Here is a 110,225-nt window from a genome sequence, read left to right as displayed (position 1 = left end):
CGAGCAGGTCGAACTGCTTCAGCCACCACCGGTACGTCGATCCGTCGCCGATCTTCTTGCTGCCGGGCCGCAGCGGCCCCCAGGACTGCAGCTCGGTCGTGCACTCCACGAGGATCATCCGCGGCCGGTGCCTCTGCGCGTAGTGCAGCACGCAGTTCGCGGTGGCCCGGTCCCGCTCGGACTTGGTGACCCTGTCCTCGTAGTCGGGGTCGTTCATCCCGAACAGCGTCAAACCGTGCGCGTAGGCCCGCTGCGTGTTGGCGAACGAGTGATTGACGCACGACACTCCGGCGACGAGGAGATCGGCGGCAGGAAGGTCCCGGGCGGAGTGGTAGTCCGCGGCGTCGGGGTCGACCAGGTCGGCGATCCAGTGCTCTGCGTCCGGGTGGTTGGCCTCGTGCACCTCGACCTTGTAGCTGTTGTGGTTCGCCGCCATGATCGTCGTGAACCCGGCCATCTCGATCCCGCGGGTCAGACCACCGAAGCCGGAGAACAGGTCGACCGCGATCAGGTCGTCGTGGCGGAAGCGGCGACGGCGAGTGGCCGGCCGGTGCGTGGCCGTGCGGACCTTCTGCTTCTTCGACGTGGTCGACATCAGGCGGCGTCCTCTCGGTGAGTGGTGGTGCTGGTGGGGTTGTGGCTGCAGCGGGCGCAGGTGCAGGCGTCCGGCGGCGGGGTCGGGCCTGTGGCGGCGGTGCCGAGGGGCCAGCCGCCGGTGTGGGCGATGCGGTAGCCGGCCGCCGGGACCGCGGTGAGGGCGGGCTTGGGCTTGGCGGTGGGCTTCTCGGCTTGGCTGGTGAGGTATTTGAGGTAGTCGCGGAGGCTGCCGTCGGCGCGCATCGCGGCGATGTCTTCGGGGGTGGGCTGGGTCGTCATCACGTACCTGCCATGTCGATCATGCGAGCGAAGTGGAGTTGCGCGGCGACGGTGATCACAGCTGTCGGTCCGCCGCGGTGCTTGCCGACGATCAGGTCGGCTTCACCTGCCCGCGGGGATTCCTTCTCGTAGGCGTCTTCGCGGTGGAGGAGGATGACGATGTCGGCGTCCTGTTCGATCGCCCCGGACTCGCGCAGGTCGGAGACGAGCGGGCGCTTCTCCTGCCGCTGCTCGGGCCCGCGGTTGAGCTGGCACAGGACGATGACGGTGATCCCGAAGTCCTTCGCGATCAGCTTGAGGTTGCGGGAGATCTCGGCGACGGCCTGCTGCCGGGACTCGGCCCGGGGGGCCTGCATCAGCTGCAGGTAGTCGACGATCGCGAGGCGGAGGCCTTGGGTGCGGACGAGGTTGCGGATCCGGCCGCGGAGCATCGGCAGCGACAGCGTCGCCGCATCGTTGATCCACAGTGGGGCGGCGGCGATCGCCGGGGCGTGCCGTGCGGCGCGCGCCATGTCCTCGTCGGAAACGATGCCCTGCTTCAGGTGGTGCAGCGGGATGCGGGCTTCGGCGCACAGAATCCGGTCCGAGAGTTCGTCCTTGCCCATCTCCAGCGACTCGAACAAGGACGGGATCTTGTTTTTGATGGCGGCGCCGCGGGCGAAGTCGGCGGCGATCGTGGACTTGCCCATGGCGGGCCGGGCGCCGACGACGACGAGCTGGCCGGGCGCCCAGCCGCCGGACAGCAGCGCGTCCAGGTCCATGAAGCCGGTGGGGATGCGCTGTTCGTTGGTGGGCGGGGTCGTGGCCCGCTCGAGGCTGTCGAGGAGCAGGTCGCCGATGGGGGCCATGTCGGCGTCGTCGGCGGTCCGGACGACGCCGTCGAGGTCGGCCTGGACGGCGGCGACGTCGGCGTCCTCGTCGAACGCCGGCGAGGCGCCCTTCAGCATGGCGTCGTAGCCGAGGGTGACGAGCCTGGCGGCGATCGCCTTCTTCTCGATGCGCCTCGCGTACCAGGCGGCGGCACCGGGGTGGGCCTGCTGGTACAGGTCGAGGAACTCGGCAACGGACGGCACGCGGGAGGGCATGCGGCCTTCGGCGTGCCACGTCTCGAGGAGCCGGTGCACGGCGAGGTGCTTGAGCTCCCCGTCACGGAACTGGCCCTGGAGTTCTTCGACGGCCCACCACGTCCACCGGTAGGCGTCGGTGGTGATGTCGGCGGGGTCGAAGCCCTCGGCGCCGAGCTCGTCGACGACGTTCGGCTGCTGCATGGCGGTTGCGACGAGGACGCGTTCGGCTTCGACGTCCCGGGGGCGCTCCGGCGGGCGCGGACCGGTGTCGGCCACGGCCTCGTCGGGCGCCCACAGTTCGGTGTCGGTGGTCACTCGTTCTCCAGGGAAAGTGCGGTCTGCTGGCCGGTGCGGGCGCCCTTGATGGCGGCGCAGCGGCGGCAGGGCTCGTCGAAGTGGATCGGGCCGGAGCCCATGGCCCACGCCTTCTGGGTCTTGACGTGGTCGGCGAGGGTTCCGTGGGCGGCCATGTCGTCGATGGCCTCGTCGGTGAGGAGCGGCTCGTCGAGGGGGACGTGGCAGCCGCACGGGCAACCGGCCTCTCCGCCGATACCGAGGGCGGCGGTGTGTGCCCAGCAGGCGTGGTGCTTGTGCTGGCGGCAGGCCGGGCAGATCATCGTCTTCTCGCCGAACGGGACGACGACCTTGCCGGGCCGGAGCTCGGACTCCTGTGCGCGGTAGCCGCGGGTACGGCCGGCCCCGCGGGTCACGCCGCACTCCGGCGGCGGTCGGTGCCCTTGACGGCGACGCGCTGGCACATCTCCCGGAGCCGGGAGGTGACCCGGTCGCCGAGGCGGTCCCGGAGCTGGTCGGCGTCGGCGTTCGACGTAAACAGGGTCGGAAGCTGCCGCTCGTACCGGTAGTTGATCAGCCGGAAGTTGACTTCCTCTGTGAACTCGGACGGCTTCCCGCCGGCGCCGAGGTCGTCGACGAGGAGCAGCGGCGCGTCACGGTAGGTGCGGAACTCGGCCTCGGAGTCGATGCCGTGCCGCGGGCGGAGCGCGGCGTACAGGTCGGCGGCCGTGGTGACGTGCCACTGGGCGCGAACCCCGGTGACGGCCAGCTCCCGCATCGCCCCGTAGGACTCGTAGGTCTTGCCGGTGCCGACGCGGCCGAGGAGGAGCAGCGACGGGCCGTGCAGCACGGTGGCCATCGGCGCGTTGCGGGCCGCCTGGGCTTCCTTCGCCGCGGCGACCAGGACGTCGATCCACTCCCGCAGCTCGGGAAGCGTCGGTGCCGCGGACCGGTAGTGGAACGGCACCAGCGCGGCGACCTCGCTGTAGGTGTGGCGGGCCACGTTCTGCGGGCTGTGCGGGTCGAAGTCGTTGACCTGCAACCAGTCCGCGGGAAGGCCGCGAGCGGCGAGCAGCGGGGCGAGGTCGTGGCCTCGCAGGTTGTTCGGCGGGATGTACTGCATCACAGATCCTTGTCGTAGACGGACTCGTCGGTGGGATCGCGGTACGGCTGATAGCCGCCGGAGACGGCGTGGAGGTGCCGGCCGGGCTGGGGGTCGGGCTCGTCGTCGTAGCAGCCCTTGTTCAGCCAGGTGGCCGGGAACTTCGTGTACTTGGCGTCCTGGCCTTGCCGCTCGTGGGCGTAGTCCTTGGCGGCAGCGACGATGTGCTGCGGGTCGGCGCCACGCTCGATGGCGGCGATCCACGCCTTGCGGGCTTCTTCCTTGGCCTTGCGCTTGGGGTAGGTCAGCCAGAAGGCGCCGAAGGCCTTGATGTGGTGATCGGTCTTCTCGCTGCTGCTCTTGGTCTGGACCGTGGCGGCATGCGCCTGCTGCTCGTCCGGCTCGGCTGCGGGAGAAGAGTCTTTTAGTAGTTGGTTGTCTGACGGTTGTGGGTGGTTAGGGCTGCGTTCCGTGCGTGACGAACGGACTTTAAGTGCGTGACGGACGGACTTTGAGTGCGTGACATCGTCGGTCACGGACTCTCCGTGCGTGACAGTCACACCTTCTGCGTCCGTGACAGTCACGGACTCTGCGTGCGTGACACCCTTCGAGCGGGACCGGCGCTTCCGCTCCGCAGCCGAGGCCCGGAACTCGTCCTCCTCCCTCTCCAGGTCGGCCCAGTCCGTGACCGGCCGGCGCAGTTCCATGGCGAGCTTCCAGCGGGTACGGCTCTCCCTCATGCCGTCCTTGGCGATCAGACCGCCCTTCTCCAGGCGCCGCAGGGCGCGCTGGACGGTGGCCCGGTCGTAGCCGGTGCGGTACTGGATGCGGAGCACCGAGGGGTGCGCGTCGGTGCCGGTCGGACTGGCGTGCTCAGCGAGCGCCTGAAGGACGTGCCGGGCGGTGGTGTCCGGCTTGCCCTTCTCGGTGCGCAGCATGGGCGCGTGGTCCATGGCCCAGGTGACGGCCTCAGTACTCACGGATGACTTCCTTCTGGAGGGGTGTCTGTGCTGGTCATGACTGGTTTTGGGACAGCCCTCATGGAGGCGCAAAGGGTGCAAGCGACTCACCCTGCAATGTGTACACTAGTGTACGTCGGTGTACCGGCGCTACCATCTGTGTATGCCTGCGCCCACGAGTGTTGAAATCGGAGTCCGCGAACTGCGGGCCGCCCTGTCCGAGGTCTTGAACGAGACCGCCGTCCGCGGCCGGATCACCTACGTGACCAGCCACGGCCGGCGCGTGGGCGCGATCGTGCCGGTCCCCGAAGCCGAGGCCATCGAGGCCAAAAGGAACGAGCCGGGAGGCGACTCCCCGGCCTGACCGAGGAGATTCCACGTGCGGGTTCGCCGCCCCAGCCAGTCGCTCGACTACAGCCGCCGAACGGCTCTGTACCGCCTCTTCGACTCGGAGGGGCGGCTCCTCTATGTCGGCATAGCCTTCGACCCGCGCAGTCGCTGGTACGACCATGCCCGTCAGAAGGACTGGTGGCCGATCGTGGCCGAGCGGAGAGTCGAGTGGTACGACACTCGCCTTGAGGCCGCCGCGGCAGAGGTCGCTTCCATTCGCAACGAGAAGCCCCTGCACAACGTGCGCGACTCGGAGGAGGAGCACGCTAAGCGCGCGGCACACGCTCCGGGCGCCAAGATCGGTCGCATGATCCGCATCGACGACGAGATGTGGGATCTGTACGGCCAGCTGTGCGCGGAGGAAGGCACGACGCGCACCGACGACCTTCGTCGCCACGTTCACTCGCGCGTCCGCGCCTACTGCAAGGCGAAGGGCATTGAGGCGCCCAAACCCAAGAAGCGCGTTGTGATCCGCCGCAAGCCGGCCGAGTCCGACGACTAGCACTGGCCCCTCCTCTCGGTTGTCCTCCAGGCCCCGCATCTGCGGGGCCTTTGTCGTGTGCGGCCTATGGCCTGGGTTGGGTGCGGCTGGTGAGGTGCCACTGGTTGCAGGTGGGGCACCGGTAGATGCGCTCTTCGCGCCGCTGCTGCTGGGTGCGGCGTCGTTGGGCGGCGGCGAGTTCTTTGCGGGCGGCGACCTTGCTGGGGTGCGGGATCTTCCCGGTGAGGCAGGTCATGCGGCCTCCCCGAAGATCGCGGCGAAGGTGTTGCGCATGGTCTGGTCTTCGAGGTGCCGCGGGTGGATGCAGCCGGGGTGGTCGCATCCGGGCTGGGTTCGGCCGACGGGTTCGCGGCCGTGGGCGATGGTGAAGGCGATGCGGTAGGCGGAGTAGCGGTTGCCGCCGTGGCGGAGGCTGGGGGTGGTTCCGCTGTGGACGGTGCCGGTCCACTCCATGTGGCCGCCGTCGACGGGTTTGGCGCGGGACCAGAACACGTCGGCGGGGGTGCCGTGGGATTTGGGGCCGGGCCGGCCGGCGGGGAGCTGAAGCAGGGCGCGGGCTCGGCGGACGGTGCCGATGGACACGGCGAGCCGTCGGCCGATGGTGCGGTCGCCGTAGCCGGCGTGCAACAGCTGCTCGATCGCGGCGCGGCTCATGCGGCGACCTCGACGGCGTACTGGGGGAACTCGCGGAAGGCGTGGTCGATGTAGGCCTTGCTGATGCCGAGGCGGTGGGCGGCGGCTTGCCGGTCGAGGCCGCTGATTCGCATGAGTTCGTTGGCGTCGTGGGCGACGATCTCTCGGCGGGTGACGCCGTACATGGGCTCGAAGTGGGGGTCTTCGAGGTCGGCGGCGTGCTTGTCCCAGTAGGCGGCGTCGGGCCAGCGGTTGTCCTTGGCGCGGGCGCGTTCGCGGGCGGCGTGTCCGCGGCACACGCCGTGTTCCTCCGGGATGAGGTCGCGTAGTTCCTGGTAGGCGACGGCGATCTGCTCGGCCTTGCAGGTGCGGATGACGGAGTCGGGTCGGACGCTGTATGCCCACCACGCCGAGACTCCGGCGTGGGCTGCGATGCGGGGCACGGGCCAGCCTTCGACGGCGAGGGCGCGGATGCGTCGCTGTGCGCCGACGGCGGTGAGGGGACGGACTGCGAGGATCTTGGCGGCGGTTTCCGGTGTGGTCGACTGTTGGCGTCCTCGCTTGCTGGCCGGGCGGCCGTTCATGACCGTGCAGATGGTGGTGTGGGCGACGCCGGCCAGCCGTGCGATGCAGGTGAGGGTCATTCCGGCGTCTTGCAGTTCGGTGATGTGCTGCCGGACGGGGGTGGCGTCGATGAGGATCCGGTCGGGCTGCCGCTGTCCGGTCGCGATCTGGCGGCGGCGCTCGTTGAACCTGTCGCGGCATTCGGGGAGTTGGCAGCGGTAGAGCTTCACGCACACGGTGTTGCGGTGGTGGGGGGCTTCGCGGACGGCGGCGGTCACGGTGTCTCCTCTCGCGGGGTGGTGTGGAGTTGGCGGGCGCCGGGGTGGTTGGCGTAGTGCTCGATGCGGCGGAGTTCGCGCCGGGTGTGCCTCCTGCGGCGGGTGGCGGTGATGGCGGCCCGGCAGATGGCGGTGGCGGCGATGGTGAGGGCGGCGCAGATGCCTGCGGCGGCGGTGACGTAGATCGCGGCGGTGTCGGTGATCGTGTCGAGGGTGGCGAGGCTGTCGGCGACGAGGTCGACGACGGCCGCCCCTTGCGGATCCGGCTGGGCGCCGGTGGGGGCGTTCACGCGGCGGCCTTCCGCTGCTGGGTGCGGGCGGCGACGCGGGCCTCGAGGTACCGCCGTCCGGCGGCGGTCAGCCGGTACTCGTTGACGCGCTTGCCGTGGGCCTTCGGGTTGATCGACACGACCTCGGCGACCTTGACGAGCACGACGGGCGTCTCGAGCTCGATCAGCTGGTGCAGGTACAGGCCGGCGGCCTTGCAGTCGTCGGCGGGGACTATGAGCCGCAGGTCGTTGGAGCCGAAGGGGCGTCCGCTGCGGCCGAGGTGGAGGACGGCCTGGTCGAGGACCGCAGTCGTCCAGGCGGGGACGGGGCCGAGGGCGGCGAGGATGCGGCGGGCTCGGGCAGCGGCCTGGTCCGGGGTGAGTGTCGTCATGGTGTGCTCTCCTGGTTCCGGGGCCTGCCGCAGATTCGGGCCGCGGCAGGCCCCGATCGGGGTCGGCTACTCGGCTGCCGGGGTGCCGTGCTGCTCGAGCTCGGCGTCGGTCATCAGGTCGTGCGGAATCCGGCCAGTCCGCAGGACATCGCGGACGTCAGCGGCGGCCTTGCGATAGGTGGTCACGCGCTGGTGAATCTGGGCTCCGACCTGCTCGGCGGCGGGGCCTTGGAGGTGCGGGATCGACGCCTCTTCGTTGATGGCCATCTGGTGCCAGCGGTCGGCGAGGATGGTGAGTGCGGCCCGGAGGTCCGCTTCTGTCTGTTGCATGGTTCGGACGGTCATGACGCGGACTCCTTGTCAGTGGGCGCGGACTGGTGCAGCAGGCGGGTGTCGTCGATGCCGTGGCTGGCGAGGGCCGCGTCCACCGCGTCCCGGATGGCCGTCGTGATCGCCTCGCGCAGGTCGTCCTTCAGCGCAGGCCGGTGGGCGATCTGGATGGCGAGGTCCCAGGCGTTGCCGCCGCGGCCCCAGGCGAGTTCGGTGGTCGTGCGAAGTGCGCAGGCGCCGAGGTCGACGGACCAGCGTGCGAGGTCGACGGCGTCCTCGACGTGCTCGTCGATCTCACGGTTGGCGTCGTGGAAGTCGTCGTCGCCAAGCTGGTCCCACTGGACGTCGCCCCGGCTGGGGATCTTGTGGCCCTCGATGTTCACGTCGAAGGACTCCGGGCCGTGGGCGGCGCGCAGCTGGGCGGCGGCCTCGGCGCGGGCGTCCTCGTCGGTGTACGGCAGGCTGGTCACAGGGCCACTCCCGTCTCCTGCCGGAGCGCAGCGTTGACGATCTCGTCGCTGGGGGTCCAGAAGCCGAGGGCGCCCTTGGCAGGCACGGGCTCGGGCAGGGCGATCACGTCGGCGAGTTCCCAGTGGTAGAGGTCGGGCTGGGCCCAGTAGCTGCAGCAGACCGGGTTGCCGTTGTCGTAGTGGCAGCTGCTGATGGTGGCGACGGCGATGATCGCGGAGTACACGTCGAGGTGCTCTCCGTAGACGGCCGCCCACTTGTCGGGCTGGGCTCCGGCGTGGATGAGGATGCGGGCGCCCTCGTGCTTCGCGGGGAGCTTCCACGAGCGGTTCTCGACCCGCTTCGACTGGTGGGCGATCGCGCCCGCCCACGGCTGGCGGATGGTCAGTGCCTTCATGGCTGTGGTCTCCTGTTCTGGCCGGGGCCCCGCCTGTTTGCGGCGGGCGGGACCCCGGTGCGGGTGGGGTGGGGTCAGTCGTCGACGAGTTCGCCTTCGACGGGGCCTTCGTCGTTGAAGTCGTCGAGCGAGGTGGGTTCGGGGTAGCCGGGCCCGGTGTTGGTCGGCGCGATGACGGCGGGGCCGGCCTGTTCGGCGGTGACTTCGGCGGCGGCGCGGAGCTGCTCCTTGCGCCACTCGGTGGAGGTGGGCACCCACGGCTCCAAGCGGTGGGCGACGGTCTTGAGGACCATCTGGTCGAACCACTTCACCCACGGCGACTTCGGGCTTTCGCTGCCCTTGGATTCCTTGCGGACCTTGTTGATGTAGGTGCGGTTGATGATGACGACGCGGGACGGGGTTCCGTCCTGGAAGATGCCGTAGGAGAAGGCGCCCTTGACGTCGCCGCGGTCGGCGAACCAGTCGGCCTTGTGGAAGGGGACGGTCTGGGGGCCTTCCCAGCGGGGCGGCTGGTGGGTGTCGACGGTGCCGGGCTCCCACACGAACTCGTCGTTCTCGTAGACGACCTCGGCGTGGACGACCTTGACGGCGCCGGCGCGGTAGATGCGTTCGACGACTCCGCGGTAGCCCTCGATGCCCTGGATTTCGTTGCCGAACGGCACCAGGTAGAAGCTCTTGGAGGCGGGCTCGTGGCCGAGGCGGGCGCAGTCTTGGAGGGCGGTCATGAGGCTGCCGGGGTTGCGGGTGGCGACCTGCATGAGCTGGGCGTTGGAGCGGAGGACGCCGTAGGCGAGGCGCATCCAGGTCTCGCCTTTGACGTGGGAGGGGAGGACGAGGGTGAGGTCTTCCTTGTGTGCGCGGACGATGGCTTCGGGGCCGTTGTCGCGGGTGGCGATGGCGTTGCTGATCTGGCTCATCAGGCGGCTTCCTTCTGCTTGTAGGGGTTGAGGCTCTTGGTGGTGCCGTCGGGTTTGGCGATGCGGTAGGCGATGCGGCGTCCGTTGCAGACGGCGCGGCGGCCGGTGCCGATCAGGTCGAGGACGACGGATTTGGCGGCGGTGAGCTCGGCTGCGGCGGCCTTGGATTCGGCCTGCGCGTTCTCGTAGCGGGCGGCGGCTTCTGCGGCGATCTCGATGTCGACGTCGTCGAAGCTGTCGGGCTGGACGCGGATGGTCTTGTACGTGTCGTCGGCGCTGTCGATCGGCGGACGCTTCCCGTCGCGGACTTCGTCGAGGAACTCCTGGGCTGCGTCGCGGAGGATCTTCGCTTCGCCTTCGTCGTACTCGACGGTGTACTCGCGGTAGTCGTGGCCGGAGATCAGCACGCCGAAGTCGGTGCGGCGGACGCCGAGGGTGTCCATCTGCCACATGACTTGGCAGCGGTACCAGATCGGCACCCCGTCCTCGGCGCCGTCCGGACCCCACTCGTCACCCATCGGCGACGTCTTGACCTCCAGCAGGCCGACCGCCTGACCGGGCAGGTCGAACTCGGCGGCAGGCTGCGGGTAGATGAGCCGGTCGGGGGTGGCGCGCTGCCACTCCCGCTCTCGGTGCTGCCATGTCCCTGCCGGGGCGGCGACGAAGCCGGGGTGCTCGTCCTGCCACTTCGCGGCGACCGGGTCCTCGAGCCGGTTGCCCCACTCGATGGCGGGGGTCATCTCGAACGGGGCCGCGCGCAGGCCCGCCTTCTTGTGCCAGAGGGTGAAGCGGCTCATCCACGGGGAGAGGCCGACGACGGCGGCGATCTCGGTGGCGGTGATGGTGAGACCCGAGCGGGCGGCGTCCCAGTCCGGAGTGCCGGGGGTGAGGTGGCCCAGCAGTACCCCCTCCGGGACGACGCCCGGGTTGTTTGTGGTGCTTTCGGTGCTCATGTGACGCTCCTGAGGATGTGCTGGGTGGTGGCGGCCCGTCCCGACGGGGGGAGGTGCGGGACGGGCCGCCTGGGATGCCGCGGAGCGTGGGGGTCGCCCAGCGCGGCGTATGTGGTTGTGGGGGCGCCTGCTAGTCGGCGTCGGCGAGTTCGACGATGCGGTTGTGGGCGTCGTTGAAGTCGTTGGTGTCGAGGCCCATCCACGGCACGGTGTGCGCCATCGCGGTGAGGATCTCCAGTGCATTGAGCTGGTCGTCCTTGTACTCGGCGGCGGCCTGCTCGATGTCGGCGTCGGTGTAGGTGCCGTTGCGGGTGACGTCGCCGGGCATGTACGAGGTGCCGGGTTGCTCGCACCAGGCGTAGGAGAGCTTCGCGAACAGGTCGCGGGCGGTTTCGGTGCTGATCGCGTTCTGGAGGTCGTCCTCGTCGAGCGTCCAGTCGATGCCGGACTTGACGAGGATGTCGATGCCCTTGAAGGCGTTCTCGCGGCACATCGCTTCGGCGATGGCCCGCCCGTCGTGGTGGCCGATCCGCCAGCGGGCCGCCGAGTTGATGGACTGGTCGTTCGGCATGCGGAAGACGACGAGGCCGGGCGCGGCCTGGATGGCGTTGGGGACGGTGTACCGCTGCTCGCCCTTGATGACCATCTGGTAGTCGGTGGTCGCACCGATCATGGGGTTCTCCTTGTGGGATCCTGGGTTCCGGACCCCGCCCGCTATCCCCGGGCGGGGTTCTTGCGTGGTGCGCCGCCTGCCGGCCTGGTGGTCATCCGGCGGGCGGCGGTCTAGGCGGCCGGGGCCGGGTCGTCGTCGCGGACGGCCCAGGCGGGTACGTGGGCGGGGTCGGTGCTGCCGAACGCCTGCTGCAGGGTGATGACGGGGATCGGCGCGGTCGCCTGGTCTTCGAAGGCGGTGGTGTCGCGGACCATGGGCGGCACGGTGATCGCGTCGGCGTTGGCTTCGGCGGCCAGCTCGGGCCCGAAGCGGACCTTGAGGGCGGCCAACTCGTCGCGGAGCTGCTCGTTCTCGGCGGTGAGGTCGTCGATGTCGGCCTGCTGCTGGACGACGAGTTCCTCGGCCTCCGCCTGCCGGGACGCGGTCTCGGTGAGCCGCTGGTCGAGGATCTGGTAGGCGTCGCTGGCCCCGAACAGCTGGCCGAGGAGGCGCCGGTTCTCGTCGCGGAGTTCGGCGACCTTGTCGGTGGCACGGCGCCGGCCGGGACCCTTCAGGCGCGGTATCAGGTTGAGGCTCACGGCTTCTCCAGGTCGGTGTCGAAGTAGCCGGCGGCCCGTGATTCGCGGACGCTGGCTGCGGTGCGGAGCTGGTGGTTGAGGTTGCGGGCCTCGTCGAGCTCCCGCCCTTGGATGGCGATGAACGGGGTAGCGCGGCGGATGTAGAGGCGGGCCATGGCGTTGAGGAGGCCCGCGGTCGGCGAGGTGCGGGTCGGCTGCGGGGCGGTCATGCTGCGGCCTGTCGGAGTACGCGCCGGTAGAGGCTGGCGGTCGCGCGGCGCGGGGTGGGGATGAGCGGCCCGTGCCACAGGTACAGGTCGGGGAGGGTGATCAGCGGCGGCAGGAAGATGACGGAGCCCTTCTCCGTCGCCCCCATCCACGGCTCGCCCGCGTCGTTCCAGTCGCCGGACCACTGCCATTCGACGCCGGTCACGTCGGTGTGGGTGACGGTCAGGTCGAAGACGACACCGTCGTGCAGGTAGGTGCTCACGCCGCGGCCTCCTGTTCGTGGGTGCGGAGCCACTGGCGGCGCTGCTCGTAGTGGGCGTGGACGCGGGCGACGTGATCGACGTACTCGGTGGTCGTCCACGGCTTCACGCCGCGGGCCCGTCGCGCCATCTCGGTTTCGACGCGCGCGATGGCGTCCTGCTCCAGGTCGGCGAGCGGCCGGGGCTCGATCACGGTCGCCATGTCAGGCCACCTCCCGCAGGTGCCGGGCCCGGTTGTCTGCGGCGGCCTTGGCGGTGAGGGTGGCGAGCTTGTCGAGGGCGTCCTGGCTGGACAGGCCGAGGGCGACCTGGATGCGGTTGCCGAGGTCGAGGATCTGGTGGCCGTCCACCTCGTCGAGGGCGATGGCGTCCGGGTTGGGGGTGAGGGCGATCGTCTGGTTGAGGACGACGGTCGGCTGGTCCATCACGCCTCCTGGGCGGTCGGGTAGGGGAAGGCGGGGGTGGTGGCGTCTGCGTCGGCGTCGTACAGCCAGTGCCGTTGCTCGGCCTGCTCGCCGTCCGACGCCGGAACCGTCGCGGTTTCGGGGTGGGCGAGGAGCAGCTGCAAGCGTTCGGCGGAGGCGGCGACCCGCTGACGGGCCACCAGCCGGCGCATGTCCCGTCGCAGGTCGGTGAGGGGCACGTCCAGGTCGCGGATCGGGCGGGCCATCACGCCTCCACGGGGAAGTCGTCGGGCAGCACGTCGAGCTGGTCGACGCGGTAGGGCAGGGTGTGGTCGTCGACGTGGACGACGGTGAGGCCGTGGCAGAGGTCCGTGGCTCGGCTGCGGGTGCGGGTGATGCGGGGCGGGTCCTGGCGGGTGTTCGGGAACACCCGGACCGGAGTCCCGACCGCGACGAGGGCGTTGAAGGTGTAGGCGTCCATCACCAGTCGCCCTCCGCCTCGATGCGGTCCTGGCAGTCCGGGCACAGTCCGGTGATCCGCCATTCCGTCTCGTACCGGTGGGCTTCGGCGTCGTCCCAGAAGACGCGCGTGGTGCCGTCGGGGGCGGTCAGCGGCTTGCCGCAGCCGATCGGCGGCATCAGGCAGCGCTCCTCGCCCACCGCGTTCGCGGGCAGGTCGCCGCCGGACAGGGACGCCAGCAGGTTCGGGATGCTCACGACGTCACCTCCTCGGTGTCGGGCTGGTAGCCGCAGACGGGGCAGGGCTGTTCTTCGAGGTCGAGGCAGACGACGCAGTCGTTGGGCGTGGGGCCGTCGACTTCGAGGTCGTCGCTGACGTCGTGGCCGCAGAGGGCCCGGTCCGGGTTGCAGCAGAAGACGTGCGTGGTTGTCTGATCGGAGTCGAGGTCGAGGACGTAGACGACGGGCGACGGGAGGCTGGCGACGCTCATGACGCCTCCTGGGCCTTGCGCCGGTACTCGGTGGCGAGGTCGCGGAGGACGGACTGCTCGACCGTGCCCGCCGCGTACCGGGCGGCCAGATCGGCGGCATCCCGGTAGGCGGCGGCAGTGGCCTCCCGCTGGCTGCCGAACGCCTGCGACATGATCAGCGCGGCGGACAGGCGCGGCGTCGGCGAACCCTCGAAGTACTGGTGCAGGGCCTTCTCGACTGTGGCCATCGCCGACAGGACCGGATCCGACTCGGCCGGCAGGTCGAAGGTGCGGGCGGTCATGCCGCCACCTCCTCGGTGATGTCCGTGATGCCGACGGCCTGGTGGACCTCGTAGTCGTCCTCGTAGTAGGCGTAGGGCTCCCACTCGCCCCGGAAGTGCCGCCAGCCGATAGCTGCGCGCTCGCCGTTCTCGGGGTGAGCCGTGACGCTGTCGCACCGGAACTGCCAGTCCGTGCCCGCGCCCGCTTTGCTGTCCGAGTACGTGTGGCCGGGCTGGAAGAAGTTGCTGCGCAGGTTGTCCGGGCGGACCGCGCCACGTGCCACCTTCGACGCGAGCCGGGCGATCGCGTCGGCCGCCCTCTCCTGGCGGGCCGAGGCGGTCGGGCACTCGCGGGCCTTCTTCAGCAGCCACGCCACGAACTGCGTGTCCCGCTCGGCCAACACCTCGGCGCGGAAGGCGTCGACGGCGGCCGTGACCTCGGACTCGGACCACACCGTCATCTGGCCGGGGCGGGTGCGGATCATCTGCTTCAAGCGGGCGAACGCGCTCACCGAGCACCGCCCTTCGCCTCGGCCTCGATGAAGGGCAGGACGGCGGTGCGGAACCAGGCGCTGGCCTCGAAGCCACCCGACGCAAGGTCGATCAGGCGGGAGTAGCCGCTGTGGATCTCGCCCGTGAACTCGTTCTCCCACTCCCAGCGGACACCCTTGGCGTCCAGCCACTGACCAAGCTTGGCGACGTACTCGGCATGCAGGTCACCGCAGCCGTAGCCACGGTCGTCGCGGTAGCCGTAGGCGGTGTCGAACGAGACCTCCAGCCAGCAGGCGCGATTCCAGGAGTGGACGCCGTCACAGGGGCCGGCCGCCTCGTCGTACCAGGCGACGCCAGGGAGGTTGCAGATGTCCTCGTCGTGCTCGGCCGCCTGCTCCGCGGTCCTGAGCGGGGCGTCCGGGCGGTAGGAGATGTCGAGCAGTGCGGGCAGCCCCTGGCCGAGCTCATTGCCCACCGTCCACGGGTTGTCTGATGCGACGGACGCCTCGCCCTTGCGCCACGTGCTGTCCTGCCGGTCGTACCAGACGTGCCGGTCGGTGGCGCCGAGAAGGTCACGGCAGAACCGGAACGTCTCCTGCGGGTCGACCTGGTCGAGGATGAAGATGCGGGTGTCAAGAGTCATCGGACACCGCCGAAGTTCTGAGATGATCGAGGCACGTGAAGCCCCTTTCGTTGCGTGCTCTGGATGGGGTGGAGCGTGAGGTCGTCGCGGGCTTAGCGGGTCGCGGCGGCCTCTTTGCGTCGCCGGTCAGGCGGCGTGTGCGGGCTGGCGCTTCTGGTCGGCGGTGTCGCCGTTCATCCACGCGTCGAGTTCTGCGATCTTGTAGCGGTAGCGGCGGCGTCCGTGCTGGACGCTGGCCGGCCCGTACTGGTCGCGGCGCCACCGGTAGAGGGTGGTGACGCAGAGGCCGAGGTAGTCGGCGGCGTCTTCAGTCCAGAGCCATCCGCGGGGCGGCGGCTTCGGCTTGTTCGACATTGGGGTTCCTCACTCGTGGGGGTCGAGGTTCTGAGTCGTTCGTATCTGTTCTGGAGACGATGGAGGCGCGAAAAGGGGCAGGATGGCGCTTCCAAGAGCCTCCGCGAGGGCGGTGGCGTCGTCGACGTCGGCGGTGCTTTGCCGGCCGGTCAGGAGTTTGTCGATCAGGCCGCGGCTGACGCCGGACGCTTCAGCCAGTGTTCGGACGGAGAAGGGTCGGCCGCGGCCGGGGAACTGCATGTAGTGCTTGAAGATCGCGATGCTGCGTAGGGTCCAGCAGCGGCTGGCGCGTCGGCTCACATTTCCCCCGTGTGGTGCGGAGCTGCTTGCCTGACATAGCTAAGCACAGTCGAGACGAGTCGTCTACGGTTTGGAGACGATCGACGTCGAGTCTCGGCAAAACTTGTGGCTCGATAGCATGCATCTGTAGACGAACTGTCTCGGTTGCCGGATGGTTGTAGGGACTGAGCTGGTATTTTCTCGACGCCTACCGACCCCTACAGAGACAGCCGGTATTGAAAGTGACCCGAGAGGAAGAGGACATGACGGCAGCGGCCACCGCCCCGGACACCGGGACGGCAGCGCCGAGCTCCCGAGGTGCGCTCTCGAAGCTCATCCAGGACGCAAACGACCGTGGTCTCTCCTACGCCAAGATGGCCGGGCTCGCAGCCGACCCGGAGACAGGGCTGAAACTCTCCAAGCCCTACCTCGCCCGCCTCGTCACCAACCCGGGCGCCAACCCCCCGAGCCCCGCACAACTCCGCGCAATTGCCGCCGCCATCCAGACCACCGAACGGCGCGTCAAGGCCGCCGCCGCCGAGCAGTGGCTGGAATACGAAGCGACCGAACTCGCCGGCTACGGCGACAACGTCCGCATCATCGTCGGACACCTCGCCGGCATGCCCGAGTCTGAACTGCGACGCTGGCGCGCAATGATCGAAGCCGACGAGCGCGCACGCCGAGACAACGACTAGCAGAGACCTTCCGTGCGAGCAGACCGCTGACAAGAAGAAGTCCGTAAGTAGACATTCTCCGAACAGATTGTCGCGGTCTGCTCACGGGACGTACCCTTCCACAACCGTGCGTCTCCGACTCTCGTCGCGCAGGCGCACAGCAACGACGGGAGGGCGCATGCTGCGCGTTGTGTACGAAGCCACCCAGACCCTCGCACCAGGCGTACTCGTCGAGATCCACGAGAGCCGCGGACGCGTCCACATCAAACTTCAGTACGGCACCGTCGCCGATGACTACCTGGAACCCCTCAACGTCGCCCTTGAGACGTTCGTCCAGCAGTGCGGATGGTTCCAGATCTGGCGCGGCCAGATCATCAGCGCCGACTCCCCCGACAGCCCCCTCACCGTCCGCTACATAGCCGACCCGGGCGTCGACCTGCGGGCAGGCGTCCAAATCCGGGAATGCCAGGGCGTCGTCCGGCTCCACGTCTGCCCCGGCCTGCCCTCCGAGTTCCTCGTGCGGATCCTCAACCCGGCCATCGAGAAGTTCCTCGCCGGGAAGCAGTGGTTCCAGCTGTGGCAGGGTGAGATCGTCACCATGGACTCGCCCGAGAGAGTCATGGTCTAAGACCGCGCAACCAAGGGGGACACCTCGTGGCCGGCTACATCGAGGACCGCTGGTACAAGCTCGACGACAAGGGCAAGCGGACCATCCCCACGCCCCGCTGCAACCAGGGCAAGCGGTACCGGGTAGCCGGCGTACCCGGCGTCAAAGACCGCAGCTTCGACAAGCTCCTCGGGCCCGAAGGCGCCAAGGCGTGGCTGGCGAAGGCTCAGCACGAGTCCACCCGCGGCGAGTTCATCGACCCCCGCGACGGCAAGATCCTCCTCAGTGAGTACGTCGAGCAGCACTGGTGGCCCAGCCAGTCCTACCCCGACCCGGTCACCCGGGGCACGGTCCGCGGCAAGGTGTGGAACCACATCCTCACCCACCTGGGCTCGAAGCCGCTGAACACGATCAAGACTCCGCAGTTGCGGACCTGGCTGTCGGCGCTCAACGCGCAGCTCGGGCCGGGCACCGTGAACGACGTGTGGGCGGCGCTCTCCGCTATCCTCCAGGCCGCTGTCGACGACGAGCGGATCACGAAGAACTACTGCCGCTCCCAGAAGACCGTCCGTCCCCCCGCCCGGCCGGAGCCGCGCGCCGAGGCGTGGACTCGGGACCGGGTCCTGATGGTGCGCGCCGCGATCGACGAACAGGTCCGGCTCGCCATCGACCTCGGTGTCGGGGCCGGGCTGCGGCAGGGCGAAGTGTTCGGGCTGGCTCTCGAGGACGTCGACTTCGACGGGCAGGTCATCCATGTACAGAGGCAGATAAAGAAGGTGGGGTCGAAACTCGTCTTCGCGCTGCCCAAGGGCCGCAAGACGAGGACCGTGCCCGTGCCCGCCCACCTGCTTCAGCAGGTCCGCGAGCATGTCGCCCGCTGGCCGGCCAAGGCGGTGACGCTGCCCTGGGGTGACCCCGCTGACGGTGAGACGGAGAAGGAGATCAAGGAGCGGGCGCCCCGCACGTTTGCTCTGCTCCTGACCGCGAGCCGCGGCGGGGGCTGGAGGCGGGACTACTTCAACAACACGATGTGGAAGCCGGCGTTGGAGGCGGTAGGGCTGGCGATGGCGCCCGTGGTGTCGAAGCGGCCCATCGCCGGTAAGCCGGGGATGTTCCGGACGGTGCGGCGGTACGAGGAGGACCGCGAGATGGGCTTCCATTCGCTGCGTCACACCTACGCCAGTGTGCAGCTGGACTCGCGGGAGAACCCTGTGGCAGTCTCGAAGTGGCTTGGCCACGCGGATCCGTCGATCACACTCCGGATCTACGCGCACATGATGCCCGAGGCGGATGGCCGGGGCCGCACCGCGATGCAGAACTGGTTTGAGGGTGGAGAGAAAAAGATCTCCCCAGACGCTCCCCAGCCTCTCGCGGACAGCACCCGGGGAGTCTTGGAAGACGCGGGCGAGCCTTCAGAGGGTTCCGGCAGGGATCTCGCCCTGACTCACTGACCTGCATCGATGATGGCTAGGCGACTGGTGTCAGGCTTGCTGCTCTTGGTGCGCCTTGTGGCGGCAGGCTGTTGTTCTGCCTGATGGTGTTGTTGAGCCAGCTGGCCTCCGGGACCGGGGTGTGGCCGTAGACCACGGCCGCGCGGCCCCGGTAGTCCTCGGCCCACGGGTAGCGCACCGGCAGCCCGAACTCGTCGGTCTCGCCGGTGGTCTCGCCGTACAGGGCGTGCGAGCGGACCCGGCCGGAGGTGCGGCCGTGGTACTTCTCCGGCAGACCGGCGTGGCAGACCACGAGCCGGCCGCCGTCGAGGACGTAGTGGCTGACCAGGCCGTCGATGAACTCCCGTACCTCGGCGCGGAACTCCTCGCTCTCGCCGTCCATCTGCTCGACGGTCTCGGCGAGTCCGTGGGTGTGCTGGACCTTCCGGCCCTTGAGGTGGCGGCCGTACTTGTTCTCGTGGTTGCCGGGGACGCACAGCGCGTTGCCCGACTTCACCATGGACATCACGCGGCGCAGGACGCCGGGGCTGTCCGGGCCGCGGTCGACCAGGTCGCCGACGAAGACGGCGGTGCGGCCCTCGGGGTGGACGCCGTCGGCGTAGCCCAGCTTGCCGAGCAGGGCCTCCAGTTCGGCGGCGCAGCCGTGGATGTCGCCGACGATGTCGAAGGGGCCGGTGAGGTGGGTGAGGTCGTTGAACCGCTTCTCGGTGACGACGGTGGCGTGCTCGGCCTCCGCCGCGCCGCGCAGGACGTGCACCTTGCGGAAGCCCTCGCGCTCCAGGTGGCGCAGGGAGCGGCGGAGTTCGCGGGTGTGGCGCTGGACGACCCGGCGGGGCATGTCGGCGCGGTCGGTGCGAGTGGCGTTGCGCTCGACGCACACCTGCTCGGGGACGTCGAGGACGATCGCGATGGGCAGCACGTCGTGCCGCTTGGCCAGGTCGATCAGCTGACGGCGGGCGTCCTGCTGCACGTTGGTGGCGTCGACGACGGTGCGGCGGCCGGCCGCGAGCCGCTTGCCGGCGATGTAGTGCAGGACGTCGAAGGCGTCCCCGCTGGCGCTCTGGTCGTTCTCGTCGTCGGCGACCAGGCCGCGGCAGAAGTCGGAGGAGATGACCTCGGTGGGCTTGAAGTGGCGCCGGGCGAAGGTGGACTTGCCGGAGCCGGAGGCACCGATCAGCACGACGAGGGAGAGGTCGGTGACGGGGAGGTTCCGGGTCCTCGCGGTGGTGTCGGTGGTCCCGGGGGTGTCCATGGTGGTCATGCGGCCTTCGCCTCCTTCGCGGTCGGGGTCCTGGTGCTGAAGACTGCCATCTGGGTGGGCGGTCCCACCTCGGGGTCGTGGGGACCGACGGGGCGGAACCCGACGTCGTATCCGTGCCGTTCGGCGACCGTCTCCGCCCAGGTCCGGAACTCCTCTCGGGTCCACTCGAAGCGGTGGTCGCGGTGGCGGACGTGGCCGGCCGGGAGGGTCTCCCAGCGCACGTTGTACTCGACGTTCGGCGTGGTGACGACGACGGTACGGGGGCGGGCCGCGCCGAAGACCGCGTACTCCAGGGCGGGCAGCCTCGGCAGGTCGAGGTGTTCGATCACCTCGCTGAGCACGGCGGCGTCGTAGCCCCCCAGCCTCTTGTCGGTGTAGGCGAGGGAGCCCTGGAGGAGGTTCACGCGCGCGGCCTGCCGCTCACCCATGCGGTCCAGCTTGAGCCGCCGGGAGGCGATGGTGAGCGCGCGCACCGACACGTCCACGCCGGTGATCTCGGTGAACCGCGGCTCCTTGAGCAGTTCGCGCACCAGGTGGCCCTCGCCGCAGCCGAGGTCGAGGACGCGGGCGGCGGCGTGGTCGCGGAGCGCGGTGAGGATGGCCTCGCGGCGGTGCACGGCGAGCGGGGTCGGCCGGTCCTCCTGCTCGGTCTCGGCCGCGACGGCGTTGTCGATCTCCTCGACCTCGCTGTCGTCGGTCTCCGCCAGCCGGAGCAGTTCCAGTCGCTCCATCGCCTCGCGCGTCAGCGACCAGCGGCGGGACAGGTAGCGGCTGGTGATCAGCTTCTGCTCGGGGTGGCCCGGCAGCCAGCCCTCGCCGGCCCGCAGCAGCTTGTCGACCTCGTCCGGCGAGACCCAGTAGTGCTTGGCGTCGTCGAGTACCGGCAGCAGGACGTACAGGTGGCGCAGGGCGTCGGAGAGGGTGCGGGTGCCGGACTCCAGGGCCAGGCGGACGTAGCGCGACTCGCCCCACTCGGGGAAGTCGGTGTCCAGCGGCACGGCCTCGACGGTGACGGCCCAGCCGAGGGGCTCGAAGAGGCGGCGGACGAGGCCGGGTCCGCCGCGGGCGGGCAGCGCCGGGATCTCGACGCGCAGCGGCAGCGGCTCGGCGGCGCGCTCGGGGCGGGCCTTGCACACGCCGCGCATCGCGCTGGAGAAGACGTTGCTCAGAGCGACGGCGAGCAGGGAGGAGGCCGCGTAGGGGCGGTCGTTGACGTACTGCGCGAGGGCCGCGTCGGGGGCGCCGCCCCGGCCCTTGCCCTTGCCGCGCCTGACCAGCGCCACCGTGTCGACCTCCAGCAGCAGCGCCGCCGTGCAGCGCTGCTCCTCCGCCTCCGGGTAGAACACGTGGGCCGTGCCGAAGGAGGTGGAGAACGCCTGCGCGTTGTCGGGATGCTTGTGCAGCAGGAATCCGAGGTCGGTCGCGGGGTGTCCGGGGGTGCCGGTGGTGGTGATGGTCAGGAACATGCTGAGGGCCTCTCCGGCCGGTGGATGCTTACGAGGCGCCGTACGCGCGGGAGCCCCCAGGGTGAGTGATCCCGGGGGCTCCGGCAGGACGACGGTCACACCATCGCACAGGGCCGGTGAGCGGCGCCTTCGGTTATCGGACGGGTGTCAGGGCGTCAGGACAGCTGTGCCTGGACCTGGGAGGAGATCAGCTCAAGGTGGTCCAGGTCGTCGAGGTCGAGGATCTGGAGGTAGATCCGCCGGGCGCCGACGGCGGCGTACCGGCCGATCTTGTCGACGACCTCGGCCGGGGACCCGGCGAGGCCGTTGGCCTTCAGCTCGTCGACCTCGCGGCCGATCGCGGCGGCGCGGCGGGCGACCTCGGCGTCGTCCTTGCCGACGCAGGCGACCAGCGCGTTGGAGTAGGTGAGGGCGTCGGCCCCGCGGCCGGCCTCCTCGGCGGCGGCCCGCACCCGGCCGAACTGCCGCTCGGTGTCCTCGACGGAGGCGAACGGCATGTTGAACTCGTCGGCGTACCGGCCGGCCAGGCGCGGGGTGCGGGTGGCCCCGTGTCCGCCGATGAGCACGGGCACCTTCGGCTGCGCGGGCTTGGGCAGCGCGGGCGAGTCGGTGAGGTCGTAGAACTTGCCGTGGAAGTCGAAGGTCTTGCCGGTCTCGGTGGCCCACAGACCGGTGACGATGGCCAGTTGCTCCTCCAGGCGGCCGAGCTTCTCCTTCGGGAAGGGGATGCCGTACGCCTTGTGCTCCTCCTCGAACCAGCCGGCGCCCAGGCCCAGCTCGACCCGGCCGCCCGACATCTGGTCCACCTGCGCGACCTGGATGGCGAGGACACCGGGGAGCCGGAAGGTGCCGGCGGTCATGAGGGTGCCGAGGCGGATGCGCTTGGTCTCCCGGGCCAGGCCCGCCAGGGTGATCCAGGCGTCGGTGGGGCCGGGCAGGCCGTCCGAGGAGCCCATGCGGAGATAGTGGTCCGAGCGGAAGAAGGCGTCGAAACCGAGGTCCTCGGTGGCCTTGGCCACGGCGAGCAAGGTGTCGTAGGTGGCCCCCTGCTGGGGCTCGGTGAAGATACGGAGATCCATGCGTTCCATCCTGCCTGTTCGGCGCGGGTGCGCCGGACAGGCTCTCCCGGGGCTGGGGCCTGTCCGGCGGATCAGGTCGCAGGAAGGCGACGGCACCTGATCAGCGCAGGTGAGCGGGGTCTGGTGCGTGCGGCTGCAAGGCGGAGGAGGGCGGCAACGCGATGGGGCCCCCGCGCGAGCGAAGCCGAGCGTGGAGGAGTTGGCAACCGACGACAACGCCGCAGATGTGCGTGCCAGACCCCGCGTCTGCGGCGTGATCCGCCGGAAAGGCCCTAACCGGCCTCCCGCTCCGGTAACCCGGCGTCGCGGTCGGTGAGTTTGCGCAGCATCTCCAGGACCCGGTCGCGTGATTCGTCCGCCGCGTCGATCGCCTCCACGCACTGCCAGTAGGTGGCCTCGTCGCCGGCGGCGCAGGCGATGCCCACCAGGGCTATGCCGGTCTCGCCGAGCAGGGTGCCCAGGCGCATCAGGGCCTGGCGGGCGTCGCCCAGCTCGGTGAGCTGGGCGGCGCGCAGTTCGCCCGGGGCCAGGTCCGGGGTGTGCAGGACTCCGCAGCCGCGGCCTGCCAGTTCGGTCAGGCCGATGGCCTCGCCGCGCAGTTCCGGTGGGCCGTGGACGGCCAGCCGGCTGCCGATCGCCTGGGCGAGGGCCTGCACCTGCCACACCTCGGTCAGGACGTCCGGCACCTCTCCGCCGGCGGCCAGGGCACGCCCACTGGTCACGATGAGCCGCACAGCGTCCATGCGCTGCCCCCGTCTGTTTCCGACGCGCGCGCGGCGCGTCCGCCCGAACTCCGTCACTCACTACCCAGAGTGAAGGTGTGTGGGGCGAAAAGCCAGAGGAAGGCGGAAATCTTCGGACAACATCTCGATAACTGGCCGAATTTTGACTGCGGAGAGTGATAACGGAGTGGTCGGCTCCTCCGAACTCGGCCGTCCTGCCGCTCAGTCGTCCCGCGGGTCCGGCAGGGGGAACCGCGACTCGTTCCGCTCGATCTTCGCCTCCAGCGCGGCCAGCGGATCGACGCCCAGCACCTCGCAGAACTGGAGCAGGTAGGCCAGGACGTCGGCGACCTCGTCCCGGACGCGGTGCGCGGTGTCCGGGTCGGCCATGACGGCGGCCGACTGCTCGGGCGTCAGCCACTGGAAGATCTCGACGAGTTCGCCGGCCTCCACGCTGAGCGCCGCGACGAGGTTCTTGGGCGTGTGGTATGGCTGCCAGTGCCGGGCGGCGGCGAACTCGGCGAGCCTGCGCTGGAGTACGGCGAGGTCCTGGGGGTGATCGGTCACGGGTCCAGGTGTACCACCGTGACGCCGTCCGCCCCCGCCGCCCACGAGGCGTCGGCGACCGCTCCGACGAGGCGGATGTGGCCGCGGTCGCACATCCGCGCCGCCAGCCGCAGGAGTTCGGCGCGCTGGCGCACGTCCAGGCCGCGGTCGAAGCCGTCGGCGAGGACGGTGAGCGTCTGCAGGGCGGCGGGGACCTCGCCGGCCGGATCGACCTCCAGCACCCCGGGTCCGGTGAACAGCACCAGCGCGAGGGCGAGGTAGCGCAGTTCGCCGTAGCCGAGCCGGGCCAGGCCGGTGCGCACCCCGTCGCCCCGGTCCAGCAGGGCGCGGACCACGCCGCCGACGGCAGGTTCGGCCAGTACGTCCGCGACGGGGCCCGCGCAGCCGGTGCGGACCGCCGCGACGAACTGCGCGTGCCGCCGGACGCATTCGGTGCGGGTGCGCCACAGCACGTCGGCGAGGTTGTCGCAGCCGCCCAGCAGGCGGCCGGAGCCGGTCGGTACGGGCTCCCGCATCCGGCCGGGCCGGGGGTCGCAGGCGAAGACGGAGCGCAGCGCGACCACCATCTGCTCGGCGGCCGCCAGCACCCTGCGCTGTCCGTCCGTCTTGCCGGCCACCCGCAGCGGCAGCAGCGGGGTGCCGAGCCGGTCGTCGGGCAGGGGCGCGCGGGTCACCGGCGCCGAACCGGCCGTGTGCCAGGCGGCCTGCACGGCACGCCGGCCGGGGTCGCGCAGGGCCGTCTCCAGCAGCACGACGCCGTCCGCCGACAGCCGCTCCCCCACGACGCGCAGTTCGGGCTCAGCCTGCACGGCGACGTCCAGGTGGACCGGGCCCTCGGCGCCGTCGGCCGTGCAGCCGATGCGGAAGCCCCGGCGCCGCTGGCCGTCGGGCCGGGCCCGTTCGGGCACGCAGGCGACGGGGTCGGGGAACACGGCGCCGAGTTCCGCGCCGCCGCCGAGCCGGGCCAGGGCGTCGTAGGCCCTGAGCGCGGTGGTCTTGCCGCAGCCGCTGGGCCCGGCGAGCAGGGTGAGCGGCCCGAGCCGCAGCACCGCGCGCCGGTGCCCCGCGAAGGCGGAAAGCCGCAGCTCCGTGACGCGGGGGCGGCCGGGGAGCGGTGCGACGGACGCCGCCGACGCGGATGACGCTGCCATATGCGGACCGTAGGGCTCCGTCGCACGGCGAACCGTTTTGCCCCCGGTGCGTTCCTACGATCGGGGGACGGCGCCGTCAGGACGGGACGGCACCGTCACACCCCGGGGACCCCGACGGCGTCCTCCATCAGTCCGTTGACCTCGGTCCCCGCCGGGCTCAGCAGGAAGACGTTGCGGTCGACCCGGTGCATCCCGCTGGCCAGTCCGAAGACGACGCCGGTGCTGAAGTCGAGGACCCGCTTGGCGACATCGCCCTCGGCGCCGGTCAGGTCCAGCAGGACGGGGATGCCCGCCATCAGCGTCTCCGCGACCTCGCGCGCGTCCGCGAACACGTTGACCCGCAGCACCACGAAGCGGCGGCGCCGCTCGGTCGCCGCCTCGGGCATCGCCCGGTGACCGACCGCCGAGGGCCAGGCGTCGCGTCCGCGCAAAGGAACGACCTGGGCGAGCCCCTCCCACTGCTCATCGGTGACGTCGTGGCTGTTCACCGGCTCCCCCGCATTCCACTCGCCGTTATTGCCTGCACCAGCCAATTCTTACGTCAAGTCACCCGTTCGGCCCAACTGCGACACGGTCCGCGGGGCTCATACCCGGGACGTGGCGTCCTGACGGCCGGCCAGGGCCCAGATGACGAACACGTCGATCGCCATCATGATCACCGACCAGACGGGCGCGTACGGCAGGAACAGGAACTGGGCGATCAGGCTCAGCGAGGCGATGACGATGCCCGCGACCCGCGCCCAGGCCATGTCCTTCAACAGGCCGTACCCGGTGACGAGGACGAGGGCGCCGAGGACGACGTGGACGATGCCCCAGCCGGTGAGGCTCATCTCGTAGACGTACGTGCCGATGCGGGCGTACACGTCGTCCTCGGCGATGGCCGCGATGCCCTGGAGGACGGCGAGGGCTCCGTTCAGCGTCAGCAGGACGCCCGCGAAGACGACGCCGCCTGCCGCCCAGCCGCCGGGCCGGTCGGCCGAGCGCCGGGACCAGGTGCCGTCGCCTTGGGACGGGCGTCCGGGAGTGGGTTCGGCGTGCTGGCTCATGTGCGCGGTCCTTTCTGCGTGTCCCCCGTACGGGCCTCGGCCCGCCGGCACCGGCACGGCGCCGCCGGGTCGTTCCGAGCCTGCGGGGCGCCGGGCCCCCCGGCCACGCGGGTCCGCCGTACAGGTGAACGGTGCCCCGACGTGCGCATGCGGCCGTGCGCCCCCTCGCGTTAACTGAGCCGCACCCGCGGGAGCGGACGAAGGAGGGCACGTGACGAGTCGGCCGGCACCGGCGAAGGCCGCCCCGGGCCGGGCCGAGCAGTCGCTGCGACAGATGCTGCTGAGCCCCGGCTACCGGCGGCTGTTGCTGCTGTGCGTGCTGCTGGGCGTGCCGATCGCGCTGGCCTGCTTCTTCTTCGTGGCTCTCCAGCACCAGTTGCAGCACTGGGTGTGGACCTCGCTGCCCGAGGCGGCCGGTTACGACACCCCGCCCTGGTGGTGGCCGCTGCCCGCACTGGTGCTGGCCGGGCTGATCCTCGCGCCGATCGTGACCCGGATGCCGGGCGCCGGCGGGCATCTGCCGGTGAACGGGCTGGGCGGGCCGCCCGTCGGACCCAAGGCGCTGCCGGGCGCGGTCCTGGCCGCGCTGGCGACGCTGCCGCTCGGTGTGGTGCTGGGTCCCGAGGCCCCGCTCATGGCGGTCGGCAGCGGACTCGCGCTGCTGGCGGTGCGGCGGGCGGGGGCGGGCGGCGACCAGCGGGCCGGGGCGATCCTCGCGACGGCCGGCTCCACCGCCGCCATCTCCACCATCCTCGGCGGTCCGGTGGCCGCGGCCGTCCTGCTCATCGAGGGCGCGGGGCTGGCCGGGGCGCAGATGGTGGTCCTGCTGCTGCCCTGTCTGCTGGCCAGCGCCACCGGCTCTCTGGTCTTCACCGGCTTCGGGCAGTGGACCGGCCTGAAGATCGGCGCGCTCGCCCTGCCCGACCTGCCACCGGCCGCCAACCCGGACGCTGGTGACTTCCTTTGGGGCATCCCGACGGCCGCGCTGATCGCCGTACTGATCACGCTGGCCCGGGAGCTGGGGCACCGCACCGTCTCGTGGACGCGCCGGCACACGGCCGTGCGCACGGTCGCCTGCGCCGCCGCGGTCGGGGTGTGCGTCGCCGCGTACGCGCTGATCACCGGCCGTTCCCCGGCCGAGGCGGCGCTCTCCGGGCAGGCCGCGCTCGCCCAGCTCGCCGCCCACCCGCACGCCTGGTCAGTGGGCGCGCTGATCGCCCTGGTCGCGTGCAAGGGGCTGGCGTGGGGCATCGCCCTGGGCAGCCTGCGCGGCGGTCCGATCTTCCCGTCGCTGCTGTTGGGCACGGCGACGGCCATGGCCTGTTCCGGGCTGCCCGGCTTCGGTGTGACCCCGGCGCTCGCCCTCGGCATCTCCGCCGCGGCGGCCGCCGTGACGGGGCTGCCGCTGTCCAGCGCGGTCCTCGCGGTGCTGCTGACGGGTGGGGACGCGTCCGACCAGATGCCGCTGATCGTCATCGCGTCGGTGGTCTCCTTCGTCGTCTCCCAGGTGGTGCGCCGGACGGAACCGGAGGCGGCCCACGCCCCGGCGACGGGAACGACCGGGTGACGGAGCGCCGCGCCGTGCGGACCCGTTCCACCTGGCGCACCGCCCGGCCCTGGGCCGTACGCGGTTGCGTCGCGGTGGCCGTGGTCGTGGCCTACTTCCTGCTGCCCCTCGACCGTCTGGGGCCGCACCGGCCCGTGCTGAGCTGGGTGCTGTGCGCCCTGCTGCTGGCCGTCGTGGCGGCGCTGCCGCTCCGGCGGATCCACCACGTCCTCGTGGACCGCCCCGAGACCGGGCCCGGCGTGGTCATCACGATGCGCCTACAGCTTCGTCTTCCTCACCGCCGCCGCGACCGCGCTCAGCACGCGGGCGCGCGCCATGGTGGTGCGGCGCACGGACGGGGACCGGACCGGCTGGCGGGGGACGTTTCCGCAGCCCAGGACGGGTGGTCCGGGTACCCGCCGACCGGGGCCCGCTTGTCACCACCCCCGTGGGAGCACTACTGTCGCCACGCCTTGGTGAACGGGAAATCCGGTGTGATGCCGGTGCGGCCCTCGCCACTGTGAATCGGGAAGTCCGGCTCCGGCCCCTCGTGGGCAGCCACTGGGTCCTCGTGACCCGGGAAGGCGTTGCCCGGACTGCGGTACCCGTCAGCCAGGAGACCGGCCAAGGCGCGTCGTCCATCCACGAGGTGCTGGAGAGGGTCTGCTGAGCCATGCACATAGCCGAGGGCTTTCTGCCACCGGCGCACGCGATCGCCTGGGGTGTCGCGTCCGCGCCGTTCGTCGTCCACGGAGTCCGGTCACTCACCCGTGAGGTCAGGGAGCACCCGGAGAGCACGCTGCTCCTCGGCGCCTCCGGTGCCTTCACGTTCGTCCTGTCGGCCCTGAAACTGCCCTCGGTCACCGGGAGCTGCTCCCATCCGACCGGCACCGGTCTGGGCGCCATCCTCTTCCGGCCGCCGATCATGGCGGTACTGGGCACCATCACCCTGCTCTTCCAAGCGCTGCTGCTCGCCCACGGCGGGCTGACCACGCTCGGCGCCAACGTCTTCTCGATGGCGATCGTCGGCCCCTGGGCGGGGTACGGCATCTACCGGCTGCTGCGCCGCTACGACGTGCCGCTGATGGTCGCCGTGTTCTTCGGCGCGTTCGTCGCCGACCTGTCCACCTACTGCGTGACCAGCGTGCAGCTGGCGCTGGCCTTCCCGGACCCGAGCAGCGGATTCCTCGGCGCACTGGGCAAGTTCGGGTCCATCTTCGCCGTCACGCAGATCCCGCTCGCGGTCAGCGAGGGCCTGCTCACGGTGATCGTGATGCGGCTGCTGGTGCAGTCCAGCAAGGGCGAACTGACCCGGCTGGGCGTGCTGCTCACCCGGTCGGGCAGGAACACGTCCGACGAGCAGGAGGCGGTGGCCCGATGACCCGCAACGTGAAGATCAACGCCCTGCTGCTGCTCGCCGTGGCCGCGCTCGCGGTGCTGCCGCTGGTGCTGGGGCTCGGCGACCACAAGGAGGAGCCGTTCGCCGGCGCGGACGCGGAGGCGGAGACGGCGATCACCGAGATCGAGCCGGACTACGAGCCGTGGTTCTCGCCGCTGTACGAACCGCCGTCCGGGGAGATCGAGTCGGCGCTGTTCGCGGTGCAGGCCGCCCTCGGCGCGGGCGTGCTGGCGTACTACTTCGGTGTGCGCCGGGGCCGGCGGCAGGGCGAGGAGCGGGCGGCGGCGGCACTGCGGGACACTCCCGAAGGGGACTGAGTGCTGCCGATCGACGCGGCGGCCCACAGCAGCCGGTGGCGCCGCCGCCATCCCGTGGACAAGGCCGTGCTCGGTCTTGGCCTGACCGTGCTCGCGATCTCGCTGCCGCCCTGGCCGGGCGCGGCGCTGGTGCTGGTGACGGCGCTGGCGGTGCTGCTCGGCCCGGCAGGTGTGCCCGGGCGGCGGCTGTGGCGGGCGTACCGGGTGCCGTTGGGCTTCTGTGTGACGGGCGCGCTGCCGCTGCTGGTCCAGGTCGGGGGCGCGGACGGGTTCCTGACGGTGGCGCAGGACGGGCCGGTGCGCGCCGGTGAGCTGCTGCTGCGGACCTCGGCGGCCTCGCTCGGGGTGCTGCTGTTCGCGTTCACCACGCCGATGTCGGACCTGCTGCCCCGGCTGGTGCGGGCGGGGGTGCCCGCGCCGGTCGTGGACGTGGCGCTCGTGACGTACCGGATGAGTTTCCTGCTGCTGGACTCAGTGCGCCGCATCCGGGAGGCTCAGGCGGCGCGGCTCGGGCACACCACCCGCGCCGCGACCTGGCGTTCGCTGGGCGGGCTCGGCGCCACGGCGTTCGTGCGCGCCTTCGACCGGGCGGCGCGGCTCCAGTCCGGGCTGGCGGGCCGCGGCTACGACGGCACCCTGCGGGTCCTGGTGCCCGAGGCCCGCGTCTCGGTGGCCTTCACGGCGGCGAGCGGCGCGCTGCTGGCGGCACTGGCCGCCCTCACCCTCGTACTGGAAGGGCCGTTGTCGTGAGTGGGACGAGCGAGGCCACGCCGGAGACACTGGTCGCCCTGCGGGGCGCGGCCTTCGCCTACGAGGAGGGCCCGGACGTGCTGGCCGGGCTGGACTTCTCGGTGCGCGAGGGGCGGGCGCTGGCGCTCCTCGGCCGCAACGGCAGCGGCAAGACCACGCTGATGCGGCTGCTGAGCGGCGGACTCCGGCCGCGTGCGGGGACGTTGACGCTCGGCGGGGAGCCGGTGGCGTATGACCGCAAGGGGCTGACCCGGCTGCGGACCACGGTGCAGTTGGTGGTGCAGGATCCGGACGACCAGCTCTTCGCGGCCTCGGTGGGGCAGGACGTGTCCTTCGGTCCGTTGAACCTGGGCCTGCCGGACGCGGAGGTCCGGTCCCGGGTCGACGAGGCGCTCGCCGCGCTGGACATCGGGGCGCTGGCCGACCGGCCGACCCATCTGCTGTCGTACGGGCAGCGCAAGCGGACGGCGATCGCGGGGGCGGTCGCGATGCGGCCCCGGGTGCTGATCCTGGACGAGCCGACCGCGGGGCTCGATCCGGACGGTCAGGAGCGGCTGCTCGCCACGCTGGACCGGCTCCGCGCGGGCGGCACCACGGTGGTGATGGCCACTCATGACGTCGACCTCGCCCTGCGCTGGTCGGACGATGCCGCGCTGCTCACCCCGGACGGTGTGCGCACCGGTCCGACGGCCGCGACGCTGGCCCGCACGGATCTGCTGCGGCAGGCGGGGCTGCGGTTGCCGTGGGGCGTCGCGGCGGCCGGACTGCTGCGGGCGCGGGGCCTGTTGCCGGAGTCGGCGGCCGGACCGCGCACCGCGGAGGAGCTGGCCGCCCTGGCCGACTGACGCGTGCGCCGGCCGGGGCGGCCCGGGTTCACCGCGCGGAGTCGCTGTGCTCCGGTTCGGGGTTGGCCGCCGTCGGCTCGCCCTCGGGGCGTTCCTCGGCGCCGCCGCGGCGGCGGCCCGGCAGGACGGCCAGGACGATCAGGGTGCCGACGGCCATGATGATGCCGCCGACGAGGCTGGTGGTCGAGACGCCGTGGGCGAAGGCCCGGTCCACGGCGTCGGTGAGGGCCTGCGCCTGCTCGGGCCCGGCGGCCGGGTCGGTGGCGAGCCGCTGGGCGACGGCGAGTCCGCCGCCCACGGAGTCCTGGGCGGTGTCCAGCGCGGCGGCCGGGAGGCGGTCGCCGACCAGGCTGCCGAGTTCGTCGCGGTAGGCGGTGCCGAGGAGGGAGCCGAGGACGGCGATGCCCAGCGAGCCGCCGAGTTCGAGCGCGGTGTCGTTGGCGCCGCCGCCGACGCCCAGTTCGTCCTCCGGGAAGGTGCCCATGATGGTGTCGGTGGCCGGGGAGACGCTGAGGCCGATCGCGAGGCCGAGGAGCAGCATCGGGGCGAGGAAGTCGGCGTAGGTGGAGCCCTGGTCGATCAGGACCAGCAGGAAGACGCCGACCGTGCCGATCGCCATGCCGGAGCCGACCATGGCCTTCACGCCCAGCTTCGGGGTGAGCCGCCCGGTCACCGCGGCGCCGACGAACACGGCGCCGGCCAGCGGCAGCAGCCGTACGCCCGTCTCCAGCGCGCCGTAGCCGAGCACGAACTGGAGGAACTGCGTTGCGTAGTAGATGGCGCCGTAGGTGCCGAAGAAGAAGAACAGCACGGCCAGCATCGAGCCGCTGAAGGGCCGCAGCAGGAACCGGCGCACGTCCAGCATGGGGTGCGGGTGGCGCAGCTCCCAGGCGACGAAGGCCACCAGGCCGACGCCCGCCACGACGGCGGCGGTGACCGGGCCGGCGCCCCAGCCGAAGTGCGGGCCCTCGATGGTCGCGTAGACCAGGGAGCCGACGGAGACGATGGAGAGCAGACCGCCCACGTAGTCGATCCGGCCCATGCCGGCCGCCTTGGACGGCGGTACGAGGAGCAGCGCGCCGACGACCGCGAGGACCGCGATGGGGACGTTGACCAGGAAGGTCGAACCCCAGGCGTGGTCCTCCAGGAGCCAGCCGGCGACCAGCGGGCCGACCGCGATGGCGAGTCCGGAGGTGGCGGTCCAGGCGGTGATGGCGCGGGCCCGCTCGCCCTTGGGGAAGACCGCGACCAGCAGCGACAGGGTGGCCGGCATGACGACGGCGGCACCCACGCCCATGACCGCGCGGGCCGCGATGACCAGCCCCGTCTCCTCGACCAGGCTGCCCATCACCGAGCCGCCCGCGAAGATCACCAGTCCGGTGATCAGGGCGCCGCGGCGGCTGTACTTGTCGCCGATCGCGCCGAGCACCAGCATCAGCGCGGCGTACGGGACGGTGTAGCCGTCGATGACCCACTGCAGGTCGCTGCTGCTCAGGCCCAGGTCGGCGGTCATGTCCGGCGCGGCCACGATCAGGGACGTGTTGGCCATCACGACGATCAGCAGGCTCAGACACAGCACGAGGAGGGCCCACCAGCGCCGTGGGTAGGGCCCGTTCATCTTCTCGACGGGGGTGGTGGCCAGTAGGGGCATGGAGGTCTCCGGGAAAACGCGGGCGAGTTAATTGCCCATCGATGTGCAGACAAATGTCAGCGTAGTTTGTTGCACAGTGGTGTGCAAATATGACTGTTCGACGAGGCCGAGGAGGAGGAAGGCGGCATGCGGAGGCGACGCGGCGCCAGCGGCGGAGGCGGCGGGACGAGCACCCGTGCCCGGATCCTGTGTGCGGCCGAGCGGCTGCTGGTCCGCGATCCCGACAGCAGCCTCGCGGAGGTCGCCGCGGCGGCCGGCGTGGCGCGCCGCACCGTCTACGGCCACTTCACCGGCCGCGACGCGCTGGTCGAAGGGCTGGTCGAGGAGGCCGCGCGGGCGGTACGGCGTGCCCTCGCCGGACCGGACGCACCCACCCCGGAGGACGACCCCACGACCGCGCTGGCCCGTTTCGTCCGCGCGCTCTGGCCGGTCGGCGACCGCTACGGCACGCTCATCGCACTCGCCCGCCGCCAGGGACTCGACCCCGATCCGGTGCGCGCCGTCCTCGGCCCCGCCCGTGACACGGTCACCGCGATCATCGTCCGCGGACAGCGGGCGGGCGTCTTCCACACCGGCGTTCCAGCGGGGGCGCTCGGGGCGGCTTTGGAGGCCCACCTGCTGGCACTGCTGGGCTGCGCGCGGTCGGGGACCTGGGAGGACGACGGCACCGGGGCGGCGGTGGCCGCGCTGGTGGTGGCGGGGGTGGAGAGCAGGACCGCGGCGGAGGTGGCGGAAGCTGGGCGGCTCCCCGCGGGGACGAGGCCGGGGCGCGACCGGTGACCTGACCGACGCGGGCGCGGCCGGCGATCTTGGCGCCGGGGACGATCCCGGCGAGCACGGGCTGGTGGCCCGCACGCCGGAGGCGGACTCGGCCGGGTGGCCCGCACGCCCGAGGCGGACTCGGACCGGTGACCTCCACGCCGGTGGCGGGCGGGGCCGACGAGCTTGGGCGCCGCGGAGGATCCCGGCGGGCACGGGCCGGTGACCCGCACGCCCGAGGCGGACTCGGCCGGGTGGCCCGCACGCCCGAGGCGGACTCGGACCGGTGACCTCCACGCCGGTGGCGGACGGGGCCGACGAGCTTGGGCGCCGCGGAGGATCCCGGCGGGCACGGGCCGGTGACCCGCACGCCGGAGGCGGACTCGGCGGGCGCAGTCGGTGGCCTATACGCCGGAGGCGGACTCCTCCGGTACCGGCGCCGGGCCGGCCTCCGCGACCACCGTGTGTGCGCGGCGCCGGGTCACGCCCGCCGCGATGAGCGTGGCGACGGCGGCCCGGGTGCCGTCGTCCTCCAGGGCCCCGGTGTTGACCTGCTCCAGGAGGGCGACGGTCATCGCCTCCAGTCCGGCGCTCAGCACGGCCGGCGGCAGATGCGCGGGGAAGACGCCGTCCCGCTGGCCGCGCTCCAGGATGGCGGTGACCTCGGCACGGGCCGGGGCGAGGATCTCGGCGACGCGCTCCACGCCCAGGTCGTGCCGGGCCAGCGCGAGGAGCATCCGGTAGCGGTCGCCCACGGGCCACATCAGCAGCACGAAGTGCGCGAGCGCACGGTCGGCCGGTTCGCCGGGCCCGACCCGCTCCGCGCCGGCGGCCATCGCGCCGCGCAGCACCTCGGACGCCTCCTCGGCGAGGGCCTCCAGGAGCGCCGCGCGTCCCGGGAAGTGGCCGAAGAGGGTCCGCCGTACGACACCGGCGGCGCGGGCCAGTTCCTCCAGCGTGGTGTCCGGATTCCGCCCCAGCTCCCGGCGGGCCGTGGCCAGGATGCGCGCCCGGTTGGACCGCGCGTTGCGTCGCTGCGGCTCACGGGCGACGGGCTTGGACACGGCGACCTCGGGGCGGCGTTGCGGGGGTGGCGGGACGGTGGGGGTGGCGAAGATTCCATTCTGGCACGTGGCGTACGCGGGAGCGTGGCCGCCGATCATCAGCGCTCCTCGGCCTGCTCGGCGCGGTCACCGGAGGGCGTCTCGGCCGTCACGTAGAGGATGTCGCGGGCCTGCTCGGCGGCGCGGGCGATGCCCTCGGAGACGAAGTCGAGGAACCGCGCGACGTTCTCCAGGCGGACCCCGGCGGGAGTGCCGGAGCCGAGGACGCCGGCGCCCTGCCGCGCGGTCTCGACGATCTGGAGGGTGGTGCGGGCGCTGGCCATCATCGACTGGTACCAGATGTCGTCGTCGACGACGTAGCGATCACGGCGGCGTTCGTCGCGCTCCCGCCGGACGAAGCCCTGGCCCTCGAGGAACGCCACGGCCTTGGACACGGACGCCGGGCTGACCTGGAGGCGCTCGACGAGTTCGGCGGCGGTGAGACTGCCCGAGTCGGTGATGGTGAGGCAGGCCATCACCCGGGACATCATCTTGGCCATACCGGACTGCATGAGGACGGTGGTGAAGACCTCCTCGAACTCCCGCACGGCCTCGGCGTCCCGCCCGTCGGCCGCCGACGGCGCCTCGCCCGCCCGGGGCGCGGGCCGCCCGCGGCGGTGGGCGCGGCGTTCGGTGGCCCGGTGGGCGAGGTCGGCGCGGTAGGCGGTGGGGCCGCCGTTGCGCATGACCTCGCGGGTGACGGTCGAGGTCGGCCGGTCGAGACGTCTGGCGATCTCCGCGTAGGCGAGGCCGTCGGCCACCCCCAGCGCGATCTGCTGACGTTCCTGCTCGGTGAGTCTGCCTCCGGGCATCGCGGCCTCCCTCGTGTTCCGTGGCGCTTGGAGTATAGCGTTCACCATCATTCCATTGCAACGAAACCCTGACCCTCGTTGCGTTATCCCGCAGCCCATTGCAACACTTTCAACGCCTTGAGCTGCATATTCTCTAATAGAATGCAACGAACGCATTGCACGTTCTGCGAACGCAACGTAGCGTTTCCATCAACAGAAACAACGAAGCCAAGGAGCGCAACGATGCAGACCTTCGACACCCCCGCCCCGGTCTCGGTCCTCCTCGACGTCCCCGCGGGCCGCATCCGCCTCATCGCCGCCGACCGGGCCGACACCGCGGTCGAGGTCCTCCCCGCGGACGCCAGGAAGGGCACCGACGTGAAGGCGGCGGAGCAGACCACGGTGGCGTACGGCGACGGCGTGCTGCGGATCGCGGCCGCACCGGCGAAGAACCGCGTGCTCGGCAACTCCGGCGCCATAGAGGTGACGGTCCAGCTGCCCGCCGGCTCCCGCGTCGAGGCGAAGACGGCCGACGCCGAGTTCCGCGGCGTCGGGCGGCTCGGCGACGTCGACTTCGAGGGGGCGAAGGGCTCGGTCAAGCTCGACGAGGCCGCGAGCGCCCGCCTCATCCTCCTCGCCGGCGACGTCACGGTGGGCAGGCTGGGCGGCGACGCGCGGCTCGGCACGCAGAAGGGCGACATCCGCGTCACCGAGGCGCTGGGCGGCACGGTCGAGCTGAGCACCGAGGCCGGCGACGTGTCGATCGGCGCCGCCCGCGGAGTCTCCGCGTCGCTGGACGCCGGCACCTCCTACGGCCGGGTCCACAACGCCCTGAGGAACGCCCACGACACCGCCGCCCTGCACATCCGGGCGACCACGTCCCACGGAGACATCAGCGCACGTAGCCTGTGACGATGAGGTTGCGCGCGATCACCCTGGACTGCCCCGATCCGCCGGCCCTGGCGGCCTTCTACCAGAAGGCCGCCGGCCTCGAACCCCACCCGGAGTCCAACGCCGAGTTCGCCGGACTCGTCTGCGCGGACGGTCTCTTCATCGGCTTCCAGCGGGTCGACGGCCACCGGGCTCCGCGCCGGCCGGACCAGACCGTCCCCCAGCAGCTCCACCTCGACTTCGCGGTCGACGACCTGGACGAGGCGGAGGCCAGACTGCTGGGGCTGGGGGCGGGCAGGCCGGATCACCAGCCGAACGAGGAGAGATGGCGGGTCCTCACCGATCCCGCCGGGCACCCGTTCTGCATCGTGAAGGGCTGATCCCGGGGCTCTCCGCGAAAGACCCGTTCGGCGGCGCCGACGCGCCCTTCCAGTCCATGCGCGACCACGGCATCGCCAGCTCGTCCGGGGAGGCCACCGGACGGGGCGCCAACTCCTCGACGGAGGACGCCTCGTGGTGGCCGGTGAACACCGTGTCGACGTACCGGTGACCGGTGTCGGCGGCGATGAACACGGTCGTCCCGGCAGGCTCGACGCGGCTCTCCCAGCGGGCGGCGAGGTAGGCGGCGCCGGTGGACAGGCCGGCGAAGACGGCGTGCCGGCGCAGCAGGTCGACGCTCCCCGCGCGGGCGGCGTCGAAGGCGAGCCAGTGGACGGTGTCGTACAGGTCGTGGCGCACGTTGCCGAACGGGATGGAGCTGCCGATCCCGGCGATGATGATCTCCGGATCCAGGACGTGCTCGCTGCCGAAGGTGACGCTGCCGTAGGGCTGGACGCCGACGAGCCGCACACCGGACGATCGTTTGCTCAGGTACTGGGCGAGCGCGCCGGTGGAGGCCCCGGAACCCACGCCGCCCACGAGGGTCAGCGCCCGCGTGCCGGTCTCGGCGTGGATCCGCTCGGCGACGGCCTCGTAGCCGAGGTAGTGGATGTCGTCGTGGTACTGGCGCATCCAGTGGTAATCCGGGTGGTCGCGCAGGATCTCCCGTACCCGCGCGACCCGGCGGCTCTGGTCGAGCTTCAGGCTCGCGCTGGGCTCCATCTGCTCCAGGCGGGCGCCCAGTACGGCGAGTTGGGTGCGCAGGGTGTGGTCGACGGTGGTGGAGCCGACGATGTGGCAGCGCATGCCGTAGCGGTGGCAGGCCAGCGCGAGGGCGTAGGCGTAGATCCCGCTGGAGCTGTCCACGAGGGTGTCGCCGCGCCGTACCGCTCCGGTGTCGAGCAGGTGGCGTACGGCGGCCAGGGCGGAGACCACCTTCATCGTCTCAAACCGCAGGCAGACGAGTCCGTCGTCGAGACGTATCAGGTCCGGCCGGCCGATGGCTTCCGAGATGTGCGCGTCCACGGGAGGAGTCCTCACTCGGGGTCGGTTGGTGGCTTGTGGGGCCGTTGGGGCTCGGGTGGGTGGTGAAGACGCGGGTCGGCGTGATGCCCTCGCGTTCCAGATCCCGCGCGCAGCGGTGCAGCCGGGCGTTCAGGCCGGGGGCCCGGGGGTCGAAGAGGACGCCGGCCACGTTGCCGCTGTGGGCGATCTGCACGCCGACGGCGCCCACCCGGTCCGCGATGCGGGTGAGGGCCGGGAACTCCACGTGTGTGAGGCGGCGTTGGCCGAGGCGGGCGCTGGCGGTGGCGACCCGTCCCAGGAGGGCGGAGTCGCCGTCGGACACCGCCCGGCGCAGCATCCGGCGCAGGTGCTCGTAGGTGTCGAGGTCGCGGGCATCGTAGGTGGGGGCGGGCAGGGCGAGGGTGTCCACGGGGGCGCCGCCGCCGAGGGCGCAGCCCAGCACGACGGCGGGCGGAAGGGCGGCGCCCAGGGCTTCGAGGGTGCGGCCCTCGCGCTGGGCGAAGAGCAGCGGCGGGCCAGGGGCGAGCATCAGCGGATCGCTGGCACCCTCGGCCCGGACCGCCAGCCCGGCGATCGTCCGGGGCGGCAGCCGTACGCCCCACGCGTCGGCGACCGCGCGCACGGTGGCGATGACGTCACTCGTGGAGGAGCCCATGCCCAGCCCGACGGGGATGTCGCCGGTCAACGTCAGTACTCCGCCGCAGGGCGCCGCGGACAGGCGTGCGGCGCACTCCCGGAGCGCGAGGAGGGCCGCCGCCCGCGCCTTGGTGCGTCCGGCGGGCGTCACGCGCACGTCGTCGGGCGGGGTGCCGGTCCGGGGTGTGAAGCGGGCGGTGCTGCCGGGCCCGTTCATCGGCAGGGTGACCAGCGCCTGGCAGGGGCGCCCGCGCTCGTCCAGGAAGACGCCCTGGAGGATCTCGCCGTGGTGGCAGGCGGCGTGTCCGGTGCCGACGCCGTCGCCGGGGTTCGCGTCGGTGGTGGCGTGCCGGGTGGTGGTCCGCGGGGCGGTCGCCGTCATGCGCCGTCCGCCGCCCGGTAGCGGTACAGCGTCGTGGGCTCCGCGCTGAACTGGGAGAAGGGGAAGGGCTCCGCGGACAGGGCGGTCACGCCCGCGCCGAGGAACGCGCGGGCCACGGCGCTGCCGGTCTGCGCGTAGACCACCAGCGGCACGTCCCGTTCGCGGCAGCGCGCCAGGACCGTGTCGAAGGTGCCGTTGCTGAGGGTCATACCGGTGGCGATCACGGCCTCGGCGGTGTCGAGGACCTCGTGCATGTCGTCGGTGACCCGGTCGCCCCACTGGGTGGTGCGGAGGTTGAAGTCGCAGAGCAGGGGGGTGCCGCCGCGCTCGCGGATGGCGGCGACGAGCGGGTTGACGACGCCTATCAGCCCGACCCGCGCGCCGGGTCCGGTGTCCAGCAGTCCGGCGATGGCCGCGTCCCGGGCCCGCGCCCGGACCTCGGGCGTCCCGGCGGGCAGGACGACCGGTTCGGCCCCGGCCTCGCGGTGCGGGTCGACTTCGGAGAGGTAGGCGTCGAGTGCGGCGATCCGCAGCGGGCGGGGCGCCTCGCGCAGCAGGGAGTCGAGGGGTGCGCCGGAGGCGTCACGGCACAGGGACGGATCGACCTCGCCCGCCTCGAACGCACAGCCTCCGAAGGAGCCGCCCAGCCGGACGAGGACGTACTGGTTGAGGTACGTGGTGTCGCCCCCGGCCAGCCGCGTGCCGTGGTGGATCCAGAACACGCTGGTGGCCACGAGTCCGTCGGGACGCGGACCGAGTTCGCCCGCCAGGACGGCGGTCAGCAGGTCCTCGGTGTTCTTCATGCCTGCCCTCCGGCGCCGGGGATGTCACGGGTGATGCGGAACAGGAAGGTCAGTACGCCGTCCCCCCAGTCGTGGAGGTACTCCGTCTCCGGATGGAACCCGTGGTCCAGGGCGTGCTGGACGATGCCGCGCAGATCCGCGGTGTTGGAGGCGATGACGAAGATCTCGCCGCCGGGGGCGAGCAGGTCCCTCTCCGCGACCTGGGCGAAGAACCTCGCCAGCAGCGACGCGCCCACGCAGACGTTGCGTACGACGTCGGGGTCGTCGCTGACGGTCCGGCTGACGGCGGGCGGATTGAAGGTGACGACGTCCAGTCTCCGGCCGTCCGGAACGGCGTCGAAGAGGTCGCCGACCATCGGCAGGAAGGCGGTCTCCGGGCGCTCACCGACGATGCGCGCGTAGTGGCGGGCGGCGGCGGCGACGCTCTCGGGATGGACGTCGACGGCGTGGATCTCCCGGGCACCGCGGTGGGCGGCGGCCACCGCCTCGACACCGAGGCCCACGCCCATGGCGGCGTAGCGGCGGTGCCGTGTCTCGATGCGGCCGTCGAGCAGCCGCTCGTGGATCAGGCGGCTGGTCCAGCCGGGTATGAAGACGCCGGGCGGGACGTCGAACGTCCAGCCGTTCCACTCGTAGGCACGCGTGGTGTGCAGGTCGCCCTTCGGCTGGTTGAGGGCGATGATCCGGTCGCCGGCCAGGGGCGGGGGCAGGTGGTCCAGGAGAGCGGGTCCGGTTGCGGTCGGGTCCACGTGGGCTCCTCGGGCTCGCGGGAAGGGGGTGGCGGGGTGCCGGCAGGAACACTAACGGAAATGATTGTCATTACGATAGTCTGCCTGGACGGCGCCCGGCCGACAGCTGCCATGCCTCGGCCCCACCGCCCAACTCCGCCCCACCACCCGCACCTTCACCCCACCAGGACTGGAGCGCACCATCGTGCCGACCTCACCCGCACCGACCACGTCCGCCGGGGCCGGGGCCGGAGGGCAACGGCCCATCCTGCTCGACGTCGCGTTCCTCCGCCTGTGGACGGGCGCCACCGCATCGGGCCTGGCCACCTGGGCCCTGCCGTTCGTGCTCGGACTCGCGGTACTCGACCGCACCCTCGGCGCCACCGACCTCGGCCTGCTGCTCGCGGCCCGCACCGTGGGGTTCCTCGCCGCCGTGCCCGTGGCCGGGGTACTGGCCGACCGGCACTCCCGCCGCAGCGTCGTCCTGTGGGCGGGGCTCGCCTCCGGGGCGGCGGCCCCGGTGCTGGCCGCCGGGCTGGACCGCTCGGTGCCGCTGATGGCGATCGCGGCCGCGGTCGCCGGAGCCGGGCAGGGGGCCTGCCGGCCCGCCTACCAGGCCCTGACCGCCGAGGTGGTGGACGCCGACCGCAGGCAGCAGGCGAACGCCGCCATGACCCTCGCGGTACGCGTCACCACGCTCGTGGGCCCCTCACTGGCCGCCCTGCTCGCCGTGTTCCTCGACACCTGGGCGCTCCTGACGGGCATCGGACTGCTGTGGCTGGTCGCCGCGTGCGTACCCGGACGCGGCGCGCGGCCCACTGACGTCACGCGGGAAGAGCCGGCCACCTCGGGCGGCGCCCGGGGCAGGTCGTTCCTCGCGGAGTTCGTGGACGGCGTCCGGGAGGCCCGCCGGCACCCCTGGTTCGTCGCGGGCCTGGGCGCGCTGACGGCCGTCATAGCCACCGGCTACTCGGCGACCGGTGTGGCACTCCCCCTGGTCAGCAGGGACGACTACGGCACCGAGGTCGTCCTCGCGGGCGCGATGACCGCCTACACCGCCGGAGCACTGGCCGGTGCGCTGCTCATCGCCCGCTGGCGCCCCCGCTCCCCCGGCCGGGCCGCCCTGGCCGGCCTCGCCGCCTACGGATTCGCGCCCCTCAGCCTCGTGTTCCCCGTGCACCCCGCCGTCGTGATGGCCGCCTACGCCATCGCGGGCGTCGGCATCGAGATGTTCAACGTGCCCTGGTTCACCGCCGCACAACGCGAGGTGGCGCCGGACAAACTGGCCCGGGTCTCCTCCCTGGACTTCCTGCTCTCGTACGGCCTGGCCCCGCTCGGACTCGCCCTGATCGCCCCCGCCATCGACGCCTTCGGCGCCAGGCCGGTCCTGGTCGTCTGCGCGGTCACCTGCTTCGCGGCACCCGCCGCGGCCGCCCTGGTCCCGTCCTCCCGCGGCTTCTCCCACCACCCGGAGTCGGGGCACGCCGATCTCAGCATGGCCGGTGCCGGTCGCTGAATGCGCCGGCCTGAAGCCATGCAGGCCGCCGCGCGTATCAACCCGTCGCCCCAGACGCCGGGATCCCGCGAGACGCCGGAGCCGGGCGAGAACCCAGGGCCGGGGCCTGGGGCGAAAGTGCGCGGCCTGCCCGTCGTGCCGCGCGCGGGACGGCACGTCGAGTACACCCGCACCGGACGACGCGTCGTCCGGTGCGCCGACGGGCGCGGTCCCCCTCCACCGAGACCCGGCCACCGGGCACGTCCAGGACCAACTGGCCCGATTCCGCGAGGCCGTCCTGGACGCCGAGGCGTCCCTGCCGCGCTTCCGACTGGACGAGGGCGACATCCTGATCCTCGACAACTACCGCTGCCGGCACGGCCGGGCGCGACCAGGAGAGCACGGCCCGGAGGGACGTCCACGGCAACCTGCCCGCGGACACCCATCCGCGCCGTCCGCGAGCACCTGCCCGGGGGCGCGCACTCGGCGTTCCCCGACACCCTCGACCTTCTGCCGGCCCAGTTCGAGGCGCGGTCGGGCCGAGCCGGGGGCGGTCCGTGCGTGGAAGTCGTGAAGAAACGACGCACGCTTCCCGGGATTCGGTCACGTCGGCGGAACACTCGGAGGCTCACCAGGCGCTTCCGAACCCGTCGGGCGCCGCCACGCGATGGGAGACCGACAACGATGTCCAATCCGGTACGGAGCAGAGTACGCACTGCCGCCCTCGCACTCTCGGCCGTCGCGGCCCTCGCCCTCGGCACGACCACCACGACCGGCGCGACAGCGGCACCCGCGCCCTCGCCCTCGCCCGCCGCGAAGCAGGGACCGACCTCGGTGGCCTACATCGAGGTGAACAACAACAGCATGCTCAACGCCGGCAAGTACACGATCGCCGACGGCGGCGGAAACGCCTTCGACGTCGCCGTGATCTTCGCGGCGAACATCAACTACGACACCAACTCCAAGAAGGCGTACCTGCACTTCAACGAGAACGTGCAGCGCGTCCTCGACAACGCCGCCACGGAGATACGGCCGTTGCAGCAGCAGGGCATCAAGGTCGTCCTCTCGGTGCTGGGCAACCACCAGGGCGCGGGGTTCGCCAACTTCACGTCCCAGCAGACGGCTTCGGCGTTCGCGAAGGAGATGTCGGACGCCGTGGCCGAGTACGGCCTCGACGGCATCGACTTCGACGACGAATACGCCGAGTACGGCAAGAACGGCACCGCCCAGCCCAACGACAGCTCGTTCGTGCACCTGGTGACGGCACTGCGCGCGAACATGCCGGACAAGATCATCAGCCTCTACAACATCGGCCCGGCCGCATCACGCCTGTCCTACGGCGGCGTCGACGTCTCCGCCAAGTTCGACTACGCCTGGAACCCCTACTACGGCACCTGGCAGGTCCCCGGCATCGGCCTCCCCAAGTCGCAGCTGTCCCCGGCGGCCGTCGAGATCGGCCGAACCTCGCAGAGCACGGTCACGAGCCTCGCCCGCCGCACGGTCAACGAGGGCTACGGCGTCTACCTGACGTACAACCTCGACGGTTCCGACCGCAGCGCGGACGTCTCGGCGTTCACGAGGGAGCTGTACGGGAGCGACGCCGTGTACACGCCGTAGGGCGCCAACAGGTGGGCCGTCCTGTCGACAACGATGTCAGGCGTCGACGGGGCGGCAGCGGCCGCGCCTGAGTGCCACCGGCGTCCCGGAAATGAGCTCGGGCCCCTCTGTCCGCCCGGGACGTTTGCCTGCGACGCGTCGGGCATGGTCCAAGTGACAGGAGTTACGGGAGACCGAAAGGGAGACCGGTGATGGACTGGAGGCTCGGCGAGGAGTTCGAGACGCCCGAAGGGGTGATCCGGTGGGACGTCATGGGCAGCGGCGACCCGATCGTGCTGGTGCACGGCACGCCGTACTCGTCCTTCCTCTGGCGGGACATCGCCCCGGCCCTCGCCCGCACCCGCACGGTCTTCGTCTTCGACCACCTCGGCTTCGGCCAGTCGGACCGGCACGAGGGCCAGGACCTGAGCCTGGCGGCCCACGCACGGAACTTCGCCCGGCTCCTCGACCACTGGGGGCGGGCCCGCCCCAGCGTCGTCGCGCACGACATCGGCGGGGCGGTGGCGCTGCGGACGCTCCTGCTGGAGAAGAGGGAGTACCGGGATCTGACCCTGTTCGACGCGGTGAGCGGCGGGCAGTGGGAGCGAGGGCTCTTCCGGCTCATCCTGGAGCACCGGGAGATTTTCGAGCAGCTTCCCGACTACGCGCACGAAGCACTGGTCACCAGCCACCTGCGGCACGCCACGCAGGTCGGCCTCCGGCCGGAAGTCCTCGAAGGGTTCCTCACACCCTGGCTGGGGGCCGAGGGGCAGGCCGCCTTCTACCGTCAGTACAGCCAGATCAGGCAGGCGGACACCGTCGCGTACGAGCACTTGCTGGGCGAGATCCCGCTTCCCGTGCGCATCGTCTGGGGCCGCGAGGACCGCATCCTTCCCCCTCAGTACGCCGAGTGGCTGCGCGACCGGATCCCACACGCCGAACTGCACTGGATCGAGGACGCGGGCCACCTGCTCCAGGAGGACGCGCCGGGCCGCTTGCTGTCGCTGCTCACCGCCGACTTTCCCTCGGCCTGACCTTGGTACGGCGCACCGGCGGCCGAGCGAGCACGCGAGCGCCACGACGGCGGTGCGTACGCGATGCCGCGCGCCTGTCACCCCCTGCCGACGGTCACCGGACCGCAGGGTCGCCGAGTGCGAGGGCTCCCTCGTCGAGCAGGCGTCGGGCCCGCGGAAAGTCGTGCAGCTGTTCCCGGAGCGAGCTCAGAGCCGGCAACAGCGAGCACCGGGAGGAGATGCCGTGGGCGGTGAGGATGTCCGCCGTCCACGTGAGAAAGCCGGTGAAGAGGTCGGTGTCGTCGACGTAGAGGGCCGCGGCGAGGAAGTCCACCGTGTGGGCCAGGTCCTCGGCGATGCGTTCACGCTGCTGATCGTCGTAGCGGCGTACGGCCGTAAGCCGGTCGGACAGGTCGGCGAAGGTCTGATTGACCAGCCGGGGGCGGGCCCGGGTGACGAGGGCGTACTCCTGGTCGGCCAGGTGCGGCAGGTCGTCGACGGGGTGCCGGGCCGCGGCGTTGGCCGGGCGCTCCAGTCCGGCCGCCAGGACGTCGGCGGCCTCCTGGGCTCCCGGCGCCCAACCGTCCGCGCCGAGCAGCCGGGCGTAGCGGCCGTCAGGCCCGAAGGCGGCGCCGCCCGTCAGGACGGGGATGCCGACGGCCTGACAGGCGGTGATGGCGGCGTGGGCCGCCGGCAACCGTGTCGGCAGCGACGAGGACAGCAGCACGGCGTCGGCGGTGGACCGGTGCAGGTGGCTGACCAGGTGCCGAGCGGGTGTCTGGGCGCCGAGGAAGTCGACCCGCCAGCCTCGCAGACGCAGCACTCCGGTGACCAGGCGAGCCGGCAGGGCGTGCCACTCCCCCTCCACGCAGGCCACCACCACGCGGCCACGCTGCGGTGCGGGCCTCGCGCCTTCGTCCGATGTCGTGAGCAGGGTGACGACCCGGTCGTTGATCGCGGTCGCGGCGTGCTCCCGCGCCACGGTGAGCCGGCCCGCGGCCCAGGCCGCGCCGATCCGCCGTTGTGTGTCGGCCACGACGTCCACCAGCAGCGTCTCGGGGTCGACGCCCGACGTGCGGGCCTGCCGGACCAGTGCCTGTGCGGTGCCCTCGTCACCGCGGACCACCGCCTGCCACAGGTCGTCACGCAGCGCGTCCAGCTCCGTCCCGGTCACGTCCCGTCCTCGGACGCCAGATCCGGGGAGCCGTCGGTACGGGGAGCGCCGACGGCGACGGTGGCGATGTCGTCGTGCTGCCCCCCGCGGATCCACTCACCGGTGACCATCTGCACCCGCTCCACCACCGCGTGGGGCAGCATGCCGCCGCATTCGGTGAGGACCTTGGCCAGGCGCGCCTCGCCGAAGAACTCGTCTCCGAAGGGACCCCCGCGGGCTTCGGTGACCCCGTCGGTGTACAGCAGGCAGGTGTCACCCGGTCCGAGCACGATCTCGGCCGTCCGCGAGGTCACCTGCGCCACCACGCCGACCGCCATGCCGCGGGTGGGCACCTCCTCCACGGTGCCGTCGAACCGTACGACCAGCGGCGGCGGGTGCCCGGCGCTCGTCACACGGAGCATCACACCGCCCGGGGTAACGCGCACCGAGGCCAGGACAAGGGTGGCGAAGCGGTTGTGCCGAGAGATCAGCACGGACTGGTTGAGCAGGCTCAGGACCCGTCCGTGGTCCCCGGTGAAGGGCAGCAGGGCCTGCAGCGTGCTGCGCATGCGTCCGGTGAGGACGGCGGCCTCGAGTCCCTTGCCCGCCACATCGCCCAGGACCACGAGTGTCTCGTCCCCGTCGGCGGCGCCCGGATGGACGTCGTAGAAGTCACCGCCGACCTGATCGGCGTCCTGCGCCGCCCGGTAGGCACCCGCGTACTCGACTCCGCGGAGCGGTCCGAGGACCGGCGGCAGCAGGTCACGCGTGAGGACGGAGGAGATGTCCGCCTGCTCGGCGAAGGCACGGGCGGAGGACAGCGCCGCGCCCGCCCGCACCGCGAACGACCGCGCGAACTCTTCCTCGGCGGGGGTGAAGGACGCCCTGGAGGCGGTACGGAGCAGGACCAGCGCCCCTGCCGACTCGCCGTGCCCGGGAAGCGGCGTGACGCTGACGGACCGCACGGGTGCGGGCAGCTCCGCGACGCGGGCCCAGGACGGCAGGTCGCCCGGAGGTATCCAGCAGGCGGTGACCGGCGGGAATCCGGCGAGGGCGTCCGCCAGACCTGGCAGCGCCGTGGGATCGATGGCCTGCCGGGTCATGGTGACGGGGCCGTCGCGCCGGGCCAGGGCGAGGGTGTGCCGGCCGCCTCCGGCAGGAGTGACGACGACGGCCGCCTCGGCCAGGTGGTCCGCCGCGGTGCGTGCCGTCAGCTCCAGGCAGCGGTCGGCGTTCAGAGCGGACACCAGGGCGGTGGAGACCTCCGCGAGGACCGCGGAGCGCTCGCGTTCCTCCCGCAGGTCGCGTTCGGCGCGCACCCGGTCGGTGACGTCCAGCAGCCACCAGACGACGCTGCCGTCGCCTTCCGGTACCGGACGGGCCTCGACGTGCCGGTCACCCACCGGTCCGGAGCAGCACCCGTCGGCCGCGTCGCCGGAACCGCTCAGGCGGCGGTGTGCCTCGGCGAGCCAGGCCGGCACAGCGGCCGGGCCTCCACCGTCGAGGAGGCGTCCGGCCCGTGCGTTGAGACCGACGAGCGATCCGTCGGGCGCGAGCGTCACAGCGGCGTGCGGCACCCGGTCCAGGTCGATGACCTGGGCTCGGACCACGTCGCGCGTGAACGGGGCGGGAACGTCCATCACCTTCGGGAATCCCGGCGGGTCTCCCGAATCCTCCTGCCTGTCGCGGTCGCTGCGGGGCGGCAACTGTCATCAACGGTACAGGCGTCAGCAGGCCCCCTCCAGAGAATCACCCTCAGTGACGGCCCGCAGCTTGACGTATGCCATGAGGTGCGGAACCCCTGTCCCGTCTCGCGCGCCACGGCGGCACGACCTGGGCGAAGAGGGGCGAGGGCCGACGGCACGGCAGCGTCACCCTTCGTAGCGAGTGGCCAGGGTTCGTGCCGTCTCGGCGATGCGGTCGCGTAGTTCGGCGGGTGCCAGGACCTCGACGTCGGCGCCCAGCCGCAGGAAGTCCCGGTGGGCGTGGTCGATCGACTCGATGGGCACGCGGACCTCCGTCCATCCGTCCCCCGCGGGTGTCACACCGAGACGGCGAGCGCCCTCGGGGGTGAGCCGCACCAGGGCGTCCGCGGTGTGCAGTCGCGCTCGGAAGTCGGCCAGAAAGACCTTCCAGCATCCGGCCAGGTCGAACCCGTCCGGGATGACGAACTCCTCCGCCAGCGGCCGGACTCCCAGGATCTGGTCGACCCGGTAGGTGCGGATCCCGGACGGCCCACCGGCGACCAGGTACCAGCGGCCTGCCTTGAGGACGAGCCCGTACGGCTCCACCCTTCGCTCGATCTCCTCCGGCGCCCGCCAGCGCCGGTACCGCAGCACCACCGCCCGCCGCGCCCACACCGCGGCGGCGACCGCGGCCAGGTGAGGAACTGGGTCGACGTCGCCGTACCAGCCGGGGGCGTCGAGAAGGAAACCTGCCTGGATCCGCTCGGCATGCTCGCGCAGCTCCGCCGGAAGGGCGGTCCGCAGCTTCAGCAGGGCGCCGGCGAGGGCCTCGCCGAGGCCGAGTTCCGCGGCGGCGCCGGGGAGTGCGACGAGGAACGCGGCCTGCGCCTCGTCCACGGTCAGGCCGGTGAGGCGGGTCCGGTAGCCGTCGACCAGCCGGTAGCCGCCGGCGTGGCCGGCGGCGCCGTACAGCGGGATACCCGCGGCGCCGAGGGCGTCGACGTCCCGGTAGACCGTCCGGACGGAGACCCCCAGTTCGTCGGCCAGCTGCCGGGCCGTCATCCGGCCCCGGTTCTGGAGCAGCAGAAGCAGGGTGACCAGCCGGCTCGCACGCATACCGCTCAGTATCCACTGACAGTGGATGTCAGCGGACCGCTCCTACTCTGCGAAGCATGAGCGACAACTGGACGACGGACCTCACCCGCATGGGGCAGGCCACCGCATGAGCATCGTGGAACTCCGGCAGTACACCCTGCATCCCGGCGCCCGCGAGACGCTGATCGAGCTGTTCGAGCGCGAGTTCGTGACCGGTCAGCAGGCGGCCGGCATCACCGTCGGCGGGCGGTTCCGCGACCTGGACGACCAGGACCGCTTCGTCTGGCTGCGCGCGTTCCCCGACATGGCGCACCGCCGGCGGGCGCTGGAGGCGTTCTACACCGGCCCGGTCTGGCGGGAGCACCGTGACACCGCCAACGCCACCATGGCCGACAGCGACGACGTCCTGCTGCTGCGCGGCCCGGGCTACACACCGGAGCCGGGGACGGGTGAGGTGCTCGCGACCGTCTGCCGTCCCACTGACGCCGGCGACTTCGACGCCTACTCGGCACGGCACCTGGGCCGGGCCCACGCGCTGCACCGCACCGAGCACGCCGAGAACGACTTCCCCCGCCTGCCCGTCCGCACCGGGGAGGATGTCCGGGTGTGGTTCGGCCCGGCCGAACCACCGCCCTGGCCGGCCCAACGGCTGCGGCTGGAGCCCGTGAAGCCCTGCTGACGAAAACCGTTGACCACGAGCCTGCCGACCCGTCCGCGTCGTGGATTCATTCGTAGCGCAGGCGCAGTGATTCCCTTTCGGCCTCCTCGATCTGTTCCAGGGTCAGGCCGGGCAGGTTCATTTGGGCCAGTATCACCTCGGCGCTGCTCGGCTGGGCGTCGGCAGGCAGCCACTGCTCCGGTCGCCAGGCGTTGGCGCGCATCAGTGACTTCGGGCAGTGCGGATAGACCTGTTCGGCATGCACCACAAGCGCTGTGACCGGGGGTTTCCCAACTGGAGTGAGTTGGGCCAGCAGCTCCGGGCGCGTGGAAACACAGGCGCGGCCGTTGACCCGCAGGGTGGTCGGGCGGCCCGGGATGAGGAAGAGCAGCCCGACGCGTCCGGTTTCCAGCACGTTGTGCAGGGTGTCGAGCCGCTTGTTGCCGGTTGCGTCGGGGATGACCAGGGTCTGCTCGTCCAGCACCGAGACGAACCCGGCCGGGCCGCCACGCGGCGTCACATCCGCCCGGCCTTCGTGGTCCGCACTGCCGATGAACACGAGTGAGGAACAGCCGATCAGTGCCCGGGTCTCCTCGGTGAGGTGGTCGATCTCCTTGCGCAGGGCGTTCTGGTTCGGCTGCGGGTAGAGCTCGCGCAGCTGGTCCGGGCTGGTGAGGGCGTCCGCCTGGAGGGAATCGAACAGCAAGCCGGCGGCTTCGGCGTCGATCATCATATGAGCGACCCTAGAAGATGCTCCCGCGCACGTCACGGGGACGTGCACGGGGCGTCGGCCGTCGTCCCGCCGCTCCAGCGGGGCGCGGTGTTCGGCATCGTCGCGGCGACGGGCACCCCGCCGGGGCTGCGGACGCTTCGGCCCGGTCGTCGCCCAGGGATACGGCCTCTGTGAAGACCACCAGCGTGGTCGCGGCTCTGAGCAGCGGGGAGATCGCCCGCGCGGTGAAGGAGGACCCCGAGCTGCTCCAGTCGTGCGGGCCCGCCGCGTACGACACCGAGATACGCGTCGTCGACGAGGCGGGCCGGGAGCTGAGACCCCGCGAGATCGGAGAGGTCGTCGTGCGGGGGCCCGACTGCGTGCGCGAGTACTGGAAAGAGCCCACGCTGTCCGCGGAGACCGTCCGGGACGGCTAGGTGCACACCGGAGACCTCGCGTGGATGCGGGAGGACGGCTATCTGTTCCTCGTCGACCGCAGGAAGGACATGATCATCTCGGGCTTGGCCTTCCATCACTGACGCCGACCAGGCCGAACAACCGCCGGGTACGGCGAGTGGTCTCACGCCGTGGCGCGAACTCTCACTGATGCCCCGCCCCTGGGCCTTCCCTTGGGCGAGGCATCACCTCATCCCCCGGTCAGCGATCCGCAGCGCCGCCCCGGACGACACAGGAACGGCTGCTCTCCCAGCCCCACCCGTCACCGTCCGGGTCGGAGGCACCGCCGTCCACGCAGTACGGGTAACCGTTGGGCGCGAGGCCGCCGGGGACCACGCACGAGCTGTTGTTCTCCCAGCCCCACCCGTCACCGTCCGGGTCGGAGGCACCGCCGTTCACGCAGTACGGGTAACCGTTGGGCGCGGTACCGCCCGTGCCGCCGTCGTCGCCACCGTCGCTGTACACCGTGGCCGTCTTGGACGTGGCGGCGATCCCGTTGCTGCCGTTGAAGAAGCGGTCGCCCCAGCTGGTCAGCGAGTTCGGGTCGAAGCCGTTGACCATGTCGAGGTACTCGACACCGCTGCCGTTGCCGCTCCACGACCAGCCGATGTAGCCGACGCCGAGGGACTGGGCCGTCGCCATGATCGCGTCCTCGTCGGGGTTGCCGTCGCTGTGCTGGTCGCCGAACTCGCCTACGACGATGGGCAGTCCGTTGCCGGCGAAGGCGTTGAGGTAGTCCCGCACCTCGGTCGCGGTGTCGTAGACCCCGTACATGTGGATGGAAAAGATGGTGTTGCGGTCGGGGTCGGAGGCGAACACCGAGGCCGCGTTGGACCGCATCGTGCCGGACCAGTCCTGGCCCCAGTTGGGCGCGTCCACCATCAGGGCGTGGTCGATGCCGGCGCCGCGGAGCTTGCCGATGGCCGACTTGGTGGCATCGGTCCACGCGGTGTAGTTCGTGTTGCCGAAGGGCTCGTTGCCGATGTTGACGACGACGTAGTCCTCCTGGCCCTCCAGCGCGCCCTTCACGCTGATCCAGTAGTCGGCGGCCTGGTCCAGGCTGGTAGCAGCGCCGTCCTCGCCGTACCCGGTGGTGTCGTGGACCTCCAGGACGCAGATGACCTTGTTCGCCTTGCACTGGCCGATGAGCGTGGAGACCTCGGACGCGCTCGTCCTCGTCCAGCGGCCGCCACTGCCGAGCACGACGCGGACGGTGTTGGCGCCCTTGGCCGCGATGTCGGCGATGGAGCCGGTCTGCTCGGGGTACCAGGTGTAGGCATGGTTGACCCCGCGCATGACGAACGCGTTGCCGTTGCCCTCAACGACGCGTCCGTCGCCGACGTGGATACCGCCTTCCGCCGCCTCAGCCTTGCCGGTGCACGGCCCGGCGAGTGAGAACAGCAGCCCGAGGACGGCGGCGAACGCCATCCCCGCCGTCGTGATGAGCGTGCTTCTTGGCTTTCCCATGTGTCTCCTCAGGTGAATGACAACGATGTCAGACGGTGGAACATGCCGCCCGGCACAGGCCCTCACGGGCGTCGGAGGTTGCGGAGCAGGCGCCGTACAAACGGTGCGACGGGTCGTCGAGGCGGCCGGAAGAGGGCTGCGACCGCCCAGCGCCACACCATGAGGCATCGGATGTTCCATCCATGTCAATAGGCGGTTCACGATTCACTTCAGCGAGCATCGAACCCCTTGAGAGCTAAACCGCTAAATCAGCTGCCCAATACCAAGAGGCGTCCACGATTGGACATTCAGCAGCAGGAAGGCACTCTGCACGATTGATTGACAGTCGTAGCAGGCGCCTCTACGTTCCTTCTCGATTAACCGGTACATGCAAGTCATCCTCCGAACGGGAGTGCCGCTGTGCATGGTCACCCCCAGGACTCGACGGCACGCGAAGGGGCGCGGCATGGCGCCGCGCCCCTCGGTCCTCGACTTACGCCCCTACGAAGGAGGTGGGGCGGTCGACGCCCGCGGCACCAGTGACGGTGTCGCGACGGGCCTGGACGTCACGTCGTGACCGGCCAGCACCTCGAACAGCACCCGCGCCACCTGCGCCCCGAAGCCGTGCACGTCGTGGCTCATCGCCGACAGCGTCGGATGCGTCAGCCGGCACAACTGGGAGTCGTCCCATGCCAGCAGCGACACGTCGTCCGGCACGGAGACGCCCATCTCGGCGGCGACACCGAGTCCGGCGACCGCCATGATGTCGTTGTCGTAGAGGATGGCCGTGGGGCGCCCGGCGGACAGCAGCAGGGAGCGGGTGGCGCGTGCGCCGTCCTCGCCCGAGAATCCCGTCTCGATGTGCGGCCCTCGCTCCAGGCCGAGTTCGGCCATGGTCTGCTCGAACGCGGTCGTCCGGATGGCGCTGTGTCCGAGCCCGTGGGGGCCGCCCACGTGTGCGATGCGCCGGTGCCCCAGCACCGCGAGGTAGCGCACCGCCTCGGCGACGGCGGCGGCGTCGTCGGTCCACACCGATGGGAACCCGCCGGTGAGGGACGGGTGGCCGACAGCCACGGCCGGGAGGCCGATGTGCCGCAGCGGAGCGATCCGGGGATCCTCCTGATGGAAGTCGACCAGGATCGAGCCCCCTACCTGCCGCTCCCGCCACCAGCGCTCCTGCAGCCCGATCTCCTCGTCGAGCGAGCCGACCAGACGCAGCAGCAGGGAGCAGTCGCGTTCGGCCAGCACGCTCTCGATGCCGGAGACGAACTCCATGTAGAAGGGCTCCAGGCCCAGCAGCCGGGCAGGCCGGCAGATCGCCAGCCCGACGGTGTCCACCGACTGGCGCGACAGGCTGCGGGCCGAGGAGTTCGGAGCCCAGCCGAGCTGCCGGGCCACCGCGAAGATCCGCTCCCGGGTGGCGTCCGAGACCCCCGGCTTGTCGTTAAAGGCCAGGGAGACGGCCCCCTTGGACACGCCGGCGGCCGCGGCCACCTCCTTGATGGTGACGCGTACGGACTGTCCGCTCACGCCGGTTCCACGCAGAAGAGTGCCGCTCGCACGGCGTTGGCCCCGGTGTCGGTGGCACCCGAGACCCTCAGCCGGAGCCGCTCGCCGGGGAGCAGGGTGCGTAGCCCGGTGTCGCAGACCGCCTCGGGGCCGAGCCGGTCGGCCTTCAGGAGGAGGTCACGTACGAGGGTGTGTGCGGTTACCACGACCTCGACATTACCCGTCGCGGCACCCATCGGGGACTCCACGGCCACGTCGTAGTGCGGTACCGGGTATGCGAACTCCCGATCCCTCACGGAGAAGTGCACGCTCCGCAGATCCTCGCTGTCGGCGACGAGGAACTCCTTGGCCGACTGCGGTGCGGGGGCCAGGTCCCGCGGCACCGCCCGCCGGTGAACCGAGCGTGCGGCGACGGTCACGTCGAGCACGTGCTCGACCGCCTCGGTGCCGTCCGCCCGCAGCCGACGCAGGGTCACGCGCGTATGCCAGGGCTCGGCGGCCTGGTTGACGACGGCGAGTACGGGGCCGTCGTCGCCGTCGCCGGGCTGGAGCGTGAGGAGCCGGTCCGCGTAGACCCTGCGCAGCTCGTGGTAGAGCGGCTTCAGCCGGCCGTCGCCGTCGATGGCCGACCATGAGCTGACCGGCCAGCAGTCGTTGATCTGCCAGACGACGGTGCCGGCGCACACGGGCCAGTGGGAGCGCCAGTGCTCGATCCCGGTGGCGATCGCGCGGGCCTGCACGACCTGGGTGAGGTAGTGCCAGCGGTCGAAGTCGCCCTCGGGGAGCGCGAAGTGGCGCTCCACGCCCCGGTTCAGCTTGTCGTTGCCGTCCTCGGCCTTCTGGTGGTGCAGCATGCCGGGCGAGTCGGGCGCGAGCCGTTCGCCGGGCAGCGCGCGTCGCAGGGTCGCCATGGCGGGCGGGGCCTGCCAGCCGAACTCCGACACGAAGCGGGGCACCGAGTCGCGGTACTCGGCGTAGTCCCGGCGGTTCCAGACCTCCCAGGAGTGATGCGTGCCGTGGGCCGGGTCATTGGGGTGGTGGTCCCAGGAGCCCGACCAGGGGCTGCCGGCGGTGTAGGGGCGGGTGGGGTCGAGTTCGGCGACGATCCGCGGGAGCAGGTCCAGGTAGTAGCCGCCGCCCCAGGAGTCGCCGCGCAGCTCGGGCTCCCAGTCCCAGTCGCGGAAGCCCCAGAGGTTCTCGTTGTTGCCGTTCCACAGGACGAGTGAGGGGTGCGGCATGAGACGGACAACGTTGTCGCGCGCCTCGGCCTCGACCTCGCCGCGCAACGGCTGCTCCTCCGGGTAGGCGGCGCAGGCGAAGAGGAAGTCCTGCCAGACCATGAGGCCCAGTTCGTCGCAGGCGTCGTAGAAGGCGTCGTCCTCGTAGATGCCGCCACCCCAGATCCGCACCAGGTCCACGCCCGCGTCGGCGGTCTGGCGCAACCGGGTGCGGTAGCGCTCGGGGGTGATCCGGGACGGGAAGACGTCGTCGGGGATCCAGTTGGCCCCGCGCGCGAAGATCCGTTCGCCGTTGACGACGAAGGTGAAGCCGGTGCCGTGCCGGTCCGCCGAGCGGTCCAGCTCCACAGTCCGGAAGCCGATGCGCCGGTGCCATGAGTCGAGGTGCCGTTCCTCGGGACCGTCGCCACCGTCGCTCTCCTCGACCAGCGCCAGTTCCAGGTCGTACAGGGGCTGGTCGCCGTAGCCGCGGGGCCACCACAGCGAGACGTCGGGCACCTCCAGCGTCAGTACGGCGCGTGTCCCCTCCACCACGGCGCGCGCCTCGGCGAGACGGTCTCCGAGGCCGGCCCGTACGGCGAGCGGGCGGGCCGTCCCCCGCACGGTCCGCTCGATCTCGACGCGCACCTCGACGCGGCCCGTGCCGCCGTCGACCGTCACCAGGGGGCGCACGTCTGTCAGCCGGGCCGTCGACCACCGCTCCAGCCGGACCGGGCGCCATATCCCGGCGGTCACCAGGGTCGGACCCCAGTCCCAACCGAAACTGCAGGCCATCTTGCGGATGTACTGGAACGGCTCCGGATAGACGTTGGGGCGCTCCCCCGTCACCGCCCGCACCGAGGCCGCCTCGTCGTAGGCCGAGGCGAAGTCCACGGCCAGGAGTCCATGGTGACCGGTGACGTCGAAACGGTGGCGCCGGTGCATGTTCCGGGTACGGCCCAGTTCGCAGCCGCCCAGGGTGATCGTCGCGGCGGTGTCCAGGCCGTCGAAGACCAGGTCGGTCCGCTCGTGCTCCTCCCCGGCGGTGTCGGTGGTCAGCAGGTCGCGGACGTAGGTCCAGTCGCGTTGTCCGACCCAGGCCACTTCGGTCTCGTTGGTGCCGAGAAAGGGATCCGGGATCAGGCCGGCCGTGAGCAGATCGGTGTGGACGCAGCCGGGAACCTGGGCGGGCAGCAGGTTCTCGCGGTGGCGGAGGCTCCAGCCCTCGGCGAGCGGGACGACTTCCATCATGTACGGCTCCTTCGGCGGGACGGGCCCGGGATCGTAGGCGACGCGGTTCAACCTAACCCCACAGAAGTGAACCGGTCTAGTCATCTCAGAGCACGAGGAGCCGTTGCGAAGACGCAGGCGGCTCCCGCTCGGCCCACCCACCCACTCCACGCCAGGTAACGATTGAGTATCGCGAGCGATTAGAGAGCTTTACCGGTTCATGAGCGGCTGACATAGTCGCCGTCAGCCACCACCGGAGCCCGAGCCGTAATCCTTGGAAAGGAGCTGGGCACATGGGGAAGAGGACGCTGAGCCTCGCACTGCTCGCCACCGCGATACTGACCGTCGCGGGGTGCAGCGGAGGGGGGAGCGCGGACGCCGGCGAGACCGCCGCCGCGCCGGTGAACCCGGACGGCGTCTCGGGGGACATCACCGTGCTCACCAATCGCACCGACCTGGTCGAGGACGGGACGATGAAGAAGTACGCCGCCGAGTTCAACAAGACCTACCCCGACGTGAAGGTGAAGTTCGAGGGCCTCACCGACTACGAGGGGGAGGTGAAGATCCGCATGAACACGGAGGACTACGGCGACGTCCTGCTGATCCCGTCGGCGGTGGCCAAGGGCGACTATCCCAAGTTCTTCGCACCGCTCGGCGAGACCTCGTCGATGAAGCCCACCTACCGCTTCACCGACAAGACCGACGTCGGCGGCAAGACCTACGGCATCGCCACTTTCGGAACCGCCAACGGCCTGGTGTACAACAAGGCGCTGTGGAAGCGGGCCGGGATCACCGACTGGCCGACGACGACCGAGCAGTTCCTCGACGACCTCGAGACCGTCAAGGACAAGACCGGGGCGACTCCGTACTACACCAACTTCAAGGACGGCTGGCCGCTGGAGAGCCCCTGGACCAACAGCGTCGGCTCCATCAGCTGCGACACCCGGGGCCACGACAAGCTCGCCGACATGGACGAGCCGTGGGCCGAGGGCAACGACCTCAACGCCCTCGACACCCTGCTCTACGACATCGTCCACGAGAAGCTGTCGGAGAACGATCCGGCCACCACCAACTGGGAGAGCTCCAAGACCCTTCTGGCCAAGGGCGAGGTGGGCAGCATGGTGCTCGGCTCCTGGGCCGTCAACCAGATGCGGGACGCGGCCGAGAAGGCCGGCCAGAACCCTGACGACATCGGCTTCATGCCCCTCCCGCCCCAGAAGGACGGCACGTTCTGCTCCACCCTGGTCTCCGACTACCAGCAGGCCGTCAACATCCACTCCGACCACAAGGAGGCCGCACGGGCGTGGATCGACTGGTTCACCGAGGAGTCCGGATACGCGGCCAAGGAGGGTGCCGTCTCCGCCCTGAAGTCCGAGGGCATGCCGGAAACGCTCAAGGATTACGTTGACAACGATGTCAAGCTGATCGAACGCTCCGCGGCGCGGACGGCCGAGGTGGACGCCATCGACAACGCCTCCGAGATCGGACTCAACAAGCCGGACTACCGCAAGAAGCTGATCGACATCGCGCGCGGCGCCACCGACGGATCACTCGAGGGCTATCTCGACGACCTGAACAAACGCTGGTCCGAGGCCAAGCAGACCGCCGGCTCCTGATCCCGGCACCCGCCTGCGCCCAGCATCCGCCGGGTCCCCTCCCCGCCTTGCCGGTGAAACGGGACCCGGCACCCGGTGCCCTCAGCGGACGACGAAAGGCCCTGGCTCCGCAATGACCCGAACCGGTTCCGCCGCTTCACCACCCGCCCCGGCCGCCGCGCCGGGCCGGACCGGAAAACGCCCCTCCCTGCACCGCGCATTGGCCGGCTCCTCGTGGCTCGACCGGCCGCTGCGCAAGCTCACCCCGTGGCTGTTCCTGCTGGCGCCCCTGGCCCTGCTGATCACGTTCACGTACGTGCCGGTGGGCAACATGATCTACTACAGCTTCACCGACTGGGACGGTGTCAGCCCGGACCGCAACTACGTCGGTACGGAGAACTACACCGAGATCTTCACCCGGCCCGAGTTGCTACGGGTGTTCGCGGTGAGCCTCTACTACCTGGCAGCGTCCGTCGTACAGATCGTCATCGCCCTGTACTTCGCCGCCGTCCTCAGCTTCGACCTGCGCTTCAGGAACCTGTTCAAGGGCATCCTGTTCTTCCCGTACCTGATCAACGGCGTCGCCATCGGCTTCGTCTTCCTGTACTTCTTCCAGGACGGCGGCACGCTCGACTCGGTCCTCTCCTGGTTCGGCGTCGGCACCGACCATGCCTGGCTGGGGACTCCGGAGTCGGCCAACACGTCCATGGCCGGGGTGTCCGTGTGGCGCTTCACCGGCCTGAACTTCGTGCTGTTCCTCGGCGCGATCCAGTCGATCCCCGGCGAGCTGTACGAGGCCGCCCAGTTGGACGGGGCGAGCCGCTGGAAGCAGTTCCGGCACATCATCGCGCCGGGCATCCGCCCGGTGCTGAGCCTGAGCGTCATCCTGGCGATCTCCGGCTCGTTGTCCGTCTTCGAGATCCCGTACATCATGACCGGCGGTGCGACGGAGACCTCGACGTTCGTCATCCAGACGGTGAAGTACGCCTTCCAGTTCAACAAGACCGGCCTGGCCTCGGCCTGTGCGGTGGTGCTGCTGGCGATCATCCTGCTGATCATCTGGATCCAGCGCCGCCTCGTGCCCGACGAGAAGGTGGATCTCGTATGACCCTCACCGCCCCCACCCGCCGCGCGCGGGAGCAGACGCGCCGCCGCCCGCGCGTCAGCACCGCCCTGACGTACCTGTCGCTGGTCGTCGCCTCCCTCGTGGTGCTGCTGCCGCTCGTCGTGATCTTCCTGACCTCGCTCAAGTCCTACGGGGAGATCTCCGACGGCCAGGGCGCCCTCGCCCTGCCGGACGACTGGCTCAACTTCTCCAACTACGCCACGGCCTTCACCGACGGCCACATGATGACGGCCTTCGGCAACACCGCCTTCATCCTGCTGTTCTCCATCACCGGCACCGTGATCATCGGCTCGATGACCGCGTACGCCGTCGACCGCTTCGACTTCCGCCTCAAGAAGCTCGTCATGGCCCTCTTCCTGATCGCCACGCTGGTGCCGGCCGTGACGACCCAGGTCGCCACCTTCCAGGTCGTCAACAGCTTCGGGCTGTTCAACACCCGCTGGGCCCCGATCCTGCTGTACATGGGCACCGACATCGTGGCCATCTACATCTTCCTGCAGTTCATCCGCGGGATCCCGAAGTCCCTCGACGAGGCCGCGCGGCTCGACGGCGCCAACTCGTTCACCATCTACCGCAAGATCATCTTCCCGCTGTTGAAGCCGGCCATCGCCACCGTGGTGATCATCAAGGGCATCACCACGTACAACGACTTCTACATCCCCTTCCTCTACATGCCCAAAGAGGATCTGGGGACCATGTCAACGGCCCTGTTCCGGTTCAAGGGCCCGTTCGGGGCGCACTGGGAGAACATCTCGGCCGGAGCCGTCCTCGTCATCGTGCCGACCCTCGTGATCTTCCTGTTCCTCCAGCGCTACATCTACAACGGCTTCGCCCAAGGAGCCACGAAGTAGCCCGTTTCCCCGCCGCCCCGGTTCTGTTGTCTGTTGGACGAACATACGGGGTGCTGCAGCAGGCCGGCGACAGCCCGGACGGTGTCGCTCATGTGCTCACGGCGGAGGAGGTGGCAGGCCGGGGCCCGACGGTCCACAGGCGGGCGGTGCCGTGCTCGACACGGATACGACGTGAGGAGTGACCTTTGCGCTGTCGCTGATGCATCTCCTCGCACCAGTCGGGGGCGTTCTTCGCGTGCGGTGCGGGGGTGTCACCACCCGGCCGCCGGACTGGGCGCCCAGTCCCTGGGAGCCGGCCTCGGCGAGAATCCCCACCGCGGGCCCGCCGGCCAGAGGCCCGACCAGCCCCAACTGGCGTGCGTGGATGATGTCCGTGCAGCTCGCGGGCCTTGCTGGGCTGCACCACAGCACGCGCCCTTCGCCGTCCGTGACCACCATCGGGGACTGCTGCACGGACAATCGACACCTGACCCGAGCAAGGCCGGACCGCGCGTGAGGGCACGGCACGCGTCTGCCCTGCCGTCACGTCGTCGAACGTCAGGAAACGGGGAGCCAGGCTGACAGGCGCTTGGCAATGACCGGTACGTCAACCTCGTCCTGCGCGACGTCCTCGACGAACGGACCGGCAACGGAGACGGGCGGCGGGACGGCCCCGGCGCTCACGCCGTTGAACCGCAGGAAGACACGCATGGCGAGCCAGGCGGTGCGCTTGTTGCCGTCGATCAGCGCATGGTTGCGGGCGACGGAGTGCAGCAGTGCCGCAGCCTTCTCGTGCAGCGTGGGATACAACTCGGCGCCGAACACATTCGTGCGGGGTCGCTCGATCGCCGACACCAGAAGGCCCATGTCACGCACACTGTGCTCGGTACCGTTGACCGCGCGGGCGATGGCCAGGATCTCGTCGACCTGGAGGTAGCGCACGTCCGTCACTTCAGGTAGTCCAGGATCTCCGCATCGCTGTCCATCAGCTCGGCCAGGACATCATCGACCTTCAGCTCGGCCCGGTTCTGGGCGTCACGGATGGCCTCGATGGCAAGCTCCTGCTTGCTGCGCCCCTCCCGACGAGCCCGCTCGGTGAGCTTCGCGTCAAGGTCGTCGGGGAGTCGGAGTGTCATCGCCATACAGCCATGATACCTGACCGGTATCACAGTGACGCGGTGGAGTCGCGTTCCCTAGCAACGCGCGGCCGAAGATGGTGGCTCGCAGCGCGGGCGGAGGTGCAGCAGAGACTTCCGCCTCGAGCCCTCACACGTCGCCTCCCTCGCTGCGCAGCGAGGGCTGCCAGAGCAACTGCCAGCGGTCGTCCGTGAACGTGTTCCAGCAGCGCGTGCACACAGGCCGCTGCGCCGCAGCCCCGGGAAAGCCGCGTTTCGTTTGCAGCAGGTGTGCTCTGGCGCCCGCTTCCGGAAGGCTTCGCCGAAGCCCGTACTGGCGTGAAGCGGACCGCTCACATGGGTGACGCCTCTCCCTCGACAGCACTGCTCGTACGTGTGCCGGACAGCCGGCAGTTTTCACCGCGCGGAAGACAGTGGGGCCTACTCACGAGATCAGCCGATGCCTCTCCGCCTCGCACGCGGGTGTTGCGCCCCGCATGCTCCCTTTGACCCCGGTTCACTCCATCCGGGCCAACCAGACCGTTTCACTGTCCGTGGGTTCCCCCCTCTTTCAGGATCGGTCTGCGACAGGCGCGACCGGTGGCATCCCTTTGTTCCGCTTTGTGATGCCTGCCGCGCGGGCGAAGCGACGGACAGGAGAAGGGGGACCGGAGTGCATCTGACTCCGCATGAGCAGGAACGTCTGTTGATCCACGTGGCGGCCGATGTCGCCCAGCGGCGGCGTGAACGCGGTCTGCTGTTGAACTATCCCGAGGTCATGGCGCTGTTGACGGCGCACGTCTATGAGGAGGCACGGGCCGGGGCAACGGTTGATGCGGTGATGGAGTCCGGGCGCCATGTGCTGCAGCGCAGCGAGGTCATGGACGGCGTGCCGGAGATGATCGACAACGTCCAGGTCGAGGCGACGTTCCCGGACGGCACGAAGCTGGTGACCATCCACGATCCGTTCGATGAGGCGTCCACCAAGGTGGATATTCATCCCGGCAAGCCGGAACTGCTGCCGGACGAGGACGAACACCGGGTGGCCTTCAACGAAGGAGCGACGCCCGTGCCGCTGGTGGTGCGCAACCCCAAGGACCGTCCGATCCAGGTGGGCTCCCACTTTCACTTCGCCGAGGCCAACGACGGACTCAAGTTCCGCCGTGAGGCGGCCCACGGCATGCGGCTGCACATCCCTTCCGGTACATCCGAACGGTTCGAGCCCGGCGACAAGCGCACCGTGATGCTGGTGCCGATCGCCGGTGAGCGGATCGTCCACGGGCTGCAGGCCGACAAGAGCGAAGAGGAGAAGCACCTCGATGCCGGACAGGACTGAGAAGAACAAGGCCAAGAAGGACAAGCCCTGGGACCCACTGCTGCGTTCCCGCTACGCCGACCTGTACGGGCCGACCGCCGGCGACCGGGTCCGGCTCGCCGACACCAATCTCGTCCTGCGCATCGACGCCGACTGGTGCGGCGGCCCGGGGATCAGCGGGGATGAGATGGTCTTCGGCGGCGGCAAGGTGATCCGCGAGTCGATGGGCCAGTCGCACATCCCCCGCGACGACCCCCGCGAACCGGTGGACACCGTGATCACCGGCGCTCTGATCCTGGACCACTGGGGCGTGGTCAAGGCCGATGTCGGGCTGCGCGACGGCCGCATCCGGGCCATCGGCAAGGCGTACAACCCCGAGACCATGACGGCGCCGGCCAGCCGCGACCCGCGCGCGTCGGCCTTCGTCGTGGGGCCCGAGACAGAGGTGATCTCCGGCAAGGGCCGCATTCTGACCGCGGGCGGCGTGGATACCCATGTGCACTTCCTGTGCCCGGAGCAAATCCACGAGGCGGTCGCCTCGGGGGTGACGACACTGATCGGCGGAGGCACCGGGCCCGCCGAGGGCAGCACGGCCACGACCGTCACACCGGGCAAGTGGCACATCCAGCGCATGTTCGAGGCGCTCGACGCCTTCCCGGTCAACATCGGCCTGCTCGCCAAGGGCAGCACCATCTCCGAGAAGGCGCTGCACGACCAGGTCGCGGCCGGCGCCCTCGGTTTCAAGATCCACGAAGACTGGGGCGCGACGCCGGCCGTGATCGACGCGGCCCTGAACGTGTGCGAGGAGACCGGGGTCCAGGTCGCCCTGCACGCCGACTCCCTGAACGAGTCCGGCTTCGTGCACCACACCTTCGCCGCGACCAAGAAGGACCGCAGGACCAAGGACGCCAAGTACAGAAGCCTGCACATCTTCCACATCGAGGGAGCCGGCGGCGGCCACGCCCCCGACATGATCAGCCTCGCGAGCAAGCCGAACGTGCTGCCCGCGTCGACGAACCCCACCCGGCCCTTCACGGTCAACACCGTCAAGGAGCACGTCGACATGATGATCGTGTGCCACCACCTCAACCCGGAGGTCGAGGCGGACATGAAGTTCGCCGACTCCCGGATCCGGCCCTCCACCATGGCCGCCGAGGACCTGCTGCATGACATGGGCGCCATCTCGATGATGTCCTCCGACGCCCAGGCCATGGGCCGCATCGGCGAGATGATCATGAGGACCTGGCAGACGGCGCACGTCATGAAGTCCCGCTACGGTCACCTGCGCGAGGACGACGCGCGCGCGGACAACTTCCGTGCCCGCCGCTACGTCGCCAAGTACACGATCAACCCGGCCATCACCCACGGCATCGACCACGAGGTCGGCTCCGTCGAGACCGGCAAACTCGCCGATCTGGTGCTGTGGGAACCGAAGTTCTTCGGCGTCAAGCCGCACATGGTCATCAAGGGCGGCCAGATCTCCTACGCCCAGATCGGCGACGCCAACGCCTCCATCCCCACCCCGCAGCCCTACCTCCCGCGCCCCGTCTGGGGCTTCAAGGGCCGCGCTCCGGCGGCCAACTCCTTCAACTTCGTGGCCGAGACAGCCCTGGACGGCGAACTCTCCCGGATCGGGCTGCTCAAGCCCCTGCACCCGATCCGCTCCACCCGGGAGGTCACCAAGGCCGACATGGTCCACAACAACGGCGTCCCGGAGATCGACATCGACCCCGACACCTTCGACGTCACCATCGGCGGCGCCACCACGTCCGACGTCCGCACCACGGTCGACGGGCAGGAAATCGGACGCAACTACGCCACCGAACTGCCCCTGGCACAGCGGTACTTCCTCTTCTGACCACCACGGCCGGAATCGGTCACGCCCGCGCGACCGATTCCGGCACCTCCTCGCGAAAGGCGGTCCCGTCGCCCCATGAGCCGCACTGCCCTGCTCGTCCTGGCCGACGGCCGTTTCCCGGCCGGCGGGCACGCCCACTCCGGCGGAATGGAGGCCGCCGTCGCTTCCGGCCGGGTCCACGACACCGCGAGCCTGGAGGCGTTCTGCCGGGGCCGGCTGCATACCGCCGGACTGGTCGCCGCCGGCCTCGCCGCAGCCGCCGCCGACGGCTGCGACGCCCTCGCCCTGGACGAGGCCGCCGACACCCGCACCCCCGTACCGGCGCTGCGCCGCATCGCACGCCGTCTGGGCCGGCAGCTGATGCGCGCGGCCCGGGCCACCTGGCCCAGCACCGACCTCGACCACCTCGCCCGACACCGGCCCCAGGGCGCCCACCAGCCGGTCGTGCTCGGCGTCACCGCCCGCGCCGCCGGACTCGCCCCGCTCGACGCCGCCCGGGCCGCCGCCTACGACAGCGTCGGCGGCCCGGCGACCGCCGCGGTGCGCCTGCTGAGCCTGGATCCGCTCGACGCCACCGCCGTCCTGGCACGGCTCGCCGGCGAACTCGACACCGTCGCGGACGCCGCGGACGCCGCGGCGCGCCGCGTCACCGCCGAGGGCGTCGGCGTCCTTCCCGCCGCCTCCGCTCCCCTGCTGGACATCACCAGCGAGCAGCACGCCGCCTGGACCGTCCGGCTCTTCGCCTCCTGACCAGCCCCGACCGACGCATGGAGCCTCCTCGTGCACCTCGACCACCCCGTGACGATGCCGCACCGCCACACCCACAGCGCCGAACCGCTGCTCGCTGACGGCGGCCGCCGCGCCCTGCGCATCGGCTTCGGCGGGCCCGTCGGCTCGGGCAAGACCGCGACGGTGGCCGCCCTGTGCCGCGCCCTGCGCGACCGGCTGTCCATCGCCGTGGTCACCAACGACATCTACACCCAGGAGGACGCGGCCTTCCTGCGCCGTGAGGCTGTGCTGCCACCGGAGCGCATCACCGCCGTGGAGACCGGAGCCTGCCCGCACACCGCCATCCGCGACGACATCTCCGCCAACCTCGAAGCCGTCGAGCAGCTCGAACAGGACCTCGGCCCGCTCGACCTGATCCTCATCGAGTCCGGGGGAGACAACCTCACCGCGACCTTCTCCCGCGGGCTCGTCGACAGCCAGGTCTTCGTCATCGACGTGGCCAGCGGCGACGACATCCCCCGCAAGGGCGGCCCCGGCATCACCACCGCCGACCTCCTCGTGGTCAACAAGACCGACCTGGCACCGTACGTGGGAGCCGACCTGGACACCATGAGGGCCGACACCCGCAGGCAGCGGAGGGACCTGCCGTACGCCTTCACCAGCCTCACCACCCCCGACGGCATCCAACCGATCGCCGACTGGGTCACCAGTTGCCTCGCCGCCTGGCACGCCACCGGATCCGCCCGGTGAACCTCACCACCGCGAAGACGCCGGCCGTGATTCCGGCGCCGGCCGACGAACCGCTGCGAGCCGACGGTGGCCCCCACGGTCGGCACTCCACCGAATCCGCCCCGGCGGACCCGTCCGGCGTCACCGCGACCGCCCAGATCCGGGCCGCCCACAACGGCCGCACCACGACGGTTCCGCTCCTGCACAGCGACGGTCCTTTCCACCTGCGCCGGCTACGGGCCCGCGGAGAGCAGGCACGTGTCTGTGTACTCGGCGCGATGAGCGCACCGCTCGGCGGAGACCGGCTCGCCCTCGACATCACCGCCGGGACACGGGCCCGACTGGAGGTGACCACGGCCGCCGCCACCATCGCCCTGCGCGGCCCCACAACCATCCCCGCCACGTACGACGTACGGATCAGGGTGGACGACGACGCGACCCTGCACTGGCTGCCCGAACCCTTGATCAGTACTCGGGGCAGCACCCTGCACCAGACGTTCACCGTCAACCTCGCCCCCACCTCCCGTCTGGTCATGCGGGAGGAACAACTCCTGGGCCGCTCGGGCGAGGTGCCGGGCTACCTCACCACCCGCCTGGCCGTACGCCGCGGCGGGCGACCACTCCTCGACCAGCAGGCCGCCTACGGCTACCCAGCGCCGGCGTGGGACGGCCCGGCCGTTCTCGGAGCCCACCGGGCGACGGGGCAGCTCCTCCTGGTCGATCCTGGGCTGGGCACGCCCCAGGAGCCGCATGTCATCGGCGACGACCCGGCCGAGGGACACGCGGTACTGACCCCTCTCGCCGACCCCCAGGCCCTCATCGCCATCGCCGTCGCCCCGACACCGGCCCAGCTGCGCCACCTCCTCGACACCGTCCTCGCCTACGCCTACGAGACGCCGAGGCCAGATGCCGACGGCGAGCAGTAGATCCATGAACGACGTGAACGCCGAACCGGAGGACAGGAACATGGGACGAGCACTGATCGTGGTGGACGTGCAGAACGACTTCTGCGAAGGCGGCAGTGTTCCCGTGGCAGGCGGCGCCCTGGTCGCCGTCAAAGTCCGCGACTTGGTCGGACGCGCGGCAGAAGCCGGCTATCAGTACGTCGTGGCGACCCGCGACCACCACATCGACCCAGGAGACCATTTCTCCGACACCCCCAACTTCAAGACCTCCTGGCCCGTGCACTGCGTGGCCGGCACGCAAGGCTCCGACTTCCACCCGGACTTCCTCCCCGCCGTACACGCCGGAGCCCTTGACGCTGTCTTCTACAAGGGTGCCTACGAGGCCGCCTACAGCGGTTTCGAAGGCGCCGACGAAGAAGGGACGGGATTGACCGCGTGGCTGCGCGAGCACGGCGTCACCACCGTGGACGTCGTTGGTATCGCCACCGACCACTGCGTGAAGGCCACCGCCCTGGACGCCGCCGCAGCAGGATTCACCACCCGAGTCCTGCTGGACCTGACCGCCGGCGTACACCACGACACGATCCAGCAGGCTCGCGACGAACTGAGCCAAGTTGGCGTGGAACTGTCCGGCACACCCGTGGTCGCGGAGGCTTAGAAGCCTCCCAGTGAGTGGAACACACGGGTCTGCCGCACGATCGGGTGACATCTGAACTGGCTTGCCCTGTGGGGCGGGCAGGCCCAGCCACCGTCACCGTTGTGGTGGTCGGCGAGATAGTCGCCGATGCGCACCATCAGCTCGCGGTGCTCGGGTAGAGCACCGCGAGCCAGGGTCGGGGCGGCGACGGCGGGCAGGAAGAGTCACTGCAGCTCTGGCCCCCGGCCTGCCGGTGCCGCGCCAAGCTGGCCCGTGGGTGAGCCGGGACGACTATGTGCGATATCTGGAGAGCTACGTCGTCCATCACCGACTCGACGTCCGGGGTGACCACCCTGGTGCAGCGCATCGAACGGGCCGAGCCGGGTTCAGGAGCACAGTGGCTGGTTCACACCCACGACGGCCCGATGACTGCCGATGCGGTCGTGGTGGCCACCGGCCGCTGCCACACCCCGAACGTCCCGCACTGGACGGGGCGTTCGACCTTCACCGGCACGCTGCTCCACTCGGCCCACTACCGCTCTCCGGCCCCCTACCGCGGGCCGCACGTCCTGGTGGTCGGCGCCGGTAACAGCGGTACCGAGATCGCCGGCGTCCTCGCCGGGGCGGGAGCCGAACGGGTACGGATCGCAGTCCGTACCCCACCCAACATCTTTCCCGCTTCAGCGCCCGATGGCACGCGGTCGGCCGGCTGACGGAGATCCTCCCGCTCACGTGGCGCGACCGCACCTCCCTGCTCACGCAACGTCTCGCGGTGCCCGACCCGGCCTCCCGCGGGCTGCCGCGGCCCCGCACGGGCCTGTACACCCGCAATGCCCGCGAAGGAGTCAACCCGGTGCTCGACCACGGCTTCGTGGACGCCGTCCGGTCAGGGTGGGTCGAGCCGGTCGCAGCCGTCCAGGCGTTCGACGGCCCCGACGTGTTACTGGCCGACGGCACCCGACTGCGACCCGACACGGTCATCGCCGCCACCGGGTACCAGCCCAACCTGCACGACCTGGTCGGGTCCCTGGGCGTACTCAACGAGGACGGGCAACCTCTCGCCGTAGGAGCACTGACCCGTCCCGAAGCCGCGCGCCTGTACTTCACCGGATACACCAATCCACTCACGGGTGTCCTTCGTCAGGCCGGCATCGAAGCGCGCGCCATCGCGCGCGCGTTACGGCGCGAGGCGGTGCAAGTCCCCCTTCCCTCCACCCGCGTGGGCGACCGCACGACCGACACACTCCGCAGAGGGCACGCTTCGAGCTGGCGGGGCCTCGGGAGCTCGGACCTTCAGCGGCGGCGTCCCCCGCGGGGCGAGTGGATGGCATCGCGCATACGGCGGCACAGTCCCTGTCCTCCCAGGCCGACGACCAGGACCCGGCGGCCGGTGGATCGCGCCCATGCCGTGCAGAAGAAGACCAGCTCAGGGACCGTTTTCCGGCTCATTGCTCCGCGTGCCTGCGCCGAGAGCGTCAGGAACAGGAGTCCATTCCTCCTCCTCACTCGCGACCGGCATTCGGGGCTTCAAGGACGACTTCCTCCTGCGCCACCGGGATGTGCTCGAGCAGTCGCAGCAGGGAAGAGGAGCCTTCGGTGCATGCCGGACTCCGGTTGGGGTACTCGCCTCGATTCGGGCTTGAACAGAGGAGGGACATGGACGACGTCGCCGCTGCCGGCAGGGAAAGTGTTCCCCTGTCCGGGCATCGGGCGCGTTCTGGCGCCCTGCTCGACGGAACGCTGGAAAACTTGCGGGCGTCCGCCATCGCGGTCGATGACGATGGTCTCATCACCGCGGTCAACAGCGTGGCCCAACGCCTGCTGGGCAGGGAAGCCTCAGAACTCGTCGGTCAGGACTTCCACGACCTGCTGCACCGGGACAGATACGGACACTCGGTGCCGCGCACGCGCTGCCGGATGAGGAAGGCCCTCCTCACGGGGGCCACCAAGCATGGCGACGCCGAGTGGTTCGCCCGCGGGGACGGCACTCTCGTCCAGTTGTCCTGGCTGGTCACGCCCTACACACCCGGCCCGGGCGGGACAGGTGCGCTGGCGATGCTGTACGAGCCGAAGCCAGGGGACGTGCGCCACAGCGACGGCGGGCAGTCCGCGCCGCTGACGGAACTGGACCGCCTGGCCCTGCTGGCGGAGACGACCACCCAGCTCACATCCACCCTGGACGTCGACGAGGCGCTGCACCGACTGGCGGCCCTGACGGTGCCCCGGCTCGCGGACTGGGCGGTCTTCGACCTGCTCACCGAACGGGACGAAGTACGACGCGTTCTCGTGATGGAGCACAAGGATGGCATTCTCGTCGAGCGGGACGACCTGCAAGGCCCCATGCCCCCGGTCCCGGCAGAGTCACCGATGCCCCTGTCACGGGCCCTGCGCGGCGCCGCCTCCTCCCTCGCCGGCCCCGCCACCTACCACGGCCCGCCCGACTCCGGCATCGCGGTCGAGCAGCAGCGCCTGTTCACCGCGACAGGTATGCACTCCGCCGCCATCGCACCCATTCGCGGACTGCGCGACGTACTCGGCGCCCTGACCCTGGGCCGCGCCCAGCGTCACGACGCCTTCACCCCTGCCGACCTGCCGCTGCTGGAGGACCTCACCCGCCGGGCGGGCCTGGCGCTGGACAACGCGCGCCTGTACCAGCGCCAGCGCAAGGTCGCCGAGACCATGCAACGCCACCTGCTGCCCCAACTGCCCGTCCTGCCCGGGCTGGAGATGACCGCGCGCTACGTACCCGCTCCGGACGCCTCCTCCGTGGGTGGTGACTGGTACGACGCCTTCGCCCTGGCCGCCCACGCCCACGCACTGGCCATCGGTGACGTCGTCGGACACGATCTCGACGCCGCGGCCGGTATGGCGCAGGTCCGCAACATGCTGCGCGCCTTCGCCTGGTCCCACCCCGAGGCCGAACCCAGCACCATCGTCACACGGCTCGACGATGCCGTGATGCACATAGCCGAGGTACCCATGGCCACCATGATCCTCGCCAGGCTCACCCTCGGGAATGACACACTGTGGCGCCTACGCTGGACGAACGCCGGCCACCCGCCGCCCCTGCTCATCAGTCATGACGGCCAGACCCGCTACCTCGACGAGGCTCACGGCATACTCCTCGGCACCGGCGTCACCAGACCTCGCCCCGACGCCGTCACCGTCCTGCCACCCCGGGCCACGCTCCTGCTCTACACCGACGGACTGGTCGAATCCCCGCACCACTCCATCGATCACGGGCTTGACCGCCTGCGCCGACACGCGGCCTCCCTCGCCCACCGCCCCCTCGACTCCTTCTGCGACCTGCTGCTGGATCAGGTCCGCCCCAGCGACAACGATGACGACGTCGCCATGATCGCTCTGCGCACCCCCTCCCATACGACCCGCCTGACCCGCCTGACCCGCGCGTGAGGCAGATCAAGCGGGCGGAAACAGGAGACGGTCGAAGCTCCTGAACCGGTGGGCTGAGGCTTCGAACGCCTCTCTCCGCCGCGCGAGAACTTCGCGCGCTGCGGGCCCCGCACTGCCCCGCCGGTGAGCGGGGCAAGAACGCGGTCCTTGACGTCACCTGGAAGGTCCTGACCTGCCATCAGAACGAGCGTCAGGTGAGCGTCACGAGTGGCACCGGCCGTCCATGCGAATACCGCGATCCCGGAGCCCGGGGCCCTCCTGTCAGCTGTCGAAACCGCGGGTCGGAAGCCCTCCCGGACATACGGCAAGACTCCACACCATGCACCTTGGAGAACAGGTCGAGGAACCACCGGCGATCCTCAGCAATCCAGAGAAACAGCACGTCAGAGCCCCTTTGCTGCAGGCTCCAAGATCGCCACGCACTCCACGTGATGCGTCATCGGAAAGATGTCGGCCTGGGAGCGGGCGGTAAAGCAGCAGGTCAAAGGAGCTTTTAGGTCCCGAATGAGGGCCAGTGGACGCCCGGAGCGTCAAATGAGCGTCACGGACGTACGTCGGTTTGGCGCGGGCAATCTGGCGTGGCATGGCCATTCGCAGCACGGCAGCGCTTCCTCCGCTCCGGAGCCTCACGCGTGAAGTCGCGCCTGCGCCTGCTGTGGGCTCGCCACGTGTCAGTCGGGAGGATGTGTCCCCCGAGACATCGTGATCGATCCCGGCAGGCAGTGTGGCCGCCCGACGGGATCGCCTCTACGAGGCGATCCTGCTCCGCATGGGAGCCCGACTCGGAGGCCGGACCCGCAGGAGGAGTCTCGTCTCGCAGGCGAGGAAGAACTCTGCTTCGGAGCGGGTGGGCACGGGTTTCGTAGTCGCGGGCCAGGCGGCGGTGCAGCATGAGCCAGCCATAGGTCCGTTAGACCGCCCACCGCTTCGGGATCGGAGTGAAGCCCCTGGTCCCGGGCTTGCGGGTGGTGATTTCCATGTCGATGCCGAGGGCGGCAGCATGCTCAACGAAGGGCTGTCGGCAGCCACCGTCCACCCAGACCTTCCGGATTCCGGGGTGGTCGGCGGCGACCCGGTCCAGAAGGAGCGTGCCGACGCTGGAGTCCTGTACGCTCGCCGCGGTGACCAGCACCGCAAGCAGAAGGCCGAGCGTGTCGGTGACGATGCTCCGATTCCTGCCCACAATCTTCTTCCCCGCGTCGATGCCCTGGCCGACGGCGGGGACGCTGGTGGAGGTCTTGACGCTCTGCGCGTCGAGCACGCAGGCGCTCGGCTCTGCGCTGGGACCTTCGGCTTCACGAACCAGGCGTCGCAGCAGGCCGTCGAGCTGGGCGAAGACGCCTTTCTTCTGTCAAGCGGCGAAGTAGCCGTAGACCGTCTCCCCCGGTGCGATGTCGTGCGACAGGTAGCGCCAGGGGATCCCGGTGCGATCGACGTCCATGATGCGGCGAAGGCATGCTCGGGGGACGGCCGATGTCCAGGCCCTTGCCCCTGCGCTGGGCCCGCCAGGCGGTGAGCGTGGGGCCGATCAACTCCCAGCGGGCATCGGACAGGTCGCTGGGATACGGGCGTAGTCGCGTCATGTTTCGGTAGTACGAAGCCGACGACGCCTTGAGGGTCTCGTTGGCCCGCCGCAGCTCGGCGTTCTCCGCCTTGAGCCGCTTGATCTCCGCAGCCTCGTCGGACGTGCTGCCGGGCCGCCGGCCGGCGTCGACCTCGGCCTTGCGGACCCACGTCCGCACCGTCTCAGCCGCACCAATGCCCAGCTTCGCCGCAACAGCCTTCATCGCGGCCCACTCAGTTACTGACCTTGAATGCGTGATGTCGTCATGATGGTTTGCGCAGGCCGGTGCCAGCGAAACAGCCGTCGAGGACGTCGTGTCGGTACTGGAGCTGGCGTAGGCCGCGGCGGACGGCGGTGATCAGGTCATCGGGGCTGGCGAACGCCCGGTTGGCTGTGGTGGTTCGTCGCAGCACGGACCAGATGCCCTCGACCGGGTTGAGGTCGGGTGCGTAGGGCGGCAGCTGGAAGACGGTGAGCCAGTCGCGATCGGCGAGGTAGCGGCGCATGCCGGCGGTGAGGTGGGTGTTGAGATTGTCCCAGACCAGCACGATCGGTCCGCCGAGCTGCTGATGGGCGGTCTGGATGAGGTCGCGGTAGTCGTTCCAGGAGAAGCTTTTGCGGCCGTCGGGCCGGGCATCGGGGCAGGGCCGGTAGATCAGCCTCGAGGGTTCGCCGGCCTTGTAGCAGGCCAGGGCGGCGACCGATAAGCGGCGGCGGGAGCGGCCCCGGACGCGGATGACGGGGGTGTGACCGCGGCGGGACCAGGTGCGGGTGGTCGGCGGCGTCATCGAGAATCCGGCCTCGTCCTCGAAGACGAGCCAGGCGCCGAGCGCCGCCACGGTCCTTCCACCTGGGGCCATGTCTCCTTCACCCAGCCGGCCACTACGGCCTCGTCCCGCTCGATCGCGCGGCGGGCGGGAAGCTGACAGCTCCAGCCGTGCCGCTTGAGCAGGGCGGCGACGCCTTGCACGGTGTAGCTCTTGTGGAACCGGCGCCCGATCAGCGTCTTGATCCGTGACAGGGTCCAGGTCTGGTCCGGCCAGCCGTGTGCCACCGGTCCCTTGAGCAGTTCACGCTCCAGCACGGCGAACAGTTCGTCGCTCAGCAGCGGCAGCGACGCGGGCCCCTTCGAAACCAGAGCCCTTGGCCCGCCCTGCGACCAGGCCTTGCGCCACCGCTGCACCGACCGGACACTGACACGCAGATCGTGCGCGATGACCGTGTTCTCGTCGCCGTACCGGAACCGCTCGGCCGCCTCCAACCGCAACTTCTCACGGAAGACCCGGCGTTCGTCGGTCAGGCCACCACCCTGGGCATACCTCATCTACTCGGGATACCGCAGGGATCATGAGCCGTCAGCCCACCGACACCACGCTTGAAGGTCAGTAGGTAGTTGGGACGAATCTCCGCGACCATGCGCACCGCACGCTCACGAAGCTCGGACGGATAAGGGGACAGACGTGCCATAACTCGATCCTTTCAGGAAATCGAGCCTCCATCAGACCCGGAGGGTTTTAAACCCCACCCCCACCGATCAGCAGCCATGATACAACTCGCCGCTATCAACCTCGGGCCTTGACCCGGAATCTTGGACACGGGTTATGCGGCTTGGGCCAGGGTAGTTGATGTTGTCTCGAGTGCTGTCTCGTAGGCGATGGGACTCCGTTGTCCGAGGTGGGAATGACGGCGTCGGGTGTTGTAGCGGCGGTTGAGCCGGCGGAACGCGTCGAGTCGGGCCTCGCGTTCGCTGGACCAGTGCTTTCGGCCCTGGAGCGTCTCGCGTTTGAACGTCGCGTTGAAGGATTCGGCGCGTGCATTGTCCGCGCTGGAGCCGATCGCGCTCATGGACCGGCGGACGCCGGCCTGGCGGCAGGCGTCGGCGAGGGCCCGGCTGGTGTACTGGGCTCCGTGGTCGGTGTGCATGACCGCCCCGGCGAGGCTGCCGCGGGTCCGCTGGGCGGCGGCCAGGGCGTCGGTGACGAGGCCGGTGCGCATGCGGTCCGCGATCGCCCAGCCGGCCAGGCGGCGTGAGGCGAGGCCGACGACGGTGGCCAAATACAGGAACTTCCCGCCGTCCAGCGGGAGACAGGTGATGTCGCCGACGTACTTCGTGTTCGGCTCACTCGCGGTGAGGTCGCGGCCGATGAGATCCGGGGCCTTCGCCGCAGCCGGGTCCGCAACAGTGGTGCGGTGCCTGCGGCGCAAACGCACGCCCGCCAGACCGGCACCCAGCATCAGCCGCGCGATCCGCTTGTGGTTGACGCGCTCGCCCGCCTCGCGGAGCCCGGCGGTGATCCTGGAAACGCCGTAGGTGCCGTCCGACTCGCGGTGCACGGCCCGTATCCGTGCGGCGAGAGCGGCTTCGGCCGCCTGCCGGGCGGCCCGGTCCGCAGCCGTCGCCCGCCAGTAGCAGAAGCTGGAGCGGGCGATGCCCAGGATGGTGCACAGCCGCTTCACGCCGCAGCGGCGCTGGTGGTCGGCGACGAACTGGAAGCGGTTCACCAGCGCGTCTCCCCGGCGAAATACTTCGCCGCCTTCCGCAGAATCTCGCGCTCTTCCTCCAGCTCAGGGACCTTCTTCCGCAGAGCCGCGTTCTCCGCCTCCAACACCGTCGGCGGCTCCGCCGACACCTCCGCCCGGCGCCCCCGCGGCCGGCTCGCACCCGCCGCTCGGACCCAGTTCCGCAGCGTCTCGGGGACGATCCCCAGATCGGCCGCGACCTGGCGGATCGTCGCCTCGGGCCGCGACCGGTACAGTGCGACCGCGTCCGCCTTGAACTGCGGCGGACAGTTCTCCATGACCACGAGATGTCCGTCCTCAGATCCTCAGGATCCAGTGTCTCGCGTGTCCGGGATCAAGGGTCAAGGCCCCCTCATGACCCGCCGCCTCACCCACGAAACCACCCCCAACTGGCGCGACAGCCAAATCAAATGAAACTGACAACCGAGAACCAAACATTCACTCAGGTTCCAAGGGTGGGAATCGGCTCAGCATTCAAGCGCCGTCGGCAAGGGAGAAGGTGGTGGTCTGTGTTCTGGAGGCGGGGCAAGCTCAGCGCCTCTGTCTCTTGGCGGGATGAGGGGCCGTCGGATACCCGAAAGCCGGCGGTGCCGCCTGGGAGGGGCCCGGCTGGTGACCGGCCTGGGGACTGGGGAACTGACCGGTGCCGGCCGCGGACACCAGATAGCTCCCCACCGGGTTGTGCGCCTCGTCCGAGGCAGGCAGAGCTCCCGGCAGCGGCACACCGGCCCCGCTCCAAGACTGCACAGCCCCCGCACCAGGCAGCCCCAGCCCGGGATGCACACCACCGGCAACCACACCGGACAAGAAGTCCCGCTCCCGCGGTACCGCCGGATCGATGTAGTAACCCCCCTGCGGCCGTGGCTGCAGAGGGATCAGCGCTTCCGTCAGCACCTTTATCTCCGCCGCACTGACCACACTCGCAGGGCTGAGGAGATCATGCATCCGCTGCCGGGCCGCGTTCTCCCACTCGGGCGCGCCCCTTCTGGTCCGCGTGGGGAGGTGGCCGAGGGAGACCTGGGCGGTGTATTCCAGCTCCCCGCTCAGGCCGTACAGCCGTGCCATCCCCATGGCTTTGCTGACATGCGCAGCCGCCCTGGTCTCGTCACTGAGCCGCGCTACCGCCGGGTCGATGTGGTAACCCCCCCTCGGCCGTGGCTGCAGGGGGATTTGCGCTTCCGTCAGCGCCTTCATCTCCGCGTCACTGACCACATGCGCAGGTTTGAGGAGGTTATGCATCCGCCTCCGGGCCGCGTTCTCCCACTCGGGCGCGCCCTTCCTGGCTGTCGTGGGGAGGTGGCCGAGGGGGACCTGGGCGGTGTATTCCGGCTCCCCGCTCAGGCCGTACAGCCGTGCGATCCCCATGGCGTTGCTGACATGCGCAGCCGCCCTGGTCTCATCACTGAGCCGCGGCACCACCGGATCGATGTAGTAACCCTCCCCCTGCGGCCGTACCTTCAGAGGTATCAGCGCCTGCGCCAGCACCTTCCCCTCCGCTGCACTGACCACATTCGCAGGGTTGAGGAGATCATGCATCCGCTGCCGGGCCGCGTTCTCCCACTCGGGCGCGCCCCTTCTGGTCCGCGTGGGGAGATGGCCGAGGGGGACCTGGGCGGTGTATTCCGGCTCGCCGCTCAGGCCGTACAGCCGTGCGATCCCCATGGCTTTGCTGACATGCGCAGCCGCCCTGGTCTCATCACTGAGCCGCGGCACCACCGGGTCGATGTAGTAACCCTCCCCCTGCGGCCGTACCTTCAGAGGTATCAGCGCCTGCGCCAGCACCTTCCCCTCCGCTGCACTGACCACCCTCTCAGGGTTGAGGAGATCATGCATCCGCTGCCGGGCCGCGTTCTCCCACTCGGGCGCGCCCTTCCTGGTCCGCGTGGGGAGGTGGCCGAGGGGGACCTGGGCGGTGTATTCCGGCTCCCCGCTCAGGCCGTACAGCCGTGCGATCCCCATGGCGTTGCTGACATGCGCAGCCGCCCTGGTGTCGTCACTGTGCCGCGGTACCGCCGGGTCGATGTAGTAACCCTCCCCCTGCGGCCGTACCTTCAGAGGTATCAGCGCCTGCGCCAGCACCTTCCCCTCCGCTGCACTGACCACGATCGAAGGTTTGAGGAGGTTATGCATCCGCTGCCGGGCCGCGTTCTCCCACTCGGGCGCGCCCCTTCTGGTCCGCGTGGGGAGGTGGCCGAGGAAGACCTGGGCGGTGTGCTCCAGCTCGCCGCTCAGGCCGTACAGGCGTGCCATCCCCAGAGCATGCCCTTGAAGGGAAGCCTGCTGATCCATGACATCCTCCATACGCAAACCACCGACAAACACACCCCCTCAACGCAACACACTGCCCGACGGTTCACACCCGCCTGCCCCAGTCTTCTGAGTCAGGAATTCTGTTCAGATGTGTAGAGTTGCGAGGGTGGGGCCTTGACCCGGATTTTTGGACACGGGCTATGCGGCTTGGGCCAGGGTAGTTGTTGTCGTGGCGAGTGCTGTCTCGTAGGCGATGGGACTGCGTTGGCCGAGGCGGGAGTGGCGGCGTCGGGTGTTGTAGCGGTTGAACCGGCCGAACGCGTCGAGTCGGGCCTCGCGTTCGCTGGACCAGGTCTTGCGGCCCTGGAGCGTCTCGCGTTTGAAGGCCGCGTTGAAGGACTCGGCGAGCGCGTTGTCCGCCGAGCTGCCGATCGCGCTCATGGACCGGCGGACGCCGGCCTGGCGCGTAACGCTCGGAGGGGAGTTGGTTGGTGTATCGCGGACTTGCTGGCCTGGTGTGTTGTGGGTCCATTGAGAGTGCCGGGTGCACGGTTCCAGCGGGTAGTTCGGGTGTTGAGCTGGTTTTGCCGTGTGTGCCGAGTGGGGCCGGGTTCGTTGTGGGTTTCGCTAGCGCGTAAAGGCTCAGTTGGTGTTTGTACTGGTCAGGGCAATTTTGCCTGTTCGGTGGGCGGGGGTTAGCGGCTGTGTGTGGGGCGGTTGTGTTATTCGGCGAGGTGGTCGAGTCGTACGGCGTCGAGGGTCGTTTTAGTGATGCGTTCGGTGCCGTCGTGGATGGCGGTGATAGCTGCTTGGCGGATGAGTCGGGTGAGGGATCCGACGCGGCCTGCGGTGCGCTGGTGGAGGTAGGAGGCGTGCCGAGGGAGGGTGCCGGGTTTGTGGTGGTGGAGGTCGAGGGCTTTTTCGATGTTAATGATGACGTCCCGGAAGGGGTGGCGTTTACCGTGGCGGGCGGGGAGGCGTTCGGTGAGGTCTCTGAGGAGGTCGGCGGTTTGGGCGCCGGTGGTGCGGGGGTTGAGGCGGTGGATTTCGTCGATGAGGACGAGTTGGACGTCGGCGGCGGTGTAGGTGTGGCAGACGGCGTCGGTGATCTGGGTCTGGGTCATGCGGGTGGTGACGGGGATGCCGAGGTAGCGGGCGAACTCGGTGATGAGGGTTTTCGCGGTGGCGCCGGGCGGGACGAGGACGTAGGCGGCGTGGGCTGATCCGGGTGGCAGCGGGATTTTGCGCAGGTGGGCTAGCCTCGCGCTTTCACGGGGTGGGGTGCCCGAGGCTTGATCAAATAAGCGAAGAGTACTCCTGACCTGCAACCATGGGACTTGTCTAGGGTCCTGTTGGCTGCAGGGAAAGAAGCACTCTCCAGGTGAGCAAGCGTATCGGGTCGTACCCGCGTGTCCGCATCGAAGGCGGCGGCCGGGCGGTGGTCTCGCAGGCCGGGGGCGCGCTGGGCGATCGAGGAGTGCTTCCAGGCCGCGAAGAACGAGTGCGGCCTGGACCAGTACGAGGTCCGCCGCTACGTGGGCTGGTATCGGCACATCACTCTGGCCATGCTCGCGCACGCCTTCCTGGCCGCCACGGCACACCAGTCCTGGAAAAAAGGGGCGGAACAGGTGGGACAGCCGGGGTCATCGGGCTCACAGCGGCAGAGGTTCGGCGACTCCTGGCAGCTTTTCGTGCCCAGCCCCCGCACCTGAGTGGACACCGGGGACTACACCATACGCTGAGCTGGTCGAACTGGCGCCGCCGACGCCACGCAGTCGCCCGCCGCTGTCACTACCTGCGGCGATGTCGCACGATCGAGGGGCGCTCTCCGTGAGACCGCCCCCGCACGACCGGAGTCCCGCTACACTCCCGCCACCCGGCGAAAAGACCAGGTCAGACAGCGAAATCCTGCTGGAGTACTAGTCTTCTGAGTCAGGAATTCTATTCAGATAGCTGGCGAGGCGTTCGAGGATCTCGTCTGCGGTCTTCGTCCAGACGTAGGGCTTGGGATCGGTGTTCCATGCGGCGATCCAGGTCCGTACGTCCTTCTCCAGCGCCTGGACGCTTCTGTGGACGCCTCGCCGTATCTGCTTGTTCGTCAGCTCGGCGAACCACCGCTCGACCAGGTTGAGCCAGGACGAGCCGGTGGGCGTGAAGTGCAGGTGGAAGCGTGGGTGGGCCAGCAGCCAGGTCTTGATGGCGGGGGTCTTGTGGGTGGCGTAGTTGTCCAGCACCAGGTGCACGTCCAGGTCCGCCGGTATCTCCTGGTCGACTTTGATCAGGAACTTCTTGAACTCTTCGGCCCGGTGCCGGCGGTGCAGGGAGCCGATCACCTTCCCCGTGGCCACCTCCAGCGCGGCAAACAGTGTGGTGGTACCCGCGCGCACGTAGTCGTGGGTGACCCGCTGCGGGATGCCGGGCATCATCGGCAGCACCGGCTGGGACCGGTCCAGGGCCTGGATCTGCGACTTCTCGTCGACACAGAACACCAAGGCCCGCTCGGGCGGGTCCAGATAGAGGCCGACGACGTCGTGGACCTTGTCGATGAAGTACGGGTCCGTCGACAGCTTGAACGTCTCGGTGCGGTGTGGCTGCAGGCCGAAGGCCCGCCAGATCCGCGACACGGTCGACTGCGACAGACCCATCTCCGTGGCCATCGCCCGCGTCGACCAGTGCGTGGCGTTCTTCGGCGCGGTCTCCAGCGTCCGCTTCACCACCGCGGCGACCTGCTCGTCGGTGACCGTCCGGGGCCCGCCGGACCGCGGCATGTCACCCAGCCCGGCGATCCGGTGTTCAACGAACCGCTTCCGCCAGCGGCCCACCGCATGCGGTGTCGAACCGAGCTGTGCGGCCACGTCCTTGTTGGACGCGCCGGTCGCGCCGGTCGCGCAGGCCAGGATGATCCGGCACCGCAAAGCCCACGCCTGCGGGGTGGAACGGCGCCGCACCCACCCCTCCAGCGCAGCCCGCTCCTCATCCGACAGGATCAACTCGGCCTTCGGCCGCCCAGTACGCGCCACCAGGCAACCCTACACATCTAAATAGAATTCCTGACTCAGAAGACTAGACCGTGTCCTACATGGTCAGGCGGATGAGGCGCTTGTAGCAGCACAGGGCAGCGGCGAGTCCGAGAAATGCCAGGTAGTTGCCTGGTTTCCGCTCGTAGCGGTGGTTGAGGCGGCGGTAGCCGGACAGCCAGGACATGGTGCGTTCGATGACCCACCTTCGGCGGCCAAGTCGCTCGCTGAACTCGATTCCCTTGCGGGCGATGCGGACCCCGATGCGCTTGCCCCATAGCCATCGCCGCAGGTGAGGCACGTCGTACGCCTTGTCCGCGTGAAGACGCCCAGGCTTGGAATCGGTCGCGTGGGGTTCGTGTCCCATGTGGAAATGGGACAGCATCGGCTTCAGGGCCTGGCTGCTGTGAGTGTTGGCCGCGGAGATGCCGACGCGTAGAGGCAGTCCGTTCGCATCGGACAGGACATGCACGGTGACATAGGGCACATCCCACCCGCCGAACACGAGGCCAACTACTACCGCGCAACCACCAAACCCCAGATCACAACCACAATCTGAAGCCTCTACCGAACCCGGAACGGTTCAAGCGCCGCTGGCAAGAGGGAACGTGGTGGTCTGTGTTCTGGAGGCGGGGCAAGCTCAGCGCCTCTGTCTCTTGGCGGGATGAGGGGCCGTCGGATACCCGAAAGCCGGCGGTGCCGCCTGGGAGGGGCCCGGCTGGTGACCGGCCTGGGGACTGGGGAACTGACCGGTGCCGGCCGCGGACACCAGATAGCTCCCCACCGGGTTGTGCGCCTCGTCCGAGGCAGGCAGAGCTCCCGGCAGCGGCACACCGGCCCCGCTCCAAGACTGCACAGCCCCCGCACCAGGCAGCCCCAGCCCGGGCTGCACACCACCGGCAACCACACCGGACAAGAAGTCCCGCTGCCGCGGTACCGCCGGGTCGATGTAGTAACCCGCCCCCTTCGGCCGTGGCTGCAGGGGAATCTGCGCATCCGCCAGCACCTTCGTCTCCGCCGCACTGACCACCCTCTCAGGGCTGAGGAGATCATGCATCCGCCTCCGGGCCGCGTTCTCCCACGCGGGCGCCGCGCCCTTCCTGGTCGCCGTGGGGAGGTGGCCGAGGGGGACCTGGGCCGTGTGCTCCGGCTCGCCGCTCAGGCCGTACAGCCGTGCGATCCCCATGGCTTTGCTGACATGCGCAGCCGCCCTGGTCTCATCACTGAGCCGCGGCACCGCCGGGTCGATGTGGTAACCCCCCTGCGGCCGTTGCTGCAGGGGGATCTGCGCTTCCGTCAGCGCCTTCATCTCCGCTTCACTGACCACCCTCGCAGGGTCGAGGAGATGATGCATCCGCAGCCGGGCTGCTTTCTCCCACTTGGGCGCGTCCTTCCTGGTCTGCGTGGGGAGGTGGCCGAGGGGGACCTGGGCGGTGTATTCCGGCTCGCCGCTCAGGCCGTACAGCCGTGCGATCCCCATGGCGTTGCTGACATGCGCAGCCGCCCTGGTCTCGTCACTGAGCCGCGGCACCGCCGGGTCGATGTGGTAACCCCCCTGCGGCCGTTGCTGCAGGGGGATCTGCGCTTCCGTCAGCGCCTTCATCTCCGCTTCACTGACCACATTCGCGGGGCTGAGGAGATGATGCATCCGCTTCCGGGCCGCGTTCTCCCACTCGGGCGCGCCCTTCCTCCGCGTGGGGAGGTGGCCGAGGGGGACCTGGGCCGTGTATTCCAGCTCGCCGCTCAGACCGTACAGCCGTGCGATCCCCATGGCGTTGCTGACATGCGCAGCCGCCCTGGTGTCGTCACTGAGCCGCGGCACCACCGGATCGATGTAGTAACCCCCCTGCGGCCGTTGCTGCAGGGGGATCTGCGCTACCGCCAGCACCTTCCCCTCCGCGTCACTGACCACCCTCTCGGGTTTGAGGAGGTTATGCATCCGCTGTCGGGCCGCGTTCTCCCACTCGGGCGCGCCCTTCCTGCTCTGCGTGGGGAGGTGGCCGAGGGGGACCTGGGCCGTGTATTCCAGCTCGCCGCTCAGGCCGTACAGGCGTGCCATCCCCAGAGCATGCCCTTGAAGGGAAGCCTGCTGATCCATGACATCCTCCATACGCAAACCACCGACAACACACCCCCTCAACGCAACACACTGCCCAACGGTTCAACACCCGCCTGCCTTACCGGTTTCGGCTCGTCGGGGTGAACTTCCGCGATGTGTCTGAGGGACGCGGCGTGATGGCTGTTTCCCGTGTTGTGTGAGGTATGCGGATGGGGGCGGGCTGAGTGCTGCGGGACGGCGGCGCCGGGAGACGGTGCGGATGCAGGCGGCCGAGATGTTCGAGCGGAAGGCCAAGCCGTCGGAGGTCGCGCGGCAACTGCGGGTGAGCCGGAAGTCGCCCTACCAGTGGCACCAGTTGTGGCGGGACGGTGGTGTGCAGGCTCTGGTCTCCTGTGGCCCGAGCGGTTCGCGGTGCCGTCTGTCCCCGCGCTGTCTGGAGAAGCTGGCCGCGTGTCTGGAGCAGGGTCCGGCCGCGCACGGCTGGGTTGAGGACCAGGTGTGGACCGCTTCAAGGGTGGCCACGCTGATCGGCAGGGAGTTCCACGTCTCCTACAGTGTCTCGGGAGCGACGAGGCTGATGCACCGGCTCGGCTTCAGCCCGCAGGTTCCCGCGCGCCGGGTCGCCGAGCGTGACGAGCAGGCCGTCACCACGTGGAAGGAGGCGACCTGGGCGGAGGTAAAAGAGCCCGGGCGGCCTGCGGGGGTTACATCTGCTTCGAGGACGAGGCAGGCTTCACCCGTCGGCCGCCCAGGGGGCGCACCTGGGGCCGACGCGGTGTGACACCGCAGGTGACGGTGAGCGGCCGACGCTCGGGGCGTCTGTCTGTCACCGGGCTGATCGCCATGCGGCCCGGCTCCCGGACCCGGCTGGGCTACCGCCTGCGCACCCCACCGAGGGGGCAAAGACAAACGTCCGATCTTGCCCGTCGCTCCAGTCACCAAAATCATGGCGTCTCCGTCATCAGGATCTACGCAAAGGGATGGTCTGCGCGCACCGCGACACAGGTTCTCCAGCCTCCCAAGGGGCGTATCGTTTGTGAAGTAGGCACCGTATAGGTATATAGGTGCCTGATGTAGACGGCGTGACGCAGAAGTCACTCACGCAGGTGCTTCGCAATCTCGAACGCGACGGCCTGGTCAGCCGTACCGTCTATCCGGCCGTCCCGCCACGGGTCGAGTACGCGCTCACCAGCCTCGGCCGCGACGCGGAAGCGTTCACCACGGCCATCGCGGACTGGTCCAGGGCAAACGCAGCCCGTGTGCATGCAGCACGCGGTGCTTACGACGCCCGCGTAGAAGAGGCGTGAGCGGCCGTTGTCAGAGGGGAGCCTGCGACGCCGATCAGGCCGGTGGCATGGCAGTGCGGGCAAAGCAGTGCTCGGCCTCGCCGCGGCCCTCTGCTGCTATGAACGACTCACTCGCCTCACGGCGTAGGTGGTGGACGAAGGGGGAGAGCCGGGTGGTGTCCTTGTGGCGGACGTCGAAGCCGTCGGCGCGGAGCTGGATGAGGATGGTGTCCCAGGGGCTCGGACCCAGGACTGCCGGCAGGGCCCCGCCGGCCCTGGGCGTCACCGTCCGTTCTCAGGCGTACCGGCACGGGGCGCGCGGCTTCCACGAGGAGAGCCGAACGGGATGTAGCCGACGCGTGACCACGTCCTACGTCTTCCTGCCGCGGCCGGTGCCGGGGGAGGACATCCCGGCTCCGGGCGGTCGGTTGAGGCAACGCCTCGGGTGCGGACCACCGCCCGTCGAAGGGAGACGCGCGCAGGGCATCACCGGTGAGCTCACCGACCGACCGAGCAGGAGGAACGGAAGCCGCGGAGGATCGTCCCGCGAGGAAGCACCGGTTCGGCCTCCGCCTTCGGATCGGCGCCCCACGCTCTCCCGCAGGCCCGGAACGCCTGGCGGCAGTGCTACCAGGGGAGACTCATCCCTTTCCAGGTGGTGAATGTCGCGGTGGGCCCGTCCGGTCCGAGCCGGGCAACGCGCACCACCTCGCGGGCGGCGTCCTCGACCGACTCCGTACCTTCGAAGTTGACCAGTCGGGTGCGCGCGAATCCCGGCGAGACGAGATTGATCTTGATGTCGGTTGCTTCCAGCTCGATCATCATGGACAGCGTCACTGCGTGGAGCGCCGTCTTCGACGCGGCATAGACCGGTTCGAAGGAGGAGTGATACGCGAAGGCCGGGTCGGCGGCAAGCGTCAGCGAGCCCAGTGCGCTCGTCACGTTCACGATGCGCGCGTCCGATGACTTGCGCAGCAGCGGCAACATGGCCTGGTACACCCGCAGGGGGCCGAAAACGTTCACCTCCCATACCGCCCGCACCTCGTCCAGCGAGGCAACGCTCGGCTTCGCCAGGGCGCGCAACTGGGCCATGTCCAAGGCGCCCGTACGGGTAGTGGAGATGCCGGCGTTGTTGACGAGGACGTCGAGCCGACCGGCCTCCTCGTCGATTCGCTCGGCGGCCGAAGCGACCGACGCTGCGTCGGTCACGTCGAGCTGGAGAGCGACGGCGCCGCCTCCGATCTCGGCGGCCGCCGTTTCGCCGCGGGCGAGATCGCGGGATCCGATGAACACGGTGACGCCATCTGCGGCCAACTCCTTCGCGACGTGCTTGCCCATGCCCTGGTTGGCTCCGGTGACGAGAGCGATGCGGTCCGTGGGCACAAGGCCCTCCCTTGTTCGATGTGGTGCGGTGGGTGAGCGCCTGTGCCACCCGGCACATCGCGCTGTTCGACAACCATGCGGGGCTTCCGGACGATGGGGGAGACCCGATCGAACCTGGTACTGAGAGGACCAGCCGACGGACGGCTGGGAGACAATGGGTTCATGCCGACGAGAATCAAGGCGGGGTTCGGTGAATACCTGCGCCTTCAGCGCGCCACGATGGCACCTCCTGGGCAGTCGGCCCGCGGGCCGGCGTCACGACGGCGGGTCCCCGGGCTGCGACGCCAGGAAGTGGCCGAAGCCGCCGGGATCTCCGTCGAGTACTACACCCGCCTCGAGCAGGGGCGGGCGCCCCGCCCGTCGCGGGAGATCCTTACCGCCCTGGCAGGAGCCCTTAACTTCACGGCCCCTGAGCGGGATCACCTGTTCCGACTCGTCGGCGAGCTGCCCCCGGAGCCGCTCGCCCCTGACTGCGAGGTGAGGCCAGGGCTTCTCCAACTGCTGCGGAACCTCGACGACACCGTCCCGGTCACCATCCACGACGGGCGCCTGGACGTGATGGCGCGTAACGCCGCCGCCGCTGAGCTCCTCGGAACGCAGCCTGGCAGGAGTCGGTACAGGCGCAACATCGTCCACCAAGGTTTCTCGGCTGCGGCATCCCGCATCCTCGGAGACGAGGGGGCCCACCGGTACGCCCGTTGGGCCACGGCTGAGCTGCGCTCTGCGATGGGCCGATACCCGGACGACGAATACCTCCGGTCCCTGTGCGCGGAGCTCTCAGCGACGAGTGCCACCTTCAGGAGCTACTGGGAGCGGGGCGAGGTCATGGCTGATCGGTCTGGCGTGAAGCGTCTGCGCCACCCGACACGAGGATGGCTGGTTTTCCAGAGCGAGATGCTGCACGACCCGGAGCGGGATCACTGGATTGTGATCTACTCGCCTTCCAGATGACTCGCCGCCGGACTAGGCGCTGTTTCTCGGATCATGTGCGGAGCCAGATGATGAGTGCTGCGAGGGTGACGGTGCCGAGGTAGATGTAAGCCCGTTTCTCGTAGCGGGTGGCGACGGCGCGGAAGCCTTTCAGGCGGTTGATGGCACGCTCGACGGTGTTGCGTTTCTTGTAGTGATCGCTGTCGAAGCCGGTGGGTCGGCCGCCGCGAGAGCCGCGGTTGAGCCGGTGTCTGCGCTGGTCACGTTGCTTGGGGATGGTATGGGCGATCCCGCGTCGTCGCAGGTAGCGGCGGTTGTTGCGGGACGTGTAGGCCTTGTCGGCCAGGACGTGGTCGGGCCGGGAGCGGGGTCGTCCGACGCCGATGCGGGGCACAGCTATCTGCCGCAGCACGGGCTCGAGTTGGGGGCCGTCACCGTAGTGGCCCGGAGTCAGCAGGAGCGCGAGGGGCCGACAGTGTCCGTCGGCGGCGAGATGGATCTTGGTGGTCAGTCCGCCGCGGGAGCGTCCCAGGCACTCGCCGAGGCAACCACCTCCTCCAGCCGGACGGCCAGTCTCCGCAAAACCGGACCGGCCTGTTTCGTCCCCGTGCGGGCCCCCTTTTGAGGGGGCGCGGGCGGCGGCACTTTGCGGGCGCCAGCGGCGTGCTGGTGAGCCCGCACCGCGGTGGAGTCCACCGACACGTCCCAGTCGACCCGACCTGCCGCATCCTCGGCTGCCTGGATCTTCGACAGCAGCATCTTCCAGGTGCCGTCCGCTGACCAGCGGCGATGGCGCTTGTAGACGGTCTCCCAGGGCCCAAAGCGCTCGGGCAGGTCGCGCCACTGCACGCCCGTCCGCACCCGGTACAGCACCCCGTTGATCACTCGCCGGTGGTCACTCCACCGTCCTCCACGCGTCCCGCCCCGCGGCAGAAACGACTCCAGCCGATCCCACTCCGCATTCGTTAAATCCCCACGACCCATAACTCCAGCCTGACCACAACATCCCTGTCATGTCAGGAGATCCGGGAAACAGCGCCTAGTGACCTGAGTCGAAGATTCGTCGTTGGTTGGGCATGAGTCGTCCAGGCCCGAAGATTCCGCCGTTGTCAGTGACTGATGCTCAACGGGCCGCGCTGGAGGGCTGGGTGCGTCGTCGCACGACGGCCCAGGCTCTGGCCCAGCGGTCGCGGATCGTGCTGGAGTGCGCCGAGGGGCACTCGATCATGGAGGTGTCCCGTCGGCTGCGGGTCACTCCGGACACGGTCCGCACGTGGCGGCGCCGCTTTCTCGAACGCGGTCTGGACGGCTTGTGCGACGACCCGCGCCCGGGCGTCCCGCGCAAGATCACCGATGCGGACGTCGAGCGGGTCATCGTCAAGACGCTCGAGGAAACCCCGAAGAACGCCACCCACTGGTCGACCAGGTCGATGGCGGCCGCCACGGGGATGTCGCAGTCGACGATCTCGCGGATCTGGCGGGCGTTCGCCCTGGCTCCGCACCGCTCACAGACGTTCAAGCTCTCCGCCGACCCGCTGTTCATCGACAAGGTCCGCGACGTCGTCGGCCTCTACCTCGACCCGCCGGAGAAGGCGCTGGTCCTCTGCATGGACGAGAAGTCGCAGATCCAGGCCCTCGACCGCTCCCAGCCAGTGCTGCCGATGATGCCCGGCGTTCCTGAACGCCGCAGCCATGACTATGTCCGGGCCGGCACCACCACTCTGTTCGCCGCCCTGGAAGTAGCGACCGGCAAGGTCATCGGCTCGCTTCACCGCCGCCACCGGGCCGCCGAGTTCAAGAAGTTCCTCACCAAGCTCGACAAGGAAGTACCGGTCGGCCACCAGGTCCACCTGATCCTCGACAACTACGCGACCCACAAGACACCCGACATCAAGAAGTGGCTGCTGACTCACCCGCGGTTCCACCTGCACTTCACCCCGACCAGCGCGTCCTGGCTGAACCTGGTCGAGCGGTGGTTCGCCGAGCTGACCCAGAAGAAGCTCAAGCGCGGCGTCCACCGCTCCGTCCAGGCACTCGAGCGCGACATCCGGACCTGGCTCGCCGACTGGAACGAACACCCCAGGCCCTTCGTCTGGACAAAGACCGCCGACGAGATCCTCGACAAAGTCGCCGCCTACTGCCGACGAATCTCTGACTCAGATCACTAGTACTGCAACGGTGCTTGCCGTGACTGCTGGCCAGCTCGGTCGTTGGTGTGGTCATGGGTGGGGACCTTGCTGATGTCAGGCTATGGGCGGGTGAACTCGAGGCGGTGCATGAGCGGTTCGTGCACCGGTTCAACCGGGAGGAGCCGCGTCAGTCTGCGCTTGCTTACATGCGAGGGCTGGTTGCTCCGCTGGAGCGGAAGAACGGCTGGACGCTTGCGGAGGAGGCCGGGCACGCGGGGCCCGATCGCATCCAGCGGTTGCTGAACCGGATCGAGTGGGACGCCGACGAGGTCCTGGACGACGTACGCGACTACGTCGTCGAACACCTCGGAGACCAGGATGCCGTCCTGATCGTCGACGACACCGGGTTCCTGAAGAAGGGCATCCGCTCGGCCGGCGTGCAAAGGCAGTACTCCGGTACAGCCGGACGCACCGAGAACTGCCAGATCGGGGTCTTCCTCGCTTACGCCACCGGCCGCGGTCGCACTCTGATCGACCGGCGGCTCTACCTGCCCACCTCCTGGACGGACGACCGGGAACGCTGTCACCGGGCGGGTATCGGCGACGAGGTCGCCTTCGAGACGAAGGTGGCCATGGCCAAGACGATGGTCCGCCGGGCCATCGCCGACACGATTCCGTTCCGGTGGGTGACGGCGGACGCCGCCTACGGCTTCAGCAAGGGCTGGCGCTTCGAGCTGGAGCAGGCTGATGTCTTCCACGTCATGGCCACCACCCGCCACGACACCGTCGTCACCCGCTTCGCCCTCGACCATCCCGTGCACGACCTGTTCCCCGGCCTGCCGCGGCAGAAGTGGAAACGCCGTTCCTGCGGTGAAGGAGCCCACGGCAGACGGATCTACGACTGGGCCCGCGTCGAGGTCCGGCCCTGGCACCGCGAGGACCGCCGGCACTGGGTTCTCGCCCGCCGCAGCGTCAGCCGGCCCGAGGAGATCTCCTACTACATCGCCTACTGCCCCGCCGGCACCACACTGGACGAGCTCATCCGCATCGCCGGCAGCCGCTGGGCGGTGGAGGAATGCTTCCAGACCGCCAAGCAGGAGTGCGGCCTGGACGACTACCAGGTCCGCCGCTATCCCGGCTGGCACCGCCACATGACCCTGGCCATGGCCGCCCACGCCTGCCTGACCGTCCTGCGAGCCCGACAACTGGACGTGGACAAAGCAGAAACGGATCCTCCCAGCTCATCCACCTCAGCCTCGCAGAGATCAGACGCCTGATCACCCGACTCACCACACGCCGTCCCACCCCGGTCGACCACATCCTGCACTGGTCGACATGGCGCCGCAGACGGCAACATCAAACTCGGCTCAGCCACTACAAACGACGCGGACACAGCCCCTGAAGAACTGCCCAGCAGTCACGGCAAGCACCGTTGCAGTACTAGGGCAAGTCGAGGTGTGCCGAAGAGATCAGAAGCCGTTGGCGACGGCGTCAGCGTGGAAGGCCGCGGGGCCCCACGCTAGAAGAGCGTTTTGTCCCGGCAAGGTTGTTTGGTTCGAGGTTCAGGTATTGCGCCAGTTCGGGGTGGATTCACTGGTGAGCCGTCGGCTTATGAGGTCGATCATGGCGAGGTGAATCATGGCTTCGGGCCGGTGGGGGTGGGTTTCGTAGTCGCGGGCCAGGCGGCGGTGATGCATGAGCCAGCCGAGGGTGCGTTCAACGACCCAGCGGCGGGGCTGGACGTGGAAGCCGCGGGTGGTGGGGTCGCGTTGGGCGATCTCGAGGTCGATGCCAAGGTGGGCGGCGTGTTCGACGGCTTTGGTCTTGTATCCGTTGTCGGCCCACACTTTGCGGATGCTGGGATGTTCGGCGGCGACCTGGTCCAGGAGCTGGGTGCTGGCGGCGGAGTCGTGGACGCTGGCGGCGGTGACGGTGACGGCCAGCAGGAGGCCGATGGTGTCGGTAACGATGTGCCGCTTGCGTCCGATGATTTTCCGGCATCGATGCCCTGGCTGGTGGCGAGGAGGCTGGTGGAGGTTTTCACGCTCTGTGCGTCGATCACGCAGGCCGACGGTTCGGCCTCCCGGCCTTCCTTCTGTCGTAAGAGCTGGCGGAGCAGGCCGTTGAGCTGGGCGAACACACCTTCCTGCTGCCACCTGGCGAAGTAGCCGTAGACCGTGTTCCAGTGCGGGAAGTCGTGCGGGTGGTAGCGCCATTGGACGCCAGAGCGGTCCACATACAAGATCACGTCCATGATGTCGCGCAGGTCATGCTCGGGCGGCCGGCCGAAGTCCAGAGCTCTGCCACGGCGCTCGAAACGCCAGGCCGCCAGGACCGGCTCGACCAACTCCCAGCGGGCATCGGACAGATCACTCGGATACGGGCGTCGCTTCGGCATGCCTCCGGCGTACCGCCGCAGACCGAGTGTGCCCAGGCGCACAGCGATGACGACGGAAGCACGCAGCTTGGGAAGCCGGGCATCCTGGGATGAGACAGGAACGAGCAGCACTCCGCCCCAACAGACACACCTCAGGACTCATCGACCCCAGCCACACCGGCTGCCCCTTTCGCATCGCATCCTCACCCACCGAGAATCCATCTAAAAACAGGTAAGACAGACGAAAACGACCTCTAGGCGCAATACCGGTGACTTTGAGTGGTGGTGGTCGTTGGGTGGGGTGTGCCAAGGCCTGGACAGGTGAAGTCGTCGGGTGACCGGTTGTCGGACCGGATCGCTCTGGGTGTGCTGGCGCGGGTGTTTCCGCCTGAGCTGGTGGAGGAGTGCGGGCGGGTCGAACTGCGCTCGCGGCTGCTGCCGGCGCGGGTGATGGTGTATTTTGTGCTCGCGATGTGCTTGTTCTCGGGGCAGGGTTATGAGGAAGTGGCCCGGCTTCTGACGCAAGGGCTGGAGCGGGTGCGGCGGTGGGACAAGCCGTGGCAGGTGCCGACGACGGCGGCGATCGGCCGGGCCCGCCGGCGGCTGGGGCCGGAGCCTTTGAAGATGCTGTTCGACCGGGTCTGCCGTCCGGTCGCCACCCAGGAATCGCTGGGGGCCTTGACCCTTGATCCCGGACACGCGAGACACTGGATCCTGAGGATCTGAGGACGGACATCTCGTGGTCATGGAGAACTGTCCGCCGCAGTTCAAGGCGGACGCGGTCGCACTGTACCGGTCGCGGCCCGAGGCGACGATCCGCCAGGTCGCGGCCGATCTGGGGATCGTCCCCGAGACGCTGCGGAACTGGGTCCGAGCGGCGGGTGCGAGCCGGCCGCGGGGGCGCCGGGCGGAGGTGTCGGCGGAGCCGCCGACGGTGTTGGAGGCGGAGAACGCGGCTCTGCGGAAGAAGGTCCCTGAGCTGGAGGAAGAGCGCGAGATTCTGCGGAAGGCGGCGAAGTATTTCGCCGGGGAGACGCGCTGGTGAACCGCTTCCAGTTCGTCGCCGACCACCAGCGCCGCTGCGGCGTGAAGCGGCTGTGCACCATCCTGGGCATCGCCCGCTCCAGCTTCTGCTACTGGCGGGCGACGGCTGCGGACCGGGCCGCCCGGCAGGCGGCCGAAGCCGCTCTCGCCGCACGGATACGGGCCGTGCACCGCGAGTCGGACGGCACCTACGGCGTTTCCAGGATCACCGCCGGGCTCCGCGAGGCGGGCGAGCGCGTCAACCACAAGCGGATCGCGCGGCTGATGCTGGGTGCCGGTCTGGCGGGCGTGCGTTTGCGCCGCAGGCACCGCACCACTGTTGCGGACCCGGCTGCGGCGAAGGCCCCGGATCTCATCGGCCGCGACCTCACCGCGAGTGAGCCGAACACGAAGTACGTCGGCGACATCACCTGTCTCCCGCTGGACGGCGGGAAGTTCCTGTATTTGGCCACCGTCGTCGGCCTCGCCTCACGCCGCCTGGCCGGCTGGGCGATCGCGGACCGCATGCGCACCGGCCTCGTCACCGACGCCCTGGCCGCCGCCCAGCGGACCCGCGGCAGCCTCGCCGGGGCGGTCATGCACACCGACCACGGAGCCCAGTACACCAGCCGGGCCCTCGCCGACGCCTGCCGCCAGGCCGGCGTCCGCCGGTCCATGAGCGCGATCGGCTCCAGCGCGGACAATGCACGCGCCGAATCCTTCAACGCGACGTTCAAACGCGAGACGCTCCAGGGCCGAAAGCACTGGTCCAGCGAACGCGAGGCCCGACTCGACGCGTTCCGCCGGCTCAACCGCCGCTACAACACCCGACGCCGTCATTCCCACCTCGGACAACGGAGTCCCATCGCCTACGAGACAGCACTCGAGACAACATCAACTACCCTGGCCCAAGCCGCATAACCCGTGTCCAAGATTCCGGGTCAAGGCCCGGGTGCCTGGTATCGGCGGTGGCGGCTGGTCGCGGTGGACGGCACCGTTTTCGATGTCCCGGACACCGACGCCAACGGCTCGTTCTTCGGCCGGCCCGGTTCGGGCCGTGGTCAGCAGCGTAGTGCGTATCCGCAGGTGAGGGTCACTGCATTGGTCGAGTGCGGGACGCATGCAGTGTTCGCCGCCGCGGCCGGCCCCCTGTCGCTCCACGAACAGCAGCTGGTTCCTGGCCTGCTGGACCGGGCCGAGCCGGGGATGCTTCTGATGGCCGACCGGGGCATCACCGGCTTCGACCTGTGGCAGGCAGCGTATGCCACAGGTGCGGACCTGTTGTGGAGAGTTCGCAAGAACATCGTCCTGCCCGTCCTGCAGTCATTCGACGAGGCTCTTACCTCTCCGAGATCGTGGCGAGCAAAGACCGCGACCGCCGCAGCCCATTCCCGGTCCGCGTCGTCGAATACCGGCTCGACGGCCGCGACGAGGACACCCTCTACCGCCTGATCACCACCATCTGCGACCCCGACCAGACTCCCGCCGCCGAGCTCGCCGCGCTCTACCACCAGCGGTGGGAGATCGAGAACACGCTGGACGAGATCAAGACCCATCAGGGCGGCCGGCAACTCGTCCTGCGTTCGCAGTATCCCGACGGCATCGAGCAGGAGATCTACGGATTCCTCCTCGTCCACCGCGCACTGCGCGACGTCATGCACCAGGCCGCTTGCGAAGCCGGCCTCGATCCCGACCGGATCTCCTTCACCCACGCCCTCAACGCCGCCCGCCGCCACGTCACCGCCCAGGCGGCACTTTCCCCCTTCACGACTCACACAAGCACTGACGCGCACCACCTATGAACTGCTCGAACAACTCCTCTCACCCCGCAGGCGACGTTCCAACCCCCGCGTAATCAAACGCAAGATGACCAACTGGCACCTCAAACACCCCCGCCATCGGCTCACACCATCACGCTGGTCCCACCCACCAAACCAACCAGCAGGCGCCTGAAAACAACCTTAAATCACCGGTATTGGGGCTAGGCGGTGTCCTACATGGCAGTTGGTCGTTGGGCTGCGTATGGGGCGGGGTACGTGGAGTTGGATTGTTCCGGACGGCTTGTGGGAGATCGCCAGGCCGTTGATCCCGGAGGACCGGGTTCGGCCGCAGGTCGGCGGGAAGCAGAACACGCCTGATGAGACGCTATTCGCAGCGATCATCTATGTGCTGGTCAGTGGATGTGCCTGGCGAGCTCTGCCGCCGTGTTTCGGGATATCGAAGGCGACCGCACACCGCAGGTTCATGATCTGGTCGAGGGCCGGCGTGTGGGGGCGCTTGCATGAAGCCGTCGTTCACCGGCTCGATGACGCGGGCCTTGTCGATGCTCCCGTGTGGTCCTCGACTCAGCTCATGTGCGCGCTAAAAAAAGGGGCGAACACACAGGTCCGAGCCCCGTGGACCGAGGCAAACCGGGTCCCAGGATGCACATCCTGTCGGACGCGAACGGGCTGCCCCTGGTCGTCTCACCGCGGCGAGCGTGCAGGACTCCAGCGCCGGCGCCCGGCTCCTGGATCAGGTCACCGCCGACCATCCCGGGATCCGCAAGGTCTGGGTCGACGGCGGCTACCGTCAGCACCTAGTCGAGCTCGCCGCCACCTTGGGAATCGATATGGAAATCACCGCTCGCAAGCCCGGGACCAGGGGCTTCGCCCCGGCCCCGAAAAGGTGGGCGGTCGAGTGGACCTACGGCTGGCTCATGCTCCACCGCCGCCTCGCGCGTGACTACGAAACCCTTCCCAGCCGCTCCGAAGCGGTGATCCATACCGCTATGACCGACCTCATGGCCCGCCGCCTCACCGGCGAGAACACCACCTCCTGGCGCGACCCGACGAAAGCCGTGAAGCAACCGATTACGGGATGAAACATTGGACGAAAACGACCTCTCAGGACAGGCGGGTGTTGAACCGTTGGGCAGTGTGCTGCGTTGAAGGGTGTGTTGTCGGTGGTTTGCGTATGGAGGATGTCATGGATCAGCAGGCTTCCCTTCAAGGGCATGCTCTGGGGATGGCACGGCTGTACGGCCTGAGCGGGGAGCTGGAATACACCGCCCAGGTCCCCCTCGGCCACCTCCCCACGCGGACCAGGAGGGGCGCGCCCGAGTGGGAGAACGCGGCCCGGCAGCGGATGCATCATCTCCTCAGCCCTGCGAATGTGGTCAGTGCAGCGGAGATGAAGGTGCTGGCGGATGTGCAGATCCCCCTGCAGCAACGGCCGCAGGGGGGTTACCACATCGACCCGGCGGTGCCGCGGCTCAGTGATGAGACCAGGGCGGTTGCGCATGTCAGCAACGCCATGGGGATCGCACGGCTGTACGGCCTGAGCGGCGAGCCGGAATACACCGCCCAGGTCCCCCTCGGCCACCTCCCCACGCAGAGCAGGAAGGGCGCGCCCGAGTGGGAGAACGCGGCCCGACACCGGATGCATAACCTCCTCAAACCCGAGAGGGTGGCCAGTGCAGCGGAGATGAAGGCGCTGACGGAAGCACAGATTCCCCTGCAGCAACGGCCGCAGGGGGGTTACCACATCGACCCGGCGGTGCCGCGGCTCAGTGACGACACCAGGGCGGCTGCGCATGTCAGCAAAGCCATGGGGATGGCACGGCTGTACGGCCTGAGCGGCGAGCCGGAATACACCGCCCAGGTCTCCCTCGGCCACCTCCCCACGACAGCCAGGAAGGGCGCGGCGCCCGCGTGGGAGAACGCGGCCCGGAGGCGGATGCATGATCTCCTCAGCCCTGAGAGGGTGGTCAGTGCGGCGGAGATGAAGGCGCTGACGGAAGCGCTGATCCCTCTGCAGCCACGGCCGAAGGGGGCGGGTTACTACATCGATCCGGCGGTACCGCGGGAGCGGGACTTCTTGTCCGGTGTGGTTGCCGGTGGTGTGCAGCCCGGGCTGGGGCTGCCTGGTGCGGGGGCTGTGCAGTCTTGGAGCGGGGCCGGTGTGCCGCTGCCGGGAGCTCTGCCTGCCTCGGACGAGGCGCACAACCCGGTGGGGAGCTATCTGGTGTCCGCGGCCGGCACCGGTCAGTTCCCCAGTCCCCAGGCCGGTCACCAGCCGGGCCCCTCCCAGGCGGCACCGCCGGCTTTCGGGTATCCGACGGCCCCTCATCCCGCCAAGAGACAGAGGCGCTGAGCTTGCCCCGCCTCCAGAACACAGACCACCACGTTCCCTCTTGCCAGCGGCGCTTGAACCGTTCCGGGTTTGTTAGAGACTTCAGATTGTGGTTGTGACCTGGGGTGCTACCTGCCGCATGATTTCCCGCACTGGAACACCGTCTACGGCTACTTCGCCAAGTGGGCGGACGAGGGTGTGTTCGCTCAGCTCAACGGTCTGCTCCGGCAACTGCTGCGGGAGAAGGAAGGGCGGGAGGGCGAGCCTTCAGCGTGCGTGACCGACGCCCAGAGCGTGAAGACCCCGACCAGTGTCCCGGCCTCTGGTCAGGGCATCGACGCGAGCGAGAAGATCGTTGGCAGGAAGCGGAGCATCGTCATCGACACGCTCGCCCTTCTCCTCGCCGCGCTGGTCACCGCAGCGAGCGTGCAGGACTCCAGCGCCGGCGCCCGGCTCCTGGATCAGGTCACCGCCGACCATCCCGGGATCCGCAAGGTCTGGGTCGACGGCGGCTACCGTCAGCACCTAGGGCTCGTCAGTTCTTCAGGTGGGCGATGCCGTGCTCGATCCGGATCCGGCTTGAGGAGTGTGCCTTGCGCTGGCGTTCGTGCCTCTCCTCGTACCAGTCCGGGGCGTTCTTCTTGAACTTGAGGTGCGGTGGCCTCACCATCCGGCCGCCGGTCTGTGCGCCCAGGATCTGGTAGTCGGCATCGGCGAGGATCTCCACCGCAGGCCCGTCGACCAGGAGCCTGACCAGCCCCAACTGGCGGGCTTGGGTGATGTCCGCGCAGCTTGCGGGCCGTGCTGGGCTGCACCACAGCACGCGGCCTTCGCCGTCCGTGACCACCATGGACTTGACGGCGTTCTGCTTGTTCTTGCCGGAGATGAACTTGTCGCGGTCCTTGCGTCCGGCGGCTGGGCGGCGAACCCGGATCTCGGTACCGTCGACGATGCCGGTCGTCCCGCTCGCGCCGAGGTGGTCGATGACCTCGGCCAGAGACCGCAGCCGCACGTCGGGGCTGACGGGGCAGCCTCGCTCGGCGAGCAGAGGCCGCACCTCACCGACGGCCCGGGTGATGGTGGAGCGGTCCACGCCGAACCAGCAGGCCAGCACGTCATGGGTGACCCCGTGCCGAAGATGGACGAGCGTGGCCAGGAGCCGGTCGACGAACACCAGCCGGTGCCTCGCGCCTGCGCCCACGGACCGTTTCCGCGGCCGGTAGGTGAGCCGTGCCTGGTGACGCCCATGCCACAACGCGCCTACTTCAGCCACGAGTTCAGAAATCACGTCAGCCGACAGGCCCGTGATCCTCCGGTCGCTGATGATCGCTGCACGAGACGTGTTCCCCACCACATAACCATGATCGACGATCAGGTGCCCGACGTCTCACCGCTTACCGTGCACGAGCTCGTTAGGTGTCTGGCATGCGGGGAGCCTCGGTCACGTCGGGAGGCTAGCGGTGTTCGCGCACCTCGGCCTCCGGGTGGCGGACCTCGACGACCGCCTTGCCGTGCAGGGTGCGGGTGAGGAGCCGGCCGACCGCCTCGTCGACGCGGTGCCAGGAGCCCCGCCACGCCACCGACGGAGTCAGTGCTCCCTGGGTGACCTGCTCGCCCAGCCAGCTGAGGTCGGGCGACAAGGGAGCGCCATCGAGCTGGTGGAAGGTGACGATGCTGCGGTTGTGACGCGTCGGGCCTGCGATGAGCGCACCCGGCGGGAACGACTCCGGTTCCGGAGCGACGTGTCCGAGGGCTACGAGCACACCGTCCCGCTGCAGGAGGTCGAATGCCTCCACGAGGAGCTGACCACCGACGCACTCGATGACCCCGTACACGGGCCCGGCGTATTCGCTGGGTCGGGAGACCACCTCAGCGGCACCAAGGGAGCGGAGTTCGTCGGCGTACGGCCCGGGCGAGCTGGTGACCGCGACCACCGCGGCCCCGCCCATGCGTGCGAGTTGCACCGCGTAGCGTCCCACGCCCCCGGTGGCACCCGTGACCATGACGGTTCGGCCGAGGATGGGGCCGATGCGCCGTAGTGCGCGCAGGGCGCTGTTGGCGGCGACCGGGATAGTACTCATCGCGCCGAGATCCGCGCTCGGGGGGACAACGCCGAGTGTCGCGGTGTCCACCGCCCGGTACTCCGCCCAGCCGTTCGCCTCGTCGAGTGTGACGACGGACGTTCCCACGGAAGGCCCGGAGCCGTCGCGGGCTGCCTCGACGACATGCCCGGCGGCTTCCCACCCCGGGACGGCACCGTCGGGCAGCTCGCGCGCGGTCACGACGTCCCCGTAGTTCAACGAGAAGGCCCCCACCTTCACCAGCACCTGGGAAGGGCCGGGCCGAGGTGTTTCGACCTCACCCACCCGCAGCCCAGTGCCAAGAGCGTGGTCGACCATCAGTGCCCACATGGAAAGCTCCCTCGAATTGCCCCTGAGGGGCATATGCTACCAGGAGGCAATAGAAGTGCTCGCGGTAAGCTGTGCGAATGGATGGCGTCAGACTGGCCGACGGTGACGCGGGGGCACCGCAGACGCTCCGGCAGCGCAAGAAGGCGCAAACCCGCCAGGCCCTTGTGGTCGAGGCCCTGCAGTCCTTCACCCGCCACGGCGCGGACGCGGTGACCCTCGACGACTTGTGTCTTCAGGTGGGTGTCTCGAAGCGCACGTTCTTCCGGTACTTCACCAGCAAGGAAGACGTAGCGATGACGCCTCTGCAAGATATGTGGCGTGAGTTCCTGCGCCGACTGGAGTCGGAGCCGCAGCCCCGCGGCACGGACACGGCGGTGCTCTCCTTACTGCACGACACACTGGTAGCCTCCATTCGAAAATGCGCGAATCGGGATGCGAACTGGACCCGTCTCGTGCGCCTGGCGCTCGGGCTCGATGCCGCTCACCCGTCGTTTGCCGCTCATAATCTCCGGTTCTGCGACGAGGCCGTTCAGGCGGCACTGAACGCTGTCGCTCCCATCCTGGACATCTCGGTCACGGACGATCCCAGACCCAGGCTTCTGCTCGACCTCTTCCTAGTCGCCTCCCGCAGCGCCCAGCGCGCCTGGACCGTGCGTACAGGCGACGAAGCGAGCGCGGAGAGCCTCATCGTCCTCGTTGACCACACTGTCGCCGCGCTTCCGGCGAGCCTCGAACTCGAAGCCTCTCGATCTTGACCGCTTCGGGCCCACGCCTCGTGCTCGGCTGCGGGCTAAGCTGTATTGACGCGCAGGGTTGTTCACACGGGTGATCGGTGGGTGCGGTGTGGCAGCGGTGGTGGTTGTAGGTGTGCAGGGAGTCTGCAAGGGCTGCTGTTCGTTGGGTCTGGTGCAGGTTCGGGTGACAGGTTCGGTCACGCGGCCTGGAGGGCCGGCGTGGTCATGACGGTCTCGAATTCGATGGGGGTCAGCCGGCCGAGTGAGGCTTGTCTGCGGCGTCGGTGGTAGGTCCGCTCGATCCAGGTCACGATCGCGGTCCGGAGTTCTTCGCGGGTGGCCCAGACGCAGCGGTCAAGGACGTTCTTCTGCAGCAGGCTAAAAAAGGACTCCATGGCCGTGTTGTCGCCGGCAGCTCCGACTCTCCCTATCGATCCGGCCATCCGGTGCCGGTCGAGGGCCCGGACGAACTTCCGGGAGCGGAACTGCGATCCACGGTCGCTGTGCAGAATGCAGCCGTCGACGTCTCCACGCCGGGCCACGGCGTTGTCCAGGGCGGTCACGGCCAGGCGGGACTTCATCCGCTCGTCGATGGAGTAGCCCACGATCCTGTTGCTGAAGGCGTCTTTGATCGCGCAGAGATAGAGCTTGCCTTCAGCTTGCCTTCCCCGGTGGCGTGCTCGGTGATGTCGGCGAGCCACAGCCGGTTCGCACAGGCCGCGGTGAAGTCACGGCGGACCAGGTCGTCGTGCACCGGCGGGCCGGCCTTCCTGCCCTTGCCGCGTTTCTTGCCGGACACGCTCCACCAGCGGTTGTCCCGGCAGGTCCGCCATGCAGTCCGGTCCGCCATCACGGCTCCGGCGCGGCGCGCTTCGTCGGCCAGGAAGCGGTAGCCGAACTCCGGTTCGTCACAGTGCGTGTCGAACAGCGCGTTCGCGCGATACGCCTCCTCCAGCATGGCATGGGTCACCGGCTGGTCCAGCCAGCGGTAGTAGGGCGGTCTGGCGAGCTTCAGCACCCGGCATGCAACCGTGACGGGCACCCCGCCCCCGGCCAGCTCCTTCACGAGCGGGTAGATCCTTTTCCCGGCAGATGCGCCTGCGACAGGTAGGCCGCGGCCCGCCGCAGAACCTCGTTCTCCTGTTCCAGCAGCTTGATCCGCCGCCGAGCTTCCCGAAGCTCGGCGCTCTCCTGGCTGGTCGTCCCGGGCTTGGTCCCGTCGTCGATGTCCGCGCGACGCATCCACTTCCACAACGTCATCGGATGCACCCCGAAGTCGGTGGCCACCTGCTCGACCGCCACACCCGGGCCGCGGTTCCTCGCGACCCGCACGACGTCCTGGCGGAACTCTTCCGGATGCGGCTTGGGCACAGCGACATCCTTCCCACCCGCCCCACAGGGCAAGCCAGTTCAGATGTCACCGCTCGTGCGGCAGACCCGTTCGTAGTTGCTGGTGTAGGGCCGGTGGTAGGCCCATTCGTCGAGCAGGGCGCGGTGGAAGCGTTCGACTTTGCCGATGCTCTTATAGCTGTCAAGGAAGGTCAGGCTGCGGTTGTTAGATCGTCGCGGGCAGATGGCTGTGCTGGGGTTCGCGGGACGAGTAGGCCGTAGACCTCACGGGCGATGTGTCGTTTCAAGCAGCGAATGATCTCGGTCTTCGTCTTGCCTTGGGCTGTTCTGCGGGCCATGTAGGCGCGTGTGCTTGGCTCCCATGCCATGCGGCTGACGGTGATCATGTAGAGGGCGTGGTTGGCCTGACGGTCGCCGCCACGGTTGAGGCGGTGGCGGCTGGTCTTGCCGGAGAACGCAGGGATCGGGGCGACGCCACAGAGGTGGGCGAAGGCAGACTCTGAGCGAATGAGTCCTGGGGTGTCGCCGACAGCGACGAGCAGGGCTGCGACGGTCTCGACACCGAGTCCTTTTACGGCCATGAGTTCCGGTGCCGCCCGGGTGACGAGCCGCTGCAGGTGACGGTCCAGCTCTGATATCTCGTCGTCGAGCTGCAGGTAGCGGTGGGCGATGGACCGCATGGCCAGTTTGGTGACCGTGGCCAGAGTGTCTGGTTCAGCCCTTGGGCGCCACCGTGTGACAGTGCGGATCAGTTCCATTCGGTGCAACCCGCGGATGTGTTCGCGAAGGACGTCGGGAACGGTGCCGATCAGGGCTTTGAGCTGGTTGACGGCTTGCGTGCGGGCCTTCATCGCACTGCGTCGGGCGACCCGCAGGGCCCGGATCATCTCGCCAGCGCCGTCACCGGACTTCGGGGTCGATGTCGCGGTCCCGCCCTGCACTGCCCGTGCGGCGGCTTCGGCATCGACGACATCGGACTTGCCGCGACGGCGGCGTGTCTGACGGTCGGGCCGGTTGACCTCGACGACACGGTGGCCGTGTTGCCGCAGCCACCTGGACAGGCCGGCACCGTAGCAGCCGGTGCCTTCCAGACCCACCTGCTCGACGATGCCGAGATCGGTGGCCCACGCTTCCAAGGATGCGTAGCCAGCTGGTGTCGACGGGACAGCGAGCGTGCCCAGCCGCCGCCCGAGCTGGTCGAGAGCAACAGCGACATGGACGTCTGCGTGGGTGTCGACTCCTACTAGAGGTTGTCCCGTAACCAGTGGTGCGGCTGGTGCGTTGGTCGGGCATGGGTGGGGTGATCTCAGCAGATGATCCGAAGTGGATCGAGCGGTTTGCGGGTCTGACCGAGGTGCAGTTCGCGAGGCTGGTGGCACTGGTACGGCGCCGGGGTGGCGACGTTCAGCGTGGTCGGCCGTGGCGGCTGTCGCTCGAGAACCGGGTGTTGCTGGTGGCGACGTACTGGCGCACGAACCTCACATTGCGGCAGGTGGCGCCGCTGTTCGGAGTCTCGAAGTCCGCGGCCGACCGCATCTTGGACCACCTCGCACCGCTGCTGGCCATCTCGCCCGCGCGCCGGCCGCGCAAGGACACCGTTTACATCGCCGACGGCACCCTGGTGCCCACCCGTGACCGCAGTGTCGCCGCGTCCAGCAAGAACTACCGGTACTCGACCAACCTGCAGGTCGTCATAGACGCCAACAGCCGCCTGGTCGTGGCCATCGGTCTCCCGCTGCCCGGCAGCCGCAACGACTGCCGGGCCTTCACCGAGTCCGGCACCGACCAGGCCTGCCGCGGCGCCCCGACCATCGCGGACGGCGGCTGCCAAGGCACCGGCCTCCTCATCCCGCACCGCAAACGACGAGGCCAGAGCCACCTCAGCCCATCGCAGGAGGCTGAGAACGCCGTCCACCGCCGGGCACGAGCACGTGCGGAACATGCCCTGTCGCGATTGAAGAACTGGAAGATCCTGCGGGACTGCCGACTCAAGGGCAACGGAGTTCACCAGGCCATGCTCGGCATCCCCCGGCTACACAACCTGGCCCTCACTGGATAACCCACACCCCAAACGGGAAAACCTCTAGCTTGATCTTTAACGTGCGGCGTCGAACGGTGCGTCGTACTTGATCACTCGGTTCGGTGTCCGCCGTACACGGAAGCGGCCTTCGTCTGAACATGTGCTCCGACCAAGGAACACACACGTCCAGCACAAAGGCCGTGAGGATGAGTCTGCTGCATCGCGATGTCCGGCGAGAGCCGCCAGTCGAACTGTCACGCTTCCGGGGCGAGTTCTACTCCTGTCTCACCGCTCGTTCGGATGCGCTGTTCGAGCTGGCGGATGCGGTTCTGTGCGGTGATGGGCCGGTGAGATCCCTGGCCGAGCTGTCGCTGGTGGGCGAACACCGCCGAGGGCACGGAGGACTCTACGCCGCTGTCTCAAAGGGCCGGGTCGATGCGGATCGGATGCGGCAGGCTCTGGCCTTGGTGTCCCTGCCGCGGGCGGCCGACGGCCGGCTGGTCCTGGCCGTCGACATCACTTGCTGGCTGCGGCCGGACGCCCACACCTCACCGGAGCGGATCCTGTGTCACACCTACGGCCGGGGCAAGGACCAGCACATCCCCGTCCCCGGCTGGCCGTACTCGATCATCTGCGCGCTCGAGCCGGGCCGCAGCTCGTGGACCGCCCCGCTGGACGCTCTGCGTCTGGCGCCCGGGGACGACAGCGCCACCGTCACCGCCCGGCAGTTGCGCGAACTGGTCGAGCGGCTGATCACCGCAGGCCAGTGGCAGGTCGGTGATCCGGATGTCCTCGTCATCGCGGACGCTGGGTACGACGCGCCCCGCCTGGCCCACCTCCTGCGGGATCTGCCGGTGAAAGTCCTGGCCAGGATGCGGTCGGACCGCGTCCTGCGCAGGCCAGCCCCGCCACGGCAGCCTCACACCATGGGCCGGCCGCCCCGGCACGGCGGCGAGTTCGTCTTCGGGCAGCCTGACACCTGGGGCACCCCGGACACCCACACGGTCACCGACACGCGCCTCTACGGCACCGCCGTCGCCCGGTCCTGGGACCGGCTCCATCCCAAGCTCACCCACCGTTCTTCCTGGGCCGCGGCCGACGGCTCACTCCCGATCGTCGAGGGGACAGTGATCCGCTTGGACATCGATCATCTGCCCAGCGGAGCCACCCCGAAGCCGGTCTGGCTGTGGTGGTCGGGCACCGGCGCCACCGAAGCGGACGCCGACCGACTCTGGCAGGCATACCTGCGTCGCTTCGACATCGAGCACACCTTCCGCCTGTTCAAGCAGACGCTCGGCTGGACCTGCCCCAAGATCCGCACCCCCGAGGCGGCCGACCGCTGGACCTGGCTGATCCTCGCGGCTTACACCCAACTGCGGCTGGCCCGGCCACTCGCAGCCGACCGGCGTCGCCCATGGGAGAGGCCCATTGCCTCAGACAGGCTGACCCCGGCACGGGTCCGCCGCGACTTTCGGCACATCCGCCCCACGGTCCTCTGCCCGGCCGGGGCACCGAAATCCACCCGCCCCGGACCTGGACGACCTCCCGGCCGGAAGATCTTCCCTTGAGTAAGACCTCGGACCTGAGCATCGCATCAATCAGCGGCGCGACCTCGTCCACCACCCGTCGAGCGCGCTGACCTGCCGCTTCTCTCTTCGGCGGTGCGATCGAAGCGGGATCTGTCAGGTACTTGCTCACCGTCCGACGGTTCAGCCCGGTCTCCTTCGCGATCTCCCACAGGCTCATCGCACCGGACTCATACAGCGAACGGAACCGCCTCAACTCCAGCCACCGATGCGGATCCAAGACCACCGTCAGCCGCCTCCCTGCCGCCCCGAACCGACAGCAGCAGCAGACTCGCGGCCCTCACCCCATCACCGCACCGGCAACGGTGCACTTTCATCCGTACGAGGTGGCGCACGTTCGCTTGTACGCCGACAATGCGGCCCCTCGAAGTGGTCCAGGCCCAGACCGTGCTTGAGTTCGCGGTAGTCGTGCTCGATCCGCCAGCGCATCTTCGCCCAACGCACCAGGTCAGCGACCGGGGTGGTGGCGGGCAGATTCGAAATCCAGTACCCGCTCGGAGCGTCCTGGCCCTCCGGCCATTCGACCAGGAGTGTCTGGGTGGGCAGGACGCCGTCCCACCTGCTGCGGCCGCCACCCGCCTCCTGGGCTGCGGCCACAGGCTGCTTGCCCGCAGGCCTCACGGTCAGCACCGCGAACCGTGAGGCCATCGCGCCCTTGCTGCCCTGTCGCCAGGTCACCTCGGTGAGCCAGCCGGCACCGGCCTCGACCGCGAGGACCGAGACGGCTCGTGGCGAAGTGCGGTAGCGGGCCAGCGTCGGCGGACCGAGCCCGCGGTAAGCAGGCTGGAGCGGCTCGGCATCCTCCGGGTGGGCGACTTCCTTCCCGGTCAGGGCGAGAACATAGGACAGCCCACGCTGTTCCAGACCGGTCCGGAAGGGGGTACTGACGCCGTAGCCAGCGTCGGCGACCACCACCGGCGCCTTCAGCTGCCACTCGCCGAGCGTGTCGAGCAGGCCGAGCGCGAGACGCCATTTCTCCTGGTGGACGATGACGTCAGGTACTCCCCCCCTGCGGCATCGGTCCGGATCGGCCGTCCGCTCGCGCCGCAGATACAACTGCCAGTTCAACGGGCACGACGCGGTGTCGGTGGCGGCGTGGACGCTGACCGCGACCTGGCAGTTCGCCCGTTTGCCGACGGCTCCGCAGTACTGGCGTGCAACGCCGGCCGACGCGGTGCCGCACTTGGGGAACGACACGTCGTCGATAACCCAGACCTCGGGCGGGATCACCTCGGCGATCCGCTCGGCGGTCCGCCGACTGACCGGCAGCGGGTCCCACGGCGACTGGTTCACGAACTGCTGCAGGGCCTGCATGTTCCCGTCCGGCAGCCGCTCGGCCATCGGCTGGACCGACTTCCGCCGGCCATCGAGCATCAGGCCCCGCAGATAACACTCGCCCCAACGCCGCTGATCCCGACGCGGCAACGACCCGAATACATCGGCAACAAATCCCGCTAACTCGCCCCGGAGCCGTTCCACTTCCCCCAGCTTCACTCTGGGAGGTTGCCCACCACCAGCCGAGATCACTCAACGTAACGAAGCGCTACTAGGGTCTGACTATGGGATCAATGGGGGATAGTCCCCGGAGCCGTTGGGCGTTCGTGGGCAAAACGCTGGCCACGCGGCCATGGCTGATCGTTAGCTGGGTTCTGCTGGCAGGTGTGGCGGTTGCTGCCTGGAAGTTCGTGCCGCAACCGTGGAGCGCGGGCGTCTATCCCGTGGTCTTGTTTGTCGCACTGTTGCTGTTTTCCCGGGCGTCAACTCAGAAGGAGTGAGCCCGCTCAGGATCGGAGCCAGAGCCGGATCGCTGCGGCCGTGACTGTGCCGTGGAAGACGTACGCCCTCTTGTCGTAACGGGTAGCGACCGCGCGGGAGTTCTTGAGCCGGTTGATGGTCCGCTCGACCTCGTTGCGTCGCCGATAGCGGTCGCGGTCGAAGCCGGCGGGCCTGCCCCCGTTGCTGCCGCCTGCGGCGGCGGTTGGCCCGCTGGTCCTTCGGTTCCGGGATCGTGTTCCGGATGTCGCGTCTTCGCAGGTAGCGGCGGTTTTGGCGAGAGCTGTGTGCCTTGTCGCCGCTGACGTGGTCCGGCCGGGTCCGGGGCCTTCCGCCCAGTGGCCGCGGAACTCGGATCCGGTCCAGGACCTCGATCATCTGCGGTGCGTCGCCCCATTGTCCCGGCGTGAGCAGGAGGGGCATGGGGCGGCAGCCGCCTTCGCCGGCGAGGAAGGTCGCAAGGGTGGGAATCGGCTCAGCATTCAAGCGCCGTCGGCAAGGGAGAAGGTGGTGGTCTGTGTTCTGGAGGCGGGGCAAGCTCAGCGCCTCTGTCTCTTGGCGGGATGAGGGGCCGTCGGATACCCGAAAGCCGGCGGTGCCGCCTGGGAGGGGCCCGGCTGGTGACCGGCCTGGGGACTGGGGAACTGACCGGTGCCGGCCGCGGACACCAGATAGCTCCCCACCGGGTTGTGCGCCTCGTCCGAGGCAGGCAGAGCTCCCGGCAGCGGCACACCGGCCCCGCTCCAAGACTGCACAGCCCCCGCACCAGGCAGCCCCAGCCCGGGATGCACACCACCGGCAACCACACCGGACAAGAAGTCCCGCTGCCGCGGTACCGCCGGGTCGATGTAGTAACCCGCCCCCTTCGGCCGTGGCTGCAGGGGAATCAGCGCTTCCGTCAGCGCCTTCATCTCCGCCGCACTGACCACCCTCGCAGGGCTGAGGAGATGATGCATCCGCTGCCGGGCCGCGTTCTCCCACTTGGGCGCGTCCTTCCTGGCTGTCGTGGGGAGGTGGCCGAGGGGGACCAGGGCGGGGTGCTCCAGCTCGCGGGTCAGGCCGTACAGCCGTGCGATCCCCATGGCGTTGCTGACGTGCGCAGCCGCCCTGGTGTCGTCACTGTGCCGCGCTACCGCCGGGTCGATGTGGTAACCCCCCTTCGGCCGTGGCTGCAGGGGGATCTGCGCATCCGCCAGCGCCTTCATCTCCGCGTCACTGGCCACCCTCTCAGGGTTTCGGAGATCATGCATCCGCTTCCGGGCCGCTTTCTCCCACTCGGGCGCGTCCTTCCTGGCTGTCGTGGGGAGGTGGCCGAGGGGGACCTGGGCGGTGTATTCCGGCTCGCCGCTCAGGCCGTACAGCCGTGCGATCCCCATGGCGTTGCTGACATGAGCAGCCGCCCTGGTCTCATCACTGAGCCGCGGCACCACCGGATCGATGTGGTAACCCCCCTGCGGCCGTTGCTTCAGGGGGATCTGTGCTTCCGTCAGCGCCTTCATCTCCGCTGCACTGACCACATTCTCGGGGTCGAGGAGATGATGCATCCGCTGCCGGGCCGCTTTCTCCCACTTGGGCGCGTCCTTCCTTCGCGTGGGGAGGTGGCCGAGGGGGACCTGGGCGGTGTATTCCGGCTCGCCGCTCAGGCCGTACAGCCGTGCGATCCCCATGGCGTTGCTGACATGAGCAGCCGCCCTGGTGTCGTCACTGTGCCGCGGTACCGCCGGGTCGATGTGGTAACCCCCCTGCGGCCGTTGCTTCAGGGGGATCAGCGCCGCCGCCAGCACATTCCCCTCCGCGTCGCTGACCACCCTCTCAGGGTTGAGGAGGTTATGCATCCGCTGTCGGGTCGCGTTCTCCCACTCGGGCGCGCCCTTCCTGCTCCGCGTGGGGAGGTGGCCGAGGGAGACCTGGGCGGTGTGCTCCAGCTCGCCGCTCAGGCCGTACAGCCGTGCCATCCCCAGAGCAAGCCCTTGAAGGGAAGCCTGCTGATCCATGACATCCTCCATACGCAAACCACCGACAACACACCCCCTCAACGCAACACACTGCCCGACGGTTCAGTGCCGGGCCTTGACCCCTGATCTTGGACACGCGAGACGTTGGCTCCTGAGGATCTGAGGACGGACATCTCGTGGTTCTGGAGAACTGTCCGCCGCAGTTCAAGGCGGACGCGGTCGCGCTGTACCAGTCGCGGCGCCAGGCGACGATCCGGCAGGTCGCTGCCGATCTGGGGATCAACCCCGAGACCTTGCGGGACTGGGTCCGGGCAGCCGGCGCGAGCCGGCCCCGGAGGCGCCGGGCAGAGACGCCGACACCGCTGGAGGCGGAGAACGCCGCTCTGCGCAAGAAGGTCCGCGAGCTGGAGGAAGAGCGCGAGATCCTGCGCAAGGCGGCGAAGTATTTCGCCGGGGAGACGCGCTGGTGAACCGCTTCCAGTTCGTCGCCGACCACCAGCGCCGCTACGGCACGAAGCGGCTGTGCACCATCCTGGGCATCGCCCGCTCCAGCTTCTGCTACTGGCGCCGCACTGCCGCGGACCGAGCCGCCCGGCAGGCGGCCGACGCCGCTCTCGCCGCACGGATCCGGGCTGTGCACCGCGAGTCGGGCGGCACCTACGGCGTTCCCAGGACGACCGTCGGGCTCCGCGAGGCGGGCGAGCGAGTCAACCACAAGCGCATCGCTCGGGTGATGCGCAGCATCGGCCTGGCAGGACTGCGGCTGCGGCGCAGGCACCGCACCACGATCGCCGGCCCGGCCGCGGCGAAGGCCCCGGATCTCATCGGCCGCGACCTCACCGCGAGTGAGCCGAACACGAAGTACGTCGGCGACATCACCTGTCTCCCGCTGGACGGCGGGAAGTTCCTCTGCCTGGCCACCGTGATTGACCTCGCCTCACGCCGCCTGGCCGGCTGGGTGATCGCGGACCGCATGCGCACCGGTCTCGTCACCGACGCCCTGGCCGCCGCCGAACACACCCGCGGCAGCCTCATCGGGGCGGTGATGCACACCGACCACGGAGCCCCGTACACCAGCCGGGCCTTCGCCGACGCCTGCCGCCAGGCCGGCGTCCGCCGGTCCATGAGCGCGATCAGCAGCTCGGCGGACAACGCGCTCGCCGAGTCCTTCAACGCGACGTTCAAACGCGAGACGCTCCAGGGCCGCAAGACCTGGTCCAGCGAACGCGAGGCCCGACTCGACGCGTTCGGCCGGTTCAACCGCTACAACACCCGACGCCGCCACTCCCGCCTCGGCCAACGCAGTCCCATCGCCTACGAGACAGCACTCGCCACGACAGCAACTACCCTGGCCCAAGCCGCATAACCCGTGTCCAAAAATCCGGGTCAAGGCCCGTGAGCAACTGGCTGCGGCCGGATGCGTTCGGACAGAGTCCTTTACTTCCCTCCACCACCGCAGCTGGAGGGCAAACGCGGGCGCAAGCCCAAGCACGGGCCGGAGTTCGCGACGGGCCGGAGTTCGCGTTCGAGACTGCGGCAACCCAGCCGGCCCCTTCCGTCACCATCGTGACGGACACCACCCACTACGGGAAGGCCGTCGCCACTGCCTGGGACCGCCTGCACCCGCTGCTGGTGCGCCGCTCGGCCCGGGCCGGCCACCCCGAAGGAGAACTGTCAGTCATCGAAGGCACCGGCATCCGCCTGCAGGTCGACCATCTCCGCGGAGGCCGCAACCCCAAGCCGGTCTGGCTGTGGTGGTCGGCCACCGCCGCCACAGCCGGGGATGTGGACCGCCTCTGGCAGGCATTCCTGCGCAGATTCGATCTGGAACACACCTTCAGGATGTTCGAGCAGACGCTCGGGTGGACCGCCCCCAGGCTCCGGGAGCCGACCGCCGCCGACCGCTGGACCTGGCTCGTCATCGCAGCCCACACACAGCTCCGTCTCGCCAGGCCCCTCGCAGAAGACCTCCGCAAGCCGTGGGAGCGGCCCGCACGCCAAGGACGCCTCACACCCGCACGTGTCCGCCGAGGATTTCGCCGCCTCCACGGGAAAACCCCTCAGCCGGCCAGCGCACCGAAACTCGGCACCGCAGGCCCCGGCCGGCCCACCGGTGTGAAGAACAAGCACCGTGCACTTGAGCACCCTGTCGGGAAACAGCACAAACCGAACCCCATAGCAACGGCCACACTCACGGGAGCTGCATAAACGTCAAGCTAACTGATCGTTTCAGAATGAGGTTCGAAGTCGTCTCAAGCAGATGATGCTGCAGGCGAGTTGAAGCAGTCCGAGGTGGAGGTCGGCGCGTATCTCGTAGCGGATCCGGAGTCGCTTGAACTGGTGAAGCCAGGCGAGGGTCCGCTCCACGACCCAGCGGGTCTTTCCCAGCCCGGAGCCGTGTGCGGTGCCTTTCCGTGCGAACTTCGGTGTGATGCCGCGAGCCCGGAGAAGCCGACGGTACTTGTCGTAGTCGTAACCCCGGTCGGCAAACAGCCGGCCTGGTCGGTGACGTGGCCGGCCGCGAACGCCCCGAATGCGGGGTATCGCGTCCAACAGGGGAATCAACTGCGTAACATCGTGCCGATTTCCGCTGGTCAGCGAGACGACCAGCGGTGTGCCGTGCCGGTCGACGATCAAGTGGTGCTTGCTGCCGGGCCGAGCCCGGTCGACCGGCGAAGGTCCGGTGTGAGCCCCCTTGAGCGCTCGGACGTGCGAGCCGTCGATCGCGGCGTCGTCCATGTCCAGCAGACCTGCGGCCCGCAGCTCCGCCAGCAGCACCTCATGCAGCTGGGGCCAGACACCAGCTTCGGTCCACTCCCGCAGACGCCGCCAGGCGGTCACCCCGCTGCATCGGACTTGTTCCGCCGGAACGTCCCGCCAGCTCACGCTCTTGCAGAGAACGTAGACGATGCTCCGCAACGCAGCCCGGTCATCCGCCGGCAACCGCCCGGGATACCGATGTCGCCTGGGCGGACGAGGAGGTAACAGCGGAGCCACTCGTTCCCACAGGTCGTCAGGTACAAGGTCAGCAGACACCCAACAGATCCTGCCGACACGACACCCGACTGCCAAGCCCCACAACGAACTGCATTCTGAAACGATCAGTAAGCTTGATCTTTAACGTGCGCCGTCGAACGGTGCGTCGTACTTGATCACTCGGTTCGGTGTCCGCCGTACACGGAAGCGGCCTTCGTCTGAACATGTGCTCCGACCAAGGAACACACACGTCCAGCACAAAGGCCGTGAGGATGAGTCTGCTGCATCGCGATGTCCGGCGAGAGCCGCCAGTCGAACTGTCACGCTTCCGGGGCGAGTTCTACTCCTGTCTCACCGCTCGTTCGGATGCGCTGTTCGAGCTGGCGGATGCGGTTCTGTGCGGTGATGGGCCGGTGAGATCCCTGGCCGAGCTGTCGCTGGTGGGCGAACACCGCCGAGGGCACGGAGGACTCTACGCCGCTGTCTCAAAGGGCCGGGTCGATGCGGATCGGATGCGGCAGGCTCTGGCCTTGGTGTCCCTGCCGCGGGCGGCCGACGGCCGGCTGGTCCTGGCCGTCGACATCACTTGCTGGCTGCGGCCGGACGCCCACACCTCACCGGAGCGGATCCTGTGTCACACCTACGGCCGGGGCAAGGACCAGCACATCCCCGTCCCCGGCTGGCCGTACTCGATCATCTGCGCGCTCGAGCCGGGCCGCAGCTCGTGGACCGCCCCGCTGGACGCTCTGCGTCTGGCGCCCGGGGACGACAGCGCCACCGTCACCGCCCGGCAGTTGCGCGAACTGGTCGAGCGGCTGATCACCGCAGGCCAGTGGCAGGTCGGTGATCCGGATGTCCTCGTCATCGCGGACGCTGGGTACGACGCGCCCCGCCTGGCCCACCTCCTGCGGGATCTGCCGGTGAAAGTCCTGGCCAGGATGCGGTCGGACCGCGTCCTGCGCAGGCCAGCCCCGCCACGGCAGCCTCACACCATGGGCCGGCCGCCCCGGCACGGCGGCGAGTTCGTCTTCGGGCAGCCTGACACCTGGGGCACCCCGGACACCCACACGGTCACCGACACGCGCCTCTACGGCACCGCCGTCGCCCGGTCCTGGGACCGGCTCCATCCCAAGCTCACCCACCGTTCTTCCTGGGCCGCGGCCGACGGCTCACTCCCGATCGTCGAGGGGACAGTGATCCGCTTGGACATCGATCATCTGCCCAGCGGAGCCACCCCGAAGCCGGTCTGGCTGTGGTGGTCGGGCACCGGCGCCACCGAAGCGGACGCCGACCGACTCTGGCAGGCATACCTGCGTCGCTTCGACATCGAGCACACCTTCCGCCTGTTCAAGCAGACGCTCGGCTGGACCTGCCCCAAGATCCGCACCCCCGAGGCGGCCGACCGCTGGACCTGGCTGATCCTCGCGGCTTACACCCAACTGCGGCTGGCCCGGCCACTCGCAGCCGACCGGCGTCGCCCATGGGAGAGGCCCATTGCCTCAGACAGGCTGACCCCGGCACGGGTCCGCCGCGACTTTCGGCACATCCGCCCCACGGTCCTCTGCCCGGCCGGGGCACCGAAATCCACCCGCCCCGGACCTGGACGACCTCCCGGCCGGAAGAACACCCGGCACACCCCACGCCACGACGTCCACACACCCCGCAAAACGAGGGCTACCACGTCCCGGAACAGGAAGTCGACCACTCCCCGCCCCCGCCGCACAGGTTAAA

At 69.7% G+C, this 110,225-nt stretch carries 111 protein-coding genes, 17 pseudogenes and 1 riboswitch (1 of these 129 only partly in view); of the genes and pseudogenes, 49 read left to right on the top strand and 79 right to left on the bottom strand.

What is annotated here, in order from left to right; all coding sequences use genetic code 11:
• The 6 genes in view from OIE75_RS29405 to OIE75_RS29380 are tightly spaced (each overlapping or abutting the next) and all read right to left on the bottom strand, a layout consistent with a single transcriptional unit that may run on beyond the window.
• Positions 1-595, bottom strand: partial view of a DNA cytosine methyltransferase gene (locus OIE75_RS29405; RefSeq protein WP_329472673.1) — the beginning only. It extends 1,139 nt beyond the left edge of the window; only the first 595 of its 1,734 coding nucleotides appear in the window; its start codon is at positions 593-595; its stop codon lies off the left edge, out of view.
• A complete protein-coding gene (locus OIE75_RS29400; protein ID WP_329472672.1) occupies positions 595-876 on the bottom strand; it encodes a hypothetical protein in 282 nt (93 codons plus the stop codon). The genes OIE75_RS29405 and OIE75_RS29400 overlap by 1 nt, the downstream gene beginning before the upstream one ends.
• Positions 876-2,258: a replicative DNA helicase gene (locus OIE75_RS29395; protein WP_329472671.1), complete on the bottom strand. Its 1,383-nt coding sequence runs from the start codon at positions 2,256-2,258 to the stop codon at positions 876-878. Before OIE75_RS29395 ends, OIE75_RS29400 begins: the two co-directional genes overlap by 1 nt.
• Positions 2,255-2,653, bottom strand: a complete 399-nt coding sequence (locus tag OIE75_RS29390) for a hypothetical protein (RefSeq protein WP_329472669.1) — start codon at positions 2,651-2,653, stop codon at positions 2,255-2,257. The genes OIE75_RS29395 and OIE75_RS29390 overlap by 4 nt, the downstream gene beginning before the upstream one ends.
• Positions 2,650-3,360, bottom strand: coding sequence for an ATP-binding protein (locus OIE75_RS29385; RefSeq protein WP_329472668.1), 711 nt, complete (start codon positions 3,358-3,360; stop codon positions 2,650-2,652). Before OIE75_RS29385 ends, OIE75_RS29390 begins: the two co-directional genes overlap by 4 nt.
• Entirely contained in the window at positions 3,360-4,319 is a 960-nt protein-coding gene (locus OIE75_RS29380; RefSeq protein WP_329472667.1) for a helix-turn-helix domain-containing protein, read from the bottom strand. The genes OIE75_RS29385 and OIE75_RS29380 overlap by 1 nt, the downstream gene beginning before the upstream one ends.
• A 142-nt stretch (positions 4,320-4,461) precedes the next feature.
• On the opposite strand from OIE75_RS29380, the gene OIE75_RS29375 reads away from it, so the two are divergent.
• Together OIE75_RS29375 and OIE75_RS29370 are read left to right on the top strand one after the other, a co-directional pair.
• On the top strand, positions 4,462-4,662 hold the full coding sequence (locus OIE75_RS29375; protein ID WP_193487590.1) for a type II toxin-antitoxin system prevent-host-death family antitoxin: 201 nt from the start codon (positions 4,462-4,464) through the stop codon (positions 4,660-4,662).
• Between the two features lie 15 nt (positions 4,663-4,677).
• Positions 4,678-5,190: a hypothetical protein gene (locus OIE75_RS29370; protein WP_329472666.1), complete on the top strand. Its 513-nt coding sequence runs from the start codon at positions 4,678-4,680 to the stop codon at positions 5,188-5,190.
• 64 nt (positions 5,191-5,254) lie between these two features.
• Here OIE75_RS29370 and OIE75_RS29365 read toward each other — a convergent pair whose 3' ends face one another.
• From OIE75_RS29365 to OIE75_RS29245, 25 genes are all read right to left on the bottom strand, one after another.
• Entirely contained in the window at positions 5,255-5,425 is a 171-nt protein-coding gene (locus OIE75_RS29365; RefSeq protein WP_329472665.1) for a hypothetical protein, read from the bottom strand.
• Entirely contained in the window at positions 5,422-5,844 is a 423-nt protein-coding gene (locus tag OIE75_RS29360) for a helix-turn-helix domain-containing protein (protein ID WP_329472664.1), read from the bottom strand. The genes OIE75_RS29365 and OIE75_RS29360 overlap by 4 nt, the downstream gene beginning before the upstream one ends.
• On the bottom strand, positions 5,841-6,665 hold the full coding sequence (locus tag OIE75_RS29355) for a hypothetical protein (protein WP_329472663.1): 825 nt from the start codon (positions 6,663-6,665) through the stop codon (positions 5,841-5,843). The genes OIE75_RS29360 and OIE75_RS29355 overlap by 4 nt, the downstream gene beginning before the upstream one ends.
• A complete protein-coding gene (locus OIE75_RS29350; protein WP_329472662.1) occupies positions 6,662-6,955 on the bottom strand; it encodes a hypothetical protein in 294 nt (97 codons plus the stop codon). The genes OIE75_RS29355 and OIE75_RS29350 overlap by 4 nt, the downstream gene beginning before the upstream one ends.
• Complete coding sequence (locus tag OIE75_RS29345) at positions 6,952-7,326, bottom strand: hypothetical protein (RefSeq protein WP_329472660.1); 375 nt, start codon at positions 7,324-7,326, stop codon at positions 6,952-6,954. Before OIE75_RS29345 ends, OIE75_RS29350 begins: the two co-directional genes overlap by 4 nt.
• Before the next feature lie 66 nt (positions 7,327-7,392).
• Positions 7,393-7,671, bottom strand: a complete 279-nt coding sequence (locus tag OIE75_RS29340) for a hypothetical protein (RefSeq protein WP_329472659.1) — start codon at positions 7,669-7,671, stop codon at positions 7,393-7,395.
• Positions 7,668-8,126 (bottom strand): hypothetical protein, encoded by a 459-nt coding sequence (locus tag OIE75_RS29335; protein WP_329472658.1) that lies wholly within the window; start codon positions 8,124-8,126, stop codon positions 7,668-7,670. Before OIE75_RS29335 ends, OIE75_RS29340 begins: the two co-directional genes overlap by 4 nt.
• Positions 8,123-8,521: a hypothetical protein gene (locus OIE75_RS29330; protein WP_329472657.1), complete on the bottom strand. Its 399-nt coding sequence runs from the start codon at positions 8,519-8,521 to the stop codon at positions 8,123-8,125. Before OIE75_RS29330 ends, OIE75_RS29335 begins: the two co-directional genes overlap by 4 nt.
• A gap of 74 nt (positions 8,522-8,595) precedes the next feature.
• Complete coding sequence (locus tag OIE75_RS29325) at positions 8,596-9,438, bottom strand: recombinase RecT (RefSeq protein ID WP_329472656.1); 843 nt, start codon at positions 9,436-9,438, stop codon at positions 8,596-8,598.
• Positions 9,438-10,391, bottom strand: coding sequence for a YqaJ viral recombinase family nuclease (locus OIE75_RS29320; protein ID WP_329472655.1), 954 nt, complete (start codon positions 10,389-10,391; stop codon positions 9,438-9,440). Before OIE75_RS29320 ends, OIE75_RS29325 begins: the two co-directional genes overlap by 1 nt.
• A 130-nt stretch (positions 10,392-10,521) precedes the next feature.
• On the bottom strand, positions 10,522-11,064 hold the full coding sequence (locus OIE75_RS29315; RefSeq protein ID WP_329472654.1) for a hypothetical protein: 543 nt from the start codon (positions 11,062-11,064) through the stop codon (positions 10,522-10,524).
• 110 nt (positions 11,065-11,174) lie between these two features.
• Positions 11,175-11,642, bottom strand: a complete 468-nt coding sequence (locus OIE75_RS29310) for a hypothetical protein (RefSeq protein WP_329472652.1) — start codon at positions 11,640-11,642, stop codon at positions 11,175-11,177.
• On the bottom strand, positions 11,639-11,851 hold the full coding sequence (locus tag OIE75_RS29305) for a hypothetical protein (protein ID WP_329472651.1): 213 nt from the start codon (positions 11,849-11,851) through the stop codon (positions 11,639-11,641). The genes OIE75_RS29310 and OIE75_RS29305 overlap by 4 nt, the downstream gene beginning before the upstream one ends.
• Positions 11,848-12,111, bottom strand: coding sequence for a phiSA1p31-related protein (locus OIE75_RS29300; RefSeq protein ID WP_329472650.1), 264 nt, complete (start codon positions 12,109-12,111; stop codon positions 11,848-11,850). The genes OIE75_RS29305 and OIE75_RS29300 overlap by 4 nt, the downstream gene beginning before the upstream one ends.
• Positions 12,108-12,311, bottom strand: a complete 204-nt coding sequence (locus OIE75_RS29295; protein ID WP_329472649.1) for a hypothetical protein — start codon at positions 12,309-12,311, stop codon at positions 12,108-12,110. The genes OIE75_RS29300 and OIE75_RS29295 overlap by 4 nt, the downstream gene beginning before the upstream one ends.
• Position 12,312: 1 nt before the next feature.
• Positions 12,313-12,534, bottom strand: coding sequence for a hypothetical protein (locus OIE75_RS29290; RefSeq protein WP_329472648.1), 222 nt, complete (start codon positions 12,532-12,534; stop codon positions 12,313-12,315).
• Positions 12,534-12,779 carry a hypothetical protein gene (locus OIE75_RS29285; RefSeq protein ID WP_329472647.1) on the bottom strand — a complete coding sequence of 82 codons (246 nt, stop codon included), beginning with the start codon at positions 12,777-12,779 and terminating at the stop codon, positions 12,534-12,536. Before OIE75_RS29285 ends, OIE75_RS29290 begins: the two co-directional genes overlap by 1 nt.
• Positions 12,779-12,994 (bottom strand): hypothetical protein, encoded by a 216-nt coding sequence (locus OIE75_RS29280; protein WP_329472646.1) that lies wholly within the window; start codon positions 12,992-12,994, stop codon positions 12,779-12,781. Before OIE75_RS29280 ends, OIE75_RS29285 begins: the two co-directional genes overlap by 1 nt.
• The gene (locus tag OIE75_RS29275) at positions 12,994-13,230 is read right to left on the bottom strand and encodes a hypothetical protein (RefSeq protein ID WP_329472645.1); all 237 of its coding nucleotides are present in this window, start codon (positions 13,228-13,230) and stop codon (positions 12,994-12,996) included. The genes OIE75_RS29280 and OIE75_RS29275 overlap by 1 nt, the downstream gene beginning before the upstream one ends.
• On the bottom strand, positions 13,227-13,463 hold the full coding sequence (locus OIE75_RS29270) for a hypothetical protein (RefSeq protein ID WP_329472644.1): 237 nt from the start codon (positions 13,461-13,463) through the stop codon (positions 13,227-13,229). The genes OIE75_RS29275 and OIE75_RS29270 overlap by 4 nt, the downstream gene beginning before the upstream one ends.
• On the bottom strand, positions 13,460-13,744 hold the full coding sequence (locus OIE75_RS29265) for a hypothetical protein (protein WP_329472643.1): 285 nt from the start codon (positions 13,742-13,744) through the stop codon (positions 13,460-13,462). Before OIE75_RS29265 ends, OIE75_RS29270 begins: the two co-directional genes overlap by 4 nt.
• Entirely contained in the window at positions 13,741-14,235 is a 495-nt protein-coding gene (locus OIE75_RS29260) for a hypothetical protein (protein ID WP_329472642.1), read from the bottom strand. The genes OIE75_RS29265 and OIE75_RS29260 overlap by 4 nt, the downstream gene beginning before the upstream one ends.
• Positions 14,232-14,858 carry a hypothetical protein gene (locus OIE75_RS29255; protein ID WP_329472641.1) on the bottom strand — a complete coding sequence of 209 codons (627 nt, stop codon included), beginning with the start codon at positions 14,856-14,858 and terminating at the stop codon, positions 14,232-14,234. Before OIE75_RS29255 ends, OIE75_RS29260 begins: the two co-directional genes overlap by 4 nt.
• A 126-nt stretch (positions 14,859-14,984) precedes the next feature.
• Positions 14,985-15,212, bottom strand: a complete 228-nt coding sequence (locus OIE75_RS29250) for a helix-turn-helix transcriptional regulator (RefSeq protein WP_329472640.1) — start codon at positions 15,210-15,212, stop codon at positions 14,985-14,987.
• A 9-nt stretch (positions 15,213-15,221) separates the two neighbouring features.
• Complete coding sequence (locus OIE75_RS29245; protein ID WP_329472639.1) at positions 15,222-15,512, bottom strand: helix-turn-helix domain-containing protein; 291 nt, start codon at positions 15,510-15,512, stop codon at positions 15,222-15,224.
• 242 nt (positions 15,513-15,754) lie between these two features.
• On the opposite strand from OIE75_RS29245, the gene OIE75_RS29240 reads away from it, so the two are divergent.
• The 3 genes from OIE75_RS29240 to OIE75_RS29230 all read left to right on the top strand — a co-directional run bounded on the left by OIE75_RS29240 (position 15,755) and on the right by OIE75_RS29230 (position 18,223).
• On the top strand, positions 15,755-16,186 hold the full coding sequence (locus OIE75_RS29240) for a hypothetical protein (RefSeq protein ID WP_329472638.1): 432 nt from the start codon (positions 15,755-15,757) through the stop codon (positions 16,184-16,186).
• 157 nt (positions 16,187-16,343) lie between these two features.
• On the top strand, positions 16,344-16,793 hold the full coding sequence (locus OIE75_RS29235) for a hypothetical protein (protein WP_329472636.1): 450 nt from the start codon (positions 16,344-16,346) through the stop codon (positions 16,791-16,793).
• A 26-nt stretch (positions 16,794-16,819) separates the two neighbouring features.
• Complete coding sequence (locus OIE75_RS29230; protein ID WP_329472634.1) at positions 16,820-18,223, top strand: tyrosine-type recombinase/integrase; 1,404 nt, start codon at positions 16,820-16,822, stop codon at positions 18,221-18,223.
• Between the two features lie 82 nt (positions 18,224-18,305).
• Here OIE75_RS29230 and OIE75_RS29225 read toward each other — a convergent pair.
• The 8 genes and pseudogenes from OIE75_RS29225 to OIE75_RS29190 all read right to left on the bottom strand — a co-directional run.
• Positions 18,306-19,484, bottom strand: a pseudogene (locus OIE75_RS29225) (AAA family ATPase); the annotation flags it as partial.
• A complete protein-coding gene (locus tag OIE75_RS29220) occupies positions 19,481-20,950 on the bottom strand; it encodes a 3' terminal RNA ribose 2'-O-methyltransferase Hen1 (RefSeq protein WP_329472633.1) in 1,470 nt (489 codons plus the stop codon). The pseudogene OIE75_RS29225 and the gene OIE75_RS29220, both read right to left, overlap by 4 nt.
• Positions 20,951-21,105: 155 nt before the next feature.
• Entirely contained in the window at positions 21,106-22,029 is a 924-nt protein-coding gene (locus tag OIE75_RS29215) for an LLM class F420-dependent oxidoreductase (RefSeq protein WP_307015576.1), read from the bottom strand.
• Between the two features lie 272 nt (positions 22,030-22,301).
• Positions 22,302-22,772 (bottom strand): DUF6099 family protein, encoded by a 471-nt coding sequence (locus tag OIE75_RS29210; RefSeq protein ID WP_307015575.1) that lies wholly within the window; start codon positions 22,770-22,772, stop codon positions 22,302-22,304.
• 201 nt (positions 22,773-22,973) lie between these two features.
• Positions 22,974-23,318 (bottom strand): nucleotide pyrophosphohydrolase, encoded by a 345-nt coding sequence (locus OIE75_RS29205; RefSeq protein ID WP_307015574.1) that lies wholly within the window; start codon positions 23,316-23,318, stop codon positions 22,974-22,976.
• Entirely contained in the window at positions 23,315-24,469 is a 1,155-nt protein-coding gene (locus OIE75_RS29200; RefSeq protein WP_307015573.1) for an ATP-binding protein, read from the bottom strand. The genes OIE75_RS29205 and OIE75_RS29200 overlap by 4 nt, the downstream gene beginning before the upstream one ends.
• A gap of 95 nt (positions 24,470-24,564) precedes the next feature.
• Complete coding sequence (locus OIE75_RS29195) at positions 24,565-24,957, bottom strand: cell division protein SepF (protein WP_122618406.1); 393 nt, start codon at positions 24,955-24,957, stop codon at positions 24,565-24,567.
• A gap of 96 nt (positions 24,958-25,053) precedes the next feature.
• Entirely contained in the window at positions 25,054-25,515 is a 462-nt protein-coding gene (locus tag OIE75_RS29190; RefSeq protein WP_329472632.1) for a DUF7144 family membrane protein, read from the bottom strand.
• A gap of 274 nt (positions 25,516-25,789) precedes the next feature.
• Between OIE75_RS29190 and OIE75_RS29185 the strand changes: the two genes are divergently transcribed.
• The 5 genes from OIE75_RS29185 (at position 25,790) to OIE75_RS29165 (ending at position 30,372) form a co-directional block, all read left to right on the top strand.
• Positions 25,790-27,082: a chloride channel protein gene (locus tag OIE75_RS29185; RefSeq protein ID WP_307018177.1), complete on the top strand. Its 1,293-nt coding sequence runs from the start codon at positions 25,790-25,792 to the stop codon at positions 27,080-27,082.
• A gap of 436 nt (positions 27,083-27,518) precedes the next feature.
• Positions 27,519-27,704: riboswitch (cobalamin riboswitch) on the top strand.
• A gap of 30 nt (positions 27,705-27,734) precedes the next feature.
• Positions 27,735-28,442, top strand: coding sequence for an energy-coupling factor ABC transporter permease (locus OIE75_RS29180; protein WP_307015571.1), 708 nt, complete (start codon positions 27,735-27,737; stop codon positions 28,440-28,442).
• Complete coding sequence (locus tag OIE75_RS29175) at positions 28,439-28,777, top strand: energy-coupling factor ABC transporter substrate-binding protein (RefSeq protein ID WP_329472631.1); 339 nt, start codon at positions 28,439-28,441, stop codon at positions 28,775-28,777. Before OIE75_RS29180 ends, OIE75_RS29175 begins: the two co-directional genes overlap by 4 nt.
• Complete coding sequence (gene cbiQ / locus OIE75_RS29170) at positions 28,778-29,527, top strand: cobalt ECF transporter T component CbiQ (protein ID WP_307015570.1); 750 nt, start codon at positions 28,778-28,780, stop codon at positions 29,525-29,527.
• On the top strand, positions 29,524-30,372 hold the full coding sequence (locus tag OIE75_RS29165) for an ATP-binding cassette domain-containing protein (protein WP_307015569.1): 849 nt from the start codon (positions 29,524-29,526) through the stop codon (positions 30,370-30,372). The genes cbiQ and OIE75_RS29165 overlap by 4 nt, the downstream gene beginning before the upstream one ends.
• 28 nt (positions 30,373-30,400) lie before the next feature.
• Here OIE75_RS29165 and OIE75_RS29160 read toward each other — a convergent pair whose 3' ends face one another.
• Positions 30,401-32,023 carry an MFS transporter gene (locus OIE75_RS29160; protein WP_329472629.1) on the bottom strand — a complete coding sequence of 541 codons (1,623 nt, stop codon included), beginning with the start codon at positions 32,021-32,023 and terminating at the stop codon, positions 30,401-30,403.
• A 126-nt stretch (positions 32,024-32,149) separates the two neighbouring features.
• Here OIE75_RS29160 and OIE75_RS29155 point away from each other — a divergent pair, with 126 nt between their 5' ends.
• A complete protein-coding gene (locus tag OIE75_RS29155; RefSeq protein ID WP_329472628.1) occupies positions 32,150-32,803 on the top strand; it encodes a TetR family transcriptional regulator in 654 nt (217 codons plus the stop codon).
• Positions 32,804-33,186: 383 nt separating this feature from the next.
• Here the strand turns inward: OIE75_RS29155 and OIE75_RS29150 are convergent, their stop codons facing one another.
• Positions 33,187-33,846, bottom strand: a complete 660-nt coding sequence (locus OIE75_RS29150; RefSeq protein ID WP_329474079.1) for a TetR/AcrR family transcriptional regulator — start codon at positions 33,844-33,846, stop codon at positions 33,187-33,189.
• Between the two features lie 98 nt (positions 33,847-33,944).
• Positions 33,945-34,697 (bottom strand): helix-turn-helix domain-containing protein, encoded by a 753-nt coding sequence (locus OIE75_RS29145; protein WP_329472627.1) that lies wholly within the window; start codon positions 34,695-34,697, stop codon positions 33,945-33,947.
• A 222-nt stretch (positions 34,698-34,919) separates the two neighbouring features.
• Here OIE75_RS29145 and OIE75_RS29140 point away from each other — a divergent pair, with 222 nt between their 5' ends.
• Together OIE75_RS29140 and OIE75_RS29135 are read left to right on the top strand one after the other, a co-directional pair.
• Positions 34,920-35,588: a DUF4097 family beta strand repeat-containing protein gene (locus OIE75_RS29140; RefSeq protein ID WP_329472626.1), complete on the top strand. Its 669-nt coding sequence runs from the start codon at positions 34,920-34,922 to the stop codon at positions 35,586-35,588.
• Positions 35,589-35,590: 2 nt separating this feature from the next.
• The gene (locus OIE75_RS29135) at positions 35,591-35,947 is read left to right on the top strand and encodes a VOC family protein (RefSeq protein WP_329472625.1); all 357 of its coding nucleotides are present in this window, start codon (positions 35,591-35,593) and stop codon (positions 35,945-35,947) included.
• Here OIE75_RS29135 and OIE75_RS29130 read toward each other — a convergent pair.
• The 4 genes from OIE75_RS29130 to OIE75_RS29115 are packed head-to-tail and all read right to left on the bottom strand — an operon-like array spanning position 35,904 to position 39,541.
• On the bottom strand, positions 35,904-36,971 hold the full coding sequence (locus tag OIE75_RS29130) for a pyridoxal-phosphate dependent enzyme (protein WP_329472624.1): 1,068 nt from the start codon (positions 36,969-36,971) through the stop codon (positions 35,904-35,906). The two genes, OIE75_RS29135 and OIE75_RS29130, sit on opposite strands and share 44 nt — an antisense overlap.
• The gene (locus OIE75_RS29125; protein WP_329472623.1) at positions 36,892-37,989 is read right to left on the bottom strand and encodes a GHMP family kinase ATP-binding protein; all 1,098 of its coding nucleotides are present in this window, start codon (positions 37,987-37,989) and stop codon (positions 36,892-36,894) included. Before OIE75_RS29125 ends, OIE75_RS29130 begins: the two co-directional genes overlap by 80 nt.
• On the bottom strand, positions 37,986-38,792 hold the full coding sequence (locus OIE75_RS29120; protein WP_307015560.1) for a Rossmann-like domain-containing protein: 807 nt from the start codon (positions 38,790-38,792) through the stop codon (positions 37,986-37,988). Before OIE75_RS29120 ends, OIE75_RS29125 begins: the two co-directional genes overlap by 4 nt.
• Positions 38,789-39,541 carry a methyltransferase gene (locus OIE75_RS29115; RefSeq protein WP_307015559.1) on the bottom strand — a complete coding sequence of 251 codons (753 nt, stop codon included), beginning with the start codon at positions 39,539-39,541 and terminating at the stop codon, positions 38,789-38,791. Before OIE75_RS29115 ends, OIE75_RS29120 begins: the two co-directional genes overlap by 4 nt.
• A gap of 184 nt (positions 39,542-39,725) precedes the next feature.
• On the opposite strand from OIE75_RS29115, the gene OIE75_RS29110 reads away from it, so the two are divergent.
• The 3 genes from OIE75_RS29110 (at position 39,726) to OIE75_RS29100 (ending at position 43,645) form a co-directional block, all read left to right on the top strand.
• Complete coding sequence (locus OIE75_RS29110) at positions 39,726-41,036, top strand: MFS transporter (protein WP_307015558.1); 1,311 nt, start codon at positions 39,726-39,728, stop codon at positions 41,034-41,036.
• Positions 41,037-41,699: 663 nt separating this feature from the next.
• Positions 41,700-42,632 carry an endo-beta-N-acetylglucosaminidase H gene (locus tag OIE75_RS29105; protein ID WP_329472622.1) on the top strand — a complete coding sequence of 311 codons (933 nt, stop codon included), beginning with the start codon at positions 41,700-41,702 and terminating at the stop codon, positions 42,630-42,632.
• Between the two features lie 191 nt (positions 42,633-42,823).
• Positions 42,824-43,645 carry an alpha/beta fold hydrolase gene (locus OIE75_RS29100; RefSeq protein WP_329472621.1) on the top strand — a complete coding sequence of 274 codons (822 nt, stop codon included), beginning with the start codon at positions 42,824-42,826 and terminating at the stop codon, positions 43,643-43,645.
• A gap of 94 nt (positions 43,646-43,739) precedes the next feature.
• Here OIE75_RS29100 and OIE75_RS29095 read toward each other — a convergent pair whose 3' ends face one another.
• The 3 genes from OIE75_RS29095 to OIE75_RS29085 form a co-directional block, all read right to left on the bottom strand.
• Positions 43,740-44,798 (bottom strand): cobalamin B12-binding domain-containing protein, encoded by a 1,059-nt coding sequence (locus OIE75_RS29095; RefSeq protein WP_329472620.1) that lies wholly within the window; start codon positions 44,796-44,798, stop codon positions 43,740-43,742.
• Positions 44,795-46,417 carry a PP2C family protein-serine/threonine phosphatase gene (locus OIE75_RS29090; RefSeq protein ID WP_329472619.1) on the bottom strand — a complete coding sequence of 541 codons (1,623 nt, stop codon included), beginning with the start codon at positions 46,415-46,417 and terminating at the stop codon, positions 44,795-44,797. The genes OIE75_RS29095 and OIE75_RS29090 overlap by 4 nt, the downstream gene beginning before the upstream one ends.
• Before the next feature lie 231 nt (positions 46,418-46,648).
• The gene (locus OIE75_RS29085; protein ID WP_329472618.1) at positions 46,649-47,578 is read right to left on the bottom strand and encodes a helix-turn-helix transcriptional regulator; all 930 of its coding nucleotides are present in this window, start codon (positions 47,576-47,578) and stop codon (positions 46,649-46,651) included.
• Between the two features lie 106 nt (positions 47,579-47,684).
• Between OIE75_RS29085 and OIE75_RS29080 the strand changes: the two genes are divergently transcribed.
• Entirely contained in the window at positions 47,685-48,236 is a 552-nt protein-coding gene (locus OIE75_RS29080) for an NIPSNAP family protein (protein WP_329472617.1), read from the top strand.
• A 46-nt stretch (positions 48,237-48,282) separates the two neighbouring features.
• Here the strand turns inward: OIE75_RS29080 and OIE75_RS29075 are convergent, their stop codons facing one another.
• Positions 48,283-48,948 carry an MSMEG_1061 family FMN-dependent PPOX-type flavoprotein gene (locus OIE75_RS29075; protein WP_307015551.1) on the bottom strand — a complete coding sequence of 222 codons (666 nt, stop codon included), beginning with the start codon at positions 48,946-48,948 and terminating at the stop codon, positions 48,283-48,285.
• 170 nt (positions 48,949-49,118) lie between these two features.
• Between OIE75_RS29075 and OIE75_RS29070 the strand changes: the two genes are divergently transcribed.
• Positions 49,119-49,364 (top strand): AMP-binding protein, encoded by a 246-nt coding sequence (locus OIE75_RS29070; RefSeq protein WP_307015550.1) that lies wholly within the window; start codon positions 49,119-49,121, stop codon positions 49,362-49,364.
• A gap of 220 nt (positions 49,365-49,584) precedes the next feature.
• On the opposite strand, the gene OIE75_RS29065 is transcribed toward OIE75_RS29070, so the two are convergent.
• The 3 genes from OIE75_RS29065 to OIE75_RS29055 form a co-directional block, all read right to left on the bottom strand.
• Positions 49,585-50,850, bottom strand: coding sequence for a cellulase family glycosylhydrolase (locus OIE75_RS29065; RefSeq protein WP_329472616.1), 1,266 nt, complete (start codon positions 50,848-50,850; stop codon positions 49,585-49,587).
• Between the two features lie 480 nt (positions 50,851-51,330).
• The gene (locus OIE75_RS29060; protein WP_307015548.1) at positions 51,331-52,359 is read right to left on the bottom strand and encodes a LacI family DNA-binding transcriptional regulator; all 1,029 of its coding nucleotides are present in this window, start codon (positions 52,357-52,359) and stop codon (positions 51,331-51,333) included.
• Complete coding sequence (locus OIE75_RS29055) at positions 52,356-54,806, bottom strand: glycoside hydrolase family 2 protein (RefSeq protein ID WP_329472614.1); 2,451 nt, start codon at positions 54,804-54,806, stop codon at positions 52,356-52,358. Before OIE75_RS29055 ends, OIE75_RS29060 begins: the two co-directional genes overlap by 4 nt.
• A gap of 272 nt (positions 54,807-55,078) precedes the next feature.
• On the opposite strand from OIE75_RS29055, the gene OIE75_RS29050 reads away from it, so the two are divergent.
• The 3 genes from OIE75_RS29050 to OIE75_RS29040 all read left to right on the top strand — a co-directional run bounded on the left by OIE75_RS29050 (position 55,079) and on the right by OIE75_RS29040 (position 58,357).
• Positions 55,079-56,401 (top strand): ABC transporter substrate-binding protein, encoded by a 1,323-nt coding sequence (locus OIE75_RS29050; RefSeq protein WP_329472613.1) that lies wholly within the window; start codon positions 55,079-55,081, stop codon positions 56,399-56,401.
• A 112-nt stretch (positions 56,402-56,513) separates the two neighbouring features.
• Complete coding sequence (locus OIE75_RS29045) at positions 56,514-57,488, top strand: carbohydrate ABC transporter permease (RefSeq protein WP_329472611.1); 975 nt, start codon at positions 56,514-56,516, stop codon at positions 57,486-57,488.
• Positions 57,485-58,357 (top strand): carbohydrate ABC transporter permease, encoded by an 873-nt coding sequence (locus tag OIE75_RS29040; RefSeq protein WP_329472609.1) that lies wholly within the window; start codon positions 57,485-57,487, stop codon positions 58,355-58,357. Before OIE75_RS29045 ends, OIE75_RS29040 begins: the two co-directional genes overlap by 4 nt.
• A 537-nt stretch (positions 58,358-58,894) precedes the next feature.
• Here OIE75_RS29040 and OIE75_RS29035 read toward each other — a convergent pair.
• Entirely contained in the window at positions 58,895-59,287 is a 393-nt protein-coding gene (locus OIE75_RS29035) for a type II toxin-antitoxin system death-on-curing family toxin (RefSeq protein ID WP_307015543.1), read from the bottom strand.
• On the bottom strand, positions 59,284-59,478 hold the full coding sequence (locus tag OIE75_RS29030) for a ribbon-helix-helix protein, CopG family (RefSeq protein ID WP_037672007.1): 195 nt from the start codon (positions 59,476-59,478) through the stop codon (positions 59,284-59,286). The genes OIE75_RS29035 and OIE75_RS29030 overlap by 4 nt, the downstream gene beginning before the upstream one ends.
• A gap of 646 nt (positions 59,479-60,124) precedes the next feature.
• On the opposite strand from OIE75_RS29030, the gene OIE75_RS29025 reads away from it, so the two are divergent.
• The 8 genes from OIE75_RS29025 (at position 60,125) to OIE75_RS28990 (ending at position 69,038) form a co-directional block, all read left to right on the top strand.
• Complete coding sequence (locus OIE75_RS29025; protein WP_329472607.1) at positions 60,125-60,787, top strand: urease subunit gamma; 663 nt, start codon at positions 60,125-60,127, stop codon at positions 60,785-60,787.
• Positions 60,771-62,624, top strand: coding sequence for an urease subunit alpha (locus tag OIE75_RS29020; RefSeq protein WP_329472605.1), 1,854 nt, complete (start codon positions 60,771-60,773; stop codon positions 62,622-62,624). The genes OIE75_RS29025 and OIE75_RS29020 overlap by 17 nt, the downstream gene beginning before the upstream one ends.
• Positions 62,625-62,699: 75 nt before the next feature.
• A complete protein-coding gene (locus tag OIE75_RS29015; protein ID WP_329472604.1) occupies positions 62,700-63,374 on the top strand; it encodes an urease accessory protein UreF in 675 nt (224 codons plus the stop codon).
• A 30-nt stretch (positions 63,375-63,404) separates the two neighbouring features.
• Positions 63,405-64,103: an urease accessory protein UreG gene (gene ureG / locus OIE75_RS29010; protein WP_307015539.1), complete on the top strand. Its 699-nt coding sequence runs from the start codon at positions 63,405-63,407 to the stop codon at positions 64,101-64,103.
• On the top strand, positions 64,100-65,008 hold the full coding sequence (locus OIE75_RS29005; RefSeq protein ID WP_329472601.1) for an urease accessory protein UreD: 909 nt from the start codon (positions 64,100-64,102) through the stop codon (positions 65,006-65,008). Before ureG ends, OIE75_RS29005 begins: the two co-directional genes overlap by 4 nt.
• A 40-nt stretch (positions 65,009-65,048) precedes the next feature.
• Entirely contained in the window at positions 65,049-65,645 is a 597-nt protein-coding gene (locus OIE75_RS29000) for an isochorismatase family protein (protein WP_307018173.1), read from the top strand.
• Positions 65,646-65,917: 272 nt separating this feature from the next.
• Positions 65,918-66,337 carry an NAD(P)-binding domain-containing protein gene (locus OIE75_RS28995; RefSeq protein WP_329472600.1) on the top strand — a complete coding sequence of 140 codons (420 nt, stop codon included), beginning with the start codon at positions 65,918-65,920 and terminating at the stop codon, positions 66,335-66,337.
• Between the two features lie 943 nt (positions 66,338-67,280).
• Positions 67,281-69,038 carry a SpoIIE family protein phosphatase gene (locus OIE75_RS28990; protein WP_329472599.1) on the top strand — a complete coding sequence of 586 codons (1,758 nt, stop codon included), beginning with the start codon at positions 67,281-67,283 and terminating at the stop codon, positions 69,036-69,038.
• A 383-nt stretch (positions 69,039-69,421) separates the two neighbouring features.
• Here the strand turns inward: OIE75_RS28990 and OIE75_RS41505 are convergent.
• From OIE75_RS41505 to OIE75_RS28950, 8 genes and pseudogenes are all read right to left on the bottom strand, one after another.
• Positions 69,422-69,556: pseudogene (locus OIE75_RS41505) on the bottom strand (RNA methyltransferase); the annotation flags it as partial.
• Between the two features lie 281 nt (positions 69,557-69,837).
• Positions 69,838-70,621: pseudogene (locus OIE75_RS28985) on the bottom strand (IS5 family transposase); the annotation flags it as partial.
• An 18-nt stretch (positions 70,622-70,639) separates the two neighbouring features.
• Positions 70,640-70,840, bottom strand: a pseudogene (locus OIE75_RS28980) (IS3-like element ISMyma3 family transposase); the annotation flags it as partial.
• Between the two features lie 25 nt (positions 70,841-70,865).
• Positions 70,866-71,926 (bottom strand): IS630 family transposase gene (locus tag OIE75_RS41500; protein ID WP_443078403.1). Its coding sequence is split into 2 segments (ribosomal slippage): positions 70,866-71,479 and positions 71,479-71,926, totalling 1,062 coding nucleotides; the frame shifts between segments, so codons are not numbered across the junction.
• 275 nt (positions 71,927-72,201) lie between these two features.
• Positions 72,202-73,406, bottom strand: a protein-coding gene (locus OIE75_RS28965; RefSeq protein WP_443078401.1) for an IS3 family transposase whose coding sequence is annotated in 2 segments (ribosomal slippage) — positions 72,202-73,115 and positions 73,115-73,406 — 1,206 coding nt in all. Because the reading frame shifts where the segments join, the coding sequence is not laid out codon by codon here.
• Positions 73,407-73,653: 247 nt separating this feature from the next.
• A complete protein-coding gene (locus OIE75_RS28960; RefSeq protein ID WP_329472597.1) occupies positions 73,654-75,411 on the bottom strand; it encodes a hypothetical protein in 1,758 nt (585 codons plus the stop codon).
• Between the two features lie 159 nt (positions 75,412-75,570).
• Positions 75,571-75,837 (bottom strand): annotated as a pseudogene (locus OIE75_RS28955) (integrase core domain-containing protein); the annotation flags it as partial.
• Between the two features lie 257 nt (positions 75,838-76,094).
• A pseudogene (locus OIE75_RS28950) lies at positions 76,095-76,640 on the bottom strand (AAA family ATPase); the annotation flags it as partial.
• Between the two features lie 177 nt (positions 76,641-76,817).
• Between OIE75_RS28950 and OIE75_RS28945 the strand changes: the two are divergent.
• Positions 76,818-77,084 (top strand): annotated as a pseudogene (locus OIE75_RS28945) (IS701 family transposase); the annotation flags it as partial.
• A gap of 207 nt (positions 77,085-77,291) precedes the next feature.
• On the opposite strand, the gene OIE75_RS28940 reads toward OIE75_RS28945, so the two are convergent.
• From OIE75_RS28940 to OIE75_RS28930, 3 genes and pseudogenes are all read right to left on the bottom strand, one after another.
• A complete protein-coding gene (locus tag OIE75_RS28940; protein WP_329472596.1) occupies positions 77,292-78,392 on the bottom strand; it encodes an IS630 family transposase in 1,101 nt (366 codons plus the stop codon).
• A 55-nt stretch (positions 78,393-78,447) separates the two neighbouring features.
• A pseudogene (locus tag OIE75_RS28935) lies at positions 78,448-78,873 on the bottom strand (transposase); the annotation flags it as partial.
• A 156-nt stretch (positions 78,874-79,029) separates the two neighbouring features.
• Positions 79,030-80,487, bottom strand: coding sequence for a hypothetical protein (locus OIE75_RS28930; protein WP_329472594.1), 1,458 nt, complete (start codon positions 80,485-80,487; stop codon positions 79,030-79,032).
• 157 nt (positions 80,488-80,644) lie between these two features.
• Between OIE75_RS28930 and OIE75_RS28925 the strand changes: the two are divergent.
• Positions 80,645-81,378 (top strand): annotated as a pseudogene (locus tag OIE75_RS28925) (IS630 family transposase); the annotation flags it as partial.
• A 134-nt stretch (positions 81,379-81,512) separates the two neighbouring features.
• Positions 81,513-81,755 carry a winged helix-turn-helix transcriptional regulator gene (locus OIE75_RS28920; RefSeq protein WP_329472592.1) on the top strand — a complete coding sequence of 81 codons (243 nt, stop codon included), beginning with the start codon at positions 81,513-81,515 and terminating at the stop codon, positions 81,753-81,755.
• 34 nt (positions 81,756-81,789) lie between these two features.
• Here the strand turns inward: OIE75_RS28920 and OIE75_RS28915 are convergent, their stop codons facing one another.
• A complete protein-coding gene (locus tag OIE75_RS28915; protein ID WP_329472591.1) occupies positions 81,790-82,020 on the bottom strand; it encodes a hypothetical protein in 231 nt (76 codons plus the stop codon).
• A 341-nt stretch (positions 82,021-82,361) separates the two neighbouring features.
• Positions 82,362-83,117: an SDR family NAD(P)-dependent oxidoreductase gene (locus tag OIE75_RS28910; protein WP_329472590.1), complete on the bottom strand. Its 756-nt coding sequence runs from the start codon at positions 83,115-83,117 to the stop codon at positions 82,362-82,364.
• A 162-nt stretch (positions 83,118-83,279) separates the two neighbouring features.
• Between OIE75_RS28910 and OIE75_RS28905 the strand changes: the two genes are divergently transcribed.
• On the top strand, positions 83,280-84,068 hold the full coding sequence (locus OIE75_RS28905) for a helix-turn-helix transcriptional regulator (protein WP_329472589.1): 789 nt from the start codon (positions 83,280-83,282) through the stop codon (positions 84,066-84,068).
• A gap of 31 nt (positions 84,069-84,099) precedes the next feature.
• Here the strand turns inward: OIE75_RS28905 and OIE75_RS28900 are convergent.
• A protein-coding gene (locus OIE75_RS28900; protein WP_443078402.1) for an IS5 family transposase occupies positions 84,100-85,031 on the bottom strand; the annotation gives its coding sequence in 2 pieces (ribosomal slippage) (positions 84,100-84,681 and positions 84,684-85,031; 930 coding nt in all).
• Between the two features lie 92 nt (positions 85,032-85,123).
• Between OIE75_RS28900 and OIE75_RS28895 the strand changes: the two genes are divergently transcribed.
• A complete protein-coding gene (locus tag OIE75_RS28895) occupies positions 85,124-86,215 on the top strand; it encodes an IS630 family transposase (RefSeq protein ID WP_329472588.1) in 1,092 nt (363 codons plus the stop codon).
• A 53-nt stretch (positions 86,216-86,268) separates the two neighbouring features.
• Positions 86,269-87,453: an IS701 family transposase gene (locus OIE75_RS28890; protein WP_329472586.1), complete on the top strand. Its 1,185-nt coding sequence runs from the start codon at positions 86,269-86,271 to the stop codon at positions 87,451-87,453.
• Positions 87,454-87,738: 285 nt separating this feature from the next.
• On the opposite strand, the pseudogene OIE75_RS28885 reads toward OIE75_RS28890, so the two are convergent.
• A pseudogene (locus OIE75_RS28885) lies at positions 87,739-88,574 on the bottom strand (IS5 family transposase).
• A gap of 300 nt (positions 88,575-88,874) precedes the next feature.
• On the opposite strand from OIE75_RS28885, the gene OIE75_RS28880 reads away from it, so the two are divergent.
• The 7 genes and pseudogenes from OIE75_RS28880 to OIE75_RS28855 form a co-directional block, all read left to right on the top strand.
• Positions 88,875-89,279 carry a transposase domain-containing protein gene (locus OIE75_RS28880; RefSeq protein ID WP_329472585.1) on the top strand — a complete coding sequence of 135 codons (405 nt, stop codon included), beginning with the start codon at positions 88,875-88,877 and terminating at the stop codon, positions 89,277-89,279.
• A gap of 13 nt (positions 89,280-89,292) precedes the next feature.
• Positions 89,293-90,497, top strand: a protein-coding gene (locus OIE75_RS28875) for an IS3 family transposase (protein WP_443078401.1) whose coding sequence is annotated in 2 segments (ribosomal slippage) — positions 89,293-89,584 and positions 89,584-90,497 — 1,206 coding nt in all. Because the reading frame shifts where the segments join, the coding sequence is not laid out codon by codon here.
• A 3-nt stretch (positions 90,498-90,500) separates the two neighbouring features.
• A complete protein-coding gene (locus tag OIE75_RS41495; RefSeq protein ID WP_443078400.1) occupies positions 90,501-91,028 on the top strand; it encodes a transposase in 528 nt (175 codons plus the stop codon).
• A complete protein-coding gene (locus OIE75_RS28870; protein ID WP_329472584.1) occupies positions 90,932-91,378 on the top strand; it encodes a transposase in 447 nt (148 codons plus the stop codon). Before OIE75_RS41495 ends, OIE75_RS28870 begins: the two co-directional genes overlap by 97 nt.
• Before the next feature lie 220 nt (positions 91,379-91,598).
• Positions 91,599-92,439 (top strand): annotated as a pseudogene (locus OIE75_RS28865) (IS5 family transposase).
• Between the two features lie 104 nt (positions 92,440-92,543).
• The gene (locus OIE75_RS28860; RefSeq protein WP_329472582.1) at positions 92,544-93,710 is read left to right on the top strand and encodes a hypothetical protein; all 1,167 of its coding nucleotides are present in this window, start codon (positions 92,544-92,546) and stop codon (positions 93,708-93,710) included.
• A gap of 108 nt (positions 93,711-93,818) precedes the next feature.
• Positions 93,819-94,217: pseudogene (locus OIE75_RS28855) on the top strand (transposase); the annotation flags it as partial.
• 7 nt (positions 94,218-94,224) lie between these two features.
• On the opposite strand, the gene OIE75_RS28850 reads toward OIE75_RS28855, so the two are convergent.
• Positions 94,225-94,890, bottom strand: coding sequence for a transposase family protein (locus tag OIE75_RS28850; RefSeq protein ID WP_329472580.1), 666 nt, complete (start codon positions 94,888-94,890; stop codon positions 94,225-94,227).
• Between the two features lie 253 nt (positions 94,891-95,143).
• A complete protein-coding gene (locus OIE75_RS28845) occupies positions 95,144-96,100 on the bottom strand; it encodes a zinc-binding dehydrogenase (protein WP_329472578.1) in 957 nt (318 codons plus the stop codon).
• Positions 96,101-96,177: 77 nt separating this feature from the next.
• Between OIE75_RS28845 and OIE75_RS28840 the strand changes: the two genes are divergently transcribed.
• Positions 96,178-96,855: a TetR/AcrR family transcriptional regulator gene (locus OIE75_RS28840; protein WP_329472576.1), complete on the top strand. Its 678-nt coding sequence runs from the start codon at positions 96,178-96,180 to the stop codon at positions 96,853-96,855.
• A 42-nt stretch (positions 96,856-96,897) separates the two neighbouring features.
• On the opposite strand, the pseudogene OIE75_RS28835 reads toward OIE75_RS28840, so the two are convergent.
• The 3 genes and pseudogenes from OIE75_RS28835 to OIE75_RS28825 form a co-directional block, all read right to left on the bottom strand.
• Positions 96,898-96,997 (bottom strand): annotated as a pseudogene (locus tag OIE75_RS28835) (IS481 family transposase); the annotation flags it as partial.
• A 34-nt stretch (positions 96,998-97,031) separates the two neighbouring features.
• Positions 97,032-98,205, bottom strand: a pseudogene (locus OIE75_RS28830) (IS3 family transposase).
• Between the two features lie 170 nt (positions 98,206-98,375).
• Positions 98,376-99,449, bottom strand: coding sequence for an IS110 family transposase (locus OIE75_RS28825; RefSeq protein ID WP_329474076.1), 1,074 nt, complete (start codon positions 99,447-99,449; stop codon positions 98,376-98,378).
• Between the two features lie 26 nt (positions 99,450-99,475).
• On the opposite strand from OIE75_RS28825, the gene OIE75_RS28820 reads away from it, so the two are divergent.
• Both OIE75_RS28820 and OIE75_RS28815 read left to right on the top strand, forming a co-directional pair.
• Entirely contained in the window at positions 99,476-100,243 is a 768-nt protein-coding gene (locus tag OIE75_RS28820) for a transposase (protein ID WP_329472574.1), read from the top strand.
• A 167-nt stretch (positions 100,244-100,410) separates the two neighbouring features.
• Positions 100,411-101,760 (top strand): annotated as a pseudogene (locus tag OIE75_RS28815) (NF041680 family putative transposase); the annotation flags it as partial.
• A gap of 318 nt (positions 101,761-102,078) precedes the next feature.
• Here the strand turns inward: OIE75_RS28815 and OIE75_RS28805 are convergent.
• On the bottom strand, positions 102,079-103,284 hold the full coding sequence (locus tag OIE75_RS28805) for an IS701 family transposase (protein WP_443078399.1): 1,206 nt from the start codon (positions 103,282-103,284) through the stop codon (positions 102,079-102,081).
• A gap of 107 nt (positions 103,285-103,391) precedes the next feature.
• Here OIE75_RS28805 and OIE75_RS28800 point away from each other — a divergent pair, with 107 nt between their 5' ends.
• On the top strand, positions 103,392-103,565 hold the full coding sequence (locus OIE75_RS28800) for a hypothetical protein (protein WP_329472573.1): 174 nt from the start codon (positions 103,392-103,394) through the stop codon (positions 103,563-103,565).
• 6 nt (positions 103,566-103,571) lie between these two features.
• Here the strand turns inward: OIE75_RS28800 and OIE75_RS41490 are convergent.
• Positions 103,572-103,712, bottom strand: a pseudogene (locus OIE75_RS41490) (IS5/IS1182 family transposase); the annotation flags it as partial.
• A gap of 390 nt (positions 103,713-104,102) precedes the next feature.
• Entirely contained in the window at positions 104,103-105,557 is a 1,455-nt protein-coding gene (locus tag OIE75_RS28790; protein ID WP_329472571.1) for a hypothetical protein, read from the bottom strand.
• 137 nt (positions 105,558-105,694) lie between these two features.
• Here OIE75_RS28790 and OIE75_RS28785 point away from each other — a divergent pair.
• Positions 105,695-106,884 (top strand): IS3 family transposase gene (locus tag OIE75_RS28785; protein ID WP_443078398.1). Its coding sequence is split into 2 segments (ribosomal slippage): positions 105,695-105,968 and positions 105,968-106,884, totalling 1,191 coding nucleotides; the frame shifts between segments, so codons are not numbered across the junction.
• Between the two features lie 45 nt (positions 106,885-106,929).
• A pseudogene (locus tag OIE75_RS28780) lies at positions 106,930-107,726 on the top strand (NF041680 family putative transposase); the annotation flags it as partial.
• 21 nt (positions 107,727-107,747) lie between these two features.
• On the opposite strand, the gene OIE75_RS28775 reads toward OIE75_RS28780, so the two are convergent.
• The gene (locus OIE75_RS28775) at positions 107,748-108,554 is read right to left on the bottom strand and encodes an IS5 family transposase (protein WP_329472569.1); all 807 of its coding nucleotides are present in this window, start codon (positions 108,552-108,554) and stop codon (positions 107,748-107,750) included.
• A gap of 212 nt (positions 108,555-108,766) precedes the next feature.
• Here OIE75_RS28775 and OIE75_RS28770 point away from each other — a divergent pair, with 212 nt between their 5' ends.
• Complete coding sequence (locus OIE75_RS28770) at positions 108,767-110,224, top strand: NF041680 family putative transposase (RefSeq protein ID WP_329472568.1); 1,458 nt, start codon at positions 108,767-108,769, stop codon at positions 110,222-110,224.
• Position 110,225 lies beyond the last annotated feature (1 nt).

This window comes from Streptomyces sp. NBC_01723, assembly GCF_036246005.1.
Taxonomy (GTDB): Bacteria; Actinomycetota; Actinomycetes; order Streptomycetales; family Streptomycetaceae; genus Streptomyces.
Note: the sequence above shows the minus strand (reverse complement) of the source record. Positions and strands in the feature narration are given on the sequence as shown.

What these genes read in the sequence shown, in the direction of transcription:
- OIE75_RS29305 (WP_329472651.1), bottom strand. Translation starts at nt 11,851, where the DNA reads ATGACCGCCCCGCAGCCGACCCGCACCTCGCCGACCGCGGGCCTCCTC.
- OIE75_RS29055 (WP_329472614.1), bottom strand. Translation starts at nt 54,806, where the DNA reads ATGATGGAAGTCGTCCCGCTCGCCGAGGGCTGGAGCCTCCGCCACCGC.
- OIE75_RS29080 (WP_329472617.1), top strand. Translation starts at nt 47,685, where the DNA reads ATGAGCATCGTGGAACTCCGGCAGTACACCCTGCATCCCGGCGCCCGC.
- OIE75_RS29090 (WP_329472619.1), bottom strand. Translation starts at nt 46,417, where the DNA reads ATGGACGTTCCCGCCCCGTTCACGCGCGACGTGGTCCGAGCCCAGGTC.
- OIE75_RS29280 (WP_329472646.1), bottom strand. Translation starts at nt 12,994, where the DNA reads ATGGACGCCTACACCTTCAACGCCCTCGTCGCGGTCGGGACTCCGGTC.
- OIE75_RS29385 (WP_329472668.1), bottom strand. Translation starts at nt 3,360, where the DNA reads ATGCAGTACATCCCGCCGAACAACCTGCGAGGCCACGACCTCGCCCCG.
- OIE75_RS28930 (WP_329472594.1), bottom strand. Translation starts at nt 80,487, where the DNA reads ATGGATCAGCAGGCTTCCCTTCAAGGGCATGCTCTGGGGATGGCACGC.
- OIE75_RS29330 (WP_329472657.1), bottom strand. Translation starts at nt 8,521, where the DNA reads ATGAAGGCACTGACCATCCGCCAGCCGTGGGCGGGCGCGATCGCCCAC.
- OIE75_RS29325 (WP_329472656.1), bottom strand. Translation starts at nt 9,438, where the DNA reads ATGAGCCAGATCAGCAACGCCATCGCCACCCGCGACAACGGCCCCGAA.
- OIE75_RS29120 (WP_307015560.1), bottom strand. Translation starts at nt 38,792, where the DNA reads ATGAAGAACACCGAGGACCTGCTGACCGCCGTCCTGGCGGGCGAACTC.
- OIE75_RS28890 (WP_329472586.1), top strand. Translation starts at nt 86,269, where the DNA reads ATGGGTGGGGACCTTGCTGATGTCAGGCTATGGGCGGGTGAACTCGAG.
- OIE75_RS29295 (WP_329472649.1), bottom strand. Translation starts at nt 12,311, where the DNA reads ATGGCGACCGTGATCGAGCCCCGGCCGCTCGCCGACCTGGAGCAGGAC.
- OIE75_RS29050 (WP_329472613.1), top strand. Translation starts at nt 55,079, where the DNA reads ATGGGGAAGAGGACGCTGAGCCTCGCACTGCTCGCCACCGCGATACTG.
- OIE75_RS29100 (WP_329472621.1), top strand. Translation starts at nt 42,824, where the DNA reads ATGGACTGGAGGCTCGGCGAGGAGTTCGAGACGCCCGAAGGGGTGATC.
- OIE75_RS29135 (WP_329472625.1), top strand. Translation starts at nt 35,591, where the DNA reads ATGAGGTTGCGCGCGATCACCCTGGACTGCCCCGATCCGCCGGCCCTG.
- OIE75_RS28860 (WP_329472582.1), top strand. Translation starts at nt 92,544, where the DNA reads ATGGATCAGCAGGCTTCCCTTCAAGGGCATGCTCTGGGGATGGCACGG.
- OIE75_RS28895 (WP_329472588.1), top strand. Translation starts at nt 85,124, where the DNA reads ATGAGTCGTCCAGGCCCGAAGATTCCGCCGTTGTCAGTGACTGATGCT.
- OIE75_RS29040 (WP_329472609.1), top strand. Translation starts at nt 57,485, where the DNA reads ATGACCCTCACCGCCCCCACCCGCCGCGCGCGGGAGCAGACGCGCCGC.
- OIE75_RS29020 (WP_329472605.1), top strand. Translation starts at nt 60,771, where the DNA reads ATGCCGGACAGGACTGAGAAGAACAAGGCCAAGAAGGACAAGCCCTGG.
- OIE75_RS29180 (WP_307015571.1), top strand. Translation starts at nt 27,735, where the DNA reads ATGCACATAGCCGAGGGCTTTCTGCCACCGGCGCACGCGATCGCCTGG.
- OIE75_RS29015 (WP_329472604.1), top strand. Translation starts at nt 62,700, where the DNA reads ATGAGCCGCACTGCCCTGCTCGTCCTGGCCGACGGCCGTTTCCCGGCC.
- OIE75_RS29075 (WP_307015551.1), bottom strand. Translation starts at nt 48,948, where the DNA reads ATGATGATCGACGCCGAAGCCGCCGGCTTGCTGTTCGATTCCCTCCAG.
- OIE75_RS29000 (WP_307018173.1), top strand. Translation starts at nt 65,049, where the DNA reads ATGGGACGAGCACTGATCGTGGTGGACGTGCAGAACGACTTCTGCGAA.
- OIE75_RS29140 (WP_329472626.1), top strand. Translation starts at nt 34,920, where the DNA reads ATGCAGACCTTCGACACCCCCGCCCCGGTCTCGGTCCTCCTCGACGTC.
- OIE75_RS29235 (WP_329472636.1), top strand. Translation starts at nt 16,344, where the DNA reads ATGCTGCGCGTTGTGTACGAAGCCACCCAGACCCTCGCACCAGGCGTA.
- OIE75_RS29345 (WP_329472660.1), bottom strand. Translation starts at nt 7,326, where the DNA reads ATGACGACACTCACCCCGGACCAGGCCGCTGCCCGAGCCCGCCGCATC.
- OIE75_RS29200 (WP_307015573.1), bottom strand. Translation starts at nt 24,469, where the DNA reads ATGGCAGCGTCATCCGCGTCGGCGGCGTCCGTCGCACCGCTCCCCGGC.
- OIE75_RS28840 (WP_329472576.1), top strand. Translation starts at nt 96,178, where the DNA reads ATGGATGGCGTCAGACTGGCCGACGGTGACGCGGGGGCACCGCAGACG.
- OIE75_RS29085 (WP_329472618.1), bottom strand. Translation starts at nt 47,578, where the DNA reads ATGCGTGCGAGCCGGCTGGTCACCCTGCTTCTGCTGCTCCAGAACCGG.
- OIE75_RS29320 (WP_329472655.1), bottom strand. Translation starts at nt 10,391, where the DNA reads ATGAGCACCGAAAGCACCACAAACAACCCGGGCGTCGTCCCGGAGGGG.
- OIE75_RS29105 (WP_329472622.1), top strand. Translation starts at nt 41,700, where the DNA reads ATGTCCAATCCGGTACGGAGCAGAGTACGCACTGCCGCCCTCGCACTC.
- OIE75_RS28770 (WP_329472568.1), top strand. Translation starts at nt 108,767, where the DNA reads ATGAGTCTGCTGCATCGCGATGTCCGGCGAGAGCCGCCAGTCGAACTG.
- OIE75_RS29340 (WP_329472659.1), bottom strand. Translation starts at nt 7,671, where the DNA reads ATGACCGTCCGAACCATGCAACAGACAGAAGCGGACCTCCGGGCCGCA.
- OIE75_RS28995 (WP_329472600.1), top strand. Translation starts at nt 65,918, where the DNA reads ATGTGCGATATCTGGAGAGCTACGTCGTCCATCACCGACTCGACGTCC.
- OIE75_RS28820 (WP_329472574.1), top strand. Translation starts at nt 99,476, where the DNA reads ATGGGTGGGGTGATCTCAGCAGATGATCCGAAGTGGATCGAGCGGTTT.
- OIE75_RS28960 (WP_329472597.1), bottom strand. Translation starts at nt 75,411, where the DNA reads ATGGATCAGCAGGCTTCCCTTCAAGGGCATGCTCTGGGGATGGCACGC.
- OIE75_RS29270 (WP_329472644.1), bottom strand. Translation starts at nt 13,463, where the DNA reads ATGAGCGTCGCCAGCCTCCCGTCGCCCGTCGTCTACGTCCTCGACCTC.
- OIE75_RS29265 (WP_329472643.1), bottom strand. Translation starts at nt 13,744, where the DNA reads ATGACCGCCCGCACCTTCGACCTGCCGGCCGAGTCGGATCCGGTCCTG.
- OIE75_RS29240 (WP_329472638.1), top strand. Translation starts at nt 15,755, where the DNA reads ATGACGGCAGCGGCCACCGCCCCGGACACCGGGACGGCAGCGCCGAGC.
- OIE75_RS29185 (WP_307018177.1), top strand. Translation starts at nt 25,790, where the DNA reads ATGCTGCTGAGCCCCGGCTACCGGCGGCTGTTGCTGCTGTGCGTGCTG.
- OIE75_RS29175 (WP_329472631.1), top strand. Translation starts at nt 28,439, where the DNA reads ATGACCCGCAACGTGAAGATCAACGCCCTGCTGCTGCTCGCCGTGGCC.
- OIE75_RS29210 (WP_307015575.1), bottom strand. Translation starts at nt 22,772, where the DNA reads ATGGACGCTGTGCGGCTCATCGTGACCAGTGGGCGTGCCCTGGCCGCC.
- OIE75_RS29215 (WP_307015576.1), bottom strand. Translation starts at nt 22,029, where the DNA reads ATGGATCTCCGTATCTTCACCGAGCCCCAGCAGGGGGCCACCTACGAC.
- OIE75_RS29190 (WP_329472632.1), bottom strand. Translation starts at nt 25,515, where the DNA reads ATGAGCCAGCACGCCGAACCCACTCCCGGACGCCCGTCCCAAGGCGAC.
- OIE75_RS29290 (WP_329472648.1), bottom strand. Translation starts at nt 12,534, where the DNA reads ATGGACCAGCCGACCGTCGTCCTCAACCAGACGATCGCCCTCACCCCC.
- OIE75_RS29155 (WP_329472628.1), top strand. Translation starts at nt 32,150, where the DNA reads ATGCGGAGGCGACGCGGCGCCAGCGGCGGAGGCGGCGGGACGAGCACC.
- OIE75_RS28790 (WP_329472571.1), bottom strand. Translation starts at nt 105,557, where the DNA reads ATGGATCAGCAGGCTTCCCTTCAAGGGCTTGCTCTGGGGATGGCACGG.
- OIE75_RS29160 (WP_329472629.1), bottom strand. Translation starts at nt 32,023, where the DNA reads ATGCCCCTACTGGCCACCACCCCCGTCGAGAAGATGAACGGGCCCTAC.
- OIE75_RS29400 (WP_329472672.1), bottom strand. Translation starts at nt 876, where the DNA reads ATGACGACCCAGCCCACCCCCGAAGACATCGCCGCGATGCGCGCCGAC.
- OIE75_RS29030 (WP_037672007.1), bottom strand. Translation starts at nt 59,478, where the DNA reads ATGGCGATGACACTCCGACTCCCCGACGACCTTGACGCGAAGCTCACC.
- OIE75_RS29375 (WP_193487590.1), top strand. Translation starts at nt 4,462, where the DNA reads ATGCCTGCGCCCACGAGTGTTGAAATCGGAGTCCGCGAACTGCGGGCC.
- OIE75_RS28905 (WP_329472589.1), top strand. Translation starts at nt 83,280, where the DNA reads ATGCCGACGAGAATCAAGGCGGGGTTCGGTGAATACCTGCGCCTTCAG.
- OIE75_RS29255 (WP_329472641.1), bottom strand. Translation starts at nt 14,858, where the DNA reads ATGACTCTTGACACCCGCATCTTCATCCTCGACCAGGTCGACCCGCAG.
- OIE75_RS29360 (WP_329472664.1), bottom strand. Translation starts at nt 5,844, where the DNA reads ATGAGCCGCGCCGCGATCGAGCAGCTGTTGCACGCCGGCTACGGCGAC.
- OIE75_RS28990 (WP_329472599.1), top strand. Translation starts at nt 67,281, where the DNA reads ATGGACGACGTCGCCGCTGCCGGCAGGGAAAGTGTTCCCCTGTCCGGG.
- OIE75_RS29125 (WP_329472623.1), bottom strand. Translation starts at nt 37,989, where the DNA reads ATGACGGCGACCGCCCCGCGGACCACCACCCGGCACGCCACCACCGAC.
- OIE75_RS29365 (WP_329472665.1), bottom strand. Translation starts at nt 5,425, where the DNA reads ATGACCTGCCTCACCGGGAAGATCCCGCACCCCAGCAAGGTCGCCGCC.
- OIE75_RS29285 (WP_329472647.1), bottom strand. Translation starts at nt 12,779, where the DNA reads ATGGCCCGCCCGATCCGCGACCTGGACGTGCCCCTCACCGACCTGCGA.
- OIE75_RS29145 (WP_329472627.1), bottom strand. Translation starts at nt 34,697, where the DNA reads ATGCCCGGAGGCAGACTCACCGAGCAGGAACGTCAGCAGATCGCGCTG.
- OIE75_RS29045 (WP_329472611.1), top strand. Translation starts at nt 56,514, where the DNA reads ATGACCCGAACCGGTTCCGCCGCTTCACCACCCGCCCCGGCCGCCGCG.
- OIE75_RS29315 (WP_329472654.1), bottom strand. Translation starts at nt 11,064, where the DNA reads ATGATCGGTGCGACCACCGACTACCAGATGGTCATCAAGGGCGAGCAG.
- OIE75_RS29250 (WP_329472640.1), bottom strand. Translation starts at nt 15,212, where the DNA reads ATGTCGAACAAGCCGAAGCCGCCGCCCCGCGGATGGCTCTGGACTGAA.
- OIE75_RS29065 (WP_329472616.1), bottom strand. Translation starts at nt 50,850, where the DNA reads ATGGGAAAGCCAAGAAGCACGCTCATCACGACGGCGGGGATGGCGTTC.
- OIE75_RS29220 (WP_329472633.1), bottom strand. Translation starts at nt 20,950, where the DNA reads ATGTTCCTGACCATCACCACCACCGGCACCCCCGGACACCCCGCGACC.
- OIE75_RS28845 (WP_329472578.1), bottom strand. Translation starts at nt 96,100, where the DNA reads ATGTGGGCACTGATGGTCGACCACGCTCTTGGCACTGGGCTGCGGGTG.